Annotated in this window: 74 protein-coding genes and 4 pseudogenes; 61 read left to right on the top strand and 17 right to left on the bottom strand. The window is 35.0% G+C overall.

The annotated features are described in order from the left end of the window. The first annotated feature begins 29 nt into the window (after positions 1-29). A complete protein-coding gene (locus tag VB264_RS09030; RefSeq protein WP_323248643.1) occupies positions 30-2,189 on the top strand; it encodes a catalase in 2,160 nt (719 codons plus the stop codon). A gap of 125 nt (positions 2,190-2,314) precedes the next feature. Here VB264_RS09030 and VB264_RS09035 read toward each other — a convergent pair whose 3' ends face one another. Next, positions 2,315-2,788, bottom strand: coding sequence for a CinA family protein (locus tag VB264_RS09035; protein ID WP_323248645.1), 474 nt, complete (start codon positions 2,786-2,788; stop codon positions 2,315-2,317). Between the two features lie 33 nt (positions 2,789-2,821). After that, the gene (locus VB264_RS09040; protein WP_323248647.1) at positions 2,822-3,670 is read right to left on the bottom strand and encodes an SDR family oxidoreductase; all 849 of its coding nucleotides are present in this window, start codon (positions 3,668-3,670) and stop codon (positions 2,822-2,824) included. A 130-nt stretch (positions 3,671-3,800) separates the two neighbouring features. Here VB264_RS09040 and VB264_RS09045 point away from each other — a divergent pair. After that, positions 3,801-4,145 (top strand): annotated as a pseudogene (locus VB264_RS09045) (DUF6766 family protein). Positions 4,146-4,601: 456 nt separating this feature from the next. On the opposite strand, the gene VB264_RS09050 reads toward VB264_RS09045, so the two are convergent. Both VB264_RS09050 and VB264_RS09055 read right to left on the bottom strand, forming a co-directional pair. Then, a complete protein-coding gene (locus tag VB264_RS09050) occupies positions 4,602-4,781 on the bottom strand; it encodes a DUF2256 domain-containing protein (protein WP_323248649.1) in 180 nt (59 codons plus the stop codon). 60 nt (positions 4,782-4,841) lie between these two features. Beyond that, positions 4,842-5,060, bottom strand: coding sequence for a hypothetical protein (locus VB264_RS09055; RefSeq protein WP_323248651.1), 219 nt, complete (start codon positions 5,058-5,060; stop codon positions 4,842-4,844). Positions 5,061-5,727: 667 nt separating this feature from the next. Between VB264_RS09055 and VB264_RS09060 the strand changes: the two genes are divergently transcribed. From VB264_RS09060 to VB264_RS09090, 7 genes are all read left to right on the top strand, one after another. Then, entirely contained in the window at positions 5,728-6,381 is a 654-nt protein-coding gene (locus VB264_RS09060) for a response regulator transcription factor (RefSeq protein ID WP_323248653.1), read from the top strand. A 201-nt stretch (positions 6,382-6,582) separates the two neighbouring features. Further along, positions 6,583-13,233, top strand: a complete 6,651-nt coding sequence (locus VB264_RS09065; protein WP_323248655.1) for a hypothetical protein — start codon at positions 6,583-6,585, stop codon at positions 13,231-13,233. Then, complete coding sequence (locus VB264_RS09070; RefSeq protein ID WP_323248657.1) at positions 13,233-16,829, top strand: hypothetical protein; 3,597 nt, start codon at positions 13,233-13,235, stop codon at positions 16,827-16,829. The genes VB264_RS09065 and VB264_RS09070 overlap by 1 nt, the downstream gene beginning before the upstream one ends. Continuing rightward, positions 16,826-18,052: a hypothetical protein gene (locus VB264_RS09075; protein WP_323248659.1), complete on the top strand. Its 1,227-nt coding sequence runs from the start codon at positions 16,826-16,828 to the stop codon at positions 18,050-18,052. Before VB264_RS09070 ends, VB264_RS09075 begins: the two co-directional genes overlap by 4 nt. A gap of 11 nt (positions 18,053-18,063) precedes the next feature. Next, positions 18,064-21,474: a hypothetical protein gene (locus VB264_RS09080; protein WP_323248661.1), complete on the top strand. Its 3,411-nt coding sequence runs from the start codon at positions 18,064-18,066 to the stop codon at positions 21,472-21,474. A 23-nt stretch (positions 21,475-21,497) separates the two neighbouring features. Continuing rightward, complete coding sequence (locus VB264_RS09085) at positions 21,498-23,888, top strand: fibronectin type III domain-containing protein (protein ID WP_323248663.1); 2,391 nt, start codon at positions 21,498-21,500, stop codon at positions 23,886-23,888. Between the two features lie 72 nt (positions 23,889-23,960). After that, a complete protein-coding gene (locus VB264_RS09090) occupies positions 23,961-26,459 on the top strand; it encodes a hypothetical protein (RefSeq protein ID WP_323248665.1) in 2,499 nt (832 codons plus the stop codon). A gap of 286 nt (positions 26,460-26,745) precedes the next feature. Here the strand turns inward: VB264_RS09090 and VB264_RS09095 are convergent, their stop codons facing one another. From VB264_RS09095 to VB264_RS09120, 6 genes are read right to left on the bottom strand one after another with little or no spacing between them, the layout of a single operon-like run. Then, entirely contained in the window at positions 26,746-27,654 is a 909-nt protein-coding gene (locus VB264_RS09095; RefSeq protein WP_323248667.1) for an LLM class flavin-dependent oxidoreductase, read from the bottom strand. A gap of 12 nt (positions 27,655-27,666) precedes the next feature. Continuing rightward, the gene (locus tag VB264_RS09100) at positions 27,667-28,902 is read right to left on the bottom strand and encodes a lanthionine synthetase LanC family protein (protein WP_323248669.1); all 1,236 of its coding nucleotides are present in this window, start codon (positions 28,900-28,902) and stop codon (positions 27,667-27,669) included. Between the two features lie 11 nt (positions 28,903-28,913). Then, a complete protein-coding gene (locus tag VB264_RS09105) occupies positions 28,914-29,846 on the bottom strand; it encodes an LLM class flavin-dependent oxidoreductase (RefSeq protein ID WP_323248670.1) in 933 nt (310 codons plus the stop codon). After that, positions 29,843-31,072 (bottom strand): lanthionine synthetase LanC family protein, encoded by a 1,230-nt coding sequence (locus tag VB264_RS09110; RefSeq protein ID WP_323248671.1) that lies wholly within the window; start codon positions 31,070-31,072, stop codon positions 29,843-29,845. The genes VB264_RS09105 and VB264_RS09110 overlap by 4 nt, the downstream gene beginning before the upstream one ends. A gap of 13 nt (positions 31,073-31,085) precedes the next feature. Then, positions 31,086-32,279, bottom strand: a complete 1,194-nt coding sequence (locus VB264_RS09115; RefSeq protein ID WP_323248673.1) for a lanthionine synthetase LanC family protein — start codon at positions 32,277-32,279, stop codon at positions 31,086-31,088. Between the two features lie 3 nt (positions 32,280-32,282). Continuing rightward, positions 32,283-34,817 carry a TonB-dependent receptor domain-containing protein gene (locus VB264_RS09120; RefSeq protein WP_323248675.1) on the bottom strand — a complete coding sequence of 845 codons (2,535 nt, stop codon included), beginning with the start codon at positions 34,815-34,817 and terminating at the stop codon, positions 32,283-32,285. A gap of 343 nt (positions 34,818-35,160) precedes the next feature. Between VB264_RS09120 and VB264_RS09125 the strand changes: the two genes are divergently transcribed. The 15 genes from VB264_RS09125 to VB264_RS09195 all read left to right on the top strand — a co-directional run bounded on the left by VB264_RS09125 (position 35,161) and on the right by VB264_RS09195 (position 49,979). Beyond that, complete coding sequence (locus VB264_RS09125; RefSeq protein WP_323248678.1) at positions 35,161-35,373, top strand: class I lanthipeptide; 213 nt, start codon at positions 35,161-35,163, stop codon at positions 35,371-35,373. An 82-nt stretch (positions 35,374-35,455) separates the two neighbouring features. Next, on the top strand, positions 35,456-35,650 hold the full coding sequence (locus VB264_RS09130) for a class I lanthipeptide (protein ID WP_323248679.1): 195 nt from the start codon (positions 35,456-35,458) through the stop codon (positions 35,648-35,650). 156 nt (positions 35,651-35,806) lie between these two features. Then, entirely contained in the window at positions 35,807-36,007 is a 201-nt protein-coding gene (locus VB264_RS09135) for a class I lanthipeptide (RefSeq protein ID WP_323248680.1), read from the top strand. Between the two features lie 56 nt (positions 36,008-36,063). Then, on the top strand, positions 36,064-36,258 hold the full coding sequence (locus tag VB264_RS09140; protein WP_309917645.1) for a class I lanthipeptide: 195 nt from the start codon (positions 36,064-36,066) through the stop codon (positions 36,256-36,258). 106 nt (positions 36,259-36,364) lie between these two features. Further along, entirely contained in the window at positions 36,365-36,562 is a 198-nt protein-coding gene (locus tag VB264_RS09145) for a class I lanthipeptide (protein WP_323248682.1), read from the top strand. Between the two features lie 291 nt (positions 36,563-36,853). Further along, the gene (locus VB264_RS09150; RefSeq protein WP_323248684.1) at positions 36,854-40,018 is read left to right on the top strand and encodes a lantibiotic dehydratase; all 3,165 of its coding nucleotides are present in this window, start codon (positions 36,854-36,856) and stop codon (positions 40,016-40,018) included. Positions 40,019-40,042: 24 nt separating this feature from the next. Further along, a complete protein-coding gene (locus tag VB264_RS09155; RefSeq protein ID WP_323248686.1) occupies positions 40,043-42,469 on the top strand; it encodes a S9 family peptidase in 2,427 nt (808 codons plus the stop codon). Positions 42,470-42,489: 20 nt separating this feature from the next. Beyond that, entirely contained in the window at positions 42,490-42,684 is a 195-nt protein-coding gene (locus VB264_RS09160) for a hypothetical protein (protein ID WP_323248688.1), read from the top strand. A gap of 30 nt (positions 42,685-42,714) precedes the next feature. Further along, positions 42,715-42,897, top strand: coding sequence for a hypothetical protein (locus tag VB264_RS09165; protein ID WP_323248690.1), 183 nt, complete (start codon positions 42,715-42,717; stop codon positions 42,895-42,897). Between the two features lie 27 nt (positions 42,898-42,924). Continuing rightward, positions 42,925-44,127, top strand: coding sequence for a radical SAM protein (locus VB264_RS09170; RefSeq protein ID WP_323248692.1), 1,203 nt, complete (start codon positions 42,925-42,927; stop codon positions 44,125-44,127). A 13-nt stretch (positions 44,128-44,140) separates the two neighbouring features. After that, entirely contained in the window at positions 44,141-46,459 is a 2,319-nt protein-coding gene (locus tag VB264_RS09175) for a peptidase domain-containing ABC transporter (RefSeq protein WP_323248694.1), read from the top strand. Positions 46,460-46,491: 32 nt separating this feature from the next. Further along, positions 46,492-47,214, top strand: a complete 723-nt coding sequence (locus VB264_RS09180; protein ID WP_309917619.1) for an HlyD family efflux transporter periplasmic adaptor subunit — start codon at positions 46,492-46,494, stop codon at positions 47,212-47,214. Between the two features lie 90 nt (positions 47,215-47,304). Continuing rightward, positions 47,305-48,087 carry a LytR/AlgR family response regulator transcription factor gene (locus VB264_RS09185; RefSeq protein WP_323248697.1) on the top strand — a complete coding sequence of 261 codons (783 nt, stop codon included), beginning with the start codon at positions 47,305-47,307 and terminating at the stop codon, positions 48,085-48,087. Between the two features lie 134 nt (positions 48,088-48,221). Next, a complete protein-coding gene (locus VB264_RS09190) occupies positions 48,222-49,334 on the top strand; it encodes a sensor histidine kinase (RefSeq protein WP_323248699.1) in 1,113 nt (370 codons plus the stop codon). A 285-nt stretch (positions 49,335-49,619) separates the two neighbouring features. Further along, positions 49,620-49,979, top strand: a complete 360-nt coding sequence (locus VB264_RS09195) for a hypothetical protein (RefSeq protein ID WP_323248701.1) — start codon at positions 49,620-49,622, stop codon at positions 49,977-49,979. A gap of 65 nt (positions 49,980-50,044) precedes the next feature. On the opposite strand, the gene VB264_RS09200 is transcribed toward VB264_RS09195, so the two are convergent. The 4 genes from VB264_RS09200 to VB264_RS09215 form a co-directional block, all read right to left on the bottom strand. Beyond that, a complete protein-coding gene (locus VB264_RS09200) occupies positions 50,045-51,052 on the bottom strand; it encodes a type II toxin-antitoxin system HipA family toxin (protein ID WP_323248703.1) in 1,008 nt (335 codons plus the stop codon). After that, a complete protein-coding gene (locus tag VB264_RS09205) occupies positions 51,045-51,368 on the bottom strand; it encodes a HipA N-terminal domain-containing protein (RefSeq protein WP_323248705.1) in 324 nt (107 codons plus the stop codon). The genes VB264_RS09200 and VB264_RS09205 overlap by 8 nt, the downstream gene beginning before the upstream one ends. Further along, positions 51,365-51,568, bottom strand: a complete 204-nt coding sequence (locus VB264_RS09210; protein ID WP_309917604.1) for a helix-turn-helix domain-containing protein — start codon at positions 51,566-51,568, stop codon at positions 51,365-51,367. The genes VB264_RS09205 and VB264_RS09210 overlap by 4 nt, the downstream gene beginning before the upstream one ends. A 214-nt stretch (positions 51,569-51,782) precedes the next feature. Continuing rightward, entirely contained in the window at positions 51,783-53,081 is a 1,299-nt protein-coding gene (locus tag VB264_RS09215; RefSeq protein ID WP_323248707.1) for an ATP-binding protein, read from the bottom strand. 467 nt (positions 53,082-53,548) lie between these two features. On the opposite strand from VB264_RS09215, the pseudogene VB264_RS09220 reads away from it, so the two are divergent. The 19 genes and pseudogenes from VB264_RS09220 (at position 53,549) to VB264_RS09310 (ending at position 70,258) form a co-directional block, all read left to right on the top strand. Next, positions 53,549-54,386 (top strand): annotated as a pseudogene (locus VB264_RS09220) (transposase). A gap of 164 nt (positions 54,387-54,550) precedes the next feature. Beyond that, the gene (locus tag VB264_RS09225; RefSeq protein WP_323248709.1) at positions 54,551-55,189 is read left to right on the top strand and encodes a TetR/AcrR family transcriptional regulator; all 639 of its coding nucleotides are present in this window, start codon (positions 54,551-54,553) and stop codon (positions 55,187-55,189) included. A 99-nt stretch (positions 55,190-55,288) separates the two neighbouring features. Then, positions 55,289-55,648: a hypothetical protein gene (locus VB264_RS09230; RefSeq protein ID WP_323248711.1), complete on the top strand. Its 360-nt coding sequence runs from the start codon at positions 55,289-55,291 to the stop codon at positions 55,646-55,648. 8 nt (positions 55,649-55,656) lie between these two features. Beyond that, the gene (locus VB264_RS09235; RefSeq protein ID WP_323248713.1) at positions 55,657-56,277 is read left to right on the top strand and encodes a TetR/AcrR family transcriptional regulator; all 621 of its coding nucleotides are present in this window, start codon (positions 55,657-55,659) and stop codon (positions 56,275-56,277) included. A gap of 173 nt (positions 56,278-56,450) precedes the next feature. Continuing rightward, positions 56,451-57,434, top strand: a complete 984-nt coding sequence (locus tag VB264_RS09240) for an NADH-quinone oxidoreductase subunit B family protein (protein WP_323248715.1) — start codon at positions 56,451-56,453, stop codon at positions 57,432-57,434. A 50-nt stretch (positions 57,435-57,484) separates the two neighbouring features. Then, positions 57,485-59,080 carry a nickel-dependent hydrogenase large subunit gene (locus VB264_RS09245; protein WP_323248716.1) on the top strand — a complete coding sequence of 532 codons (1,596 nt, stop codon included), beginning with the start codon at positions 57,485-57,487 and terminating at the stop codon, positions 59,078-59,080. 129 nt (positions 59,081-59,209) lie between these two features. Then, positions 59,210-59,677, top strand: coding sequence for a hydrogenase maturation protease (locus VB264_RS09250; protein WP_323248718.1), 468 nt, complete (start codon positions 59,210-59,212; stop codon positions 59,675-59,677). A gap of 40 nt (positions 59,678-59,717) precedes the next feature. Further along, positions 59,718-60,020: a hypothetical protein gene (locus VB264_RS09255; protein ID WP_323248720.1), complete on the top strand. Its 303-nt coding sequence runs from the start codon at positions 59,718-59,720 to the stop codon at positions 60,018-60,020. A gap of 201 nt (positions 60,021-60,221) precedes the next feature. After that, positions 60,222-61,715: a hypothetical protein gene (locus tag VB264_RS09260; RefSeq protein WP_323248722.1), complete on the top strand. Its 1,494-nt coding sequence runs from the start codon at positions 60,222-60,224 to the stop codon at positions 61,713-61,715. A 96-nt stretch (positions 61,716-61,811) separates the two neighbouring features. Continuing rightward, the gene (locus VB264_RS09265) at positions 61,812-62,195 is read left to right on the top strand and encodes a hydrogenase maturation nickel metallochaperone HypA/HybF (RefSeq protein WP_323248724.1); all 384 of its coding nucleotides are present in this window, start codon (positions 61,812-61,814) and stop codon (positions 62,193-62,195) included. Between the two features lie 12 nt (positions 62,196-62,207). Continuing rightward, positions 62,208-62,912 carry a hydrogenase nickel incorporation protein HypB gene (gene hypB, locus VB264_RS09270; protein WP_323248726.1) on the top strand — a complete coding sequence of 235 codons (705 nt, stop codon included), beginning with the start codon at positions 62,208-62,210 and terminating at the stop codon, positions 62,910-62,912. A 6-nt stretch (positions 62,913-62,918) separates the two neighbouring features. After that, positions 62,919-65,273: a carbamoyltransferase HypF gene (gene hypF / locus VB264_RS09275; RefSeq protein ID WP_323248728.1), complete on the top strand. Its 2,355-nt coding sequence runs from the start codon at positions 62,919-62,921 to the stop codon at positions 65,271-65,273. A 13-nt stretch (positions 65,274-65,286) separates the two neighbouring features. Beyond that, a complete protein-coding gene (locus VB264_RS09280) occupies positions 65,287-65,565 on the top strand; it encodes a HypC/HybG/HupF family hydrogenase formation chaperone (protein WP_323248730.1) in 279 nt (92 codons plus the stop codon). A 2-nt stretch (positions 65,566-65,567) separates the two neighbouring features. Continuing rightward, entirely contained in the window at positions 65,568-66,662 is a 1,095-nt protein-coding gene (gene hypD, locus VB264_RS09285) for a hydrogenase formation protein HypD (protein ID WP_323248732.1), read from the top strand. Beyond that, positions 66,659-67,714: a hydrogenase expression/formation protein HypE gene (gene hypE, locus VB264_RS09290; RefSeq protein WP_323248734.1), complete on the top strand. Its 1,056-nt coding sequence runs from the start codon at positions 66,659-66,661 to the stop codon at positions 67,712-67,714. Before hypD ends, hypE begins: the two co-directional genes overlap by 4 nt. A gap of 4 nt (positions 67,715-67,718) precedes the next feature. Beyond that, positions 67,719-68,855 (top strand): NHL repeat-containing protein, encoded by a 1,137-nt coding sequence (locus VB264_RS09295; RefSeq protein WP_323248736.1) that lies wholly within the window; start codon positions 67,719-67,721, stop codon positions 68,853-68,855. A gap of 1 nt (position 68,856) precedes the next feature. Then, complete coding sequence (locus VB264_RS09300; RefSeq protein WP_323248738.1) at positions 68,857-69,471, top strand: urease accessory protein UreH domain-containing protein; 615 nt, start codon at positions 68,857-68,859, stop codon at positions 69,469-69,471. Position 69,472: 1 nt separating this feature from the next. Further along, positions 69,473-69,697 (top strand): hypothetical protein, encoded by a 225-nt coding sequence (locus VB264_RS09305; protein ID WP_323248740.1) that lies wholly within the window; start codon positions 69,473-69,475, stop codon positions 69,695-69,697. A 12-nt stretch (positions 69,698-69,709) separates the two neighbouring features. Next, a complete protein-coding gene (locus tag VB264_RS09310) occupies positions 69,710-70,258 on the top strand; it encodes a bifunctional nuclease family protein (protein ID WP_323248742.1) in 549 nt (182 codons plus the stop codon). 288 nt (positions 70,259-70,546) lie between these two features. Here the strand turns inward: VB264_RS09310 and VB264_RS09315 are convergent, their stop codons facing one another. Continuing rightward, a complete protein-coding gene (locus tag VB264_RS09315) occupies positions 70,547-70,768 on the bottom strand; it encodes a hypothetical protein (RefSeq protein ID WP_323248744.1) in 222 nt (73 codons plus the stop codon). 301 nt (positions 70,769-71,069) lie between these two features. On the opposite strand from VB264_RS09315, the gene VB264_RS09320 reads away from it, so the two are divergent. From VB264_RS09320 to VB264_RS09365, 9 genes and pseudogenes are all read left to right on the top strand, one after another. Then, complete coding sequence (locus tag VB264_RS09320) at positions 71,070-71,246, top strand: hypothetical protein (protein ID WP_323248746.1); 177 nt, start codon at positions 71,070-71,072, stop codon at positions 71,244-71,246. A gap of 157 nt (positions 71,247-71,403) precedes the next feature. Continuing rightward, a complete protein-coding gene (locus VB264_RS09325) occupies positions 71,404-71,541 on the top strand; it encodes a BON domain-containing protein (protein WP_323248748.1) in 138 nt (45 codons plus the stop codon). Between the two features lie 70 nt (positions 71,542-71,611). Continuing rightward, positions 71,612-71,890, top strand: coding sequence for a BON domain-containing protein (locus tag VB264_RS09330; RefSeq protein ID WP_323248749.1), 279 nt, complete (start codon positions 71,612-71,614; stop codon positions 71,888-71,890). Between the two features lie 54 nt (positions 71,891-71,944). Then, on the top strand, positions 71,945-72,376 hold the full coding sequence (locus VB264_RS09335; RefSeq protein ID WP_323248751.1) for a hypothetical protein: 432 nt from the start codon (positions 71,945-71,947) through the stop codon (positions 72,374-72,376). Then, complete coding sequence (locus VB264_RS09340) at positions 72,321-72,572, top strand: DUF5670 family protein (protein ID WP_323248753.1); 252 nt, start codon at positions 72,321-72,323, stop codon at positions 72,570-72,572. Before VB264_RS09335 ends, VB264_RS09340 begins: the two co-directional genes overlap by 56 nt. A gap of 10 nt (positions 72,573-72,582) precedes the next feature. Further along, a complete protein-coding gene (locus VB264_RS09345; protein ID WP_323248755.1) occupies positions 72,583-72,855 on the top strand; it encodes a YtxH domain-containing protein in 273 nt (90 codons plus the stop codon). A gap of 89 nt (positions 72,856-72,944) precedes the next feature. Further along, positions 72,945-73,255: pseudogene (locus VB264_RS09350) on the top strand (transposase); the annotation flags it as partial. A gap of 263 nt (positions 73,256-73,518) precedes the next feature. Next, positions 73,519-74,496 (top strand): annotated as a pseudogene (locus VB264_RS09360) (IS4 family transposase); the annotation flags it as partial. A gap of 333 nt (positions 74,497-74,829) precedes the next feature. Further along, entirely contained in the window at positions 74,830-75,231 is a 402-nt protein-coding gene (locus VB264_RS09365) for a hypothetical protein (protein WP_323248757.1), read from the top strand. An 86-nt stretch (positions 75,232-75,317) separates the two neighbouring features. Here VB264_RS09365 and VB264_RS09370 read toward each other — a convergent pair whose 3' ends face one another. Next, positions 75,318-77,195, bottom strand: a complete 1,878-nt coding sequence (locus VB264_RS09370) for a DUF4139 domain-containing protein (protein WP_323248760.1) — start codon at positions 77,193-77,195, stop codon at positions 75,318-75,320. 377 nt (positions 77,196-77,572) lie between these two features. Between VB264_RS09370 and VB264_RS09375 the strand changes: the two genes are divergently transcribed. The 4 genes from VB264_RS09375 to VB264_RS09390 all read left to right on the top strand — a co-directional run bounded on the left by VB264_RS09375 (position 77,573) and on the right by VB264_RS09390 (position 82,869). Then, positions 77,573-78,787 (top strand): DUF2264 domain-containing protein, encoded by a 1,215-nt coding sequence (locus VB264_RS09375; protein WP_323248762.1) that lies wholly within the window; start codon positions 77,573-77,575, stop codon positions 78,785-78,787. A 25-nt stretch (positions 78,788-78,812) separates the two neighbouring features. Beyond that, positions 78,813-80,138 carry a BNR repeat-containing protein gene (locus VB264_RS09380; RefSeq protein WP_323248764.1) on the top strand — a complete coding sequence of 442 codons (1,326 nt, stop codon included), beginning with the start codon at positions 78,813-78,815 and terminating at the stop codon, positions 80,136-80,138. 54 nt (positions 80,139-80,192) lie between these two features. Further along, the gene (locus VB264_RS09385; RefSeq protein ID WP_323248766.1) at positions 80,193-81,407 is read left to right on the top strand and encodes a glycoside hydrolase family 88 protein; all 1,215 of its coding nucleotides are present in this window, start codon (positions 80,193-80,195) and stop codon (positions 81,405-81,407) included. Between the two features lie 88 nt (positions 81,408-81,495). Further along, positions 81,496-82,869 carry a family 43 glycosylhydrolase gene (locus tag VB264_RS09390; protein ID WP_323248768.1) on the top strand — a complete coding sequence of 458 codons (1,374 nt, stop codon included), beginning with the start codon at positions 81,496-81,498 and terminating at the stop codon, positions 82,867-82,869. Positions 82,870-82,925: 56 nt separating this feature from the next. On the opposite strand, the gene VB264_RS09395 is transcribed toward VB264_RS09390, so the two are convergent. After that, positions 82,926-83,816: an AraC family transcriptional regulator gene (locus tag VB264_RS09395; protein ID WP_323248770.1), complete on the bottom strand. Its 891-nt coding sequence runs from the start codon at positions 83,814-83,816 to the stop codon at positions 82,926-82,928. Positions 83,817-84,124: 308 nt separating this feature from the next. Here VB264_RS09395 and VB264_RS09400 point away from each other — a divergent pair, with 308 nt between their 5' ends. The 5 genes from VB264_RS09400 to VB264_RS09420 all read left to right on the top strand — a co-directional run bounded on the left by VB264_RS09400 (position 84,125) and on the right by VB264_RS09420 (position 93,004). Next, positions 84,125-84,760, top strand: coding sequence for an RNA polymerase sigma factor (locus VB264_RS09400; protein ID WP_309918389.1), 636 nt, complete (start codon positions 84,125-84,127; stop codon positions 84,758-84,760). 151 nt (positions 84,761-84,911) lie between these two features. Continuing rightward, entirely contained in the window at positions 84,912-85,994 is a 1,083-nt protein-coding gene (locus tag VB264_RS09405; protein ID WP_323248772.1) for a FecR family protein, read from the top strand. 197 nt (positions 85,995-86,191) lie between these two features. After that, positions 86,192-89,608 carry a TonB-dependent receptor gene (locus tag VB264_RS09410; RefSeq protein ID WP_323248774.1) on the top strand — a complete coding sequence of 1,139 codons (3,417 nt, stop codon included), beginning with the start codon at positions 86,192-86,194 and terminating at the stop codon, positions 89,606-89,608. A gap of 18 nt (positions 89,609-89,626) precedes the next feature. Beyond that, complete coding sequence (locus tag VB264_RS09415) at positions 89,627-91,309, top strand: RagB/SusD family nutrient uptake outer membrane protein (protein ID WP_323248776.1); 1,683 nt, start codon at positions 89,627-89,629, stop codon at positions 91,307-91,309. A gap of 135 nt (positions 91,310-91,444) precedes the next feature. After that, the gene (locus VB264_RS09420) at positions 91,445-93,004 is read left to right on the top strand and encodes a glycoside hydrolase (protein ID WP_323248778.1); all 1,560 of its coding nucleotides are present in this window, start codon (positions 91,445-91,447) and stop codon (positions 93,002-93,004) included. The last annotated feature ends 365 nt before the right edge of the window (positions 93,005-93,369 follow it).

Below are 93,369 nucleotides of genomic sequence, written 5' to 3' on the forward strand. Positions count from 1 at the left end.
ATTCTACTAAAATCTCATCCTTTAGAAAAATGAAAAAATCAACTAATAAAAAACAAGCTGACCTTGACAGTAATAAAGAAGATAGTCAACATCAATTCCTTACTACAAATCAGGGATTAAAGATTAATGACAACCAAAATTCACTGAAAGCGGGAGAACGAGGGCCTTCTTTACTGGAAGATTTTATACTTCGAGAGAAAATTACGCACTTTGACCATGAAAGAATTCCAGAACGTGTTGTTCATGCAAGGGGAGAAGCAGCACATGGGTATTTTCAGGTTTATGAATCTATGGCTCCTTATACTAAAGCTAAGTTTCTACAAGACCCTGCTCAAAAAACGCCAGTATTTGTACGTTTTTCAACCGTTGCTGGTTCGCGTGGCTCAAGCGATTTAGCACGTGATGTCAGAGGATTTGCTGTTAAGTTCTATACTGAAGAAGGAAATTATGATTTGGTAGGTAATAATGTCCCTGTTTTCTTTATTCAAGACGCTATCAAATTTCCTGATTTAATTCACGCCGTTAAGCCAGAGCCTCATAATGAAATTCCGCAAGCAGCCTCTGCCCATGATACTTTCTGGGACTTTATCTCATTATTACCCGAAAGTATGCATATGATTATGTGGGTAATGAGCGACCGTGCCCTTCCTAGAAGTCTACGCATGATTGAAGGCTTTGGTGTGCATACCTTTAAATTTATCAATGAGCAAGGTAAGGCGTTTTTTGTAAAGTTTCACTGGAAACCTTTGTTGGGAGTACATTCGGTAAGTTGGGATGAAGCCCAAAAAATTTCAGGGAAAGACCCTGATTTTCATCGCCGTGATTTATGGGAAGCGATTGAAAGTGGCAATTTTCCTGAATGGGAGTTTGGAGTTCAACTTGTTCCCGAAGAAGATGAACATAAATTCGAGTTTGATTTGCTAGACCCTACTAAACTAATTCCAGAAGAGCTAGTACCGGTAATGAAAATTGGTAAAATGACATTGGATAGAAATCCTGATAACTTTTTTGCTGAAACCGAACAAGTGGCTTTTCACCCAGGACACCTTGTCCCTGGTATTGATTTTACGAATGATCCTCTTTTACAAGGACGTTTGTTTTCATATACCGATACTCAGCTCACTCGCTTAGGAAGTCCAAATTTTCACGAAATCCCTATTAATCGCCCAATTGCTCCAGTGCATAATAATCAGCGAGATGGGCATATGCGACAGACAATTAATCATAGCAAAACAAGCTATGAGCCTAACACCCTAAGTGGTGGATGCCCTTTTCAGGCTAAAATGAGTGAAGGAGGCTTTACTAGCCATAATGAACGCATTGAAGCCCACAAGATTCGTGGTCGTAGTCAAAGCTTTTTTGACCATTTCAGTCAAGCTACACTTTTTTTCAACAGTCAATCTGATTATGAAAAAAATCATATCGTAGATGCCTTGAGCTTTGAATTAGGAAACGTGAAAGCGGAATATATTCGTAAAAGAATGCTCAAAATGCTTTGGTATATAGACAAAGGGTTGGCTGCAAAAGTGGCCTACAATTTAGGAATATCAATTCCTTCTGCCTTAGAAACACCTTTAAATCAGAGTTACCCTGCTGATGCAGATGTGGCTTCTTATCAGCCTGTTATCGTAAAGAGTTCATTAGAGAAATCAGAAGCCCTAAGTATGGCATCCACCGTGAAGAATTCTATTCTCACCCGTAAGATAGCCATCCTAGTAGCAGATGGAGTCAGTGAAAATTCACTCAAAACGATGAAGAGTATTTTGCAAGCTCAAGGGGCTGTAGTAGAAATAATTGCACCCAAATTAGGCGTCGTTATTACAGAAAATGATCAAGAAATAAAAGTAGATAAGAGCTTTCTAACAGCGGCGTCAGTACTATATGATGCGGTATATGTACCTGGAGGTTCCAATAGTGTGGACTATCTAGAAGCTGATGCCGATGCGATTCATTTTCTGAATGAAACCTTTAAGCATTGTAAAGCAATTGCGGCCGATTCAGCTGCCTTGTCAGTATTAAAGGCTACCTATTTTGGAAGCAAAATTCCTGAAAATTATAAGGATGTGTCTGAGATACTGGAAGGTGTATTTATCAACAACTCGATAGAAGCATTAGCTGGTGATTTTATAAATGCTATTGCATTACATCGTTTCTGGCAACGAGAAAAGAAAGATAAAGTACCAGCTTAAATAGCGCTGATTTATAAAACGAATAAAACCTCTACCTATTTTTTATGCTAATTCTACACCTATTATTTATTTTATACCTTTTCAATTATTTTTTAAGAAAAACCAAGCGAAAATTAACCCTAAGTTTATACGTATGTCAACAAAAGTTGAGCAACTTGGTCTATGGTTTGCATTACAATTTCTTCAGGAGACCCCTTAAAGATTTCTTTAATTCCGATAGATTTGTCTTTCGTTACCAGATGAATAAACATCGTACCAACAGGCTTTTGGAGTGTTTCGCTTCCACCACTACTAGTAAGCCCTGTAATCGCTACTTGAACATCAGCATCTATTAAGGATTTTAATCTATGAGCCAACTCTTTGGTTACTTCGGCCGATTCTGGAGTATATTTTTTAATCATTTCGGCAGGCACACCCAAAATAGTTTCTTTAAGACAAGCATCATAGCAAACTAATCCACCTTTCAGTAGTTTCCCCGAATCCTCTACCATCGAGTACTCAGCAGCAGCTCTTCCTGCAGTGGCACTTTCAGCAAAAGCAATCGTTAGTCGATTTGCTACTAAATGTTTGCTACTTTTGGTTACTAGGATAGAAGGCATATAAATGATTTTTAGATGATTATAGTTTTGTACTTAAGCATTGATGATGACTCCACCATTAGGATGAATCACTTGACCAGTAATATAAGAGCTATCTTCAGAGGCTAGAAAAACAAAAGCTGTAGCTACTTCCCAAGGTTGTCCGCCCCGTTGCATAGGCGTATTTTTCCCAAAGTCTTCTTTCTTCTGATCTGGGAATGTAGAAGCTACCAAGGGTGTCCAGATAGGCCCTGGTGCAACAGCATTTACACGTATATTTTTTTGTGCTAAGCTTGCCGATAATGATCTGGTAAAACTTATCAAAGCACCTTTGCTGGAAGAATAGTCAATCAAATGGCCATTCCCTTGATAAGCCACCACAGAAGCAGTGATAATAATACAACCACCTTCTTTGAGGTGTTTTAGCGCCTCTTGAACCATGTGGAAAGTACCGAAGACATTTATTTTAAACGTTTCTTCCCAATCTTTTGATTTTACTTTAGTAAAATCCTCTTGAGGATGCTGTATACCAGCATTATTAACTAATATATCTAATTTGTTAAAACGCTTGATGACAGCTTGAGTCGCCCGTCTAGGAGTAGATGGGTCTAATAAATCCCCACCTATCAAGAAACATTCTCTTCCTTCATCTTCAATAAGTTCTTTGGTGATATTAGCATCTTTGTTCTCTGAAGGATGATAAAGAATAGCAATATTAGCGCCTTCTCTAGCAAAATGAAGGGCAATTGCTCTCCCAATACCACTATCCCCTCCTGTAATAAAGGCTATTTTGTTTGTCAATTTACCCGACCCTCGATAATTATTTCTAATAAATACCATCTCAGAAGTGGTTTTATTATTGATTCCGGGATTATTATCCTTAGTTGTTTTTTGCGCTTTCATATCATATAAGTTTAGTTTTCATAAATCATTTAAAAAATTATACCACGAAGAAATGGTGGTATAATTTTTTACTCTATCAATAAAATAAACACTTAGATTATGAAGAAAAGTAATTCTTTTTGGAGAAACAATGGGCTGTCTTTGGCCTTATTGGGCTGTTAAGCAAGGAGGAGTATGGCAGAAACTTTATCAAAATTCTCTTACACTAGCGTATACTTTATTTATTAGTATCTCTTTTTACTTCCATGCTTATGGGAGTTATGAAGTTTATAGACAACAGCAATTGTTAAGCCATGAAGAGGCAATTTCATTCTCAAAGTATCTTGTCGGAAGTTTATGGTTTGAATCGTTTCAAAATTGGTAGAGCGAATTTCTAGCGGTGTTATCTATTGTATTTTTGAGTATTTATTTGAGTCAAAAAGGTTCACCTGAATCTAAGCCTGTGGACGCACCTTGTGAAAAGACGGGGAAATAGAAACCCAGATAAGAATATTATTTAACAAAGCATGAATTATATACCAAACACAAGGCTTATATTTTTAACCACAAACATGATTACTTATAGACTAGTAAGGTACTCGTTGGCATGATGATGTATTGCATGTTTTTACTTTCATACCATTTATAAATGGCTTTCACTAGTGTACTAAGTCTTGAGTTTTTTAGGAAAACCCCATAATTCCTTGTTCGACCCTCTCTATCAGGAGGAATAAACTTTCTTATATCTCATTCTTTTTCACTGGCTTGGACATAGTTTACAGACATTTTTTTTCGAGTAAGAAATTTCATAATACTTTGATGCTAGCTCTGTAGAAAGCTTTAGTTATGGAAATTGTATTGTCTGAAAAATAAAAACTCTTCAACTAAATCAATAGAATCATCTATAGCAAATAATGGACTAGCTTGAAATAGTTGATGTGGGGAAATGAGTTTAATTGTTTGTATGCACTGTGTTTTTATTCCTCCTACATTTTTCACTGCAATACTTAACGTCGGCCCAATGTTTTTCCCATTTTTTTCGCCACGTAAATGGCAGATTACAAACAGGGCAAGTTTTTTGTGGAAATTCACTTCTTTTCATGTATTTGGCTTTGACTCCTAGATAGAACATACTTTTAATAGAATTGTTTTTGAGTGGTTATTTATAATCCTTTACTTATTTTAGAAATTATCACCACCAGAAGTATTCCTCGTTATTTTTGGGGCGATCATTCACCAATAACATTTTTAGAAAACTTCCATTTAATTCAATTGCAGAAAGCATTTTATTAGCAACAACCATATTATCTGCTTGAAAGTCAGTTGTAAAACGTAAGTTTCGAGACGCTCTGGCGTAAACATATGCAGGCATACTATCCATGATAAACCAATCTTGTAGATGTGTATCCATACAATACAAGAGTTTACTCTGCATTAACTCATTAATTTGTCGCATCGGCAATCCGATGTAAATCCTTGCATTTATGATGATAACGACTCCTTTCCAAAAGTTTTGGGAATAGGTGTTTTATAATTTTCTTGACGTACCCATGTCATGCTTTTTCGGAATCAAAAACCATTTGTCCAACTAAATTTAAGCAAATGACCTCACTATCTGAAAAAAAGGGTTGGGACCCGAACGGGCAACTAAATATTGCAAAGTTGATAAAGCTCATCACTAAATAGAAAGTTAACGTTAAGAAGTTTTCTAAATCAAAATCTTCTGGTGTATCTTTGAATGCTAAGAATCTTGATTCTTGGGTGTATGGGCTTTCTCTTTTGGTCGCAACCTCAGAGATAACCCTTTTTTCTAGTTAACAAATTATTTCAAATAGCACAACGAGGAATAGTATATATTTTACATATTGTTTCAGTTGCTTTAAATACTGCTTTTGGAGAGTAAAGAGCTATTTTGCTAGATGAAAGATATTAGGTTCATGTGAGAGTGATAGCAAAAGATAAAAAATGTATAACTATTATTGTTGATATTATGGTAAAGCACAACTTTTTTGTATTTTTATGTGTCTATATACCTTATTCTTAATAACATACTACCTATGTCACAATACAATACAACTATGGAGTTAAAGATTACTCCCACACTCATGATTGCTTCTTCAAATCTACTTATGGCAGAACTAATCAAAACAATAAATGACGAGATTCCTTTTGAAGTAACCTGTATTATAACAGAAGGTACTCAGTTGTTTGAGAAAATTGTCGAAGTTCATCCCGATTATTTATTGGTAGATTCCGAATTAGAAAACTGTAATGGATTAGGATTTTTTAAAAAATTGGAAAGAATTAAAATTAACGCTAAGGTAATTGTTTATTCATTTTCCAAAAATCCTGCTTACATAAAATGCTTTCTTTCTTCCAAGGCTAATGCTTATATCCAGAATGGATGTAGTTTGTCTGAATTTAAAACATGTTTAAATAATATTTCAGAAGGCAAGAGGGTTATCTTTTCTAATATTAATCAAAATGACGCGATAGCACATCAGCATTCAATACAAGATTCGCCTCTCTATAATCTCAACTTATTAACTGAACGAGAAAAAGTTATTTGGAAACTTCTTGCTCAAGAAATGACAGAAAGGGAAATAGCAGATAAACTTATCATTAGTATAAATACTGTAAAAACACATAAAAACAATATTTCGGAAAAAATAGGAATTAAAAACAAAAAGAGATTAACAAGAGTGGTAAATTCAATAGTGACGTATATTTAATGGCGTTATACTACTTTGGTATTAGAAAATACTTCAAAAAATCATACTTTTGAAGTATTTTTTTTAATATGATAACTAAATACTTTTGTAAAGGATTTTGATGACTGAATGAAATACGATTTGTAATATCAAATTATATTAAGTCTTTTATTAGATATTTTTGTTAACACCATTTAATTTTTACTACCACCTAATAATAATATGAAACAATTCTACATTGGGTCTTTATGCCTTACAATTCTACTTATCTTTAGCTTTCAATCAAAGTCAAGGTATTTATCTAGCACCGTTCCTATTGATGTAATGAGAGATAAAGTAGGGATAGATAATAAGTCAAAGGGAAAGAGTAATAAAAATAAAAAAAGAGAGCTCTCTGTTAAAAATGAAGATAAAAGAGGCTATGCAAATATATTCCTTGCTTCATTGCCCCTAAAAACAATTACACCGAAACCACTAAACACTCAATTAAGTCATCTAGTAGGACCTGATCCTTTTATGTTTACAATAGTTGCTTCTAAAGAAAGCGTAGCGATAGGAGAGGAGTTTGAGCTTACTGTACAGGTAAGTTGGGTTGATTTTGGAATCAATAATGGTGTGCGTTTTTTACCTGAATGGTATAAGTACACGCTTAAAGTAGTAATGGCAGATGGTTTTGTACAAACAGGGGGTAATTATGAAGATTACTGTACAGCACTCGTAAATGCTGAAAATCCAACAGCCACTTTTACAATAAAAGGACATTTTGAATTTGAACCCAAAGAACCAACTTTCAAAGTATTGAGAGGTTTTGAAGGATTTAATGAAAAAAGTGAGTTTATTTGGAAGGGCGAGAAGAGTATAAATGTAGAAGAATCTAAATCTTATTGTAGTATTTTAGAAATAGGAAGTCAGTCTAAAAACTTAAGAACAGACATTAATAATGTATTAACGGAATGTCAAAATTTAGATAAAACTAATGTAAATAATACTTTCACTGGAGCAGGTTGTTATAGTACAACAAAGAATACATTCGGTAGTAATAAATTTGGATTAAGTATCGCTTATGATAACACAATTTGTATAAATAACACTAGCTACGCGGTGTATAAAGCTAATATTAAAAATTTCACGGAAAATGATATACAAGATATAAAGTTATTATTGCATGGAACTCCGCAGGTTTTAAATAATTGCTATAACATTGATTCTGTTAAGCTCCTTCATTATAAATCTGAGACCATTGACGGGGCTAAAATATTAGGTGGCTGTGGTAATACAGAAATACATGTACCAATTACAGAATATCAAAATTTTTCTCGAAAAGATGCAATGGGAAATGTTATATTCCAATTACATGCTCATATCCTTTATAGAACTAGTAATGAAACGTATAATTTAGATTTACCGAGTAGTTTTACAATGCCAACAATAGTGACATATAGTCCTATTGCATCAGCTAACGGTTTAACATTAAGTGTATCGGGTTGTGGTATGAATAGTGACATTAGTTGGTATAATGTTAATGATATAACAGATTCTATAGGTGTAGGAGCTACCTTAAATATTAATCCAACATTAACTACTAACTATAAAGCTAAATGTTTAATCAATAATTGTGAAGCTTATTGGTCAAATGAAGTTACTGTAACTGCCTGTAACCTAGTTCCTCCAACAATAACTACAAGTTCAACAACAATAAATGCTAATGAAAGTATAAATATTTCTGCTACTGGCTGTTCTGGAGGTGTGATAACTTGGAGTAATGGATCAACTGGAAATACATTAAATGCTACCCCCCAGATAACGACTATTTACACAACTAAATGTGTAATAGGGGAATGTGTAAGTAGTTGGTCTAATCAAGTTACGATAACAGTTCGTCAATCTTGTGATGTAACCAAGCCCGTGATAGTTACTAATAGCCTTACTGTATCAGATGCAAACCCAACTGTAACACTTACTGCTACAAATTGTGCCTATACGGTGATATGGTATAATAATGGAGTAGAACAAAAAACAGGATTGACCTATAATGTAGGAGCAGGCTCATATTATGCAAAATGTGTTAATAACTGTGAAAATGGCATTAGAGGAGAAATTAACTCTGATAATATAACTATTGAGTATAAGCCTTTGTGCTCTACGGCAGGTTTTGGTCCACAAATTTCTAATAATTCGTTAAATCAAGTAGGAGATAAAACATTTTGTACAAGTGGCACCGTAAGTTTAAGTGTAAGCGGATGTTATGACAATTCTAAAGCAAAATGGTATGATACCAATGGTAGTTTCTTAGTTGATGGCAGTAATCTGACTCGTACAATCAATTCAAATCAATCATTTGCAGTATCTTGTGAAAATCAGTGTGATGTAAGCCAAAGACTAGGGTGGGAAGCAATCAATTTTACTGTTATTCCTTACGATCAGTGTGTTAATATTAATCCTCAAATCATAAATAGAACTCCTGGAAACGCAACTACTTTTTGTGGGAATGGTCAATTTTCAGTCACAGCTAGTGGTTGTCCAGATGGGAATAGAGTAAAATGGTGGGTTGGTACTGGTAGTGTTGTACAAGGGTCTGATTATTCAGAAAATATAACTAGTACAACGGAAGCTAAATTTCAGTGTATTAGTCCAGTTACAGGATATTTGATAGGACCGCAACGAGCGATAACTTTTACGGTTAATTCATACACTGCTTGTAATTATGCTCCAGCTATTGTCAATAATACTCCTGGTAAAAAGGCTGTTTTTTGTACAAAGGGTTGGGTTGATTTAGCTGTTACCGGATGCCCCAATAATAATTTAGCACATTGGTATACTGACGGAACAGAACTCAATACAGGAATAAGTTCCTTTGTTAAAGGAACTATTACACAGACAACCAAAATCTGGATAAAGTGTATTAACCCTAACGATAATACTGAATTTGGATGGAATGAAATTACCTTTAAAGTTGATAATTCAGGTTGTGACCCTAATAATCCAACTATTATCAATAATACAACCCATGGATATAATAAATTTTGTCAAAAAGGGTGGGTTAGTCTTGAAGTAGATGGTTGTCCAGATAATAATAAAGCAAAATGGTATAAAAACAATACTTTCGTTAAGCAGTCTGCTATTTATAATGAAGTGATTAATCAATCTGCTACTTATAAAGTTACTTGTGAAAATCCTACTTATGAAAGCTCTTACAGTGAAATAGCGTTTGAAGTATTGACTAACGGAGATTGCTACATTCCCTCGGCAGTTAATTTAACTCCGAATGGACAAACTGATTTTTGTGGTTCAGGCACCTTAAAGTTAATGATGACAGGCTGTAATACTAATTATCAACCAGCATATCAAGAGTTTTTAGATGGCAAACCTGGCAAAGATATTAACGGATCATGGGAATCAATTGACGGGATTAATACATATGTCCTCAATTATAACGCCACTGAAAGTGGATACATAAAGATTTTTTGTCGAACAGGTGAAAGTCCCAATGATTATATATGGACAAATCAGCAAATTGTTAAATTTAAGGTAAATCCGATACCTGTTATTTTAGCTACTAACACACCTGCTTGTGTAGGAACACAGTTCTTGTTACGAACGGATGTTCCTGACATTCCAATAAATAATGGGGCAACAAAATTTGAATGGACCAACACTAATAATACTGTGATTGGTAGTCAACAAAATATTGCTGTATTAGCAGCTAATTCAACACCAACAACATATAATGTGAAATTTACTAATAACAAAGGCTGTTCAGCAACAGCAAGTACTGTTGTAACAAATTATGCATTACCAGTAGTTTCTGTTACTAATAGCGCTATTACTCAGTGTGTAGGAACATTACTTAATCTTAGTGCAAGTGCTAATGCCGGAAGTGGGAAAGCTACAATTCAAGTAAAGCTGGCTGAAAACCTGACCTCTATTGATAGAAGTGTTCAGTTAAACATTACTGGTTCTATGAATCCAACGCCAACGTCCATAACTATTACACAGAAAGGCAAAACAAATGCTACTTGTATTAAATGTCAAAACAATGTATTAATAGATGGTCAAATAATAGGTTATAGTAGTATAAATCAACCCAATCAGAAAGCAATAATTAAAATTGAAAATGGATGTGCCAAAGCTTGGTGGTATGAATTAAATGAAATGGTACATCCCGATTGGATACCAGTGTTAAAAAATAAGACGCTCCCCGATTCAATATTAAACAACTGTATCACTTTTAGTGGTTTAAATAATTGTACTAATGATAAAGCATGTGATCAAGGTAGTACTACTGGTGTTAGCAATTTTACTTCAGCAGGGGGCATTACTACCTTTGAAATATCACTTCCCAGTGTTAATGGCACTTGGACAATAACCAGACCATCAGACACGGATAAACATTGGATTTCTTTTGTTAATACCTCAGAAAGTTCAACAACACTAATAGGTGGGGGAGTACTTAATTATAATTGGACAAAAGGAACGAATTTTAAATCTAGTATTCAAAATCCTAATATTGTTAATGTTCAATCAAGTGATGCAGGAACTTATAAGGTTGAAGTAACGGATATTAGAAACTGTGTTGGTTCAGCAACTATAGATGTCGTAGTGAATCCTCTCCCTGATGCCACTGTTTCTGCTGCGACGGCTACTACCTTTTGCCAAGGAGGTAGTGTGGTATTGAGTGCCATTTCAGGAATGACAAATTATCAGTGGAAAAAAGATGGGGTTAATATTGCTGGAGCAAATAGCCAAACATATACTGCCACTACTTCTGGAAGTTATACCGTACAGGTTACTAACAACAATAATTGTTCTAATACTAGCACAGTAACTAATGGGAAAACGGTTGTTGTGAATGAAACACCCACAATTGTTATTACAGGTTCACAAAAAGTATGTGCTGGACAAACAATCACTTTAGTTGCAAAGGGTGCTAATTCGTATTCATGGACCGGCCCTAATGGCTTTATCTCAACAAGTTCAACACCTAGTATTCCAATGGCGACTATTGCCGCTACTGGTATTTATTCTGTAGTAGGGACAAGTATTGCTAATTGTACGAAATTGAGTACTTTTTCAGTCACTGTAATTGGAATACCTGTAATCTCAGTAACAAGTAATAGCCCAATAGAAGGATTGACGACAGGGGATACACTAAATATTTCGTACACTTCTAACCCAGTGATAACGCCTATTTCACATAAATGGACATTTAACACAGATTCTGTTGCATTAGGAACAAACACAACATTGAAGGTAGCCAACGTTTTAGAAGCGCATGGAGGAACTTATACAATAGTAGTAGAGCATGATGCTGAAAAGAAATGTAAAGCTTATGGTTCGCTTTTAGTAAAAATTAAACCTTTTGTTTGTAAACTCACTGCAGTTGCAGAACCAACTTGCTATATAGAAACTAACAAACGTTGGGCGAAACTGAAAGTAACCATCAAAGACAGAACAAAAAGCTGGAAAGGAGCAATAACAGTACAGAGAATAAAAGACATTGATGGAAACATTTTGGCATCTTCAGAACCTGTTTTAATAAATTATCAATGGCAAGGAGTAGCTACAACAACAGAAGAACTGCCGTTAAAAGATAAAATACTTGATGGTATTTATGCTATTACATTAAATGAAAAAAGGAGTGATACTGACATAGGCACTACTGTAGCGTGCAATCCTGAAATAATTTACGTAACAGTTGGGTGTCAACGAAAATGTCAGAAAGATTTACAACCATGTATTACAGGAGATTGCTGTGGCATTCCAACTGCTATTAATTTGAATAATGAAATAAAATTAGAGCAACTGATTGTAGGTGATACCATTAAAGCCAATGATTTTAAAATAATTATCTCGAAAGTTAATCTTGTAAATGCTGGTAATTATACTTGGAATATCGAAGGCATTTCTAAAGTGCCTGTCTTTGATAATGTATTTTTAGGACTAAAGTCTGATGTCCCTGTGGTCTTTAACGAATGTAAAGAATTGGTTAGCGGCACCATCACTACGCTTTATAATCCTGTAAATTGGGATAAACCTATCCAAGCGAAAGCGATTGCCAAAGCTATATATGAATCAGCGAAAGAGGTAATTGATGACATTGCCAATGCTATTGGAATAAAGGTAGATATGGCTCAGGAAGATCTTGCCAATATAGCTCAACAATTAAGAGAACAGGCCAGTAAAGATTTACCTAGTGAATTAGAAAAAAAGGCCATCGAAGCAGCTAGAAAACTAGAAGAAGCCAGAGACGACTATGCTAAAGCAAAAGCCGCAGGTAATTCCACGGCAATGGCAGAGGCTTCTGCTAAATTTGATGAAGCTAGGGCCGAAATAGTTGCTCTAAAAGCGGATACTGATAAATATTTAACGCTTTATCAGAGAATCGTGCAGTTAACCTTAGAGAAGATGTGGGCACAGTATCAATCTGTTCCTGATCCAGTGGCTACTACAATTATTGAAAATGAGGAAGCACAAGCTACTGAAGACTCACAACCTCTTGCACAAATCACTTTTTTAACTGAAACTCAAAAAGAGAATATTGTTAATAGTTTTAAAACCGATGCAGAACTTAATCTTAAATTAACGTTTAAATATTTTATTAAGATACACAAAGAAAACACAGCTGCAATTAAAGATTTGGAGCAAAAAATAAAAGTATATGAAAGAACGATAGATAATAGCACTAACTCAAACCCAAGTTTTACTATTGTTGAACCTGCACTAAAGCTGAGTGATTATATATACCAAGCTATGTGTAAAACTTGCACAGCTTCCCCAGATGCAAATGAACAAGCAATGATAAAAACGACAGAAAGAGCATTGACAAAACGTATCAAAGAAATCTTTAAAACACTAGTTTACACCCAGAATTGATGAAAACTTATTCTAAAACTTTTATATCTACTTTTGCTTTTTTAGTATATTTATTGAGTTTTTCATTAGCATATTCTAATAAATCTCATCAAAAAGCAGTAGTCAATATTGATAGTGTTGGCAACTCAACACATCAAGAAATCATAGATGAATTTGTACGTGTAGCGAACAATGAGTTGACTCAAATAATTGCTCAGAATGCAATTAATGATTTGAACGGAGAATCACAAAAAAATAATTATATTTTTGGTTTTGAGCCTAATAAAGTGTTGCTAAATAACAATTATTTAGCTCAATATAAACAAATATTAGTTGATTCAACCTCTTTAAACAATCATCTTGTAACCCTCAATACAACACTTAAAACACAAGGAAAGCCACTGATTTATATTGGTATTGATGCTTTACTTGGCGATATTTTATCTAAAATTAAAGTTTCAGGTATTCAAGCTACAGCTAAATTAGAACAAATAACGATTCAAAAACAAGATTTTGCCAGTTTTGAAAGTATTTATAATACCTATAAAAGTATTTATGATAAAGTAGGAAATAACCAGCCTTATTTAGATAGTAGTCACCCAAATGGGATGATAATTATTGGCTATGGAGTCTTTAATAAATATACTATTAATGAAGATGTTAATCCAGATAAGCTAACTACAGGAGATATTAAAAATGTAATAACAGGGAAGAAATGGCAGTTTTGTAATTTTAAAGAAAAAATAGGAAGTGTAGTGGGAGCGGGGAGTGATACCTTTAGAGCTTTGGTTTTCCAAAATTTCTCTCAATTTCCTACAAATCCTAACCCAGATGTTGTACAAGAACATTTACAAAATTTTGCAACGCAAGTTTATAATTCCCTAACAGGAGAAAAAATATTTATTCCTAAAGGGCGTTTGCACAAAGATTTTTATGCTCCCGATGGAGAATATCGTCAAAAGTTTGATGCAGATGTAACTGAAGAACAGGTTTTAAAAGTGAATGCACTCATTGAAGAAATGATGGATGACCCACTTTACGCAAATTATATCAAACCAGCCATTACAGCTAAAACTCAAGGGGAAAATAAGATTAAGCAGGCAGATTTGATTAGTATGGAAAAGGCTCTTAAAGATTTAAAAGAAGCTCAGAAAGAGGTTTGGGGTTCTTCAAGCGTAAATTTCTTAAAAAAACTGTTTGATTATTTTGAAAAATGTAGAAATACAAATGTGTCTTGTGTCAGTGGAAGTGTGAATGGATATATTCCCCAATGCTTTTGGGATGTACAAAACCCACAAGGATTTGCTAATGAATGGGCTTTTATTTGTGGTGTGGGCGATGCTGCTATTGAAAGTGCTGCTGGAGCTGTTGAAGGTGTAAAGCAAGCATATAAATTTGGTGAGTTTCTTTTATGTTGGCAACCTAGTTTTCCATCTTTTTGGTTTGATGATGAATGTGCTCAAAAGAGGGTAGAGACAATAAAAAACTTTAAGATTTTATGGGAAGTTGTTTCCGACCCTGAAGCAATAAAGACAACACTTGTCACTGTAGTGGATGCTGTTAAACAAGAGGTAATCAATTGGGGTATTGATATGTCATCTAATACTACTTGTTCATATTATAAAGCTGGAAAATTAGTTTTTGATATTGGTTCAATGTTTTTAGGTATTGGAGCATTAAAAAATGTGTCAATGATAACTAAGGTAAGTCAAAAATTTAGCTTAAAGGGTTTTTTAGGAGATTTTGCAACTAATAGTAAAACGATATTCCAAAAATTTATTCCTAATAATGGTCTAAAAATGGCTCAAGAAGGTGAAGAGTTATTGCTAAAAACGGGAGATGGAGTTGAGGATAGGCTTCTTAAACTTACAACAGAATTCAAACGAGGGGGAGGCTATTCTCCCTATTCAGGTGATGGGGGAGGAATTAGAATTAGTCCACCTTCTGGTCAAAAAACAAATGCTACCCTCAAGACATCTAAAAGAGTTCTTCAAGATGCTTCTGAGGCTTCAGCATTTCAGAATTCTTTTCGCAGTACAGGAAGCGCAACAGAATTAGGTAACATACAAAATCTGGTTCTGAGATACGAGAAGGAAGGGTCTATCATTGAAGAAGTAATACCTGCTGAAAAATTAAGAACAAAAGTTTTTACTGTAGCTCAAAAACAGTATGTAGGCGTTGCAGTTGCTGGAGCTACAGAACAATTAGATGAACTCGTTACCGTATATGACGCTGTCCAAACAGGTATTAAGATTGCATTGGGTGTAGGAACCGTTGTTAAAACACTCAGCAAAGACAAAGACAAAGATAACCCAAACTGTATCGTTTGTGAAAATATCACAGACCCTGTAACTAAAGAAATATATAAAAAAATATGTAATGAAATTTATAATAAAATACCTGCCGAAACAAACATCAAGTATGTAACCGCACTAAATGCAATTTGTTCTTCGAAAGGAAATTTAAAACTAATTGAATTAAATAGTTTGGGACTACATTTAAAAGATGACTATAGTTTAGAAACAAAAAAAGCTTTTTTAAATGACTGCATCATTGATAACTGTGGTAATGCAACAGGTTGTTCACCTATAAAAAATCATTTAGGTACTATTACTGCTGACCATGTTAAGAATGGTTGGAATGTTATCAAAAATATACCTGAAACTAATAATAACTACGAAACACCTAAAGACAGACAGGACTACAATATGCTTGTCGTATTGGATGAAATAATAAAGGATAAAGCAAAAACAGATTTTTTACGAAAAATTAAAACTACTCCACGTTATTTTTTTGATGAGTTTTTTACTTATCACTTAAAAGCAAGTAATAATTATACTAGTATTGGAACAAATCAATCGGTATATCAACGAAATATAGAACTGTATAACTTTAATAACTTCTTAGACAAATATATACAAAAACCAAGATCAGAGGAGTATATTAAAGAAATGGTTACATCGGGGTATAAATTTAAAGGAGGCTCTTGGGGGCTAGGTTTATTAAATATGCCTTCTCCACCTGCTCCTTTTATCAATGGGGGAAGACAAAATATAGTTGAATTTGAAGCGACTATCCAAGAAGAAAATGACCAAGTAGAGGATAAAGATGACCATAGACTTGATATTAGAATAAATAACAGTGGGAACAAAAATATAGAACTAAAAAACTGGGCTACTTTTAAGTATATTAGCTTTTATGAAATTAAGGAAGGAGTATTCACCACCAAAGAAAGTGGCTTTAAAACACAACTTTTCTCCTATTTTAAAAATGCCAGCACAATGAATGATTTTGTATATATCTTTAAATTTAGAAATGGAGGTATTACCTTAAATGGAGCTAAAAATAAATTCCAAACCCTTTTCCAAACTATAGTTAAAGATAAAAATGGAAATGATGTAAATGCTTTGTGGTATTGGTTAAAAGATAATTCTAATGAAAAAACTATTGGAAATATAGCCTTGCTAAAAAGCTTATTTTTAGATGCTGGCCAAGATTATGATAAAAGCCCACTTTTTACTAACGATGATTCTCGCAAAAATTTCTTCATTAATAATATTGTAAATGTAGCAAATAGTCGTTTATATAGTTTCATTAAAATTCAAAGTGATTTATGATACTCAACAAAATATTACAAAAAGAAGAATTAAGAATATTTCAATATAATAAAAGGAATGTATTCTTTTTTGAAAAACAGAATGGGAATCTTTGGACAAGATTAGATACTATAACATTGCAACCTGTATGGACAAAGGATTTGACAGGATTAAACTTGAATGAAAGTGATTTTTATGATGAGTATATACTAGATGGAAAAGGGGTGTTACTCGATTTAAAAACGAATGAACTATTTTTATTAAGTAATCAAATTCCTCATTTTAGGTGGATTGTTTCTCCTAAAGATGGATATGGGGTATTTTCAACTTTAGAAGATAATATATTAAAATCTGGAGTTTATAGTTTACAAAGTAAAACCATATTATGGATAAATGAGCTTGTAATTAATGGGTTAGGTTTTGGTGTTCATGATAAAAATAACATTTCATTTTTATTAGTAAGTAAAGATATTAAAGGAAATAACAAACGTATAATTGCTATTTACTTTCTAACAGGTGAAGCCCTTTGGCAGCACAGTTTTAATGAATTAGGGATTGCCGATTTGGATAAATTTATTGGGGATATTGATAACATATTGGTATGTGCTTGTGGAAAAACAATCTTAGGACTTGATAAAAATACAGGACAGGAATTATGGCGAGTAAATCATTATATAGAATTAGGATACTCCATACTTAACAATATAACGGGCTGTGTTTATTTGTTTTATGGCTGGAGTGGTCCAGAAAACAACTTTAGTGAAAGTAATAATATCACACTCTTAGAAATTGAGGCTCAGACAGGCAAAGTATTATATGATAATAGCATTTTTAAACACCCCAACTATATAGAACAGAACGGACTGAGGAAGTATGAAGGCACTGGAGATTATCCTCGCTTTTATAATGCGTTACAATGGAAAGACAAAATCTATTTCATAATCAATTCATGGCATAGTTCAATGGTTAGAATTATGGAGTTTGATACAATCAATAAACGTATTTCACATTTAAGTGAACAATCCTACGAAGCAAATATTAATAGTAACTGGTTTATAGCCGAAGGAAAGCTATTTATACAATCCAGAATATCGCAACAAATCGAAAGTGAAGAAAACCCAGATTCATCATATTGGAGCAAGATATACAGTAAATCACAGTTTGATGGAGAACAAATGAATTACCAGCACTTTGCCATTAGCAAAGAATCCTATTTGACAATTTTTGATTTAGAAGATAATTAACATACACAAACATGAAAATAGTTCTACACAAGCGGAGTTGTTTGTTAATCCTTTATTTGGTACAAAGCTTTTGGGCTTTTGCCGATAAAGGATACAAATACTCCAATGAAGAAAAACCGAACAAAACAAGTATTGTTGCCAATGCTAGCAAAAGTCATGAAATTGATGAAGGGCAACGATTAAATCATTTAAACTACAAGAACAAAAAAATATTACGCAATGCTCAACTTAGTAGTGCATTAGACAAAGCCGTTGCCCAAATGGGTAATGTAATGAGTTTGATGGATTATTCCGAGTTCCCAGCAGAGCGAGCTAATGTATTTGTAGATTCCACCACTACTAACGATCGTGCGGAAGCTCAAGCACTTTTTGATGAGATTGCAAAAACAAATAGTTATATAAAAACAATTAACAACGGAGCCATATTATCGCTACCACAAGGTATCCGTTGGGGGAATGTAGATGAAAGTGGGAACTCTGCTGGAGGCAACTCTATTACTGTTGGTATAGCCAGTGCCACTTTTAAGCCAGAGTATACCATCTTAAAAATGTATGTTAAAATCGAGATAGAAACCCCTAATTCAAAAGAAGGTACTAAAAAGATTTTATTCTTTGGGTCTGATAATATAAAAATTAGTCAAGATGGGGGCTTTATCGGTGATACTCGATTAGTCCTTTTAGGAGATTACAAAATACCCTTTGGTAAATTTGATTTTATCATGCATGGCGGTTTGAATAAATCGACAGGTCAGTTTGCTGATTATACCTATATTTCAGTTGACTGTGAAGGGTTTAGAGAGTTAAAAGTAACGGGTAGTTTACAATTCCCGACAAATGTACTAGTAAAAATAGATCCTTTAACTGGAGTAATAGAAACAGGCAAGAATGTAATTGGCGAAATAAGTGCTTCCCTTTATGATATTAATGATTTACGCTTTGAGGTAAGTCTCCCGGCTTTTGCCTTAGCAAGTGCACCAACATGGGGTTTTGTGGTGCAAGGATCTGTTTTTGATTTCAGTACAAGAACTAATTCGCCAGAAACAGTATTCCCAGAAAAATATGCGAGTGATTATTTCCCACCAGAGTCAGATGGCTCTCTAGCCATTAATACTTGGCGAGGAATATTTGTTAAAAATTTAGAAATATTACTACCTAGAGAATTTAGGCGAAAAATTTCAGCTACCCAAACCGTAACCAATCGAGAAAGGGTTGTTGCACAAAATTTATTAATTGATGAAAGAGGGGTAAGTGGTAGTTTTAGCAAGATTCCAGTAATTCCGTTGAGTGAAGGAGATGCTTCTGGGTGGAGTTTTTCTGTAGATAGGCTGTCTGTTGTTTTTGAGACCAATAAGTTGATAGGAGGCTCATTTAATGGTATTGTTCAATTACCTATTGCTAATGATACAACTACTCAATTACAATATAATGGAGAAATAACACCAGTAGGTGATATGTCGCTTACGGTTTCACTAAAAACAGGTATTAGTTTTGCAGCTTTTAAAGGATATATAAAACTTACAGAGGGAACATCAGTAAGATTAGAGTCGCGTAATGGCAAGTTTATACCTACCGCCAATATTAATGGAGAGATGGGTATTTATGTCAAAAAAATATCTACTGGTATTAAAGCAGATAGTGTAGCAGAACAAAAAACATCAATAATACAAGTACCAAGTATTAAAGTTCAAGGCTTGGTATTAACTGGTGACCCAGCCTTACCTTGGATCAGCCTTGGCTATGCTGGCTATGAAAAAGAAATTAAAATATCTGGCTTTCCTGCAAGTATCACTAGTTTAGCGATAAGTACTAGTTCATCTACGTGTAATTTACGCCTAGGTGTTAGAGTAGCTTTAATGAAAGATAATTTAGCAGCTACTACTTCTTTGAAATTTAACGGAATAATAACTTCAGATAAAAAAATTGTATCTGGAACTCCAGCCATTAGCATTGAAGGAATAAAACTTGAAAAAATTGATGTTGGCCCATTTCTTTTAGACGGAATGTTATATATCAAAGAAGATAGAGCAGAGCAAGGCTGGGGAGGCTCTTTAGCCTTTTACGTAACGAAGCCGTCTGAAATTAAAGTGGCTTCTGCTGTAGCGAGTTTTGGCTATAAGCAAGATGAAGATTACCGTTATTGGTATGTAGGAGGTAGTTTTGGTAGTAATAGTCAATGGACAGATGCAAACAGACCAAAAGTAGGTGTTCTTGGTCTTCAACACTTGATGTTTTCGCTTTTTAGCAACTGCACACCCAACAAGACAATTACAAACGAAAATGATGGAGCTAATGTAACACCTAAAAAAGGTACAATTGGTTTCATTGGTTTAGTAAAAATGGGAACCACATCCATGGATGCTGAAGCAGGGTTAGAATTAGCACTAAATGAAAACTGGGGACTTAATAGATTTGGATTAATAGGCTCTGCTTCATTTTCTAAGCCCGCTGGTGCTCCAGATGTTAATAAAATGTCCACAAAATTTACTGATTGGACTAAAAAAGCTAAATCAATTGATTCAAAATCGCCAGGTAATGGCTGGAGAGCAATAGCTTATGGAGATTTTAATCAACCTGATGCCCAAAAGGAAAATTTTAAAATTCGCCTATTATTAAATGGGGACTTTGAAAAGGGAATTTATCATGGTGAGTGTGACTTTTACGTAAATATTGGGACTACTCTAAAAGGGAACCAACCATATGGATTAGCGGGAAAAATTACTGCACACGTAGAAACACAGGCTAACAATCCTAAGTTTCCTGGTCAGAAAATGTGGTATTTCCACATGGGAAATCCTGATAATAGAATCACCGTAGGGGCTAATCTGCTGGGGAATACCTTTAAAACAGGTTTTTATGTCATGACCGGCTTTGGTTTGCCAGCAGCACCAGGGTTGCCAGCATTTTATCAAAAAGCGCTTGGATATAAAGCTAGTAGTTATAAAAAGCCAGATTATGGAAATCTTTCAGAAGGAACTTTTGGAACGGCCTTTGGTGCTGAGTTGTCGTATAGACAGAGACGAGAGTATGGAATAGGGATTGTTTATGCATATTATAATTTAAAATTTGGACTTGGCTTTGATTTTATTACTAGAGATTGTGGGGCTGGTAGTTGTGCTGCAACTTATCCAGGTAGTACATCAAGCTGGTTAAGCTCTGCACAAGCTTATGCTTACTTAGAAGGAAGTGTTGGAGTAGGTATTGATTTATGGCTATTTAGTGCTGAGGTTGAACTTATTAATGCTGGTGTAGGAGCTCTCATCAATGCTAATTTCCCTAAGCCTATGGGTGGGTGTGCAAACTTGATAGTTTGGTATAAAATCTGGAAATATAGAGGAAGCTTTGATGTAGAATATAAATTTGGAGATAGATGCAATAGCTGTAATGGACAAGTAATAGGATGCCCTAGAGATTATTATAGATAATAAGTTTTACACACATATATAAGATGAAATTAAGATTATTTTTAAGTATAATTTTCTTGTTGAGTTTCTACATCATAAAAGCTCAAAGAAAGGATTCTATTCAAATTACTATTAGTGCTAAAACCGATAGAATGTTGTTACGTTGGCAACCGAATAATGAGTTTGTTTGGGAAAAAGGAATTAGCTTAACTGATGGGGGCTACTATGTAGAAAGAAAGACAGTAGAAAGAAATGGTGTTTCGGTTAGTGAAAATTTCATTAGATTAAATAATGGACAACCCATTAAACCAATATTAGAAGCTGATTTTAAAACTTGGTTAGAGCCGACAAAATATATAGTAAATGATCCAACATCAAGGAACTTCGGAAAATATACTACCGATAGTGTCTATCATTTGATTGCAGCTCAAGCAATGTATAAAACTACTAGAAGTACGCCACTTTCGTCAACATTAGATGTCGATACTAATCGTAATGAAAAAAGAGCAAGATATGATTTTGCTATGCTTGGTGCTGCATTTAGTTATTCAGCAGCTAAAATGAGTGGACTGGGTTACGTTGATACACAAGTATTACCCAATGAAAAATATCAGTATCGTATAATACTTGTTAACTCAATACCAGCAGATAATATACAAAGTGAAATCAGTAAAGTTGTAACAACAACTAATATAAATCAACTGCCAACTATTCCTAAGCCAAGGTTTAAATTTACACCAAATCAGGCTGAGTTAGATTGGCGAATAGATACATTATCTTTAAAAGACAATTATATTGGTTATCATATTGAAAGAGCGGTAGGTATAGAACCATTTAAAAAAATAAATAAACAAATACTCGTAAAAGCATATCGTGGAACAGAAGATTCTGTAAGAATATCTGGCGTAGCAGAAGTACTTGCCTATCGTGATAATCCTATTTTAAATAAAAAAACATATTATTACAGAATCGTAGGAAAAACATTATTTGACGAATTGGCATATTCAGCACCGATATCAGGAGTTGCACTTCCTGATTATGTGCCAACGGTTAAGTTTGCTGACATGATAGATGCAACCAACCTAAGAATTAACTGGGAATTTAAAGCACCTATAGATTCTGCTCAAACTACTGCTGATACGAATGATATAGTACCTATCAAGAAATATATTATTGAAAGAGGCAGTAATGACTCAACATTCGTTATTGTAAAAGATAATATTTCGGCAAATGATACTACTGCAATAATTACATTCCCAAATGGAGGGATTATTAATGCTAGTGATGCTCATTATTTAAGGGTAATTGCTGTACCTAATTTATTAGGAGCAAAAAATTTTGTTTCAAGTGCTATTCTTGTTCAACCAATTGATTCAATTGCTCCATACCCTCCCAAAATAATTGATGCTAAATCTAAAATCTTGACTAATGTATCAGATGGTGAAATTACATTAACGTATCAAGCAGATGCTAGAGATAATGATGTAGTAGGGTTTCATATTTTCCGATCCGATAAAGCAGGGAATGAGACCGTACAGATTAGTAACAAGTTAATAAGTACAACTACTTTTAAAGATACAATAAACACAACGCTATTGAATGAAACAATCCTTTATAGAGCTTTAGCAGTTGATAAAAGAGGGAATAGGTCAAAGCTGTCAGATTCTATTATAGTACAACGTCCTGACGTTATCCCCCCATCTCCACCTATTATTAAAAGCGCAAGTACCATTCAGTCGGGAGTTCAATTAAAGTGGATAAGAGGGAAAGATAGAGATTCAACTCTTAACCATGCTGTTTATAAAAAACAAATTCCAAACGATGCTGAATGGATTGTGGTAGTTGAAAATCTTACTAAAAAAACCGATACAGTATATACTGATAAAAATGTATTAGCTGGGAAAAGATATGTATATATGGTAGTCGCCACCGATAGAAGTGGGAATAAATCTGTAAGTATTCCTAGGATTGTTGATGTTCCTAATTCATTGGCGTACATGACAGAAATTACCTCAATTAAAGCTTTAGCCAATAGGTCTAAAAAAGCAATAGATATTAATTGGGAAGTAAAAGGTGAAAATGTTAGCCAATTTCAAATCTATCGCTCTGTTTATCCAAATGCCTTGACTTCTTGGAATATTCTTAGTGGAGATGAATTGGCAACTATTGATAGAAGTGTGGAAAAATTAACTAAATATAGATATGCTATTCGAGGAGTTTTGTCTGATGGTTCTGTTACCAAATGGATTACTACAGATGTAGAATACCCTGATGATTGTGAAAAAACATTTAAAATAGTAAGAAAGCTTGAACTTACAGGCAATACTCTTGATGAAGCTTGTGAAGAAATAGAATTAAAACCTGGTTTTGATACAAAAAACACAACAAGTAATCAAAAAAATGAATATAAGACAAAACTCAGTGGTCAAAATTAAATTTAATAAAATACCTAACTAATGAACAGTATACGTTACATCATACTATTAAATTTTTAACAAAATATGCAAATGAAAAAATTATACACCTTGGTTATTTTGATACTATTAGTGCAACAATCATTTGGCCAAAATACTTTCCCTACTACAGGAAATGTTGGTATTGGCACTACTACTCCATCTACTGCACTTGAAGTAAATGGGGTTATTAAACAAATATTTGGAAGATATTTTTACAAGATTAGTGATACTACAGATGTTATCATCAAAACTTCAAGAAGTGATAATAATCAAGTAGGATACTTTAAAACTAATGGTTGGGGGAGGTTTTCTTTTAGTAATGGCTTAGCGGTTGGGCTTGATTTTCCAGCCAACAATTATTCTGGATTACTTGTTAATGGCAACGTTGGTCTTAACACAACTTCTCCTTCAGAAAAACTTGATGTGGTTGGAAATATTAAATACTCACAATTATTAAAGCCGAATGGTATTACAGGAACTGACAGACAGGTTTTAATGAATATTAGTGGAACTTCTAATGCTTGGACAACATTAACAACTTTACATTTGTCAGATTTTTCTACAGAGATGGCAAAATATCTTAAAGCGAGTGGTGGAACACTAACTGGAAATATAGGGTTGCCCTCAGACAAAACGATTACTTTTAACGACAAAACCGCTACATATCCAACAGCCCAAGGAGGTCTTGTTTGGGATTTGAATGCTGCTGACAAAGCTTCAATTTATGCTTATCAACCAACGGCCGATATAACCAATTTTGTTTTTCAAGTAGCGGATGATGGTCTTGATAGATTTGTATTTAAACGTAAAGATTGGAACGGGGCGGTTAATGATGTTTATCATCTTTATATGGATGATAATAAGGTGGTATTCAACTATCCTGATTTAGATGGAACTACTGGCACATCAAAAAATATGGATTTTTATATCATGGGTAATGGACAACCTAACAAGAATTTAACTAGTCCTATTTTTAAAACGGTTGCCTCAACCAACAGAGTAGGTATAAATACAGGAAGTCCACAAGAAGCACTTGATATAAATGGAAACTTAAAACTTAATGGTAAATTAAAATATGGAACAAATGATTCAAGAACAGAAACAAGAAATGATGCGGGATTAAGAGGAGATGCAGGAGCTCAATCTGGGTTTTATACGACATCAAGTCCTGTTAATTATCCCAAAAATGCTACTGGTTTCTGGCACTTACTTGATGTTAGACACAGTAATTTAACGGATAATTATGCGATGCAATTGGCAGGTTCATTTGGAGACCAAAGGTTATACTTTAGAAAAACTAATAATAACCCAACACAACCATGGAGAGAAATACCAACCTTAGATACTACAGGAGCTTTAACCGTTAATGGAACCCTAACACTTTATGGTAAATTAAAATATGGTCCAAATGATTCAAGAACAGAAACAAGAGATAATGCAGGATTGAGAGGAGATGCAGGGGCTCAATCTGGATTTTTTGTAACACAGACACCTCTTAATTATCCTAAAAATGCTAGTAGTTGGTGGCATTTATTAGATGTTCGTAGTACGGGTACTAGTAATAACTATGCTATGCAGTTAGCTGGTTCATTTTTTGACCAGAAACTATATTTTAGAAAAGTTAACGATAACCCTGCTCAGACATGGACTGAAGTTGCTACCTTAGATACCACAGGAGCTTTAAATATAGTAGGTTTAAAGCTTAGCGGTAAATTAAAATATGGAGCAAATGATTCAAGATCAGAAATTAGAGATAATGCTGGATTAAGAGGTGATGCGGGAGCTCAGTCAGGATTTTTTTATACACAAGCACCTGTCAATTATCCTACAAATGCCACTAGCTACTGGCATTTATTAGATGTTCGTTCTGGAGGTATTACTAATAATTATGCTATGCAGTTTTCAGGCTCATATTATGATCAAAAATTATATTTCAGAAAAACTAGTGACAATCCTGCTCAACCATGGGTTGAGGTTCCAACGATAGATACAACAGGCAGAATTAAATTTGATAATGATTTGGCATCTAGTAAGAAATCAGTGATCTTGGGTGGTTACACTTATGGTGGAGCCATTAAATTTAGTGCTAATAGTACGACAGCTAACAATAGAAATCTTGAGTTAGGAAATATCAATAATAGTGGTGTTTTTTCTTCAAGTGTAACAATTGGTGCTGAAAATGGTAATGTAAGTATAGGTACGAATACCATTTATAGTGCTTACAAGCTAGCTATTGCTGGCGATATGATTGCTGAAAGGGTAGTTGTAAAATTGAAAACAGCATGGCCAGATTATGTTTTTGCTCCTTCTTATCAGCTTCCTTCTTTGAATGAAGTTGAAAAATATATTACCAATAATGCTCATCTTCCTGGTATTCCATCAGCAAAAGATATTGAAGAGAAAGGCATTGACGTAGGAGATACAAATGCCAAACTTCTAAGAAAAATAGAAGAACTTACTCTTTATATGATTCAAATGCAAAAAACGAATGAAGCACAGAATGCAGAAATAGCTTTGCTAAAAAATGAAATATTAAAGTCGAAAAAATAATGAAATAGTCTTTGAAGGTGGTAAGTTGGCGTGATTGTATGACAGTATATGCCTAGCGGATTTGGGGAGATTGTTCTGTAAAATACCATGACAATGGAGTGGCTGGCCGAAAAGTATAAAGACGTAGAATGTGATGTAAAATAATACTCAACTAGCGATAGGAATCATTTTCCTATTGCTGAGGGCGGTCTAACAAGTGTTTAATACTAAATTATATATTACAGGGTTATTTATTAAACTTTTGTAGCTGAAAAAATAACCCTGAATATATAAAAATGGTAATGTTTTAATTGAGAGCTTCATTGATTAGCTCAATCGAAGTTAATCTATCAGACGGTTTCATTGCTACATTCATAAAAATCATTTCATCGATGCCATAGTTTTCTTGGAAAGATAAAATGGTTTCTTGAAAGAGGTTTTTACAGCCTACTAAATTGATATCATATCCTAATTTTAGGTCTTTGATTACTCTTTTTGCTTTTTGGGTAGTTTCGTGACATGCCCCTGAAAACACCATATTGACTTGTGGTTTTCTATGATGTTTTTGGTAAAAAAGCTCTTTAAATTCACTTAATTTCTCTTTTTGATAGTTTAAGTCGGAACCAAAATGAAAGATAGAACGAGAAAGATTAGAGCCTGTTTCTATGGCACGCGTCATGCTATTGCCATAGCCAACCCCCAACGACCATATTTGAGGCACAAGCCCTTTGAAAGGAGGAATAACAATTTGGTCATTCTCAAAAAGGGTGTCTTCTTCTTGTAATAGATGCACCACTTCTTTGTATTTACGCTCAAAAGAGAGATGTACTTCTTTCTTATCTGCCTTGATAGTATTATTGGCTACGGCTTGACTAACCCCACCATTTGCCATGCCTAAATCAATTCTATCACCATAAAGGTTATTATATAACTTGAAGCTACAAGCTACATGATAAGGGTCGTGAATGCCAATAAGAATACCTGCTACACCTATTCTTATTTTTTCGGTCATTCCTGCAACAATAGGCACAAGTGAATCGGGACAATTCCAAGTAAGCGTTGGGTCGCCAATATGGTGTTCGGCAAGCCATATTCTTGAATAATCTAAGGCTTCTGCATGAATAGCGTATTCGATTAGGTCTTGCACTCTGAGAAGGCTATTCATTTTATTTTCTCTAATGCCAAAGTCAAGTAAACCTATTTTTATTTTTTTCATGGTGATAAAGGTTTAAGAAAGTAAAAATATAGCATCCCATTCCTGAGAACTATCTTTGTGTAATGCTGCTATTAACACTAAAGCTGTTGCTCCAAAACCTTCTAATAACTCCCCAGCTTTATTGGTGTTGTAATACAAAAGTTCTTTTTCAAGATGTTTTAGTGTTTCGGCATACCAAAATTGAGCGGTTTGTTGATAGATGGGTAATCTCGTAATAGCGTATAGCGATTTAAAAGATTGCACCAATCCAGAAGTTCCATGACAAAAATGAGAATCTTTCATATCCGTACTTGCTTGCGAAAGTCTTTGACTTATTGACAATCCAATTTCATCCGCTAGAAGTATCCATGTGTGATTATTAAGCAATTGCCCAGCTCGATACAATAGTATAACCTGATTCAAATCACCATAGCACCAGCCTAGTCTGTTGCCATAAAAACCTTGATTTACGATAGCATCCGAAGGCTGGCTATCATCAAATTTCAGAGGAAAGTAAGAATATTTGTTTTGTTCAAAATCAATAGGCATCATCGTACTCAACAGAAATTCTATTCCACCTTCTACCAACACTTTAATTTTATCTTGAGCAATACCCTTTTCATAAATTTTTAATAAAGAAAGCAATACGCCACATTGCCCATGAGATAAACTTAAGTCAATTTCATAATTATCGGCATGCATAACTTGTAAATGAGCATTGGGAAAAGTTATTCCTTTTTGTCTGATTTCAACAAGGCTTTCTATTTTATCGACCGTTTGTTCTAAGCATATTTTCACAGCGTCGATGTGCGTTCTTTGGCATAAATAATTAACTGCTCCACTTGACCCATACAAGTAATCTGTAGATTTATTACCGAGTAGTTTAACGATACCATCACAGACTAATTCATCAAAAAACGATAGATATTCGTCATATTCTATTTCAATCGTTTCATTGTTTTTCAAGATGTTCATCACCATTCCCAATCCTGAAGCGCCATAAGCCAATGGAGCTGTTAGTAAGTGCGGTGTAGAAACATCGTTGATTTCAGTAATAATCGTCTCTAAAATATCTATTAATCTATCACCCCATCGTTCTTCGTATTGATATTTATATAGGTATGATGCATATAAGAGGCTCCCTATCGAACCTGATAAAAGGGAATGATTAGTAAAAGTGGTATAATACAAGGCATCTGAAATGCGATTAAGCAAAGATTCTTCTCCAGTTAGTTCTTTTTCTATGGATAATTCAAGTAAATCTATCATTGGATGAGGGGTTAATTCAAATGAAATAATTCACTGATAAATTGTAGAGACTCAATTCTATCAGTAAGATTATGAGAGGGATTCATCAAAATAATTTCATCAATACCAAACATTTCGTGTTGCTTAGATATTTCATCAAAAAACTTATTCGGGCATCCTATCGTGTGCCTTTCTGGAGTCATGTTCTGAGCCTTGATGATTTTCTGTGCCTTTTGTGATGTTTTCGAGCAAAAACCAGAAATAGAGAGGTTTATTTTGGGTAAACGACCATGTTTTGCCAAATACTGTTCTCTAAAAATGTGTAATTCGTCTAGTCTCGATTCTTTATCAGACCCCGGGTGGAAGATAGACCTAGAAAAATTTGCGCCTAATTCTAAGGCTTTATCAAGACTTTTATAAGATGACCCTAACATCCATAAATCAGGAATGGCTCCTTTGTAAGGAGGAATAACAACGCCAGTACCATTCTTATAAATTTCGTCTTCATCAACGAGGTAATGAAATAGGTTTTTTATTTTTTCAGGAATCGTTTCCCACATCGTATTATTATCAACGTCTTCGCGTTGTTCGACACACTGTATGGCAAAAGGGTTGACTACGCTTCTGGCAACACCCAAATCTATTCTTCCGGGGAATAGATTTGATAATAATTTAAACTGTGTAGCGACATGATAAGGATTGTGAATACCAATCAATACGCCCGCAGCGCCTATTTTAATATTCTTGGTAATCCCTGCCAAAATGGGTATCATAGGTTGTGGATTGCTCCACGCCAGTAATGCATTTGGGTCATGATGTTCAGAAATCCAGAACCTAGAAAACCCCAAATCGTCGGCTGAAGAGGCATATTCAATAACATCTTCAATGATTGAAAGGCTGTTGATGTTCTTGGCTCTGTACCCAAAGTCAAGCACGCCAAATGATATTTTTTTTGCTGTGGTCATAGTAATAAGAGGTTATCCCATTTCAATTCTTCTTCTGAAATATGCGATAGTAAGGTAAGTGCAATTCCCATCGCTCCATCAATCAAATGTCCAGCACTTTCAACATAACTATTATTAGTTTGGGCTTCGGTAATGTAATCGAATGTCTGCTGAATCCAATAGTTATGAGCGCTTAAATAGGCATCATTCCCCGAACGTTCAGCGATTCGCTTATAGATATGAGCCACTCCTGATGTACCATGACAGAAGTAAGGATTCTTTAATTTAGTCTGCTCAGGTGTTTTTCTCAACATGGATGCCAATCCAACTTCTTCAGCGATATTGATATAAGATTGATTCTTAAATGCCTTCCCTGCGGTGTATAGCAATAAGATTTGGTTTAAATCACCATTGCACCAACCTAAAATAGCATGATAATACAGCTGATTTTTTTCTGAATCAATAGGTGATTGCTCATCGATACAGGTTGGGAAAAAGCTATAATGTCCATTTGTAAAATCAATAGGTCTTTTGCATGACAAAAGGAAATGAATACCTTCATTAACGATAGTATAAATCTTTGCCTGACATATTCCTAGACGGTAGATTTCTAATAAAACCAAGGCAATACCACAAAAACCATGATTAAGATTAAGCACGGTATCATCTAAACGAGGCTTTGCCGTAGAACTAAACGTATTGATATACCGCAACCCTTTATCGTCTCTGATAGCTACTTTCCAGAGGGCATCAACGATGGTTTCAAGGTATTTTTCGATAGCAGGATTTACCAATGTACGTTGTGAGAGGTAGTAAACGGCTGCCATTGGTCCTAGCATAAACCCCACATTTCCTTGTTGTATTTCCTGCAAAGCAGTATTATACAGCACACTATCAAAAGCGGCAAGTTCTTTTTCAAGCTCCAAATCAAATATTTCATCTCGCTTTAATTGATTGATGACTAACCCAAAACCGGTAAAGCCTGTCGATAATAAATGAATGTTTTGTGCTTTAATTTGACCTGTCAATAAATAGTTGGCAGATTTTTCAATCAACTTAATGGCTTTCGTACCATGATTGATGTCATTAGTATATTTGAACGCATAAGAATAGAAAAGGGCTTTCCCAATGTTGCCTCTGAAAAGCGAAAACTTATCACTTTTGTCTGCTTCAATAAGCCCCAAAATATCTTCTAAATGGTGCTCAATAAGATCAATATTTGTTTCTATTTCAAATGAAGTATGCATATTTTCGGAGTGTTTAGAGTAACCAAATTAATTTATCCATTTTGGGAGCATCATCACAAACAGTCTGAATAAAAGCACAGCCAATGCCTGCTATTCCTTGTAGAAAACCAACGTTGGTGGCAAGGTACATTCTGTTCAAATGAGGTAAAAAACCTGCTGTTGAATCGGCAGTATCTTGTCCATATTCAATGGCTCTTTGTTGCCAATAATGAGCAGTCGATAGAAAAACGTTATCACCTGTAAGCCTAAATATCATGTTATAAATCATAGCGTTACCAGAGGCACCATACAATAAGCCCGCATCACGAACCCCTGTTTGTTCAAGGGAACTACGTAAGATAGAGTTTCTTAAAATGCCGATTGCTTTGGTATAAATAACATCATTGCTTAAAGTTTGCCCAACTCTTAGAAGTCCGTAAGATACTCCCAAATCACCGTAGCATAAACTCAGTCGCGAAATACCATTTGTTTGCCCAACAATATCGTCGAAATAATAACCATGCTTTTCAAATTCTTTTGCTTGGGTCAGCAGGAAATGACTCCCTTTTAACATCATTTCAGCACATAGGGAAGGCAAAATATTATGTTCGTACAAATTGGCTAAAAGTGCCAAAATCGCTCCCATCCCGTGACTAATACCTGTATAAACTACTCCGTTTGGGTCGGTTAACTTAGATTTCCAAAACCAGTTGCCGTCTGAATCAATATTCTTTTTTTGATAAAGACCATGTACCAATTTTTCAAGATGGGGTACAATTTTATCGGTACTTTCCAAACGAAAACTATAATAGTTTCCTGCCACTAATGCTCCAGAAAAAGGATCAAAATCTTCTCTTTCTATAGCGTGTTCAAGGTGATTAAGAAGTACCTCGTCAATGCTTTCAAGGATTTCAGCTGCTTCAAAATCAAACCAATTTGCCGTTTGAGTAAACTCTATGAACATGCCAAACTCAGCTAAATCCTTTTCAAAAAAATGACCTTCAAATTTTTCATTTCTCAGTTCATCAAAGGCTTGTGAGAATAAATCTTCGGCTTTTTCAGCATAAGTATTGTCAGCTGTTAAGTGTCCATAATAAAGATAGAAGAGTGCTATACCTAGTCTTCCATTTCCATAGCCAAATCCTTTGATTTGATTTTCGTCTAAGGCTAAACATGTGGCGATATCTTCTATCTTTTGCTTTACAGAATATCTTTTTACTGGTGCCATCGCTTAGTCTTTTATATTCACTCGTCCTTGTTCTTCTTGAGTTACAGTACTTCTTTGACGAGCAGCTTTGATTTTGTTACTACCAAATTTGTAAGTAAACGATGCCCTAACAATTTGGCTTTGCCAGTGGTTAGTACTGCTTGAAGCAAGCCCTGGTAGACGAGAAGTATAATATCCGCGAGCAGTTCTGAAAATATCATCAAAGCTAATTTTTAAGATGGTCTTTTTCTCTGAAAAGCTTTTACTCAATCCCATATCTGCTTGATATTGTGAGTTCTGAACCATTACACCGTAAGCAAGAGCTGATAGGTAATTGCCTGATAATCTAAATGTCCAGTTATTAGGCAAAGTAAAACTATTGTAGATCGTAGCCATATAATAAGGTTTTGCATTACTAATGTCTTGTCCTGCTAATGTAGTTTTGTATGATCCATAGAATCCACCTGCGTAGGTATCGATAGTCCACCAATTGGTGACACTCTGCGAGGCACTAAAGTTTATACCATAGAAGTTTCCAGAGGCAATGTTTTCCATCCTGTTTAATACAATTCTATTGTCGGCACTTTCTCTTCTCATCACTTCAAGGGGTAAGTCAACAGTATTTTCATAGGTAATACTAGTGGTATAAGTCCCTTTGAAAGTATGACTCAACTCTACGGCAGTAGTATAAGAGGGCTTCAAATATGGATTGCCTTGTTGGTAACTGTAACGATCAGAAATGAAAATAAAAGGGTTTAAATCTTCATAAGTTGGACGACCGATTCTGCGACTGTAAGAAAGCGATAGACTATGATTATCGTTGATAGCATCCATGATAGAAAAACTAGGGAAAAACTGGGTATAGTTTCTATCAACCACAGTATTGGTTGTGATAGAATTACCCGAAGAAATAGTTTGTTCTACCCTAAGACCTGCTTGAAGTTGATATTTACTGAAAGATGTTGAATAATTTACATACCCTGCATGAATGCGTTCGCTGTATTTAAAATGATTCGATCGACTAGCATCATTTTGCCAAACCTGATTAGTATTAATCTCGAATTGAGCATTATTGTCCGTTACAACGTCACTGATTTTAATCCCCGTTTCCAGTTTCGCATGTTGACTTAGAGGATGAATATAGTCTACTTTCCCTGCTACGATGTCTACATTGATAGGTAATGTATTACGTAGGAGCAGAGGGCTGAAGATTTCACCTTCATTGCTTTTTAGGTAATTATTGATGGTACTGTTTGCTTCTCTGGCGAAAGTAGAATAGTCAAAATCAGCCGAAATTTCCTGACCAGTTTTGGCATCAAAGATATGCTTGAAGTTGGTGTTAAAATTGAGTCTATGGTTCTTACTAGTTTCGTCTTGACTATTTAAATTAGTGACTTCCAATGTTTTCCCTTCTTTTAAGATTAAGGTCTTGGCATCGTCATGATCTGTACGGGTCGACATAAAGCCATTGGTCAAAAAGCCTATCGTGGTTTTTTTATTCAAAAACCAATCCATCCCCAATTTAAAACTCTGACTGTTAGATTTATACGTTAGTAAATTTTGGTTTTCATGACGATAGTTAAGTATTTTATCACTACTATCATAATATTCGTCAAAACCAGTATTTTCTGAAAATGAATGATTCGTAGAGGCTGCTAATGAACCATATAAATTGACCTTTTCAGTTCTATTATTGATTACAAGACTTGTGTTGCCTCGTCCGTAATCATTTTCATGATACCAACCACTATATCCGCCACCAATAGAGAAGGAGCCGTTTGTGCCTAAAGATTGTCCTTTTTTAGTAATGATATTGATAATGCCAGAGGTTCCAGCAGCATCATATTTAGCAGAAGGATTGGTGATAATTTCAATCTTAGAAATCTCATCGGCGGGCATACTTTTTAATAATGTGTTAGCATCAGACTGAGAAAGGTTCGTCATTCTGCCGTCAATCATAATCTTTACGCCAGATCTACCTTTGAGTAAAATATTTTCGCTGGCTGGGTCCAAAAAAATCATCGGTGCTTTCCCAAGCAACTCAAGGGTATTATTACCTGCTGTTAAACCACTATTTTCAACATTGAATATTATTTTGTCAGATTGTTGTTCGATTAGGGGCTTTTTAGATTTTACGACTACTTCGTTCAACAGCTTGCTATCGAGCTTCATTTCAATAGGCACCAATTTTATGTCTGAATTATTTTCATCAATATTGAAAGCAACAGCCGTTTGCTGATAACCAATCATAGAAATTGAAATTAAATATTGGTTCAACGGAAGGCTTTCTACATTAAATGCACCATCTGAAGCAGTTACTACCCCTTTTACAAAGGTTGAGTCTTTAGCTTTACAAACTTTAATCGTAGCAAAAGGGATAGGTTGTTTTTTTTCATCTAATAAAATCCCAGACGCCTTGCCACCGCCAACGATAGGGGTAGAAGTAGCCGAGTTTGCTTTTGTAGTATTATATGAAATTTCTGTCTGAGAATACAGTTCATTACAACTCATGAAGGCTATAACAATTAGCCATTTTGAATACCTGATGTTCCTTTTCATAATTTGTTTTATTTAAGAGTTCATAATTATCAACCTGTTAGATAAATTTTTCTTTTGTTGATTTTGATACACCAAAACAAGTAATAGAAGAGCGGTATAAGAATTTTTTTAGACCAATTAGGTCAAGACTTTAGACGAAGATGAGATTATATGTAGAAAATAAGACAAAAAATGTTTTAGCGACTAACTATTCCCTAAAATGCCTTGATTTACAAAAGATTCGTCGGAATAAATGATGCTTTAGTCGAATTAGTTTTCGATAGCCCCTTCAAGTATTCAATTTTGACTCAACGATGTCGACAGTCGTCTTATTTATTTCTAATCTTTTAATTATTCAAACAGCATGAAAAAGAAACAAATTTCAACAGGAAAGAAGTTAAACCTCGACAAAGAAACTCTTTCAAAATTGAGTGATGATCAATTGAACAAAATCGACGGTGGTGTTACTGTCGGGAGCTTAACTTGTGGTAAGTCTGAACAAGATGATGATGAAATGTCATGTCTTGCTTGTTCTTGTAACGGAGCTGCCGCACCTGCACAAGCTGCTAAAGCATAGTTTAAAGCATTGTATAAGCAATATCCTGATTCTTGGGTATTGCTTATACTGCTAATGTTTCACCCCAAAACGTTCAATCATCATGAAAAAGAAGCAAATCACATTTGAGAGAAAGCTATCGTTGGACAAAAGCATTATTAGTAAGCTTGATGCCACGCAAATGGATGCCCTTGTTGGTGGAAGTGTAAACACTGCTACCTGTGTGGATGCCGTTGCTGAAGAACTCGAAGCACAGTCTTGTAAGGCATGTTCATGTAACAGTCCTACGAAATATTAAAAAATACCTGAGTATCTAAACAAAATTCGTTTGCTGTTAAGAATAAAATATTGAAAATCAATGCTGTGCATTTGATTTCAACCTTAGGTAACTGTCTAAACCAACGCTGTTTGGATACTTTTTTATTGATTCTAACAACATTTAACAATTGAAATCATGAAAAAGAAACAAATAACCTTCGATAAAAAATTATCGCTTGATAAAAGCATCATTGGCAAGCTAGACATTCAACAAATGGATGCGATAGTGGGTGGTAGCGTAAACACTGCGACCTGTGTTTACAAAGAAGCTGCTGAAGACAACGAGTTGGCAGCGCAATCTTGCAAGGCTTGTTCTTGTAATGGTCCAAAACCATAATGCCACTGCTGTACACTTAGATTAAATTCTATTTAACTATTTCAAACAAGAAAATCATGAAAAAGAAGCAAATAACTTTTGATAAAAAACTATCTCTTGATAGAGAAATTGTGGGCAAATTAGATGCTCAGCAAATGGATGCTATCGCAGGCGGAAGTGTAAATACTGCTACTTGTATCGGGCATCCTCCAAAAGAAGCATTAGAAGCTGAAGCAGCAAAATCTTGTGATGCTTGTTCTTGTAATCACTAAAAAAGATTTACACTGGCTGATGGCTACTATTCGGTAAATATTCAGGATAGTAGCTACTCAAACACCTTTAACCATTATTTCTTTAATTTCCTTAACAGAAATCACTATGAAAAAGAAACAAATAACCTTCGACAAAAAATTATCACTTGATCGTCAAATCGTAAGCAAATTAGATGCCACGCAAATGGATGCCCTAGTAGGTGGAAGTGTAAACACGGCTACTTGTGTTCATACACCAAAGCCAAAGGATGCTTATGAAGAACTAAACGAGAGCAAATCTTGTGATGCCTGTTCTTGTAATTAAGCTTTATTCATTATCCGAAAAACCTATTTAACAATGAAATTATAAAATTCTCTAAACGATAAAGTCATCGTAATGAATATTGATTCAATGTATTGATTACGACCTATTTAAAATCAAAACCTCTAAATATAAAAAAAGCCAAACCTTTTGGAGAAGGCCTGGCTTAGAATAACGAATGTTGGTTATCGGCTATCTCGACAATGCCAATAACAGGAGTCGTCTTTCTTTTAATTATTCAAGCGTAATGTTACCTATTTTTCTTATAAAAACAAATTATAAACGCGCAGTATTATGCAGAATTTTGAAGCACACGACTTTTATTTACTCCGAACTCCACTATTGTCGGTAGATAAATTGATGGAATTCAATGATAAAATTATCCATGGTAACAAGGAAGCCCTTGAAGAAAACCTACGTGAGTTGTTCTCAGAGGCTATTCTACAAGAAGCCATTTATATTGCTTCGCCAGATTTTTATGCTGAATTCAAAAAATGGTTTGACGGTGTAAATCAAAATCCGAGTGACGTTCGTAAAATTCTGTTGTCACTTTACAAATATTATGTGCGCATGAGTACCCGTTGTACGCCCTATGGCTTATTTGCAGGTTGTACGATTGGCGATATTCAAGACTCGACTGATATTCGGTTTGCCGAAAATGCTAAGTTTAGGAAAAGCTCAAGATTAGATATGAATTATGTGGAAGAAGTAGCAAAGTTGATTGTTAATCGTGAAGAGATTCGCCATCAACTTTTGTTCTTCACCAATAGTAGTATCTATCAAGTGGCTGATGCCTACCGTTATGCTGAATGTCGGGTTCAACATAAAAAACGTTCTTGTTTCCTAACGTCTGTAGCTTTTTCGGAATACCTTGAAAGTATCCTTACAAAAGCAAAAAATGGGGCTAGGTTATCAGATTTAGCACAAAGCATTGTTTCAAGCGAAGTAAATTATAACGAAGCAATTGCCTTTGTAGAAGATATGATTGATGCTCAGATATTAGTAAGTGAATTGGAACCTACCACTACAGGAGATGAATTCTTTGATGTTTTGATGGCTCGTATGGCCACTTTACAAGGCACAGCGGAAATATCGAAGCATCTTCAACAAATAAAAAGATTATTATTAGTCCAAGATAATTCTGTTACAAAATACCATGAAATTGAAAGGATTATCTCAGAGAATTTTGTAAAAACATCTAGTAAAGATTTAATACAGACTGATTTGTTTTATGAAACGCTCAATAATTCAATCGGTAAAACGGTGACGAAACAACTATCAAGTTCACTGGAAAAATTATTTTTGTGGACTCGAAAAAATAACGGAGCAGATTTAGAGAGTTTCAAAAAACGTTTTTATGCTCGTTATGAAGAAGAAGAAGTCCCTTTATTATTAGCGCTGGATGGCGAAACTGGGGTAGGGTATGGCGCTGTTTTTGGAGGGCAAGCCGACAATGCACCCTTAGTGGATGATTTACGGATTCAAGGGAGAGCAAGGGAGCAAACTACTAATTGGGAAGACATTGATAGAATAAAATTTAGCAAGTTTTTACAGGCAAAACAGGAGGGAAGTACTACTATAACGCTTACTGACAAGGATTTCGAGCCATTTTTGGCGATAAAAGACAGTATAAAGCTACCTGACAGCTTTTATGCTTTTGGTTCTGTATTGGCTCCATCAGCAGAGGCAATTGATACAGGGAACTTCAAATTTCTGATGTCTGTGGCTTCAGGGCCATCGGCTGGAAACCTTTTTGCTCGTTTTTGTCATGGCGATGAAAAAATCACAGCTAAAGTAAAAGAGTGTTTGGAATATGAAGAACAACATAATCCAGATGCTATTTATGCAGAAGTTGTACATTTGCCAGAGGCCAGAATAGGGAATATTTTGATGAGGCCTGCCATTCGGAAATATGAAATACCATTCTTGGGCAATGCCTCTGTGGAAAAACCATTTCAAATTGCGTTAGATGATTTAATGGTGTCAGTACCCTATGGCAGAAAAGTAGTTTTACGTTCAAAAAAACTGAATAAGGAAGTGATTCCACGCCTTACAACGGCTCATAATTATTCACGTGGTTTAGGGATTTATAAGTTTTTATGTGATTTACAGGGCTATGGACTAAATAGCACGGTTAGTTGGGATTGGGGAATATTAAATGAACAAACATTTCTACCACGGGTAGAATATAAAAATATAATCGTTAGCAAGGCTAAATGGAAATTGTATGCAGCATTGCATCCAGCTTTAGCAGGAAAGAATCTACCTGATAAAACTTTTTGGGACAATCTGCAAAAAGACCTCAATATTCCTCGCTACGTAGTTTTGACTGAAGGAGATAATGAGCTTTTGATAGATTTTGAGAGTGAAACATCACTACAAATTTTACATCATAAGATTTTGAAGAAAGGAATGGCAACGCTAAGTGAGTTTCTGTCTAGTCCTGACAATTGTTTTGTTCAAGATAAAAACGGAAGATATACTAACGAAATGTTGCTTGCGTTTAAAACACTTCATGTCAAAAAGAGAGAAATGACTCCAAAGCGTATAGATAGAAGCGTTCGAAGAATTTTTGTGCCAGGAAGTGAATGGTTTTATGTTAAAATATATACTGGGACAAAGTCAATAGAGAAGATTTTGACAAAAATTGTGAAGCCACTTTGTGAAGAATTGGTGAATGATGGTGTAATAGACAAATGGTTTTTCCTCAGATTTAAAGATACTGATGAACACCTTCGTTTGAGATTCCACAACGGCAAAAATGCACAATTTTGGCAATATGTCCTTACGCTATTACATGAAAAATTAGCGCCGTACATAGATCAAAAAATAGTAAGCAGTATTCAGATTGATACGTATAAGCGTGAAATTGAACGGTATGGAGATACGACGATAGAACAATGTGAACTGCTTTTCTATCATGATAGCCAAGCCATTGTCAATTTTATAGATTTACTGGATGGAAGCGACGAAGGAGAAAAATATCGCTATTTGTTTGGGCTGTACGGCGTGAATGCTCTGTTGGATGATTTTGAATTTAGCCTTACGCAAAAAGCTGAATTACTAAAGAATCTACAAGCAGGTTTCTTTCAAGAATTTAATGGCAACAATGCTTTAAATGTTCAGTTGAACGATAAATATAGGCTTCAAACTTCAGCAATTAACCAGTTGATGAATGGAAATGAATATGATGAAGGAGTAGCCGATGCGGTAGCCATTTTTAAAGAACGCTCTGTTGAAAACAGAAAAATTGTAGCTGAAATAAGGGAAATTCAAGCCACGCAAACTGGTACTATGAGTTTTCAGGAGATGTTACCTAGCCTAATACACATGTATTTGAATCGCTTGTTTATTTCCAAACAACGTCTGCATGAGTTAGTAATCTATCATTATTTAGATAAGTATTATAAATCTCAGATTGCTCGGAAAAAACAACATACTGTATTGATTAATAGCTAATTGTATCACTAAACTATTAGAATAATGAAAAAGTTAATCTTAATATTTGTCACCATCATCAGTACGATGGTTTGCATGGGTCAGGAGAGCGTGTATCAGCATCCCCCACAAGCTATTGAAGATTTATTGTTAGGTAAAATTACCCCAACAGTTAGAACGAATTCTAAAGGAAGCGTTTTGCTTATTTTAGAAAACAATGCCTTGCCGACAGTTGCAGAATTGGCAGAGCCTGAAATCAGAGTAGCTGGGATGAGAATTAATCCCAAAAGTAATTCACCAAGCAGGATTCGCTTTGCAACGGGAATTAAAATCCTGTTTATTGATACTAAAGTAGAAGTTGAGGTAAAAAACTTACCTAAAAATCCATTGATTGCTAATATTAAATGGTCGCCTGATGAAACAAAGTTTGCTTTTACGCATAACAGACCCGACGGAGTGGAGCTTTGGTATGTGGATATGCAAACCTTGGACGCTCATAGGATTGAAAAAATTACAGTCAATTCAGTGTTTGATTCGCCCTATGAGTGGCTGAATGACAGCAAAAATATTATGGTATTGACGGTTCCTCCAAGAATGGATCCGCCGACAAAACTAAACATCATAAAAGGGCCAGTGGTACAAGAAAGCAACGGACAAAAAAATGCTTCGCGTACTTATCAAGATTTACTAAAAAGTCCATACGACCAAGCAGTGTTTGATTATTATGGTGAATCTCAAATTGTTAAGACCGACCTTGTAAAGGGAAAGATATTAAAAATAGGAAGGGTAGCTGTTTATAAAAACATCAGCGTATCTCCCGATGGCACTTGCCTAATGACTAAAAAAGTGCAACGTCCGTACTCTTATACGTTACCGATGTACAGGTTCCCTGAAAAAGTAGATATATGGCTTACGAAAGACGGCAGTTTTTTGAAAAATATCGCAGATATTCCTTTGCAAGAGAATATTCCTATCGGGTATGATGCCGTAACCGAACTACCTAGAGGGCATGCTTGGCGACCAGACGTGAAGGCTTCGTTGTGGTGGTTGGAAGCGCAGGATGGTGGCGACCCAAAACGAGTAACAGATGTGAGGGATAAAATGTATACGTGGAGTTATCCATTCGAGGGCAATCCTGATGAAGTGCTGACATCAAAATACAGGGTTAGTTACATGTCGTGGGGTAACGATAAATTTGCGATGACCTCGGAATACTGGAACGCTACTCGACGATACATTAGTCGAGTAATTGACCCATCTCTTAAAAAAGAGCCTCGTCTTTTGTATGATATTTCTGCGGAAGATATTTATAATCAACCCGGTAATCCAGAGGTACTGAGAAATAAATTTGGGAAATTCACCATGGCTATTTCAGACAATGACGAGATGTTAACCTTCGGAGCAGGAGCAACGCCAGAAGGAAACAGACCTTTTATCGATCAGGTAAACTTAGCTACTGGCGAAACCAAAAGACTATGGCAATGCGATAAAAACCACTATGAATATGCTATTTCTGTATTGAATAGAGATAAAATGCAATTCCTTACCCGACGAGAGTCCCTAACTGAAAACCCTAATTATTACATCCGAGATTTGTCGACAGATTCATCTTTTATTACACCATTAACCAACTTTGAACATCCATATCCACAGCTTAAAAATGTACAGAAAAAGGTATTGAAATATAAACGTTCCGACGGTATTGATTTGACGGCTGAACTTTATTTACCTGCTGACTATACGCCTGCACGTGGGCCTCTGCCTACGCTTATGTGGGCTTATCCAGAGGAATATAAATCAAAAGAGGGGGCAAGCCAGCAAAATATTTCGTCTAATGAATTTGTCCGATTGCCCATTCTTTCGCCCATCTATTTTGTTACGCAGGGCTATGCAGTGTTGGACAATGTGAAAATTCCCATCATTGGCGAAGAAGGAAAAGAAGCAAACGATACTTTTATAGAGCAGATTACGGCAAGTGCCAAAGCTGCTATTAACGAAGGAGTACGTTTAGGAGTGGTAGATTCCAGCAAAGTCGCTATTGGTGGGCATTCATACGGTGCTTTTATGACAGCTAACCTCTTAACGCATACCAACTTATTTAAAGCAGGTTTTGCTTGTAGTGGTGCTTATAACAGAACGCTTACGCCCTTTGGTTTTCAGACAGAGGAACGTAATTATTGGCAAAGTCCAGCGATGTATAATACTATATCGCCCTTTCAAAATGCCAATAAAATGAAGCATGCATTACTGCTTTTTCATGGTGATGCTGATAATAATCCTGGGACATTTACCCTACAAAGTGAACGATATTTTTTAGCCTTGAAAGGGCTGGGAGCGACCACAAGGTATGTTAATCTACCACATGAATCACATGGTTATCGTGGCAAAGAGAACCTTCTTCAAGTGTATGCAGAAATCAATAACTGGTTTCAAAAATATGTAGTAAAAAACGAATTTTCAATTAATAAATAACCGTTTAAACAGGAAATATTATGAGACAAACAGTTGGAAACCTAATAGAGAAGATTCTTAACAGACCGAAAAATGCAGAACCGATTGAGTTCTTGACCGATGAAATGTCGCTACAGGTGCGTGGTGGAGACCGAGAATATACCCCCATGTACGATGATAAATCCAAGGATATCGACTGGGGAAGAGCAGCAATCTTACTCGATAATTTAAAATAAGTTATTCACCAAGTTAAATAACATCATACCATGGCAAAGAAAAAATTCTTCATCAAAAAGGATGAAAAAGATGCTAAAAAGAAAGCATTGGAGCATTTTAATACCGAAGAAAATCAGATTATTTCTGAGGATGTTTTAGGTGGTTTTCGCCAATATGGAGGTAAAAATCCAGATCCTACAGAGCCACCACCACCAGCTCCGCCAGCAGAATAGTAATTTTCATTAACGTATCAGTTAGCCATGAGAGATAAATCAATTTGCAAAGTGTTGATTATGAGGGTTGCAAGTCGTTGCAACCTAAATTGTACTTATTGTTATATGTACAATGTGGGAGATGAGTCTTTCAAAAGTCAACCTAAATTCATGAGTATTGATACTGTTGATAAAGTTATTGAGCAAGTCGGATTGCATTGTGAAACAAATAATTTAAAGTCATTTGAATTTATATTTCACGGTGGCGAGCCTATGCTTATTTCAAAGGAGTTTTATAAATACTTTGTAGCACAAGCAAAAGAAAAGCTTCCTATCCAGACTAAGCTTTTTTTTGCTATCCAAACCAATGGAATATTGTTGTCTGAAGAATGGTGCAAAGTATTTAGTGAACTAAAAATTGAGATAGGTATCAGCATTGATGGTTATGAAGAGAGCCATGATAAATATAGAATAAACCATAGTGGAAATGGCTCATTTCGGTCAGTCATGCAAGGGTTTAAGATTGCCTCTGAATCGGCTTATCTTCAGAAGATTCCTGGGGTTTTATCGGTCATCAATATTCAGGCTGATGCAGAAAAATTCTTTTATTTTTTGAAAGAATATAAGATTCAATTAATCGATTTTTTATTACCTGACTGCTCTTATGAAAAACTTCCTCTGGGCTACGAGGATGGTATAAATGATAGGACATTGTATGCAGATTGGTTGATTATTCTTTTTGATTTGTGGTTCACTGATAATACCAATGGACCACAGATTATCTTTTTTGAACAACTCGTGAAAATCATCATTGGTATTGATGAGGGCTTTGAATACATTGGCAATAGAAAAGCAGAATTTTTAACGATTGAAACCGATGGTTCTATTGAGGTAACAGGCTCTTTTAAAGTTTGTGGTGATGGCTTTACCAAAAAGGGTTATAACATTCATACACATACGTTAGAGGAATCTTTGGAAGATGAGCTTGCACAAAGATATATCAATGGCCATGACAACTTATGTTCAAAATGCCAAGCTTGTCCGATTGTGGAAGTATGTGGGGGAGGGTTCGTGGCTCACCGCTATAGCAAACATAACGGTTTTGATAATCCTTCAGTATACTGTCTGGATTTAATGAAATTGATTACTCATGTTCAGAACAAAGTACTTGATTACCTGCCTATTGAATTAGTAGAGGAGAGCGAGCTTACTTATCTGTCATTTGAAGAATTAAAGCATAATAACATTTAAAAAACTTGAACTTATGATAGCCAGCAGCAAATATAAATTTTATCGTCAGCTCGACTATATGGACTGCGGACCTACTTGCCTCAAGATGATATCAGCTTATTATGGTGTTGATTATCCGCTTGATTTCCTGAGAGCTAACTCTTTTATTACACGCCAAGGAGTGAGTCTGTTAGGAATTAGTGAGGCAGCCGAAAAAATTGGATTCAAAACCCTCGGAGCTAAACTTTCTTACGAGCAATTGTTTGACGAAGTACCCAAGCCTTGTATCCTTCACTGGAATCAAGAGCATTTCGTGGTACTTTACGATATGAAACGGCCTAATTTTAAATTACCCTTTTCTAAAAATAATTCGGATAGGATTTTATTAGGAGACCCTGCCCATGGCTTAGTATGGCTTGATAAGGAAAACTTTATGAAATCGTGGGTGAGTACCTCCGACAATAAAGGAGTGAGCTTACTATTAGAACCGACCAACCAATTCTACGAAACTGCTGAGGAAAAACAAAAGGAGTCGATGGGATTCAAGTTCCTGTTTCAATACATGACTCCCTATAAAAAATACTTGGTTCAAATTATCCTTGGAATGCTGTTCGGCAGTTTACTGTCAATGATTTTCCCATTCTTGACACAAAGTATGGTAGATTACGGTATTCAGCGACAAAATCATCAATTTATAAAACTAATATTAATCTCCCAACTGCTTCTCTTTCTAGGCGGTATGGCGGTTGATATGATTCGAAATTGGATTTTGTTACACATCAATGCAAGGATGAGTGTGTCTATTATTTCCAATTTTTTATTAAAACTAATGCGATTACCCATTAGTTATTTTGAATCAAAAAATACGGGAGATATTTCTCAGCGGATTAATGACCACCATAGGATAGAATCTTTCCTCACGGGTTCAACCCTTCAGACGTTATTCTCGTTTATCAACCTCATTATTTTCTCGATAATATTAGGGATTTATAGTACCTCTATATTAACTGTCTTTGCGGCTGGGAGTATTGCTTCAATCATTTGGGTAGTCCTTTTTTTAGAAAAACGCAAAGACTTGGACTATAAACGCTTTCAGAGTTTAAGAGAAAATCAGAATAGTATCTATGAATTGATTACGGGTATGCAGGAAATTAAATTGAATAACTGCGAAAAAGCACGTAGGTGGGAATGGGAGAGAATACAAGCTAAACTGTTCAAAATCAATATCAAAAGCTTATCTCTTGAACAGTATCAAGAAGTAGGTTCAACGTTTCTGACCCAGCTCAAAAATATCATTATCTCGTATATGGTGGCATCAGAAGTGATGAATAACCATATTACTCTAGGGGTAATGCTTAGTATTTCTTATATCATCGGGCAGTTGAATGCACCCCTTACGCAGATTATTAAATTTATGAGAAGTGTTCAGGATGCCCAAATAAGTTTGGACCGATTGGCAGAAATCCATAATCGCCCAGATGAAGAGGCCGACGAAGAGCAATTAATGGGTAAGGTGTTTTCAAGCGAACTAGATGATAGTTATGAAGATCAAACGTATTTTATAGAAGAAATTAGCGAAGGCAAAATTTTAAATGGAATGATTAACGCCCGAAAAGGAATAACCCTTGAAGATGTTTCATTCAGATATGGTAGTTCGCAAAGTCCATTGATTCTCAAAAACCTTAATTTACATATTCCCGCAGGAAAAGTAACTGCCATCGTTGGCGCAAGTGGTAGTGGAAAAACTACGCTATTGAAGTTATTATTGAAATTTTACCCACCTAATAATGGTAAAATCTTGGTTAATGGTAACGATTTGAACGATTTGTCTGCACGTGAATGGAGAAAAAAATGCGGGACGGTTATGCAAGATGGCTATATTTTTTCAGATACTATCACTCGAAACATTGCGGTAGATGGGGAAAAAATTGACGAGAAGAAATTGATAAATGCCGTCAGGGTGGCCAATATTCAAGACTATTTACGCAAACTTCCTTTAGGGTTTACCACCAAAATTGGTAGCACAGGTTCTGGGCTTAGTGGCGGGCAAAAACAACGTATTTTCATTGCTAGAGCTGTTTATAAGAACCCCACTTACCTATTTTTTGATGAAGCTACCAGTGCTTTAGATGCCAACAATGAAAATATTATCATGGAGAACCTAGAAAAATTCTTTCATGGTAGAACCGTCGTCGTAATTGCTCATAGACTAAGTACCGTAAAAAATGCTGACCAGATAATTGTCATGGAAAATGGCGAAATCAGAGAAAAGGGTACTCATGTAGAGCTAGCCTCACAAAAGGGGTATTATTATGAGTTAGTCAAAAATCAATTAGACTTAGAAACAGCATAGCAATAATATTTATCATAAACTATTAATTAACCATGCCAGAGCAAAGTAGCAGTTTCGAACTCAGGAGCGAAGAGATCCAAGAAATTATCGGGCTTGTTCCACATTGGATTGTTAGATGGGGTATTACTGTCTTATTCTCAATCCTGTTTGTATTCATCCTTACGTCATATTGGGTTAGTTATCCAGATGTTGCTCAGGCAAACGCTCTGATAACAACAACGATACAACCTAAAAAAGTATCATGGATGGCAACGCCACCATTGGAGTATAAATTGACGGTCGTTGATTCTCAGATTGTTAAAAAAGGTGATACATTGTTCATTGAAAATAATGTACAGACCAATGAAAAATTTTATGAAGTATCTACTGTAGCAGGGCGCGTGATTATACTAAGGGCTACTGACAATAACCCTAATAAATCAACTATCATAGTAACGCCTGCAATGTCTAGTTATCGTGTACAATTGTCATTACCCATAAAAGGCGTTGGACAGATTAAAGTAGGGCAACGAGTACAAATAAAACTAGACCCCTATCCTGTTAATGAATTTGGCTATTTAGAAGGGAAGATAACCGCCGTAGTGCCGTATGCTATTGATAACAATTATAGAGCATCTGTTGAACTAACGAACGGGATGAATACTACCAATGGGAAAAAAATTCCGCTTCAATATTACCTGATCGGAACAGCAGAAGTGATGCTAGATGAAAAAAGTTTATTAAGTCGTTTTACTGGAGGAAATTTTAATAGATAGCAAGATGGCACACGTATTCTCAATTAATAAAGTATTTTTTGCATTTAACACCTAATATTTCTATATTTGATTATTATTATATAAATAGTTATGCAAAATTTATTAACCTGTTTAATTGTTGATGACGAGCTCTTAGCACAAGAACTCATTGAAAAATTTGTAAATAGAATTCCATATTTACAATGTGTGGGAAAGTGTTTTACAGCAATGGATGCACTTGTGATGATTAATGAAAAAAAACCAGATATTATTTTTTTAGATATTAATATGCCAGAAATGACTGGACTAGAATTTTTAAAATCACTTACCAATACTCGTCCACAGATTATTATTACTACTGCTTACTCTTATCATGCTATAGAAGGTTACGAACACGATGTGGCTGATTTCTTATTAAAACCTTTTCCATTTGATAGATTCCTAAAGGCAATCAATAAGATTCAGCAACGGATGATTGATAATAAAAACAATGCCCCTGTTGCTACTGAGCCTAAAGAAGCCACTGTTTCTTTGGAAGGTAAAGACATTAACAAAGAGGAGTCTGAAGAAGAAACATATCTTTTAGTAAAGCAAGACAAAAAGCTCGTGAAAATTTATCCCCATGAAATTATTTTCATTGAAGGGATGAAGGATTATCTGAAGATACATACCAAAACAAAGTTTATCGTCATATACATGACGATGACCCGTATTGAACAATTATTACCTAAATCAAAATTTTTACGCATCAATCGTTCTTTTATCATTTCCTTAGCAGCCATGAAAAGTATTGAAGGCAACATGATTGAAATGTCTAACGATAGGAAGTTAGATATTGGTAGTAGCTATCGGGAGAGCCTGAAAGAATACTTTAAAAGCAAAACCTTGATTTAGTAGAAGGTTTATGATAACTTGGTATTTATCAAGAAAACATTTGACGGTCGATTTTATTAATACAAGCCAGAAGATTATTTTTCTCAACTTGTATTGACGAAATCGACTTGTTTATTTTATATCCATTATACAAGATGAATAAAAGTTTTTTAGACAACGCAAAAATATATTTTTCACTCTATTCCCCCTCGGCACGTATCTGGACTCATGTAATATTTTGGGTTGTTACTGCCCTTATTCTCTCTAGTTTTGGCTTTAATCTTGCTGGATGGGAATATCCTAAAGCGGCCTTAGTACATACTGTTTTCTTGGTTGTTAAATCAATGTTTGCTTATTATATAATTGCCTATCTATTGCTCCCGCTTGTCATGAAAGGGAATAGATGGGTTCTTTTTTTGATAGGAATAGGCATTATGTTCTTTCTAGACTCGGTAATTTCTTATTACATGTTTGAGACCGTCAGTAATAATTTTGAGACTTCACTTTATTATAAGCGATATGCCAACATGATTAATGAAGGCGGATTAATGGGATCAATTCTTTTCTCTAAATTATTTTTTATCCATATATACAATGAAACATTACCGATTCTTCCCCCGCTGATTGTAAAATTCGTCAAAATAATTATTGCTTCTCGTAACAAAACGATTTCTTTACAGCGTGACAACCTCAATCTTGAACTGAACTTCTTAAAATCGCAGGTTAATCCTCATTTCCTTTTTAATGTACTCAATAGCATATACTCTCTTATCGTTGAAAAGGATGAGACCGCTGCCAATATTATAGTAAGATTGTCGGGACTAATGCGTTATACACTTTATGAAACAGAGAGTGAAAAAGTATCTTTAAAGCGTGAGGTAGAATTTATTCAACAGTACACTGAACTAGAGCGGATTCGTTTTCAGAGTAGGGTGAATATCACACTTACGATGGATGATGATTTTGGTAATTATCAAGTTCCCCCACTGATTTTTATTTCTTTTGTAGAAAATGCGTTCAAACACGGGGTGAGTAATACTGGGAAGGCGTCTTGGGTAAAAATTGATTTTAGGATGAAAAAAACAACCGTCATTCTTTCTGTTGAAAATAGCAAACCTGCTCATATCATGCATGAAGAGGTGCAAGGTGGAATAGGGTTGTTTAATGTCAAAAAAAGGCTAGAATTACTTTACCCAGATAAGTATAAGTTATTAATAGAAAACAAAAAACAAACTTTTTTTGTCGAGCTACAACTTGAATTGGTCTAGTTTGTCTTCCTTTAATACCTACTTTATCTAAGCAAGTCCATAGTTGCTCTAATTTTTTTCATTGCTTTTGAGGTTTTGTGTTATTTAGTGTCATCATTAAATATATAACCTTTCAAACAGCAAAAACTATGAAAAATTCAAAACTAAATCTTGCAAAAAAAACTGTATCTAACCTTAATAATAACCATTATTCAAATATTAATTTACACTTTAAGTCAGGAAGTACTACTATTACTATCGTGACAAGATGATAGAAAATTTACTCTTTTAAATTTTAATTACAGAATGGACAGCTACGGAATCCTATACGAAAATACAATTTTAGAAAACCAATTAATAGACTATCTTGACAGAATAACCTTCCTAAAAAGAGAATGGTCTGGTTCATTTGATGATGTAGAGAAACTCCTGCATGAAAAGCCTGTGGATTTATTATTTATTAGTGTTGAAAGTCCACCTCAAGAGATGATTGTGTTATTAGAAAAATTAGCTTTTTCTAATAATACAATTGTTATTTCATCTCCGAAGGCCTTGCCAAATTTTGAAAAAACGTTAACGCCATCCATTATAGAATATATCATTCGCCCACTAACTTTTGAATTAGTTGTTAGTGCTATCATGAAATATTCTATGAAATATGACTGATAATTATCACAACTATCCATAAATAATATAAATATCCTTGAATATTAGAATGATTGTGTTAATTTTTAGTGCTTTGAATACAGATAGTTTAAGCGCCTTAATTTATCAAAATATAAATTAGTGTAAACTATTTTACTCTCTTCTGAAAGAAACGAATGTTTAATGAGCTGATGAATAAGCAGATAATCTTTTTGAAAAAAAGTGATGATTTGCTTAGCTCGCTTTTCATTTATCCCAATTTTACTACTGAAACACATGAAATCGTCATAAGTATAAAAGGCATTTGCTTTAAAAGATTCTGTCTCAAAATCATCCGAGAATAAACCGTCGGCTGTTGCCATATCGTCATCATTCACATGTAAACGAGTACAAAGCAAATCATAGGCTGGAGCTAGAATCATATCTCCATTGAGGCTTTCTATCAATGAAAAATTCTTCAAGTGAGCATCCCCGTTAGAAAACAGGTAATTGAATAATACTAAGCGGAAAAGCTTTTCCATCTCAATTGAGTAAGCCACTACATATTTTTTCACGAGCATTGCCATATCTTCATAACTACCCTCATATTTCATTGAGCTTCCACCTTTAATACTTGATTTTCCAGCTAACGTGGCAAAATCTTCTACTATCAATTTAGTAGTATCCGAATGATAATCAAAACGTTTGGTCAGATAAGCAGGTTGATTATCAGGGAAAAACATCATTGTGTTTTCTGCTGTTTCTATTTTGTAAACCTGTCTGGCTATTTGCATTGTCAGGTGTTCATTCGCTGGAATTTCTTCAACAGCTTTAAAACGACTACTAGGAATTGGTTTTAAAATATACTGTCCATGCTCACTAACTTCAACCAAGCGAAGCTTATGCTTATCTAACAAGAGAGATACTTTTTCCTGAACCCCCGAAATAGAAATTCGTTGAATTTTAAAGGTACTTTCGGCTGGTGAATTTAAAGAAAAGGGTAGATAATGACTTATTTTTTTACCATTAAAAAGGCGTAGTAAAGCCAACGGAGAAAAGGATTCAAATCCTTCTTTGAGGGTAGAGGGGCAATATTTTAAATCTAAATTATTCATAAATAGGAATAACGGTTATAGCTCCTATAGTATCATATTGAGCGGTGGCAAGTAATAATCCAAAAAAATCATTTTCATCAATCTTTAATAAACGGCAAAGTGTTTCTTTGTTTGCTCCTTCAGGGAGCATATTATAAAAAACTGGAAAAAGAGTAGGATGGTGATACACTTGTTGGCTTTTGGGCATAGTCATACTTATCGGTCTGAACGTCGAATGTAGGAAGTAATCATCCTCATATCTAAATACAAATCCGTTTTTATCTTCTGCTAAAATTCCCGCAGGAGTTCCTTTAAAATAAACTTTTGCCTTTCTCATAGTTTTACATTCAGTTGTAATTCCATCCCTAATACTTCTGCTAATTTCAGCAATGTTTCTAAAGATGGATTTCCTTCTCCGCGTTCAATTGATACAATTGTTCGCAAAGCAACGGCCGATATTTCTGCTAAGTCTTCTTGGCGTATCTTTAATACTTTACGCCTGTTTTTTATTTGTTCTCCTAAAGTTTGCTTATCCATTTGTGCATCATAATGCGTTTATCCATATAAACATACAATATTATTTTTAAAAATATGTAAAATGTGCATTTAAATGCATTTTATGAAAAAAGATTAATTGCGTTTCCCCTTCATCTATTGAGACACACTAACCATCCACTACAATTAAAAACAGTCAAGGACTATGCTCAAAATGTCAATGCTCATAGAGCGAATAATAGTTTCTCAAACACTTTTAAACTAAGGGAAATTGTACTTTCCCTGCCCAGTAAATAGGTATAAAGTATAATTTTTCCTGAATACCAAATGGAGCGTTTGAAAAAATGATGGCTTGTGAAATATGAGGATGATGTTCTAGTAAATAATGTAAGCTTTTTAAAGAACCACTTCTTCCAGACTTTACTTCTATCGGGATTATTTTGCCATCTCTTACAATGACAAAATCTACTTCAGCACTACTTCCTGGACTGGTTCTTGCCCAATAAGCGAGTTCTTCTTTTTGCGTAGCAATCATTTGTTGTGCCACAAATTGTTCTGCCAACATGCCATTAAAAGCAGCAGTGAGGTTCTTTTTCAAGTAAATATCTTGAAAAGACAGCTTACTTTTTTGCAATAATAAACCAATGTCAAGATGAAATAATTTGAATTGTTTGCCAGACGGACTAAGCGGTAGACCAGCAATAGATACATTTTGAACGGCATTTAATAAACGAGCAGTTCGTAATACTTCTACGCCTTTTTTGATGGTAGGGCTTGAAAAACGGTCAGATAAATGTGTATAGATAATCTGATTGCTTATTAGGGAAGCACTTTTTTCTAAAATATCATTCAGCGCATCTCCATCTACGGTGGGCTTATACTTCTTGAAATCCTGCTCGTAAGCGTATAACAAATTATCTTGAATTTCTTGGACATCGTTAAAGTTCTGATTATTCACAAAGCTTTGTACACATTCGGGCATTCCACCAACGACGAAATAATTATTGATTTCTTCATTCAAAATACCTGTTACAACCTCTGGCAAAATAGTAGGTATGCCATTAAGAATGTTAGCGATTGAGTCTTTTTTCCGAGCCAACAAAAACTCATAAAAAGTCATGGGTGTTAGACTCATCACATCTACCCGCCCTACGGGGAAAGGCTGATTCCTAAATTCAAAGTCTAATAGTGAACCAGCCGCAATAAGATGTAATTCTTTTTTATCTTCATAAAAATACCTCAAACTACCCAATGCATCCGCACAAGCCTGAATTTCATCAAAAAAAAGCAGGTCATTCGCAATATCTATCTTGATACCAAGCGCAAATTCAAGTTCTAAAAGTATTCTGTTTACATCAAAATTATGCTTGAAAATGATGTGTAAATCTCGTCTTTTTTCAAAATTGAGGGTAATTACTTTTCCTGTAAAATACGATTCTCCAAATTTTTGAACCAACCAAGACTTTCCGACTTGTCTTGCTCCATTCAGCATAAGGGGTTTTCTTGATGGCTTTATTTTCCAATTGGCTAATTCATTTATCTTTTCTCTAAACATACATTCGTCTTTATCTCTGCACTCAATTTTTCTTACAAAGATATAAGAATATATTTAATATAATGGTTATTATTTTAAATCAAACAAATAAAATAATAACCATTATTCGGCAAAATAAATAGTAGCGCCGTATTGTCCAGTACTGTCTAAAAATATAATTTTAGTAATTACGATATTGGTAACTTTCTCATTATTGACTAGAAAATTTGCGTTTTGCACAAGACTAGTCTGCTATTTAAAAAGTTTAATGTATAAAAAACCATAAAGTGCATATATACGGTATAATATATACGTTTTAATATTTTCATGAGATTAGAGTTCTAGCCTTCTATAAAAACATTCCCATCGTAATTATGAAGTTGAAAGGATTTAATAAGATGAAGTCATCTTGACTTTTTGCTATTATTGCTTAAAATAAAAAAGGTTGCTGATATTTGTTTTTCGAACCATACCAAAGCAACTTTTTTATGTACTACGTACTGAGCAAAGATATAATAGAATCAGAAATAATTTGTCATTTACCTGTAAGAAAACGAGGGTTTAAGCCACAGGCTCCGACTTGTGAAATCATTAACTGTATTCTTTACAAACTCAAGACTGGGATTCAATGGCATTTATTACCTGTCGATAGTTTATTCAGTACTCATGTTCTTCACTATAAAACTGTTTTCGGACATTCTCGTCGTTGGTGCAAGGAAGGTATTTGGAAAAATGTTGGATTGAACTTTTGAAAAAGTATAAGTCTTCTTTCGACCTTTCAATGGTAAATTTAGATGGGAGTCATTCTTCATGTATTCGAGGTGGCAAAGAAGTTGCTTATCAAGGCAGAAAGAAACGTAAAACAACTAATGCTCTTTACTTGATTGATAAACAATGACTTGTATTGGCTATGTCAACGCAGTTTCAGGTAATCACAATGATTTATTTAACATTGAGCAAAATTTTGAAGAACTTACCACGATGTTAGAGGATGCTACTATTTCAGTTGATGGACTATTTATGAATGCCGACGCAGGGCGGTTCGCCGATACGATTTGATGCGGAAAGCTTACACCAGCTATGTCATCAAAAACAAATTATCGCCAATATTGCTCCTAATAAAGAAACGCTACAGACGATAATTGGTCTCGCATCATTGATGAAGAACTCTATAAAGAGAGGTATTTTATTGAAAGAACAAACGCATGAATAGATAGTTACAGGTCTTTATTAAATGGATTTGATACAACGCTTTCAAGTTGGATGGGATTTAATTTTATCGCCTTTATTATCATGGCAATTAAGAAAATTAAAAGACTGCTATAACTATAAATTAGTTGTAAACCGTACATTTGAGGCAAATTGTTATGAAAGTATCACGTTCAAAATTGGTAATAATGATTTAAATTGGGTCTCAATAGACTAACACGATTTCATTTTGATAACCCCGACAAAATGAATATGGTACTCGAATGTATAAATAAATGGAGATGAAGATTACAAAAAAAGAAAATATTCTTATTACCTCTTTATATCTTTTCAATCGTTTTGGCTTTGTAAGCGTTAGATTTCAACACATTGCCGACGAGGTAGGCATGAGCATTGGCAACTTAGCATATCATTTTAAAACTAAAGAGGAAATTATAGAAAAACTGTATGAAGAATTGGCACAAGAACAAAAACAATTATTGGCCGATTTGAGTATGATTCCACTTTTCATTAACATTAATCACCATGTTGAGAACACTTTTCAACTACAAAAGAAATACAGTTTCTTCTATACAGATTCTCTAGAATTGATACGTGCATATCCTGCAATAAAGAAAAAATACCGCAAACAAGTAGAATGGCAAACGATGCAATTAGAACTTTTAGTAAAGTTTAATATTGCACGTGGAGCTTTATTTGAACCGAATCTGCCAGATTCATCACTATTATTAGCAAATCGTTATATATTATTTTTGGAAAATTGGATGAATTTTGAACGATTGAAAGGTACAGAAATTGCAGAAATAAATGTACAGCTTTTTAAAAATGACATTTGGGGATTATTATCACCGTATTTCACGTCAACTGGTAAAAATGAATTCCAACAATTGAATTCTTTGCCTTTTGATAATTGGGGATAGTTTTATGTTGATATAGAAATTAAATGTAGTTTTCATATTAAAATTGGAAAATATTTTCTAATTTAGTTCTAAAGAGTAAATATTTTTCCTTGTTTTTTTATGAAACATTCATTTAAAATAGATAATATAGCGTACACTCAACTCATGATAGGGATTAATAGCCTATTCTTTGCAGAACGGAAAGGGAATTCAAGTGATTTTAGACTATACTTTGATGATTTGTGGTTATCTGACACCGCCGTCATTGACGATATTCATAAAAGTAAAGGTGAGTGGGCGGTTGATTTAGTGTTTGCCTCTATACATAATCCATTAAAATTCATTAGGCGCTTTATTATATCACATCCTTGTCCAAAGAGAGCCGCTCAAAAAGCACATTTTATGCGTAGATTGGCTGCAAAAGACCAAAGAGGCACCTTATATGTAAATATTGAGCAATTAGATTTGTGTAAAAATTAGTTTTTATTATGACGAGTACAAAAAAAAAAATACTAAATGCTTCCGTTTTGCTTTTTAATCAAAATGGAGTTGATGCGGTTCGATTGCAACAAATTGCAGAAGAATCAGGAATCAGCGTTGGAAATTTAGCATATCATTTTAAAAACAAAGATGCCATCGTAGAATCAGTTTATGAGCTAATCTTTGAAGAATTTTCAACAGTGTTGAGTACCTATTCTATTTCAGCCGAAATGATAACTTTTGATAATCAGTTAAGCTTGTACTATGACTTTTTTAACAAATATCAATTCTATATGGCTGATTTTTTTAAGACCAATAACAATCCTACGGAACATCAACAAATTTGGCAATCATATATTACCAAAATGTTGATTCAAATTAAAAGTCGTATTGATTACTTGGTACTTAACCAAGATTTTAAACCGGAACTTACTTCTGGTTTATACCAACAAGTGGCTGAAAATATCTGGATTAATCTGATTTTCTATATCCAAAAATGCCGTATGCGTGGAATTTTAACTAATGAAATTCAGTATAAATATTCCGTTTGGAATCAATTTCGTCCTTACTTCACCGACGCTGGATTATCAGAATTTAATCATGTTATTTTACCCATCTTTTCCTACTAAATCTCACTATCTATTTGGTTTTTAGCCATGAAATAGGCGATTGATTTAAAATGATAGACTTAATTGAAAAATATTTAGAAAATAATTTCTAAATTAGAAATTATTTTCTAAAATTGCATAATCAATATATTTTATTGAAATTTTACAATTAAAGCATATTAAATCTTACCCGTATGGCAAACGTATTGTGGCTTCAAGGAGGTGCGTGTAGTGGCAACACTATGTCATTCTTGAATGCCGAAGAACCCACAGTCATTGATTTGGTCACCGATTTTGGTGTAAACATTCTTTGGCATCCTTCAATTGGTCTCGAAATCGGAGAACAAGTTACTCATTTACTTAATGAAATTGTTGCTGGAAAAGTCCAATGCGACATTTTGGTATATGAAGGAAGCATCATTCAAGGACCTCACGGCACTGGAACGATGAACTACTTTTGTGACCGTCCGATGCAAGATTGGGTTAAGGAACTTTCAGAAGTTTGTGGATACGTAGTTGCCATCGGTGATTGTGCTACTTGGGGAGGAATACCCGCCGTAGCACCAAATCCTTCAGAATCAACTGGAATGCAGTTTTTAAAAAAGGAAAAAGGGGGATTTTTAGGCTCAAATTACGTTTCAAAAGGCGGTTTACCGGTAATTAATATTCCAGGTTGCCCGGCTCATCCAGACTGGATTACCCAAATTTTAGTAGCCATTGCCACTGGTAGAATAGGAGATGTTTTGATTGATGAATATCATCGCCCAAAAACGTTCTTTACTGATTTTGTTCAGACTGGATGTACTAACGTTGTCAATTTTGCCAACAAGGTGGATGGTGGTTTTGGAAAAAGAGGCAATGGATGTCTCTTTTATGAAGTTGGATGTAGAGGACCAATGACCCGTGCAAGTTGTAATAAAATTCTTTGGAATAGACATTCGTCTAAAACACGTGCCAATCATCCATGTCTGGGTTGTACAGAACCAGGTTTTCCTCATAATGATTTAGTGAAAGGTAGTGTTTTCAAAACAATGAAATATCTGGGAATTTTACCGAAGGAAGTCCCATCTGGAAATTCAAAATTAGGTTATTATATGAGAGCTGGTTTTGAAAAAACGATGCACGCACTGGAAGTTGTTGGTGGTGTTGAAAAATCTCATTCTGAAGGATCAAAATAATAATTGGTGTTTTTTTATATTAACTCACTGGTTTACAAAATATTATAAAAATGGCAATCAAGAAAGAATTAAATATATCACCCGTTGGCCGCGTTGAAGGTGACCTTGACGTAAAGGTGTATATGGAAGATGGTGTAGTAACTAGAGCTCATACCCAAGCCGCAATGTTCAGGGGTTTTGAAAAAATTATGGAAGGCAAAGACCCACAATCTGGTCTTATCGTTACGCCTCGAATTTGTGGAATATGTGGTGGTTCTCATTTATACTGTGCATCCTCTGCTTTGGATACAGCCTGGGGGACAACATTACCGCCAAATGCACTTTTATTGCGTGCCATCGGACAGGCTACGGAAACAATTCAATCTATTCCTCGTTGGTTTTATGCAATATTTGCAACTGATATGGCAAATAAAAAATTTGCCAATAAGCCACTTTACGATGAAGTCGTTCGTCGTTTTGCCGCTTATGTCGGAACATCATTTCAAAAAGGGGTGGTAGCCTCAGGTCGTCCAGTTGAAGTTTATGCTATTTTTGGCGGACAATGGCCTCATTCTTCCTACATGGTTCCAGGCGGTGTAATGTGTGCTCCAACGCTAAAAGACATCACTAAGGCCTATGCTATTATGAATCAATTTCGGAAAGACTGGCTTGAGACAATCTGGTTGGGGTGTTCCATTGAGCGTTATATGGAAATCAAAACTTATGATGATTTATTGGCTTGGGTAGATGAAAATGAATCACAGCGTAATTCAGATTTAGGGTTGTTCATCCGTGCTGGAATAGAATTTGGTCTTCATAAATTCGGACAAGGCGTTGGCAAATTTATTGCCACAGGTACATATTTACATAAGGACCATTATCAAAAACCAACAATTGAAGGTAGAAATGCCGCTTTAATTAGTCGTTCAGGTTTTTTTGATGGTAAAAACTATTCAGAATTTGATCATTTAAAAATCAAAGAACACGTAAAACATGCTTGGTATCAGGATGTTGTGGCGGCACACCCTTGGAATGAACCAATGCCAACACCGATGCAATCTCAACCCTTAGCAGGCACAGATTTTGGCGGAAAATATTCGTGGTCAAAAGCTCCTAGATACATGGATTATGCCGCAGAAGCAGGACCACTTTCAAGGGTTTTGATGAATGCAAATCCTGACAATTTACTTCCACATCAGGTTTATGACCCTCTTTTTGGTGATATTTATGCCAAAATGGGACCAAGCGTATTCACTCGTACGTTGGCACGTGTACACGAAGTAGCACGTTTATTTACTCAAATTGACGAGTGGTTGCATCAAATTGACTTGAATGGTGAATTTTATATCAAGCCAGAAGAGAAAGACGGCAAAGGCTTTGGAGCAACAGAGGCGGCTCGTGGGGCTTTGGCTCATTGGATCGAAATTGAAAATGGTGTTATCAAAAATTATCAAGTAATGGCTCCGACCACTTGGAATGTTGGACCAAACGATGATAAAGGTAATGCGGGGCCAATTGAGGCGGCTTTGGAAGGAACAGAAATTGAAGACCCACACGACCCCGTAGAAGTTGGCATGGTAGCTCGCTCGTTCGACTCTTGTTTGGTTTGTACCGTCCACGCACACGACCAAAAAAGTGGTAAAGAATTAGCAAAATTCAAACTATGATTTTATAACTAATGGATTTTAAGGTTATTGAAAAGTTTTGTTTTTTGAAAGCTTCAATTTTGCTTTTAAAACCAACATTTACTTATTCAATAACCTATTTTTATTCACTTAAAAAAAGTACCAACAAAAATGATAAAAACTGCCATTCTGGGGTTCGGAAATCCTGTACGTTCAGATGACGCCGTGGGTTGTTATGTGATTGAACAATTACAAAAAAAAGGAATAGAATCCAATTCAATCAGCCTTTTTGATATGGGTACTGGAGCTTTTGAGGTACTTTTTAAGCTATTGGGGCATAACAAAATCATCATTGTAGATGCTGTAATTAATACAGGCGAACCTGTTGGAACGCTTTATAAAGTACCTGCCGAAGAAATTGAAGCCGTTATTGTTGATGACCCAATGGTATTTTTGCACAGTATAAAATGGGACCAAGCATTGAATTATGCCAAAAAAATTATGCGTGAAGATTATCCTAAAGATATAACCGTTTATCTTATTGCCGTTGATAATACTCGAATTGAAATTGAACTTTCGGAGGTGGTTAGAAAGGCAGGAGATAAGGTAGTTCAGTATATTTTGGAAGAAATAAATTAGGTATAACATTTTAAAATTACCCTACTGTGGGTCAGAGGCTTTGAAGCTGCAAAACGGACATATTATCATTCCTTCAGAAGTTGTACAGGAGGTTTTAGAAAAGGAAGTTCAAATAAATTGGGTATTCTATAATGAAAGAAACACACTTTTAATTGCTGGAAAATCAAAATTATTTTTTGAAAAACTTCATAAAACGGATTGGCAAACGCTGAAAGACAAAAATTTGAAAGGCGATAAATCGCTTTTTATCAGAGCCATTTTAATTGATAACAACCTTGATGATTCTGACCGAGAATTGGACTTTGAAATCAAGAATTCGGGTATTATTTCCATAAATTTATAAATATATTTCTCTGAAGCTGTTTAAACTTTCCGTTTCGGGTTAAACTAAGTCTTTTAGAATAGCTTGTTCCAAAATTTACTCAACGTAGCGATGCTATGCTTCGCAAATTTTGAAAAAATCAATTCAAAAATACAATACTTTCACCTTAGAAACGGAAAGTTTAAACAGCTTCTCTCACAAAAACTCCTTCCCGAACAATAAATGCTAAAAATTTTCTCAAAATCAGAAAGAATTTCTGAAATACAAAATATTATTAATAGTGAATATCGATTAAATGAACTAATTGAAATTCAGCCACTTGAAGGCGATTGTTTCGATTTTTTTATTGATGAAAATGAGATAAAACAAGCTTTGGATTGGTCGAATGAAATTCCCCCAATCCTATTACCAAACCCTCTAAGTTTCAATGTGTCAAACTTATTGACCTTAGTATTTTTGAAGTTAGGAAATTGGGAAAAGGTATATGAATATAGTTCAGGAGACAAACATTTATCTGACGATATTGATTTTATCAATCGCTTGCAGTCGGGCGTTTTGGTACAGATTCCAAATGAGCCAGTTAATAATTTTGGCACATTTGATTACTATCGTCTTTGGCATAATCGGGCGATAATTTTGCATTATGGTAACACTGAAAAAATTGTGGGTGGACATCAAACCAAAATCGCTTATGAAAAAGCTCTTGAGAATGCTCCAAATGCTGATTATAAGGCATTTACAGGAAAACAATATGCATCGTTTTTGCTGGATAATGATATGCTGATTGAAGCCGAAGCTATTTTAGTAAATTGTTTAAAGGATGTTGAAGAGACAAGTATTCAAGCTGAATTAAAAGCAGTTTTATACGGAATTTGGTTGCAACAATTGACAGTTCCCTACAATTATCATTTATTAGAAAAAACCAAAACTACAATCTGGGAAGTCCTTCAATATTATGAAAGTCAAGGGCGAATTTTACAGACAGGTCTATTGTTAATTGATGCTGCTCAAGTTGCCAATTTTACAGATAGTTTCGCAGAATCGCTGGGGTATATCAATCGGGCAATTAAAATTTTTAGAGATGAAGACATTAAGGAATTAGAAGCAAATGCCCATTTCAGAAAAGGAGTTTTGCTATTTACGTGGGCTCAAAACGGAAGCATACAATTTTATAAAGGTGCGATGGAAGCCTATCAAGAAGCCCTAAAAACTTTCACCCAAGAATCTACGCCAGAGGTTTTTGCTGAAATTCAACATCATTTAGGTATAATTTATAGCGAGATTCCTGATGAAGTCAAAAAGAAAAGTATCTGGGCGGCGGTATCGGTTAGCTCTTTCAAACAAGCACTTTCATACTTCACAATACAGTCGCATCCTTATGAATATGCCACAATTTGTAATCATTATGCCAATGCCCTAACAAAATATCCCGAAGCAAAACTTACGGATAATTACCGAAAAGCATTAGTATTTTATAATGAAGCACTTTTAGTTAGAACCGCCTACGAGTATCCATACGAGCGAACGCTAACGTTACTCAACTATTTGGAAGCTAGTTGGCATGTTTATGAAGAAGACCCAGATGAACAAAAAAAACTATTTGATGATATGATGAATAAAGCCGAAGAAATTAAAAATTTGGTTGATGATGAAAAACTTTTGGCAGAAGCAGATTCTCATGTAGTAAAATTGAAGGAATTGTCAATTTTACTGTAATAAGGGTTCGATTTACACAATAAAAGCTTATAATTAGAAAATATTTTCTAATTATAAGCTTTTATTGTTTTTATAAGATTAAAAATAATAAATTGGATGTTATTAATTTCAAGAATAAAAATGCACGAAATTTCATTGGTCAGAAATATTTTTAGAACCTTGGAAGAGGAATTTCCTAAGGATATTCCAAGGATAAGGACAATAAATTTGACCGTCGGTTTGTTGTCGAATGTACAACCCATCCTCATGCAAAATGCGTTTAAAGTGGTGATTGAAGATGAGCCTCAGTATAATCAAATGTGCTTAAATGTGATAGTTTTACCTATTTTGATTCATTGTGATGATTGTGGTAAAACCAGTGAAGTTGAAAAATATCGGTTTGTATGCCCTTGTGGGAAACCAAGCCGAAATGTAATTCAAGGAGAGGAATTATTAATCAGCAGTGTGGAATTTGACGATGTCGAAAACAATATTAAATGAAGGGTAAAAATTATGAAACCAAAATCAAATCAAGCCGCAGTTGGCTCAATTCAATGCGATAATACCACAATGAACTTACTGAAAGTCAATGACTTTGTGGCAAAAGTTATTCGGGAACGTTTGCCCGATATACTTGTGATAAATGTATGCTCTTCGCCAGGCAGTGGCAAAACTACCTTGATGCAGGAAACGGGTAAACGACTGAAAGGGAAACTAAACATGGCAGTGCTGGTAGGCGATCCAGAAACTGAACGTGATGCCATTCGTATGCGTGAAGTAGGGATAAATGCATTGCAAATTGTAACGGGTGGAATGTGCCATATTGAAGCCCAAATGATTCTTCAAGCGCTTGATCATATCGACCTCAAAGACGTTGATTTATTATTCATTGAAAATGTTGGAAATTTAGTTTGCCCAGCTGCTTTTGATTTGGGTGAAGACATTAGAGTGACGGTCTTAGCGAGTACCGAAGGAGACGATAAACCCAAAAAGTATCCTCGAATGTTTCTGACTAGTGAATTATTAATCGTTTCAAAATCAGATCTTTTACCTTATGTTCCATTCTCAGTTGAAGCGGTGAGCATAGATGCACGAGAAGTAAATCCTGACCTTGAAGTTATGACAATTTCAAGCTTAAAAGGAGATGGAATGGACGAATGGTGCGAATGGTTAATGAATAAAGTTACCGAAAAGCAAAGGCATTTGGTAGAGGTATAAATCGAGATGAATAATCCAAATTTTGAAGAACATATTGATATAAATCTTCAAGCTGATGCTGCACATTCCACAGCCCAAAATACATTTCTGATTTCCTTGTATGGACTGGTTCAGGGAGTTGGTTTTCGCCCTTTTGTTTACCAAATGGCTAATCAATTTGGCATTAAGGGACAAATAAATAATAGCTCGCAAGGGGTGAAAATATGGTTTAATGGCAGTAAAGAAACGGCTAAAAGTTTTTATGAACGAATATTATCGGATGCCCCAAAGTTATCAAAAATAATAGATTCTAATATTCAAATAATTGATTATCAAAATTTTAATTGTTTTGAAATTATAGAAAGCTATTCAACTGAAAAGATTTCTTTGTTGCTGACTCCCGATTTTGCGATGTGCCATGAGTGTCTTACAGAATTGCATGACCCACAAAACAGACGATTTCATTACCCTTTTATTACTTGTACACATTGTGGACCTAGATATTCAATCATTACTAAATTACCTTATGATCGCCTACATACAACCATGCAAGGATTTGTTATGTGCGAAGCCTGCGAGAGAGAATATAGCAGCCCAACCGACAGCAGATTTTACGCGCAAACCATTGCTTGTCCTACATGTGGGCCTCAGTTAAAATGGCATATAATAGCAGATGGAAATGTTGTAAAAAGCACAGAATTAAATGATTATCGTTGGATATTGAGTCGAATAAATCGCATGTTAGTATCAGGAAGAATATTGGCTGTGAAAGGAATTGGTGGGTATTTATTAATTTGTGACGCCACTAATGAAACAACAATCCAGATACTTCGAGCAAGAAAACATCGCCCCACAAAACCTTTTGCCGTGTTGTATCCCAATCTCAGAATGCTCCAAGAAGATACATTTGTGAGTGATTTTGAAGCGAGAGAATTACAAAGCGAAGTTGCCCCAATTGTACTATTAAAAAAGAGGAAAAAGGAATTTGAGCAAGTTGCAAAAACCATTAATACGAATTTGACCCATCTTGGGGTAATGTTGCCATATTCGCCATTACTTGAAATTATTGCAAGTAATTTTGGTAAGCCATTAGTGGCAACCAGTGGAAATATAAGCGGAAATCCAATTGTTTTTGAAGACGATAAAGCGTTGGTTGATTTAGCTCAAATAGCAGATTTTATTGTTACGAATGATAGAAAAATTGTTGTACCACAAGATGATTCGGTAGTTAGATTTACCAAGAAATACGGTCAAAAAATTATGATCCGTAGAAGTAGAGGAGAATTATTAAATCTGAATACAGAAAAAAAAAGTGAAAAAATATTTATAAGTTTTGGAGCATCTTTAAAAAGTACATTTACTGTGCTAATAGGTGAAAATCTGTATGTTAGTCAGTATTTAGGCGATTTAGAAAGTTATGAAACTCAAGAGAATTTTGAGAAAAATCTGAATCATTTTATTGACATATTTAATTTTTCATTAGAAAACATAATGATATTTTGTGATTCGCACGAGGGTTATTTTTCAACGCAATTGGCGAATATATTGGTTAAAAAAAATAAAATTCCTTTACAAAAAATTCAGCACCACGAAGCTCATTTCACTGCGGTTTTGGCTGAAAATGGTTTAATAGAAAATAAAGAAAGAGTGTTAGGTGTAATTTGGGACGGAACGGGTTATGGAACCGATGGGAATATGTGGGGGGGGGAATTTTTTATCAATCATCAACGATTTCATTTTGAATACTTTGATGCCATTTTGGGCGATAAAATGCCCCGAGAACCACGGATTTCAGCTCTTTCTTTAACGTATTATTTAGCAGGATTTGAAGAAATTACAAAATCAAAATTTACAGCACAAGAATGGAATATTTATCAGAAAATTCTTGCTAATAATTCCCTAAAAACGAGTAGTGTAGGAAGAATTTTTGATGGCGTTGCTTCATTGTTGGGTTTATCCGAAACACAAACTTTTGATGGAGAAGCAGCTATGCAGTTGGAAGAATTAGCAGAAAATTATTTTCAAGAATATGGGTACGATTTCCCAGAAAGCTATCTATCCGAATCTTTTAACGATGTACCCACAAGACTGATAATTAGGGGTATTTTAATTGATATTCAAATAGAAAAAAGTAAAGAATTTATAGCGGCAAAATTTCATTATTCCTTGATTAAAAGTATAGAAATTATTGCCCAAAAAATGAATACTAAACAAATAGCATTCAGTGGTGGTGTGTTTCAAAATGCTGTTTTAGTCGATTTAATAATCCATCATTTAGCTGAAAAATTTGAATTGTTTTTCCATAAAAGACTTTCACCAAATGATGAAAATATCTCTTATGGCCAAATGGTTTTAGGAATGAATAAGTATAAAAATTTATAACTTAACTAAAAATATGTGTCTCGCAATCCCAGGAAAAATACAGTCTATTGAGTATCAATATGATGGATTAGTTAGAATGGCAAAAATTCTATTCGGTGGAATTATCAAGGAAGCCAGTCTCGACATGGTTCCACAGGCTGTTGTAGGCGACTATGTGTTGGTTCATGTGGGCGTTGCGCTGACAGTTGTGGATGAAGAAGAAGCCCAAAAAACATTTAATTATCTCAGTGAAATCGGAGAATTAGATGAGTTAATTGAATCTTGTCAAATTGATTCCCCATCCCATAATTAATCATGAAATTTCTCTCGGAATACAGAAACCCAGAACTTGTTGAACAGTATTTGGATGAAATAAAAAGTACAGTAACCCGCACTTGGACAATCATGGAGGTGTGTGGTGGGCAAACGCATAGTTTGGTTAAAAATGGATTGTTAAACTTGCTTCCCAAAGAAGTCCAAATGGTTCATGGACCGGGTTGCCCAGTCTGTGTAACGCCGTTAAATCTGATTGATAAAGCAGTTTATTTAGCTGAAGAAAAAGGTGTGATCTTATGCTCATTTGGAGACATGATTCGAGTACCAGGTTCAAAACGTAGTTTACTCGAAGCCAAAGCTCGTGGAGCCGATGTCAGGATTTTATATTCTCCCCTCGAAGCCGTTAAATTAGCACAACAAAACCCTGATCGAGAGGTAGTTTTTTTTGCCGTAGGTTTTGAAACAACAGCCCCTGCTAATGCTTTATCAGTATTATTTGCAAAAAAATTAGGCTTAAAAAACTATTCCATTTTAGCATCTCACGTGCTAGTACCGCCTGCCATTGAAGCTGTGATGGATGATGAAACCGCACATATACAAGCATTTTTGGCGGCAGGACACGTTTGTGCCATTATGGGAATTGGGCAATATTATGATTTGGTTGCGAAATACGATATACCCATGGTAGTAACAGGCTTTGAACCAGTCGATTTATTGCAAGGTATCTTGATGACTGTAAGGCAGTTAGAGCACGGTCAGGCGAATTTAGAAAATCAATACAGCAGAATCGTAAAGCCCGAAGGGAATTTAGAAGCCATCAAAACAATTGAACAAGTTTTTGAAGTAACAGACCGTGAATGGCGCGGACTTGGCACAATTCCGAAGAGTGGTTGGGAGGTGAAAGAAGAATTATCGGAATTTGATGCAAATAAAAAATTCTTGGTAAATATCACCAAAGCTCTTGAATGTGCTGACTGCATAGCAGGATTAGTTTTAAAGGGCATCAAAAAGCCTTTTGAATGTAGCCAGTTTGGCAAGAATTGTACGCCAGAAAAACCTCTTGGAGCTCCCATGGTGTCTTCTGAGGGTGCTTGTGCTGCCTATTTCCATTATTCAAACGTTGAAATATTATGACCCGAAATACTATATTGAATTTATCCTGTCCGATGCCAACGCTCGATTTTGATGTAATAACGCTTGGACATGGAAGTGGTGGCGTACTGACCAATAGGCTTTTGGAATCGGGCGTATTTAGTTTACTTAAAAATCCACTTTTAGATACACATCACGATGGGGCAGTTTTTGAATTATCTGGAAATTTAGCCTTTTCAACGGATAGTTATGTCATTTCGCCAGTCTTTTTCCCGGGCGGTAATATTGGTGAATTGGCGGTGAATGGAACAGTGAATGACCTTGCTATGTGCGGGGCAATTCCTAGGTATTTATCGCTCAGTTTTATCATTGAAGAAGGACTGCCCATCTCTGAGTTTTGGGAGATTTTAGTTTCTATTAAAAATAGTGCTGAATGTGCTGATGTTCAAATAGTTACTGGCGACACGAAAGTGGTTGAAAAGGGGAAAGGGGATAAGATATTTATCAATACCTCGGGTATTGGGCAGGTTCATCCAAAAGCTCATATTTCTTCCAAAAATATTAAAGTAGGTGATAAAATTATTGTTTCAGGAAACGTAGCCACACATGGGATTGCCATTATGTCAGTTCGGGAGGGCTTAGATTTTGAAACAACGATTATCAGCGATACTACCAATCTCAATCATACCGTAAAAGCCCTTTTAGATGACTTTGGAGCTGATATTCATCTTTTAAGAGACCCAACCCGAGGTGGTGTTGCAACTGTTTTAAACGAAATTGCTAAAGATTGTGGTTTCGGAATCAATATCTCACAAAATCAAATTCCCGTGTTGGAACAAGTTTTTGGAGCTTGTGAAATTTTGGGACTCGACCCGCTTTATGTAGCCAATGAAGGAATTTTTATGGCCATTGTTGCGGCAGAAATTGCGGATAATTTTGTGAAAAAACTGTCTGAATTTGACAATGGAACAGATGCTGCCATTATTGGTGAAGTAGTTTTGGAACACCCAAAACAAGTAATTTTGACCAGTAAAATTGGTGGTAAAAGAGTTGTAAATATGTTAGTTGGTGAGCAATTACCCAGAATTTGTTAAAATTATGATTGTTTCATTATCCAATTCCCAACCAACTGATTCATTTGGTATTTCATCAACTGAATTGCCACAAATGGTTGAACAAACTTTTATCTTTCGAGGTGATGAAGGAAATCCACTACTTGCCCCAAGAGGAGTTTGGTCAGTTGGTGATAAATTAATTGTGGCAGACACTGGACAAAATCGTGTTTTTATTTGGCAGAAAATTCCAAAAAATGAATATGAAAAACCCGATTTGGTTTTAGGGCAACTTGAAACGTACGAGACAGGGCGAAACTCAGGGCATCGAGTCAGTGCCAGTACCTTGCAATATCCTTCTGGCATTTGGTCGGATGGGCAAAAACTCATTATTGCAGACTCTTGGAATCATCGAGTTTTGATATGGAATACTTTTCCAACCACTCATGGGCAAAAAGCAGATTTGGTGTTGGGACAGCCAGATTTTGAATCGAATCTACCCAATATTAAAGGTATCGGCTCAAGTCCAACTTCGCAAAGTTTAAATTGGTGTTATGGCGTATTTTCAGATGGAGAAAAGTTATGGATTTGTGATACAGGAAACCGGCGAATTTTATATTACGAAAAAATACCAACTCAATCCTTTCAAAAAGCTGATGCTGTAATCGGGAAACCAAGTTTTGAAGAAAGAGATTACGAAAACCATGAACCTATTTGGCCTTACTCTGTAAGAGTTGCACCCAATGGACAAATGGCAGTTACTGACACCCAATACTACCGAACTTTGGTTTGGAATGATTGGCAAAATGCATTTTCAGAACCAGCAGACATCATTATCGGACAACCAGATTTTGATTCAAATGGACAAAATTTGTATAGCTTATTTCCCAAGCAAAACAGTCTTAATTGGGTGTATGATAGCTTTTTTTATAAAAATGGGATTTTTATAGCCGATACTGGTAATAGTAGATTACTCTGGTTTGAAACAATTCCGACTAAAAATGCTACGATGGCAGACAATCTTATTGGTCACGAAAATTTTAATATTGGTAGTGAAAATGCCAATACCCGCTACGGAACAGATAAACAATTATATTGGCCATTTTCGATATGTATCGTTCAAAATCAATTATTTGTGGCAGATACGGGCAATCATCGAATCATTATTTTCCAAATCTCATAAAATGGATATTACACCACTTCTTGCTTCCAGTATTATTGGGTTTTCTCATGCTTTTGAAGCCGACCATTTAGTGGCAGTTAGCAACATCGTTACTCGAAGAAATAATGTCTTGCTGGCTTTGAAAGATGGTATTTTTTGGGGGCTTGGACACACATCTACTATTTTATTAGTTGGTAGTATATTTATCTTGGGTAAATTTGCTTTCAACGAAAATTGCTTTCGTTATTTTGAAGCTTTTGTTGGATTCATGTTAATTGCTTTAGGATTATATCGTTTGCTAAAAATATCACAAAATGCAAAACGATACCATCATCATTCACCTCAAACCCACGACCATAAACTAGCTTATGGTGTAGGGTTAATACATGGTCTGGCTGGAAGTGGAGCCTTAATTTTAACGATTTTAACCACCATTCAAGGGTCTTTAAATGGTATTTTATATTTGATAATTTTTGGTTTGGGCTCTGTCATAGGTATGATGTTAGCAGCAGCTTTTTTTAGCGTGCCTTTCTCACAAAAATTAATGAATAATTCAATTATACGGCTCTTACTAACTATCTTTTCATCGGTATTGTGTATTGGTTTGGGATGTTTTGTAGTCTATAAAAACTTATAAAATGGAATATAATGAATCAGACTTTGTAGAATATGCTTTGAAAGAGACAAAAATTGCCATTCTTTCAAGAAACGCCCAATATTTTCAATTGGAAAACGGTTTTCAAATTGAAGTTGAAGGGCGAGATTTATACCGTCTTTCGCATGAAGGTTGGGTGATTTCACCCTTTAATGAAATTGGCAGTCTTTGCGAATTTCTCAGAAAAAGTATAGAAAAGCACCCGTAAATGAATAAAAATATGGAAACAAGAGAATTGTGGATTGTAGCTCTCTCAGAAAGTATCTCGAAACCAGGACATTATGCACTTATTTTGGAAGACACGCAAAGCAAAAGGCGTATCCCGCTTATCATCGGTGTCGGCGAAGCTCAAGCTATTGCCATAGCAATGGAAAAGATGCAACCTAGCCGCCCCCAGACCCACGATTTATTTCAAAATACCCTTCTAAAACTCAACGCATCTCTTTCCCATATTGTCATCAATCGTTTAGAAAAAGAAGTCTTTTATGCTAATATTATCGTCATTTCACCAAGCGAAACGTTCGAAATTGATGCCCGCCCCTCAGATGCAATTGCGCTTGCGGTGAGATTTGGTTGTGCCATTTATGCAACATCAGAGGTTATTGAAAATTCTGCGTATGATTTTGATGAAAAAACACGAGATAAAAGAGGGTCTTATGCCGAATATACAATGGCGGAATTAGAAGAATTGCTGGCAAAAATAATTAAAAAAGAGGATTATGAAAGTGCAGCAAGAGTGCGTGATGCCATTGAAAGGAGAAAGAAATAAATGGTCCATATTTTATCATACAGCTCATTAAGTGGTTATTTAATGTTCGTTGAAATTTATTGTTATGCAGCTATTTTTTGAGTTTGATGACTGTTTTTTGTCTTCGATTGTTAATCCTGACAACATTGGCTGTATATATACCAAAGAATAGCCAAATTAACTCAGTCTTTTGACTTCTTGCCTTTATTTCACGAAGTAAATAGTGTTTCTTTCTGTACCAAAACTTCCTGCATCGGCGATTCGAATTACTAGGAATACGAAGATAAACTTCATAGCAAGTAGTATCCATCAAAAGCACATTTTATCAGGAATTTCAGCTTCCCAGTTATTAATCATTACACTTTGGAATAGATTCAAATCTAAATAGATTCCCAAGTAAGACCTTATTCTAGCAACAAAAGCATTATCCTTAATTCTTTCATTATCAGAAAGTAAAACCCCACAGAACAACGGTCCGCCGTCGCGGCTGCATTGCCCAATTGGTGTGAAAACTCTCAAGTAATTTCTCATCGCTTAGTCCTGTATAATGCTTTAAGAATATCAAAGTAAAAAGACCCCTACAAGGCAACCATGAAGGTGCTTCAACAACTGTAGTTTTTTTTGGTAAAATCTTTTCAAGACAAGCTAATCATCTAGGCGTATCCATTGAAGTGGACATAATAAAGCAAAGATTACCTACAAATAATGGCTGTTTCACAGCAATAAAATTTGCCGAAACTAATCTCGGAATTTACGCTAAATTGAGTTCAGACCATCGGATTGATTTGTGCAGATACCAAGTAATGAGGACGAATCAATTTGATAGACTAGGGTGGAGAATCAAAAGGGAAATGCGGATTTAACAGATGCGGTAGAAATTGTCTTTATCAATAAAAGAGCGGGTTTAATCATGGACAGAAAAGCCTTTCAACGTCCTTTCAAGGATAGCGTTGAGTTAATTAATGCGGTACAAAAAATTTATTTAGCAACAGAAATCACGATTACATAAATACACTATTTAAGAAGATTTGCTCAAATTAAGGTAAAATTAAAATTCTCATAATCAGTGAACTACGTAATTTTTACTCAAAATTATATAATACTTAGTAGCATGAAACTCGTCAACTTTACATCGTGAAAATAATTTCACACAAAAAATCATAACAATGAAAACTAACGAGGAATTACAGAAAGATGTTCAAAATGCTATCAAATGGGAGCCTTTATTACACGCCGCTGAAATTGGCGTTTCAGTGAAAGATGGAGTGGTTACTTTATCTGGAACGCTAAAAAAACAGAGGTAGAAGATGCAGCAAAGAAAGTGAAAGGCGATAAAGCGGTGGTCAAGGACATATAAATAAAGTTCGCAAGCACATGGAAAAAACAAACTCTGAAATTGCAAACAAAGTTGTAAATGCCTTACAATTAGATTGGTTAGTTCCAAAAGAAAAAGTGAAGGTTGAAGGTGGCTGGGTTACTCTGGAAGGAGAATTGCCTTGGAATTATCAAAAAGATTCACCTAAAAAAACTGTAAGAAATTTGGAAGGTGTGAAGGGCGTAATGAACTATATCAACATCAAAAAATACAATACGGATGATGTTGAAAAATTGAACTACCAACAATTCAAAATTAAGCATTTTAGAAACCATTGAGGAATTTGATTATGCTTTAAGATTTAAAAATAACAAAACTAACTAATAAGAAAGATGAAAAACAAAAATTTTAATTTCTCATTTAAGTATTTTTTGATGATAATGATAGCAATTTCAATCAGCTCTTGTAGTAAAAAAATTGCTTTTTTAAATTCCTCCGTAGTGCCAGCGGCACGTGGAGATGTGCAGGTTCATAAGGACAAAAATATGAATTATGTTATCAATGTTCATATTTCAGAATTGGCAGAAGTGAGTAGGTTGAGTCCTCCGAGACAATTCTACATAATTTGGATGGTCACAGATCAGGATATTACAAAAAACATTGGAAAATTAAATAGTAAAATGGGGGGAATATCGCAACAATTAAATGCTTCATTCGAGACGGTTTCTGCCTTCAAACCAAACAAAATTTTTATAACCGCAGAAGACGATGCAAGCGTTCAATTTCCGAATTCACAAATTATACTCTCGACCGACAGCTTTTAAAATCCATCATCAAATACAGAAATTTGATGTGTTGGATAATTTGCACTTTGTCATTGCTGGAATTATCGTAATTGTTTGGGCAATAGGTTTTATTGGTATGGATATAAATTACAGTATTCACATTTTACTTATAATTGCTGCAAATTTGATTATGTTAGGGTTCATTCAACATCAAAAATTTAAGAAAACAATTTAACAAATAGATTATGAAATCAGGAAAAATATTAGTGGGCATACTGGCTGGAGCGGTCGGCGGGGCATTATTAGGTATCTTATTTTCACCTGAAAAAGGTTCAAGATTAAGAAGAAACATTAAGTATAAAAGTGAGGATTACGCTGATGAATTAAAAGATAAATTCAACGATTTTGTGGACTCTATTCCGAGTAGTTATAAAAAAGTTTGGCGTGATGCTGAAATGCTTTTTGATGAAGGAAAAGCGAAAAATAGGTTGGATACAAACAAGAAAGAAATAGCTTAATTCTTTAATAGGCTGTCCAAAAAGTATTTGGCGGCCTCTTTTTTTGACATTTCGGGTATTAATGATTAAATTAGGGGAAAAAAAGTCCTATGGCAAAGGCACTTTTCAAACAACTCTTAGCTTACTCTCCTGAGCTTTTCCCTGTCAATATTTTTGATAAGATTCCTGCCGACCATCCTGTAAGATTGGTTGAGATGGTTGTCAATGAATTGGATATAAACCCTATCATGAGCCATTACAAAGGGGTGGCACCACAGCCTACCATCCACGTATGCTGCTTAAAGTATTATTCTACAGCTATTTTAGCAATGTTTACTCCTGTCGGAAAATAGCTAAAGCTTTAGAAGAGAATATACATTTTATGTATATATCGAGAAATAGCACCCTCGATTTTAGGACAAGACAGTATAGGTAGTGTCATTTTTTAACTGATAATATTTTGATTGTATTGATATGCCCAAAGTTTAAAATGAAGATTGAGCATATACTCTTTTTTATAGAAAGATAATGTTTTACGAACAAATCGGCTGAATCTTTGCCTAATCGTATTGTTCAAGCGTTCAATATGACCTGTTTGACCTGTTTCCTTTCCGACTTTGGAATGAGTTTTACTTGGAATACAGTTATATGATTTGACTTGGCGTCCCCGTACAATTTAAAGAGGTTGGTCTACATTTTACAACAGACTCAAAAGTTGAATCAAATGAGCGAAGAATTCAGGCATTTTTTAAAGATTTCCATTTTGATTATCAACAAGTCGCTATTCTTTTAGTAATGTTTTTACCCAAAGGTAAATTAAGCCTCTCAATAGATAGAACTGAATGGGACTTTGGTAAATATCAGTGCAATATTCTTATGATAGTTGCTCGCCATGATGGAGTTGGAATTCCTATTTATTGGGATTTATTAGATAACAAAAGCGGGAATAGTAATATTGATAATAGGAAAGAACTGATTGGAAAAGTGATTTTGTTAATAGGAGTTGATAGGATTTTAGTTATTGTTGGAGACCGAGAGTTTATTGGGCATGAATGGATTAAATACTTGAAAAACAATAATATACCATTTTGTATGCGAATGCCAAAGAGCCATTTAATAACTTTGAAAAATACTGAAACTTACTCAGTATTTGTACTCTTATCAACTCAAACTGAGCGTTATTATCAAGATTGTATGATAGATGGTGTTTGGTGTAATATAATGCTAAAAAAGTTACCAGATGGCGATTTTCTAATTTTGGCAGGAAATCTTCCAGCTAAACAATTAGGAGGATTTTATCGAAGAAGATGGTCGATAGAAGTCTTTTTTCAAACTGTTAAAGGACGTGGATTTAACTTAGAAAATACACATCTAAAATCAAGTGACAAAATCAAGAAACTCTTAGTTTTTGTCAGTATAGCTGTTGGAATATGTGTAAATATTGGAAAATATCATCACAAAAAATTACAAAATATTAAAACTAAAAGACATGGGTATAAATCCAATAGCTTTTTCCGAAAGGGACTTGATATCTTGAGAGAAGGGTTTAGAAATATCAATCAAGGATTTTTGAAAATCTGGAAAGAGCTTTTGAATATATTTATTCGGTGGATTCAAATACAACTATCTCATTATCAATATTTAACAAAAAACATCGAGTAGAGTAAAGAAAAACAATAGACTATAGCAAAAAAATGACTCCTGAAATAATAAAGGAGCTGTCTTCGTGAGACAGCTCCTTTTTGTTTGATACACCCCATTTAGAAACGATAAACTTATCATAAAAAGTAAACAGTCGTCCTCAAATCGAACACTAACTGTACTATAAGCGTACACTTTTAAAATAATCAATAAATATTAAAATATTGATAATCAATTATTTATATTTTTTGGCATACTTCTGTTAATAGTATTAGCATGATTGAAAAAATGTAAATACAAACATTTAACCTCAACCTTTCAAAATAAATACTTTAAAATCTAAACAACAAAAAAATGAAAACTTTAGTAAAAACATTCGCAATCGCTTTATTGTCAGCAGTATCATTTATCAGCAATGCAACGACAGACAACAACGGAAATTTAAACGCTCAAAAAACTTTCGCAGTTGGGGTTTATCAAACGGTTAATACCATGAAAATGAATGTAATGGTAGAGAAACTAGCAGGAAAAAGCCTATCAGTGATTTTAAAAAGTGAATCGGGAGAGGTCTTACATGCTGAATATATTAGAAAAAATGATACGGCCTATCGCGGTAAGTTTGACCTTAGGGAATTAGAAGATGGTAAATACACGTTCGAAATCAGTGATGGAGAGTCTAAAATAGTTAAAAATGTACAAGTAGGAACGGTAAAACCACTGGCAAATACACCAGACCGTTTTATTTCTTTGAACTAAAAAGATTTGATTAACCATAGACCTATTGAAAATAAAAGGGTTGTTCGCATCAGAACAACCCTTTTTGCTTCCAATTAAAATTCTTTTTACTCCAACACCACAACCTGATTTTTAGGATACTTAACGCCATATCTTATCACGTGTTTTTTCTCTTGTTTGGCAGGAAGCTCATATTTCCAAGTAAGGATTTTACTTTCCTTGTCCATGGTTGCGTCTTTGTATTCTTGTTCTTCTACCGAAATGTCTTTGGTGGTAGAAATCGGGAACTGATCTTGAATAACGATGTTAATGCTTTGTTGCTTGTTATTTCTTATACTAATTTCGTATGCTCTGTTTTCCGTTTTATTATTGCTCAAAAACTGTTGGTTGCTAAACTGTTTTAGCTTTTTACGTTCAATAATAATTCCTTTATCTTTCCCTAACGAAATATTGAGCGTATCCTTCGCATGACGAACATCTAAAATAGATTTACCTAAATAGGCTCCTTCTAGGTAAAGATTTACTTCGCCTTCTAATAAATTAAGTTCTTGCCAGTCAATCAGTTTAGCTGTTAAGAATGCATCCTTTTCTAATTTAGGAACAGCAAAATATTCATACAAAGCAGGGACAGATTGATTTTTAATATCTACCGAATATACCTTGCCATCATTCAAAATGGTATAAGGCACTTCTATATCAAAAACTAGCGTAGTAGGCTGATACTTTTGTGTCGTTTCTAAAGGGGCGGCAGCAACTGAAGTTATGCTACCTGTTAGAGACATCTTACGCTGAGCTCCATATCCTACAACAACTACTTCATTTAGTTGTTGTGTATCTTCTTCCAAGGTTATATTAACAATCTTACTATTGATAAACGCCTCTTGCTTCTTATAGCCTATGTATGAAACCACTAAGGTTTGAGCATTCTCAGGAAGTTTCAAGGTATAATTGCCATTGGCATCAGAGGCTGTTCCAATACTAGTGCCTTTTACCATAATCTGGACTCCTGGCAAGCCCAAGCCTGTTCCTCTTTCGGTTACAGTTCCTCTTACCTCATTGCCATTTGAAAGGCCTTGCACCTTCGATTCCAGTGTTTCAGATAATTCATTTCTTGCCTGACCAAAATATAAGTACCAAGGTTTTAAACTTGGAGCAATTCCACTTTCAGTTGGGTCACCGTTAGAGATTGTCATTTTTACATCTTTCCAATCTTCCCCTGAGCTCTGATATACATTGGCTTTTAAAGATAAATCAATAGGGCTGCTAATATCTTTTACCCTTAAATCGTAAGTGGCATACCAACCCGCATTTTTTACAAAATAGCTTACATCAAAAGAAGCAGCTCCTTGTTCTTTGGCTGAAACAGTTACCAATACCTCGCTAGTGGCATAATCATTGGTTTGATTCAAGGCTTTTAATTGATAGTCTAACATGCGTATACTACTATCTATTTTCTGAATATTCCTTTCATGTTCTATCTGTTTCATCAATACCTCCGAAAGTCTATTTCTTTGAAAATCAACGGCTTCTTTTAAGTCGACTGTTTTTACGCCTGTGTTACTGCCACCGATAGACTGATTTTTAGTAAGCATCGTTTCCTCATTTTTGAAAACAGAAAACATACTTCTTTCGACACGTAATTTTGTTTTCAGACTTTCTTTTTGGTTTTCCAATACAGTGATTTCTTCTCTGCTTTTTTGTTCATTTAGGTAATTGCGTTGATGAATGACAGACAAAATAGTAAAGTTACCAAAGCCTTTTACTTGAATACTTTGTACGTCGATATTCGGAGAAATACCTGAAAAAACTAATTCTGATTTGCCTGCTACTAGATTCGTTTTAGCTTTTCTGCTGACTTGTGCTCCACTGGTGAAGACGGTGACTTTCTCGATTTTAGAACTAACTGTTTGTTTTTTGTTTTGAGCAAAAGCCATTTGCCCAAACACGATGATGCTTAAAAGGCAAAGTGAGATATTTCTTTTCATGTGATAGTTAACGGGTTTAATAATTAATGAGCTTAAAAAAGATTTGTAGACAACACTTCAAGTATTAGCATTTATATAAACAAATGTATGATAAGTTTAGTATTTAATACTACTAAAAATTTAGTTGATTAATGTTAACTATTCATTAATTCCTTTTCAGATGCTTTCAACACTAATAATCACACAGATTCCTAGCGTCCATAAATCCTAAAGTCATCAAATAAAAAGGGGCTAAAATAGTCTAATAGTAGGGTGAAAGTAAGCAAATGTTATTCATCCTTTGAATCGCATGGGAGTTCAGTATAAAAGGAGTAGAAATTGTATATATCTTCGCTTTTGCGAGTAGGATAAATCTTTTAATTTTTACTAGGCTCATTATGTTTAAAAAATTATTTCTTGTCTGTGCACTCGTTTTACCTGTTGGTTTATACGCACAGCAAACCACCAATAACGACCGTGCTTTTTGGTTACAGCATCTTGACCAACTAGCAAAACCCATCTTAAGTAGTCTGGCAAAGGATAGCCTTCGCATTGTGATGCCTCAGACGATGTCTAAATTTATCGACAATCCTAATACTCGAAAAGAAGTAGCCTATTTAGAAGCTTTTGCCCGACTAATGAGCGGTATTTCTCCGTGGTTAAATTTAGAAGGAGGTTCGGCTAAAGAAGTAGCCCTTAGAAATCAATATAGAAATTACGCTTTAAAAGCTATTGCCAACGCTGTAAACCCGAAAGCAAAAGATTATATGGCTTTTGAAAAAGGCGGACAACCACTCGTGGATGCATCTTTCTTGGCCTTGGCTTTAGTTAGAAGCCCGTGGTTATGGGAAAACCTTGATGCCCAAGCAAAAGAGAATGTTATAAAAGCATTTTTAGCTACCCGAAATGTTAAACCTGGTTTTTCAAACTGGATATTGTTTTCGGGCATGATAGAAACTTTTTTCTGTAAATATGGCTATCCTTGGGATAATTTACGGGTAGAATATTGCTTCCGTCAATTGGAACAATGGTATGTAGGAGATGGTGTTTATTCTGATGGACCGCCATATCATTGGGACTATTACAATAGCTACGTAATTCATCCCTATTTGGCGAATATGATTAAAGAATTAAGTCCTAAAACAAACCTTTTTAACTGGACTGCCGAGAAGCTTAAAACCAGAAATGAACGCTATGCTGTTATCCAAGAGAGATTAATCAACAACGATGGTTCTTTCCCAGTTACGGGGCGTTCTATTGTATATCGGGGAGCGGCCTTTCATCATTTAGCAGATATTGCTTGGCGTAAAGGTTTACCTAAAGAATTAAACCCTGCACAAGTGCGTAGTGCATTAACGGCTGTTATCAAAAAAACCACCGAAAGTCCAAGCACATTTACCAAAGATGGTTGGTTAGCTATCGGACTATACGGTGCTCAGCCTGATTTAGCAGATGTCTATATCACAACAGGAAGTTTATACATCTGTGCCAACATTTTATTGCCGTTAGGCTTACCCGAAACAGATGAGTTTTGGAGTAGCCCAGCAACCAAATGGACATCTCAAAAGGTATGGTCAGGCGAGTCCGTTTTAGGCGACCATGCCGTTGAATAAATTTGAATAGTATAAATCCTTGTTCATGAATTATAAAGTACTCATAACCGTAGCTTTTTGTAGCATTGTTTTTTTTGCCAAAGCACAAGACAATATTCAAACCGTTGAAGTAGGAGAAGGTTGGGCGAAGAATTCGGTCAATGCCGTAGTTTTCCGTAAAAATTCTTTAGTTTCTTTTAAGAATTATCAGTTTATAGCCTATTATGATGCCGATGCTTTTGTGGTACTTGGCAAGCGTAAGTTAGGACAAAAGAGCTGGGAATTACAAAAGGCAGCCTTTAAAGGGAATGCTAGTGATGCTCATAATTGTATTTCAATGATGGTAGATGGCGATGGCTATTTGCACTTATCTTGGGATCACCACAATAATGCCCTTCGGTATGCGGTTAGTCAAAAACCATTTTCCTTAGCGATGGGAGAGAAGCAAAGCATGACGGGACGTACAGAACAAAATGTTACGTATCCTGAATTCTACCGATTGCCCAATGGAAATCTCATGTTTCTTTATCGAAATGGTGCTTCTGGAAAAGGGAATTTAGTGATGAATCAGTATGATTTGAAAACTAAAAAATGGAATACCATCCAAGAAAACCTGATTGATGGCGAAGGAAGAAGGAATGCTTATTGGCAAGCCTGTTTAGACAAACAAGGAACAATACACCTTTCATGGGTATGGCGTGAAGGTGCTGATGTTGCCAGTAATCATGATATGGCTTATGCTCGTTCAAAAGACGGAGGCAAAACTTGGGAGACTTCACAAGGAGTACCTTATCAATTACCCATTACTGCTAACAATGCTGAATATGCTTGTAAAATTCCTCAAAAAAGTGAATTAATCAATCAGACGTCGATGGTAGCTGATGCCGAAGGGAATCCATACATTGCTACCTATTGGCGAGAAGCTAATGAGAGCGTGCCACAATACCATGTTATTTATTTAGCGAACAAACAATGGCAAGTAAGCAACCTTGGTTTTAGAAAAACGCCTTTTAGTTTAAGCGGAGTGGGTACGAAGCGTATCCCTATTGCCAGACCACAGATTTTAGCGTGGTCATCTAAACAAAATACATTATCCGCAATGCTCATTTTCAGAGATGCTGAAAGAGACGATAAAGTATCTACGGCTTTATGTACTAATCTTGCCGAAGGAAAGTGGATATTGAAGGATATTAGCGAAGCCTCTGTAGGCTCATGGGAACCTACTTATGATACCGAACTTTGGCAAACTAAAGGAGATTTACACCTTTTTGTAGAGAAAGTAGACCAAGCTGATGGCGAAGGAAAAGTAAACAATCCTCCCCAAAAAGTACAGGTATTAGAATGGAAGGCATTAAAAAAAAGCAGTAAATAAAGGTTTTAAGGACGAAACAAGGATTAATAAACCATATATTACAATCACAAAACTATGAAACATTTTTTTAGCATTGCTATCAATACCGTAATGATATGTTTGATTAGCGTGTCGTTATCGACAGCACAAACAACCAAGGCTCATCCTAGTAGAGCAATTTTGCTAAAAACAATCAAGCAAAACTTTGAAGATGCGGGTAAGCAATATAAAGTATTGATAAAAAATCTTCCTCCAGATAAATTCCCTAAAACCTATTTCCCTAAAACAGGTAAATACGAATTCAGTGGTTCTGAGTGGTGGTGTAGTGGTTTTTATCCAGGGTCATTATTGTATATCTATCAACAAACAAAGGACGAGGCTTTGTTAAAAGAAAACAATAGGATTTTAGGGGTATTAGAAAAAGAGAAATTTAATAAAACCACACACGATTTGGGTTTTATGATGTATTGCAGTTTTGGCAATGCAAAAGATATTGCTCCTAAACCTGAATACAAAGATATTTTGATTCAAAGTGCGAAATCTTTGTCAACACGTTTTAATCCGACGGTGGGTTGTATTAAATCATGGGATTCAAAAAAAGGAGACTTTCTGGTAATTATTGATAACATGATGAACCTTGAATTACTTTTCTGGGCAACCAAAGTAACAGGGGATTCTAGTTACTATAAAATTGCGGTGACTCATGCAAACACGACGATGAAAAATCATTTCCGTGCTGACTATAGTTCATATCACGTGATTAACTATAATTCGGAAACTGGAGCAGTACAACAGAAAAAAACAGCACAAGGCTATGCAGATGAATCTGCTTGGGCGAGAGGTCAGGCTTGGGGACTTTACGGTTATACAGTGATGTATCGTGAAACTAAAAATCCGATTTATTTAGAACAGGCTAAAAAGATTGCGAACTTTATTTTGACGCATCCTAATTTACCTACAGACAAAATTCCTTATTGGGATTTTAACGCTCCTAATATTCCAACTGCCCTACGTGATGCTTCTGCGGCATCTGTAATGGCTTCGGCATTATTAGAATTAAGCGGATATGTGGATAAAAATTTAAAGAAAACGTATATCAAAGATGCTGAAACAATGATTTATTCATTATCAAATGCACCATATAAAGCAGCTATCGGAACAAATGGTGGATTTTTAATTGAGCATTGTGTGGGACATATCCCTCAAGGTACTGAAGTTGACGTACCTTTGACCTATGCTGATTATTATTATTTGGAAGCGATGAAACGTTATAAGGAATTGAAGAAATAAAGCACAAATATAATAACAAATGAAAGCCTAGTAAATGTATAATTATTGCATACATCTACTAGGCTTTAAGCACTAAACCACTAAAAATATGACCCAAAGAATATTCTTACTATCAAGCATCTTCTTATTGTGTTTACAATTAACGCAAGCGCAAAAATCTGTCAATAATAACCCTGTTATTCCAGACCTGATAGCCGACCCTAGTATTATTCAGGTTGGAGATACTTTTTATTGTTATGCCACTACCGATGGCTACAACAAAGGTCTGGCTACTGCTGGTCCCCCTGTACTTTGGTCGTCTAAAGATTTAAAGACTTGGTCTTTCAAAGGGTTTTATTTTCCAGCTGCCGAAAAACAATTGTTCTGGGCACCCAGCTATCCTGTAAAAGTAAAAGACAAATATTATTATTACCCTACTGTAAATCATGATATTTATGTAGCAGTGGCAGACTCGCCAGCAGGGCCTTTTAGCTTAGCAAAGGGAGATTTCTCTAAAGCCAATGCGGCACCATTGTTAAAGATGGATGCTCCCAAAGGCACGAAAGGGATTGATGCAGAAGTATTTATTGATGATGACCAAAAGCCGTATCTTTTTTGGGCACAGCGTGGAGCAGGACGATTGAATCCTGATATGGTTAGTTTAGACACCACATCGATTGTTAAATTGCCTACCAAAAGAGGGGGATATTCAGAAGGCCCAATTTTCTTCAAACGAAAAGGCATTTACTATTATCTCTATACTCTAAGCGGACACGAAAACTATGTGTATGCTTATCAATATAGTAAAGTATCACCCTTCGGGCCATTCATTTATCCAGAAGAAGACATTATCGCTAAAACAGATGTGAAAGAACAAATCTATGGACCAGGTCATGGTAATGTATTTCATATCAAAGATGATTATTACTTTACCTATTTAGAATTTGGGCGGTCGAGTACGAACAGACAAGTATGGATTGATAAAATGGAGTTTAATGAAGATGGAACGATTAAGCCTATCCAATTAACGAATAAAGGCGTCGATCCATTTCCTAATCTAGTGAAGAAAGGAATTGATATTCAACACGCTGAGGCATCATCTACGTTAGCAGATTATAAAGTGCCTTATGTAAAAGACAAAAGCATTAATAGAACCGAAACCTATTTGCCACAAAATGCCCTTGATGGAGCAAATGGTACTAGATGGATGGCGAGTACTAACGATAGTACAGCAACTTTTACAGTAAATTTAGGGAAGAAAACAGCCATCAAAAAGGTTGAATCTTATTTTGTAAAGCCCACGGCTGGGCATGCCTATGTATTAGAGTATTCGATAGATAATAAAAGTTGGAAACCTTATGGAGGTCACCCAGATGTTAAAATACAGTCGCCACACATCGACGAACGCAGCGTAAAAGCACAATACCTAAGATTAACCTTCTTGAAAGGAACGGCAGGATTGTGGGAATTTAGAGTATTCTAACTTAGAAGAATCAATATAGGCTAGCATCTGATTAGCCTATGTTGATTTGAAGGTAATTATTCAGGCTTTGAGTTTCTCTTCCTAATTTCGGAAGGATTGTAATTCATTTTCTTTTTAAAGATTCGTGAAAAATAAAATTCAGATTCAAAACCACATTGATAGGCTACTTCCGCAAGTGTAAGATGTGAATCTTGAATAAGTAGTTCGGCTTTTCTGAGTTTCAATAATAAATGATATTGATTGGGGGATGTGCCTAATACTTCCTTGAAGGTTTTTCTAAACCAAACATAACCTAGATTGTTACTTTGTGCCAACTGTTCGAAATCAATATTACTGTTCCATTTCTGGTGAATCTCATTCCTGATTTGGTCTATTATATCCTCTTTTCTTGATTTTTTTTGGTTTGATAATAACACCGAAGTATAAACAATACCCAGTAATTGAATGAGCAAAAAAGAAGAAAGCTTTAAATAAGATTCCTCGCGTACCTCAACGATTTTGATAAACCTTGAAAACGTCTCTAAAAATTCGGTATTGAAACCTACTTTAATAATGGGTTTTTGTGCATTAAAACATTCTTGTTCGAGCAGATATTTGGCATAAGCACCCGAAAACCCCACCCAATATTCTTCCCAACCTGTATTTTCTTCAGGTCGGAAACGATGCCAAACATCAGGATATAATAGAATTATAGTGCCAGCATCAATCTTTTGAGGGGGTAAACCGCTACTTTCAAAATAGCCTTCGCCTTTAGGTATATAGATAATTTGGTATTCCTTTAAACTTCTACCTTTTTCCCATTCAAAATAATAATCGTCGGGATGCTGACCATCTGGATAGGGCTTATTACTTGGATGTATATTATGCCCAAGGTTCAAGACATTGATACCTAGATTTTCAGCAGACGTATCTGTAGGGAAAGTGAAATATTTACGGAAGAGCTTCATATTAAAAACAGACAAGCGGAAGTCAAAAAAAGTGTATTAGAAGGCAGGAATAAATACTATTTATTTGATAAATAATTATATATTATCTTTTTTTGATTAGTTTTACGCCTTAATAAACATTTGCAATATAGATAAGTTGATAAGTAAGTTTGTCCTAAATAGGAGTTTTTATTTACAATTCTCTAGAAACCATGAAGAAAAATCATAAAAGTTAGAGTAGTTTTTTACGATAACTCTTTTATGATTGATACTAGGTGTAGAAGGTTCTAACCAATCTATTCAAGACAATTTTCTTATCTTTGTTAGAAATGAAAGTGGATGAAGAAAACATAAAACCCTTAATTGAAGGCTCTTTAGATGCCAAGGCAACTAACCTTTGGCTAAAAATAAAGGCGGGAGACGAAAGTGCTTATGAAGAATTAATGATCTATTTTTATAAAATACTCTTCAATTATGGCGTTCGTTTAGTACCAGAGGAAGATTATGTAAAAGACTGTATCCAAGATGTTTTCTTAGAAATTTGGCTTCGTCGATCTACACTTGGTGATACAGATTATGTGAAGTATTATCTGTTGAAATCATTGAGAAGACGAATTTTCAGAGAATACAAAAAATGGTTTTCGCAACAAGAAGAGGCATCAGACGATTATAATTTTATTGTTGATTTTTCAATAGAAGCACAGTTAATAGAACAAGAAAGTACGACAGAACAAGTAGAAAAAATAGAGATGCTCTTGAACAAATTACCCAAACGACAAAAAGAGGTGGTTTATTTAAAGTTCTATCAAAACCTAAATAATGAACAAATCTCCGAAGTATTAGGAGTAAACCGTCAGTCAGTTTATAATTTACTATACGAAGCGCTACGCAAACTTCGTAATGAATGGACGGGAGAATATATAAATCTTCTTGTTCTGCTATCCACTTGGTATTCAATCAAGTAACATTCCTCTCATTTAGTAATATTCAATAATCTCTTTGTTTTTTAGCATAATTATAAATTTTTATAAAAAAATTATAATTATTACAGTAGATACCGATAGCTCCTTGCATATTATTATTAAAACATAGGCTCTAAGCTTTAATAATAATATAATGAAAGACTATCAGAATTTTGAAATAGAAGATTTTTTGTTGGATGAAAATTTCGTACAATGGGTTAAATCTCCTAATGCTGAAAATAAAATATTTTGGGAACAATGGATTGTCTCAAACCCTGCCAAGGCTAGTACTGCCATGGAAGCTAAGGATATCATCAAGGCCATCAAAGTAAAACCCTTTAAAGAGATTTCTTCTTCAAAGGTTGAAAGCCATGTGCAGGATATTATGGAAGAAATCCATCAGATTAAAGTCCAAGAAAATGAGGTAACAAACAACACAGTATATTCTTTTAGTAGATGGATAAAAATCGCCGCCGTGCTTGCTGTTGCCATAGGAATATCGTGGGTTTTTTATCATCAAAATGATTTAGGTAAAACACCTATTTATGAAGAACTTACAGCATCGTCTAACATGCCATTAATAGAACAAGTAAACAATAATGAAAAACCCATTTATGTGAATTTGAGCGATGGTAGTAAAATTACACTTTATAAAAATAGTAGGCTGAGTTACCCATCAGTATTTAAAGGGAATAATCGAGAGGTTTATTTGATGGGTGATGCTTTCTTTAACATTGCTAAAAATCCCAACAAACCTTTTTTGGTGCACGCAGGTACAATTGTAACGAAAGTACTAGGTACCAGCTTTTATGTAAAAGCACCAACTGTGGGTAATAACATAGATGTAGAAGTAATAACAGGTAAAGTGTCCGTTTTTGAAAAAGATACTAAACCAAATAGTGGAGTGGTTTTGTCACCTAATCATAAAGTTACGTTTTATGATGGACAACATCATTTTGTAACAGGGTTGATTGATAATCCACAACCACAAGGTGAGAAAGATAATGTGTTTGAATTTAAAGATACGCCATTATCAGAAGTACTAGCTAAACTTTCTAATGTTTATGGTATTCGAATAGACGTAGATAATGAAAAACTTTACGATTGTCCGCTTACTGCTGATTTTACGACACAATCTTTACATGCCAAACTTGAAATAATTTGTGCAACAATCAATGGCAGTTATGAGACGAAAGGAACGGTAATTTTAATAAGCGGAAGAGGGTGTGGAGACTAATATAAACCAAAACATAAATAGAAATTAAACATATATAGGATGAAAAAATAAAAAATCATTTTAAAAAAAGTAAGGCTGACAATGTTCGCACCATTGCCAGCCCGAATGCTCCCCGTATGGAGCTTACCTACACTTTTAGAAAGTGATAGGCTGAATTTGTCATGCTTACAAAAACAATTAACAAATCAACCAAAAATATGCAAAAAATTCGACAAACCAGTGGTTTCCTACTGCTTGCTATGAAAATATCGGTTATTCAACTTGCCTTATCATTAGTTTTTACAAGTTTTTCGTATGGAATTGATACGAAGGCTCAGGAGTTTCTTAATAAATCTATTACGCTAAACGCTTCTAATCAAAAGCTAATAGATATTTTGGAACAAATAGAAGACCAGACGAAAGTGAAATTTATTTATAGCTCAAAGGCTATTCAGGTAAATCGTAAAGTTAGTTATGTTACTAAGCAACAACGCCTTTCTGAAGTGTTAGTAGGGCTTTTAAGTCCATTAAATCTTAAGTATAAAGTGATAGAAGGCCAAATTATCCTTAGTGATAACATCTCATCAAGTCTGCCCCCAAACGGAGAATACATTGAGTTTCCCTTACCTGTTGACAAAATAATTAAAGGAAAAGTGACCGATTCAGAGAAAGGTGATGCGATGCCAGGAGTTAGTGTTTTTGTGAAAGGAACACAGAGAGGAACAAATACTGATGCGGATGGGAATTACAGTATATCAGTACCCGAAGGTTCAGATGTACTACTTTTCAGCTTTGTTGGTTATGAAAAAAAGGAGGTTTCAATCGGTAATCGTATAGTGATAGACGTTAGCCTTAAAGTAGATGTGAGATCATTAGATGAGGTGGTAGTTGTAGGATATGGAACACAGAAAAAAGTAACTTTAACAGGTTCGGTATCAGAGGTAAAAGGTTCAGAAATTGTAAAAAGTCCACAACCCAATTTATCCAACTCATTAGCAGGTCGTTTTTCAGGATTTGTTGCTAATAATAGGGGCGGAGAACCTGGTTATGATGGGTCAAGTTATACGATAAGAGGTTTTGCTTCTACAGGAAATAATGATGTATTGATTGTGGTTGATGGAGTGCCAGGACAAATAGGCGGATTAGAGCGTCTTGATCCAAACGATGTTGAAAGTATTTCAATTTTGAAAGATGCCTCAGCAGCTGTTTATGGTAGTAGAGCTGCCAATGGAGTAATTTTAGTAACTACAAAAAAAGGAGGAACAGGAAAACCAACCATTTCTTATAGTTTCAACCAAGGCTTTAGTTCCCCAACAAGACTACCAAAATTGGCGGATGCTCCTACTTATGCCACTATTCTGAACGAGATTGATTATTATAATAATCCAGCAGGGGGCATGAACCAACATTATAGTGCTGACGAAATTACAAAATTTAGTAATGGTTCAGACCCAATCAATTATCCAAATACTAACTGGCAGAAAGAAGCATTAAAGAGTATGGTGCTTCAGAACCAGCATAGTTTAAGTATCAATGGAGGTACTGAAAATACCAAGTATTACTTATCGCTTGGAACAATCTATCAAGACGGTTTGTATAAAAATGGGGTAACAAACTATAGTCAATATAACTTTAGATCTAATGTAGAGGCTAATATTACTGATAACTTCAAAGTAAGTTTATCATTAGCGGGTCGTCAAGAAGACCGCCAATATCCTACCCAAGGTGCTGGCAATATTTTCCGTTCTATTTACAGAGCATACCCAACAGTAGTATCGGTTTATCCAAATGGATTACCGTCAACAGGAGTTGAAAATAGTAATCCTGTTGTTTTGGGTACGGATGTTGGAGGGATTAATAGAAATCCAACCACGGTTTTCAATGGTATTCTAAGAGCTAGCTATACACTTCCTTTTGTAAAGGGTTTGTCTATCGACGGATTCTATTCAGCTGATAGATCTTATAATTTTTCTAAATCATTCAGCACGCCTTATCCGTTGTATTCTTACGACAAATCGAGTAATACTTATAATAGAGTAATTACTGGCGGTTCTGCAGGATTAGCAAGCTTGACAGAATCACAAGTAAATACTGCTTCAATGGTCGAAAACATCAAGTTGAATTATAATTTACATACAGGAAAACACAATCTTAGTACTTTTGTAGCTTACGAACAGAGCAAAAATACACAAGAAACTTTTGGTGCTTCTAGAATCAATTATCCTACAGTGGCTACTCCAGAATTATCGCAAGGTGGTGCGGCTGCAACAGATAAAAACAACTATGGAAGTAGCTATAAATTTACTAGAAAAAGTTATATCAGTAGAATTGCCTATAATTTCAGCGAGAAGTATTTGGCAGAAGTACAAATGCGTGTAGATGGTTCGTCTATTTTCCCAGAAGGAAAGCAGTATGGTTTTTTCCCTTCTATTTCAGCAGGCTGGAGAATCTCGGAAGAGCAATGGTTTAAGGTTAAAGCTATTGATGATTTAAAACTAAGAGCTTCCTATGGTTCTTTAGGTAACGATAATGTTGGACAGTTCCAGTATTATAATAATTATTCATTCAATAATACTTATGTTATTGGAGCGAATACTATTCATTCAGGTATTGATTTAACAAAATTAGCCAACCCAGATATTACTTGGGAGACTGCTAAAAAAATGGACTTAGGTTTAAACACTGTATTATTCAAGAATATTTCTTTAGAATTTATCTATTTCCAACAACAACGTTCTAATATTCTTGCAACTCGTAATGCTTCTATTCCAAATGTTTCAGGTATTGTAAACCCATACGGATCAGGAACGTTGGTACCAGATGAAAACATTGGTAAAATAAACAATAGTGGTTTTGAAACAAGTATTGGTTATAGCCATATTGGCGAGTTCAGATATAATATTTCTGCCAATTTCACTTATGCAAAAAGTAAGGTGATTTTTATTGACGAAGCCGCAGGAGCTTTATCATACCAACGTCAGACAGGTCGCCCACTTTATACTTATCAATTATATAATGCGATTGGTATTTTCAGAACACAAGCAGATTTAGATAAGTATCCTCATGTTTCGGGTACGCAACTGGGCGATTTAATCATGGAAGATTATAATAAAGATGGTAAAATTACTGCTGATGACCAAGTTAGAACAGAATATGGCAACGTTCCTCAAATTACTTATGGGGTAGTATTTAATTCTGGCTATAAAAATTTCGATATGTCATTTGTTCTTTCTGGACAAACGAATGTAAGTCAATATGTTTTACCAGAGTCAGGTCAAGTTGGTAATTTTTATAGCAGTTGGGCAGATAATCGTTGGAGTCCAAGTAACCCAAATGGCACTTATCCAAGAGTAGATACTAGAGCATCATCATCAATTAATGGTGGTTTATACAACAGTACTTTCTGGCTGAATGATGCTTCTTTTATCCGTTTGAAAAATGTTGAAATAGGCTATACTCTTCCAAAGTCGTTGTTAAGCAAGTTAAAAATTAAGCAGGTTCGTGTGTATGCAAATGCGTTTAACCTTCTTACGATTACAGGTGTAAAAGACTATGATCCAGAAGGAAATAGTAATAGTGGGCAGTTTTATCCGCAGCAGAGAATTATCAATCTCGGTGTAAATGTTAAGTTTTAATATTTAAAATTAATGAACATGAAATCTAAAAATATAATTGTTATATCATTCATTATTACGGGAATTTTGCTTTCTGTTAATGCTTGTAAAACCGATTTTCTAAATATAGTTCCTACAGATAGAGTTTCTGACGCTTCAATCCTTTCAGATTCTTCTTTATTTGAATCTTACGTTATCAATCGCTATTTGGGCGTGCGTCTGACAGACAAAGAAGCAGAAGGTACACCTCCAGGATTCGGCAGAGGTTTTGAATATGCCATGTGGTCATCAGTAACAGATGAATCTATTTATAACAATGATGACAATACGTGGCTTATCCAAAGAGGGCAATTAGCCCCCGAAAACACAGGGATTGCAGGTACAATTTGGGGTAGAAGTTATCGTAGTATTCGTGAAATTAATTATGCATTGAGTAATATAGATAAAGTTCCGATGAGCGTTCCGCAAAAGAATCGCTTGAAAGGAGAATTGAAGTTTATAAGAGCTTTTCGATATCAGGACTTAATCCGTAATTACGGAGGTGTTGTATTGATGAAAGATAAAGTACTTGAATTAGGAGAAGATTTAGCTAATGCAGATATTTATACTAAGTCATCAATTAAAGATTGTATAGACTATGCGGTAGCCGAATTAGATGAAGCAAGTAACCTTTTACCAGTAAGTAATGGTAATACTTGGCAATTAGGGCGTGCAACAAAAGGGGCAGCATTAGCGCTTAAATCACGATTGTTATTGTATGCTGCTAGTCCGTTGTATAATGGTGGAACTTGGCAGGCAGCCGCAAAAGCTGCCAAAGATGTAATAGACATGGGGAAGTATAGTCTTTTTACGAATGGATACGATAAACTATTTTTAACAGCAGAAAATAATCCTGAAATTATCTATGAACGTCTATATACTCAGGGTGCTCGCCATGTATGTTTAGAAATCTCAAATGCACCTAATAGCTTTGGAGGATGGGGAGGCAATGTACCACTTCAGAACATGGTAGATGCTTATGAAATGGATAATGGCAAGCCTATTACAGACCCAACTTCTGGCTATAATACACAAGCACCTTATTTGCACCGTGACCCACGTTTTTATATGACAGTTCTCTATAATGATGCCCCTTATAGAACCAATACAGTTCAGTCTTTTATTCCTGGGGGAAAAGATAGTAAAGATGGACCATCTAACTGGAATACGTCAAAAACTGGATATTATCTGAAAAAATACATGAATGATAATTTGCCTATAGATAACCCTTGGGATATTGCAGGTACACAGCCTTGGATTTATTTTAGATATGCTGAAATTCTTTTAAACTATGCTGAAGCTCAAAATGAAGCGTCTGGTCCTGACCAAACAGTTTATGATGCAATTAATAGCATCAGACGCAGACCAAGTGTAAATATGCCAGCATTGCCGACAGGTTTAACACAGGTTCAGATGCGTGAAATTATTCGCCGTGAACGTCAGGTAGAATTGGCTTTCGAAGAACATCGCTTTTATGATGTACGTCGTTGGAAAGTGGCTAATGTTACAGAGAACGTTCCTGCTTATGGAATAGAGGTAACAAAGAATGGTAGTACTGTTACCTATAGTAAAAAAGAGGCATTATCAGGACGTCATTTTGAGGAAAAAAATTACTTCCTTCCAATACCAAGAGCTGAAATTCAAGCTTCAAATGGTAAATTGAGTCAAACAAGCGGGTACTAATTTTAGTAAAATACCTTCTATTCAATTGTTTTCTTACTTGAATAGAAGGTATTTTTGTTTTAAAGAAACTAAACGAATAATAACGCTAAACAAATGAGCTTGAAATCAAACAGAAACCTCCAAACACTATTTAAAATGAGAAGGATGATTATTTGTCCATTGCTAGTTTCCATATTAAGCTGTTCAAAAGCACAGGTTGTACCAGATAATGTAAAACCAATTGCTGAAAATAAGAAAAGGAATATTAATATTGATGCCAATAAAACGTATCAAAAGATAGAACATTTTGGAGCTTCTGATGCATGGTCATGTCAATTTGTGGGTAATTGGCCAGATGCAAGCAGAAATGGTATCGCAGATTTATTGTTCAGCCAAGATACTAGTAGTAATGGGCAACCCAGAGGTATTGGTTTGTCTCTTTGGCGATTCAACATTGGTGCAGGAAGTGCAGCAAAAGGGGATAACAGTGGTATTAATGACGAATGGAGAAGGGCAGAGTCTTTTTTAAATGACGATGGTACGTATCAATGGGATAGACAAGCTGGTCAGATATGGTTTTTGAATGCAGCCAAACAGCGTAAGGTTGACCAATTTTTAGCTTTTACAAATTCCCCACCTATACAGTTTACTGTTAATAAAAAAGCCTTTGCTACTGCTGGTAAATCAAACCTTAGTGCAGATAACTTTGATGCTTTTTCTAGTTTCTTGACTACCGTTATTAAAGGCGTTAAAGACAAAACAGGTATTACGTTTAACTACATAAGTCCGGTGAATGAACCGCAATGGGAGTGGAGTGACGGAGGACAAGAAGGAACACCTTTCAAAAACGATGAAATAGCAGGAATAACGCGTTCGCTTAGTGCAAGTTTATTAAAAGAAAACCTTTCTACAAAGATTAATATAGCAGAAGCTGGGCAACTAGAATTTTTATATTCAGCCAATAACAATGTTGCTAAAGGAAATCAAATTGTCGATTTTTTTAATCAAACTTCACCAAACTATGTAGGGAACCTGCCTAATGTAGAAAAGGCAATTTCAGGACATAGTTATTTTACAAGCTCTCCTTTTATACAAGCTCGTGATAAAAGAAAACTATTGTCGGATAGGGTTGCGGAGATACCTTCGCTAAAATATTGGATGTCGGAATATTGTATTCTGGGTGATAATGCTGGTGAAATGAATGGAAATAAAAAAGACCTAGGCATAGACCCTGCTTTGTATATAGCAAGAACAATCCATAATGATTTAGTGAGTGGTAATGCTACAGCTTGGCACTGGTGGATAGCCATATCTCCTTATGATTATAAAGATGGACTAGTTTATATTGATAAAGCCAAATCAGGAGGCAGTTTTAGTGCTAGCAAAATGTTATGGAGTTTTGGCAATTTTAGTAGATTTATACGACCCAATGCAGAACGAATTGCGGCTGATATTGAAAATGATGATACACAAAACCTATTGTTAGTTTCTTCTTATAAAGACCTTGCCAATAAGCAGCTTATCACCGTAATCATCAATGCTGATATTAATCCTGTTGATGTAACGCTTTCAGTAAAGAACGTAAAAGTTAGCACTGTTAAAGCTTATATTACATCTAAAGATGCTGATTTAAAACCACAAGTAGCTACCAAAATCAATCAAGTTATTACCATTCCAGCTCGTGCCATCACTACTTTAGTGAGTACATTTGATTAATAAAAATAATGTAGTATAAAAACGGAACAATTTGTGTTTTTGCGGAGCTAGCCTACTTTATTTGTAGCAAGCACCATGAGTAGATAGCTGTCCTCGCTAAATCTTTTGAATAATTTGTAGCTTAAGTGATATACTGTAGTCTCTCTGAGTTCGCTTTACATAATTTGTTTCTTGGTTCATAAGAAAGTTTTTTGTGTATCACAATTTTAGAATAAGCTATAATATTTATCCCCTAGCGAGTGATTCAAGTCCTACTGATTACCCATAAGTATTGATGTTATATATTTCTTTAATAGTTTGAAATTTTTGGAATCCTCTCCACAGTGTAACACATCCCAAGGGTCTGTTTTTCTGTAAAAGACTTC

Origin of the sequence: Arcicella aquatica, from assembly GCF_034928825.1 — a bacterium.
In the GTDB taxonomy this organism is placed as follows: domain Bacteria; phylum Bacteroidota; class Bacteroidia; order Cytophagales; family Spirosomataceae; genus Arcicella; species Arcicella aquatica.

Coding starts and splice junctions, on each gene's coding strand:
- VB264_RS09120 (WP_323248675.1), bottom strand. CDS start 34,817: ATGAAAAGGAACATCAGGTATTCAAAATGGCTAATTGTTATAGCCTTC.
- VB264_RS09215 (WP_323248707.1), bottom strand. CDS start 53,081: ATGTTTAGAGAAAAGATAAATGAATTAGCCAATTGGAAAATAAAGCCA.
- VB264_RS09395 (WP_323248770.1), bottom strand. CDS start 83,816: ATGAAGCTCTTCCGTAAATATTTCACTTTCCCTACAGATACGTCTGCT.
- VB264_RS09235 (WP_323248713.1), top strand. CDS start 55,657: ATGACGAGTACAAAAAAAAAAATACTAAATGCTTCCGTTTTGCTTTTT.
- VB264_RS09130 (WP_323248679.1), top strand. CDS start 35,456: ATGAAAAAGAAGCAAATCACATTTGAGAGAAAGCTATCGTTGGACAAA.
- VB264_RS09180 (WP_309917619.1), top strand. CDS start 46,492: ATGCCAGAGCAAAGTAGCAGTTTCGAACTCAGGAGCGAAGAGATCCAA.
- hypD (WP_323248732.1), top strand. CDS start 65,568: ATGAAATTTCTCTCGGAATACAGAAACCCAGAACTTGTTGAACAGTAT.
- VB264_RS09090 (WP_323248665.1), top strand. CDS start 23,961: ATGAAAAAATTATACACCTTGGTTATTTTGATACTATTAGTGCAACAA.
- VB264_RS09080 (WP_323248661.1), top strand. CDS start 18,064: ATGAAAATAGTTCTACACAAGCGGAGTTGTTTGTTAATCCTTTATTTG.
- VB264_RS09365 (WP_323248757.1), top strand. CDS start 74,830: ATGAAAACTTTAGTAAAAACATTCGCAATCGCTTTATTGTCAGCAGTA.
- VB264_RS09150 (WP_323248684.1), top strand. CDS start 36,854: ATGCAGAATTTTGAAGCACACGACTTTTATTTACTCCGAACTCCACTA.
- VB264_RS09420 (WP_323248778.1), top strand. CDS start 91,445: ATGAGAAGGATGATTATTTGTCCATTGCTAGTTTCCATATTAAGCTGT.
- VB264_RS09075 (WP_323248659.1), top strand. CDS start 16,826: ATGATACTCAACAAAATATTACAAAAAGAAGAATTAAGAATATTTCAA.
- VB264_RS09190 (WP_323248699.1), top strand. CDS start 48,222: ATGAATAAAAGTTTTTTAGACAACGCAAAAATATATTTTTCACTCTAT.
- VB264_RS09165 (WP_323248690.1), top strand. CDS start 42,715: ATGGCAAAGAAAAAATTCTTCATCAAAAAGGATGAAAAAGATGCTAAA.
- VB264_RS09115 (WP_323248673.1), bottom strand. CDS start 32,279: ATGGCACCAGTAAAAAGATATTCTGTAAAGCAAAAGATAGAAGATATC.
- VB264_RS09200 (WP_323248703.1), bottom strand. CDS start 51,052: ATGAATAATTTAGATTTAAAATATTGCCCCTCTACCCTCAAAGAAGGA.
- VB264_RS09340 (WP_323248753.1), top strand. CDS start 72,321: ATGCAAGCGTTCAATTTCCGAATTCACAAATTATACTCTCGACCGACA.
- VB264_RS09240 (WP_323248715.1), top strand. CDS start 56,451: ATGGCAAACGTATTGTGGCTTCAAGGAGGTGCGTGTAGTGGCAACACT.
- VB264_RS09335 (WP_323248751.1), top strand. CDS start 71,945: ATGAAAAACAAAAATTTTAATTTCTCATTTAAGTATTTTTTGATGATA.
- VB264_RS09195 (WP_323248701.1), top strand. CDS start 49,620: ATGGACAGCTACGGAATCCTATACGAAAATACAATTTTAGAAAACCAA.
- VB264_RS09315 (WP_323248744.1), bottom strand. CDS start 70,768: ATGAGAAATTACTTGAGAGTTTTCACACCAATTGGGCAATGCAGCCGC.
- VB264_RS09410 (WP_323248774.1), top strand. CDS start 86,192: ATGCAAAAAATTCGACAAACCAGTGGTTTCCTACTGCTTGCTATGAAA.
- hypE (WP_323248734.1), top strand. CDS start 66,659: ATGACCCGAAATACTATATTGAATTTATCCTGTCCGATGCCAACGCTC.
- VB264_RS09030 (WP_323248643.1), top strand. CDS start 30: ATGAAAAAATCAACTAATAAAAAACAAGCTGACCTTGACAGTAATAAA.
- VB264_RS09040 (WP_323248647.1), bottom strand. CDS start 3,670: ATGAAAGCGCAAAAAACAACTAAGGATAATAATCCCGGAATCAATAAT.
- VB264_RS09125 (WP_323248678.1), top strand. CDS start 35,161: ATGAAAAAGAAACAAATTTCAACAGGAAAGAAGTTAAACCTCGACAAA.
- VB264_RS09205 (WP_323248705.1), bottom strand. CDS start 51,368: ATGAGAAAGGCAAAAGTTTATTTTAAAGGAACTCCTGCGGGAATTTTA.
- VB264_RS09210 (WP_309917604.1), bottom strand. CDS start 51,568: ATGGATAAGCAAACTTTAGGAGAACAAATAAAAAACAGGCGTAAAGTA.
- VB264_RS09230 (WP_323248711.1), top strand. CDS start 55,289: ATGAAACATTCATTTAAAATAGATAATATAGCGTACACTCAACTCATG.
- VB264_RS09260 (WP_323248722.1), top strand. CDS start 60,222: ATGCTAAAAATTTTCTCAAAATCAGAAAGAATTTCTGAAATACAAAAT.
- VB264_RS09035 (WP_323248645.1), bottom strand. CDS start 2,788: ATGCCTTCTATCCTAGTAACCAAAAGTAGCAAACATTTAGTAGCAAAT.
- hypB (WP_323248726.1), top strand. CDS start 62,208: ATGAAACCAAAATCAAATCAAGCCGCAGTTGGCTCAATTCAATGCGAT.
- VB264_RS09305 (WP_323248740.1), top strand. CDS start 69,473: ATGGAATATAATGAATCAGACTTTGTAGAATATGCTTTGAAAGAGACA.
- VB264_RS09300 (WP_323248738.1), top strand. CDS start 68,857: ATGGATATTACACCACTTCTTGCTTCCAGTATTATTGGGTTTTCTCAT.
- VB264_RS09185 (WP_323248697.1), top strand. CDS start 47,305: ATGCAAAATTTATTAACCTGTTTAATTGTTGATGACGAGCTCTTAGCA.
- VB264_RS09060 (WP_323248653.1), top strand. CDS start 5,728: ATGGAGTTAAAGATTACTCCCACACTCATGATTGCTTCTTCAAATCTA.
- VB264_RS09380 (WP_323248764.1), top strand. CDS start 78,813: ATGAATTATAAAGTACTCATAACCGTAGCTTTTTGTAGCATTGTTTTT.
- VB264_RS09160 (WP_323248688.1), top strand. CDS start 42,490: ATGAGACAAACAGTTGGAAACCTAATAGAGAAGATTCTTAACAGACCG.
- VB264_RS09050 (WP_323248649.1), bottom strand. CDS start 4,781: ATGTTCTATCTAGGAGTCAAAGCCAAATACATGAAAAGAAGTGAATTT.
- VB264_RS09175 (WP_323248694.1), top strand. CDS start 44,141: ATGATAGCCAGCAGCAAATATAAATTTTATCGTCAGCTCGACTATATG.
- VB264_RS09225 (WP_323248709.1), top strand. CDS start 54,551: ATGAAGATTACAAAAAAAGAAAATATTCTTATTACCTCTTTATATCTT.
- VB264_RS09265 (WP_323248724.1), top strand. CDS start 61,812: ATGTTATTAATTTCAAGAATAAAAATGCACGAAATTTCATTGGTCAGA.
- VB264_RS09295 (WP_323248736.1), top strand. CDS start 67,719: ATGATTGTTTCATTATCCAATTCCCAACCAACTGATTCATTTGGTATT.
- VB264_RS09280 (WP_323248730.1), top strand. CDS start 65,287: ATGTGTCTCGCAATCCCAGGAAAAATACAGTCTATTGAGTATCAATAT.
- VB264_RS09135 (WP_323248680.1), top strand. CDS start 35,807: ATGAAAAAGAAACAAATAACCTTCGATAAAAAATTATCGCTTGATAAA.
- VB264_RS09095 (WP_323248667.1), bottom strand. CDS start 27,654: ATGAAAAAAATAAAAATAGGTTTACTTGACTTTGGCATTAGAGAAAAT.
- VB264_RS09070 (WP_323248657.1), top strand. CDS start 13,233: ATGAAAACTTATTCTAAAACTTTTATATCTACTTTTGCTTTTTTAGTA.
- VB264_RS09400 (WP_309918389.1), top strand. CDS start 84,125: ATGAAAGTGGATGAAGAAAACATAAAACCCTTAATTGAAGGCTCTTTA.
- VB264_RS09085 (WP_323248663.1), top strand. CDS start 21,498: ATGAAATTAAGATTATTTTTAAGTATAATTTTCTTGTTGAGTTTCTAC.
- VB264_RS09330 (WP_323248749.1), top strand. CDS start 71,612: ATGGAAAAAACAAACTCTGAAATTGCAAACAAAGTTGTAAATGCCTTA.
- hypF (WP_323248728.1), top strand. CDS start 62,919: ATGAATAATCCAAATTTTGAAGAACATATTGATATAAATCTTCAAGCT.
- VB264_RS09415 (WP_323248776.1), top strand. CDS start 89,627: ATGAAATCTAAAAATATAATTGTTATATCATTCATTATTACGGGAATT.
- VB264_RS09375 (WP_323248762.1), top strand. CDS start 77,573: ATGTTTAAAAAATTATTTCTTGTCTGTGCACTCGTTTTACCTGTTGGT.
- VB264_RS09110 (WP_323248671.1), bottom strand. CDS start 31,072: ATGCATACTTCATTTGAAATAGAAACAAATATTGATCTTATTGAGCAC.
- VB264_RS09145 (WP_323248682.1), top strand. CDS start 36,365: ATGAAAAAGAAACAAATAACCTTCGACAAAAAATTATCACTTGATCGT.
- VB264_RS09325 (WP_323248748.1), top strand. CDS start 71,404: ATGAAAACTAACGAGGAATTACAGAAAGATGTTCAAAATGCTATCAAA.
- VB264_RS09345 (WP_323248755.1), top strand. CDS start 72,583: ATGAAATCAGGAAAAATATTAGTGGGCATACTGGCTGGAGCGGTCGGC.
- VB264_RS09100 (WP_323248669.1), bottom strand. CDS start 28,902: ATGATAGATTTACTTGAATTATCCATAGAAAAAGAACTAACTGGAGAA.
- VB264_RS09105 (WP_323248670.1), bottom strand. CDS start 29,846: ATGACCACAGCAAAAAAAATATCATTTGGCGTGCTTGACTTTGGGTAC.
- VB264_RS09405 (WP_323248772.1), top strand. CDS start 84,912: ATGAAAGACTATCAGAATTTTGAAATAGAAGATTTTTTGTTGGATGAA.
- VB264_RS09370 (WP_323248760.1), bottom strand. CDS start 77,195: ATGAAAAGAAATATCTCACTTTGCCTTTTAAGCATCATCGTGTTTGGG.
- VB264_RS09250 (WP_323248718.1), top strand. CDS start 59,210: ATGATAAAAACTGCCATTCTGGGGTTCGGAAATCCTGTACGTTCAGAT.
- VB264_RS09385 (WP_323248766.1), top strand. CDS start 80,193: ATGAAACATTTTTTTAGCATTGCTATCAATACCGTAATGATATGTTTG.
- VB264_RS09140 (WP_309917645.1), top strand. CDS start 36,064: ATGAAAAAGAAGCAAATAACTTTTGATAAAAAACTATCTCTTGATAGA.
- VB264_RS09310 (WP_323248742.1), top strand. CDS start 69,710: ATGGAAACAAGAGAATTGTGGATTGTAGCTCTCTCAGAAAGTATCTCG.
- VB264_RS09055 (WP_323248651.1), bottom strand. CDS start 5,060: ATGGATACACATCTACAAGATTGGTTTATCATGGATAGTATGCCTGCA.
- VB264_RS09170 (WP_323248692.1), top strand. CDS start 42,925: ATGAGAGATAAATCAATTTGCAAAGTGTTGATTATGAGGGTTGCAAGT.
- VB264_RS09390 (WP_323248768.1), top strand. CDS start 81,496: ATGACCCAAAGAATATTCTTACTATCAAGCATCTTCTTATTGTGTTTA.
- VB264_RS09065 (WP_323248655.1), top strand. CDS start 6,583: ATGAAACAATTCTACATTGGGTCTTTATGCCTTACAATTCTACTTATC.
- VB264_RS09245 (WP_323248716.1), top strand. CDS start 57,485: ATGGCAATCAAGAAAGAATTAAATATATCACCCGTTGGCCGCGTTGAA.
- VB264_RS09155 (WP_323248686.1), top strand. CDS start 40,043: ATGAAAAAGTTAATCTTAATATTTGTCACCATCATCAGTACGATGGTT.